Raw genomic sequence first — 114,625 nt, 5'->3', positions numbered from 1 at the left:
GTCCGCTTTTGTTGTTCACTAAGATACGCGATATCACCATAAATCATATTTTCCGCCTTATTGAGTAACAGGAGTAATAACTGGCTGTCCGCTAAAGAAAGCCTGTAAGTTATCAAAAACCAAATCTGCCATTGCATTAAACGTTTCGCTCGTACCACTGGCGATATGTGGCGTCAGGACAACGTTATCCAGCGACATTAATTGTTCTGGCACATGTGGTTCGTTGGCATAAACGTCCAGTGCCGCACCAGCAATGATGTTATTTTGCAGAGCATCAATCAGATCGGTTTCGTTCACCACTGATCCCCGGGAAATACTGATCAAATGTCCGGTTTTCCCCAGAGCCTGCAGCACAGTTTTGTCGATAACGCCGCGTGTACTTACCCCGCCTGGCAGCGTCAGAACGAGGAAGTCCACCGCTTGCGCCAGAGAAACCAGCGAATCATGCGCCGTCCATTCAGGTTTGTTATGCGGTTTTGGGTCGAAATAGTGAATTTCCATTTCAAATGCTGCTGCACGGCGGGCTACAGCATTACCAATGTTCCCCAGACCAACAATTCCGCAACGTTTACCACTCACTTTCGTCGCCATCGGGAAACGCCCTTCGTTTGGCCAACGACCGCCACGAACATAACGATCGGCAATGTTAATACGTCGGGCAACATTGAGTAACAACGCCATGCCAATGTCTGCAACACAGTCATTAAGCACGCCAGGGGTGTTGGTGACGATAACGCCATGCTCCCTGGCTGCCACGATATCAATAGGGTCATAGCCCACACCATTGCTGGCAATAATCTTCAGATTCGGAAATTTTTCAATTAGCGCCCGAGAAGCTCCCATTACCGGATTACCACTGGTCACCAGCGCCTTAATATCCGGCGCGATCTGCGTGTAAAAAGCGTCTGCGTCGGTCAGTTCCCACAGGCGATATGCGGTGAAGGTAGATTCAACTTTAGCCATTAAGCGGTCGCTTAATTTGCCGACGATCGCCACCTGAATATCTTTTAAGTTCATACACTATTCCTTGATTGATGTTTGCCGCAGGCCACTTACCATAGGCCAAGAATTTTCCACCACACCGCCCCCAGTCCGAACCAGATGACAATGTTCAACAACATGACGATAAAGCCCAGCCGCCACCATTCTCGTTGCGAGACATAGCCAGCGCCGTAATAGATGACTGCGGGTCCGTTGCCATAATGCGAAATGCCGCTCATCAGGTTAGTGACGAACGCCAGTGACAGAGCAGCCATCATCGGCGGCGCGCCTGCAGCAACCGAGACGCTGCCAAAAGCGGCATACATCGCCACTACATGCGGCGTACTTCCGGCAAAGAAATAGTGGGAATAGCAGTAAACTATCAGCAAAACCGTCAGTGTTATTTCCCAGGGAATGCCGGTGAACAGAGCCGAGGTTGTGACGGCGAACCATTTGAACAGGCCAAGCTGATTGAGCTTATCTGCCATACAAATCATGACGCCCAGCCAGACCAGAATGTCCCAGGCCCCCTTCTCTGACTGCACATCCTGCCAAGTGATAATCCGGGTCATCAACATTAAACAGACGCCGGAAAGCGCGACAGCGGTCGCATCCAGACCAGTCCATTTCGATGTACTCCAGGCCAATAATGAAAGCAGGAAAATGCCAATCGTCACGCGCTCATCTCGGGTTACCGGCCCCATTTTGATAAGTTCTTCCTGTGCCAACGCTTTGGCTTCTGGCGTCTTTTTGATCTCTGGCGGGTAGAGTTTGTAAATGACCAACGGCATAGTGATAAAAGCGATAATGCCCGGCACTAGTGCGCTTAGCGTCCACATCCCCCATGAGATATCGACAAATAAGGTGCTGGCCGCCAGAGATACAATGAGTGCATTTGGCGCGCTGGCCGTCATAAACATCGAGGATGAGAGACAGTTGGAATGGAACACCGTCTGCATCAGATAAGCGCCAATTTTACGCGGCCCTTGATCCGGTTCAGATCCAAAGCTGTTAGAGACACTGCGAACAATCGGGAACAAAATTCCCCCTGCTCGCGCTGTGTTTGATGGCGTTGCGGGCGCGATAATCATATCGCTTAGCGCCAATGTATAACCCAGACGTAACGAGCTGCCGCCAAATCCGCGAATCAGCAAATAGGCGATACGCCGCCCCAACCCCGTTTTAATGAATCCTTTCGCGTACAGGAATGCGGCGACAATAAGCCATACCGTGGTGCTGCTGAAACCTTTTAAGGCTTCGCTGGTTTTCATCATGCCGGTCAGCATAATAAAACTGATGGCTATTAACGCGATAGCGCCTACCGGCAACGGCTGCAGAATAAACGCCACCACAGTGGTGATGAATATGGCCAGAATGTGCCAGGTTAAGGGTGTTAATCCGTCAGGGACGGGGGAAAACCATATAGCGAGTGCGACAATCGCACAAATCAGGACTTTCAAATAGCAACTCATATGCAATCCCTGTAGCTGTTTCCCTCCGCTCGCGGAGGGAATTTATCCTGTTTTCTGTACAGCCAGACAAATCAGAAAATCGGTTTTAGTTCGAATAAATTCTCTGAATTACATAATCTGCGCTTATGTCTGAATAACGGTGCGGTAATTTTTCATATCCATATCCCTTTTTATGCTGTGGTTGAAGACAGTATAAAAACGGGACTCGCCAGTGACTTCGTGCAATCCAACGAACTCTGGACGAAAAAATTACGCATATGCTTAAGGAAATTGACGAGTGGTCACATTCGGCTTTGAGAAAAAACAGTATTGAGAATTATTCTGTGGAGAGGATCGCAAACGAATTAAAATCAGAAAGAACACCAGCCAATTATTCAGATGATGCCCGGAAGCTTTTTATATTGCACGAGCGCGTTTGCCCGAAGTAGGTTGATAAAAGGTGGGGATATAGAAATGGACCCGGCGACTGAACGCCGCCGGGTTTTTATTTACTTCTTCAGTTCAGCCAGGCTTAACCAGGTTTGCACCACGGTGTCCGGGTTCAGAGACAGGCTATCGATCCCCTCTTCCATCAGCCATGCAGCAAAGTCTTCGTGGTCAGACGGTCCCTGACCGCAAATGCCGACATACTTGCCCTGTTTCTTCGCAGCACGGATCGCCATCGACAGCAGTGCTTTCACGGCGTCGTTGCGCTCATCGAACAGTTCAGACACCACGCCGGAGTCGCGGTCCAGACCGAGCGCCAGCTGTGTCATGTCGTTTGAGCCAATTGAGAAGCCGTCGAAATATTCGAGGAACTGTTCAGCCAGCAAGGCGTTGGACGGAATTTCGCACATCATGATGATTTTCAGCCCGTTCTCGCCACGTTTCAGCCCCTGACGCGCCAGTTCTTCAACCACTGCTTTCGCCTGGTCTACGGTACGCACGAACGGGATCATGATCTCTACGTTGGTCAGTCCCATGTCGTTGCGCACACGTTTCACCGCTTCACACTCCAGTGCGAAGCAGTCGCGGAAGCTGTCAGAAACGTAGCGGCCCGCGCCACGGAAGCCCAGCATCGGGTTCTCTTCATGCGGCTCGTAACGCTCACCACCCACCAAATTGGCGTATTCGTTGGATTTAAAATCAGAAAGACGGACAATCACGCGTTTCGGATAAAACGCGGCGCCCAGCGTCGCGATCCCTTCGGTCAGACGGCCAACGTAAAATTCGCGCGGAGAATCGAAGCCTTTCATCATCTCGCGAATTTCATTTTGTAACTGTGGTTCCTGGTCATCAAACTCAAGCAGTGCGCGGGGGTGAACGCCAATCATGCGGTTGATGATAAATTCCAGACGCGCAAGGCCCACGCCTTCGTTCGGCAGGCAGGCAAAGTCAAACGCACGGTCAGGGTTACCGACGTTCATCATCACTTTCAGTGGCAGGTCCGGCATGGTTTCCACGCTGGAGCTTTTCACACTGAATTCAAGCAACTCCGCATAGACGTAACCGGTATCGCCTTCGGCACAAGAAACGGTGACGTTCTCACCGTCTTTCATCCGTTCGGTCGCATCACCGCAGCCCACTACCGCCGGAATACCCAGTTCACGAGCGATAATTGCCGCGTGACAGGTACGACCGCCACGGTTGGTGACGATGGCAGACGCTTTCTTCATGATCGGTTCCCAGTCCGGGTCGGTCATGTCAGTAACCAGCACGTCGCCAGGTTCGATGCGGTTCATTTCGCTGATGTCATGAATGACTTTCACCGGACCCGCGCCGATGCGATGACCGATAGCGCGGCCTTCGGCGATAATCTTGCCCTGTGAATGCAACGTATAACGTTCCATCACCTGACCGCGAGAACGTACAGTTTCTGGACGCGCCTGCACGATAAACAATTTACCGGTGTGGCCATCTTTCGCCCACTCAATATCCATTGGGCGACCGTAGTGTTTCTCAATTTGTACGGCCTGTTTTGCCAGTTCCTGCACTTCTTCGTTGGTCAGCGAGAAGATGTCACGCTGTTCCTGCGGTACGTCTTCGATTTTAACCTGCTTGCCGTGCTCCTGGGTCGGCGCGTAGACCATGCGGATTTTTTTCGACCCCATGGTACGGCGCACGATAGCCGGGCGATTCGCTGCCAGTGTCGGTTTATGCACGTAAAACTCATCCGGGTTAACCGCGCCCTGCACGACCATTTCACCCAGGCCCCATGCGGAAGTGATAAACACCACCTGGTCAAAGCCGGATTCGGTATCAATGGAGAACATCACCCCAGAAGATGCGAGGTCGGAGCGCACCATCCGCTGAACACCGGCGGAGAGTGCCACGCCACGGTGATCGTAACCCTGATGCACACGATAAGAGATGGCGCGATCGTTAAACAGAGAAGCAAAGACATGTTTCACTGCCACGAGAACGGAGTCAAAACCCTGAACGTTGAGGAAGGTTTCCTGCTGACCGGCAAAAGAGGCGTCCGGCATATCTTCTGCGGTGGCGGAGGAACGCACCGCAAAAGAGGCATTTTCGTCATCGGCGGAAAGCTGTGCATAGGCTTCGCGGATGGCGTTTTCCAGCTCAGGCTGAAAGGGAGTGTCGATAATCCACTGGCGGATTTGCGCGCCCGCTTTCGCAAGCTGGGTAACATCGTCAATATCCGTTTTATCCAGCAGTTCATAAATGCGCTGGTTTACGCCGCTTTGGTCCAGAAACTGGTTAAACGCGTCGGCGGTTGTGGCGAAACCATTCGGAACGGAAACGCCCATTCCGGAAAGGTTAGTAATCATTTCACCCAGGGAGGCATTTTTGCCCCCAACCCTGTCTACATCATTCATGCCGAGTTGGTTATACCAAAGCACCAGCGGTGACGAGCCATTGTTGGACATCGAACAATCCTTTTGTGATAAATGAACGGTTTGAGAAACACATTTCTGCGTATTTATCTTTGCATATTTAACCGGATGAAAAAAACGGTGAATCGTTCAAGCAAATATATTTTTTTACTTTTTAAGACTGATCCCAGCGTTGCGCAAATCCGCTATCTTCAGTAATTTCCACATAAACCATCGGTATAAACGAAAGCGTAAAAATGAAATACTGTTTTCATAAAATATAAAATTGAAGGTTCATTTTATAAACCAGGCATAACCTTCTACGCTTCTGTACGTTTTTAATTTATGCTTTCATAGAATTATGTCTGCATCACGGGAAGAACAAAATGGATAATGCTGTTGATCGCCACGTTTTTTATATTTCTGATGGTACGGCTATAACTGCGGAGGTATTAGGACACGCAGTGATGTCACAATTTCCCGTTACTATCAGCAGCATTACGCTGCCGTTTGTCGAAAATGAGAGCCGTGCTCGGGCCGTGAAGGATCAGATTGACGCAATTTATCACCAGACAGGTGTGCGCCCGCTGGTTTTTTACTCCATTGTGCTACCGGAAATCCGCGCCATCATTTTGCAAAGCGAAGGTTTTTGCCAGGATATTGTGCAGGCGCTGGTTGCCCCGCTACAACAAGAGATGAAACTGGATCCAACGCCGATTGCTCATCGTACCCATGGCCTGAACCCTAATAATCTCAATAAATATGATGCGCGCATTGCGGCGATTGATTACACCCTCGCCCATGACGACGGCATTTCGTTGCGCAATCTGGACCAGGCTCAGGTGATCCTGCTCGGCGTCTCTCGCTGTGGTAAAACCCCCACCAGCCTGTATCTGGCGATGCAGTTTGGTATCCGCGCGGCAAACTACCCCTTTATTGCCGATGACATGGATAATCTGGTGCTGCCCGCGTCGCTCAAACCGCTTCAGCATAAATTGTTCGGACTGACTATCGACCCTGAGCGTCTGGCGGCGATTCGCGAAGAGCGTCGGGAAAACAGTCGCTATGCCTCGCTTCGCCAGTGCCGGATGGAGGTTGCGGAAGTGGAAGCGTTGTACCGTAAAAATCAGATCCCGTGGATTAACAGTACCAATTATTCGGTAGAAGAGATTGCCACCAAGATCCTCGATATCATGGGCCTAAGCCGTCGAATGTACTAGAGAACTAGTGCATTAGCCTATTTTTTTGTTATCATGCTAACCACCCGGCGAGGTGTGACACACCTCGCACTTGAAATCAGCTGCGATTGGTTTATCGTGATGCGCATCACTTCCCGGTAGTCCTGCCGTTGAAGCAACAAATTTCTGAGACTTGTAATGAACAGAACTGACGAACTCCGTACTGCGCGTATCGAGAGCCTGGTAACGCCCGCCGAACTCGCGCTACGGTATCCCGTAACGCCTGGCGTCGCCAACCATGTCATTGATTCCCGCCGCAGAATTGAAAAAATACTGAACGGTGAAGACAAGCGGCTATTGGTCATTATTGGACCCTGCTCGATCCACGATCTGACCGCTGCCATGGAGTATGCCACCCGTCTGCAGGCGTTGCGCAACCAGTACCAGTCACGACTGGAAATTGTAATGCGCACCTATTTTGAAAAACCGCGTACCGTTGTCGGCTGGAAAGGACTCATCTCCGATCCGGATTTAAACGGCAGCTATCGCGTTAATCACGGCCTTGAAATGGCACGTAAGTTGCTGTTGCAGGTAAATGAACTGGGCGTTCCCACCGCGACCGAGTTCCTCGATATGGTGACCGGTCAGTTTATTGCTGACTTAATTAGCTGGGGCGCAATTGGCGCACGTACCACCGAGAGCCAAATCCACCGTGAAATGGCGTCAGCGCTCTCCTGTCCGGTAGGTTTTAAAAATGGTACCGATGGCAACACACGGATTGCCGTGGATGCTATCCGCGCAGCCCGTGCCAGCCATATGTTCCTCTCGCCAGACAAAAACGGTCAGATGACCATCTATCAGACCAGCGGCAACCCATACGGCCATATTATTATGCGTGGCGGCAAAAAACCGAACTACCATGCCGATGATATCGCCGCAGCCTGCGATACGCTTCACGAGTTTGATTTACCTGAACATCTGGTGGTTGATTTCAGCCACGGTAACTGCCAGAAGCAGCACCGCCGTCAGTTAGAAGTCTGTGAAGATGTTTGCCAGCAAATCCGCAATGGCTCCACGGCAATTGCCGGAATTATGGCAGAAAGTTTCCTGCGCGAAGGTACACAAAAAATCGTCAGCGGTCAGCCGCTCACCTACGGTCAGTCGATTACCGATCCTTGTTTAGGTTGGGAAGATACTGAACGCCTGGTCGAAAAACTCGCCTCTGCGGTAGATTCCCGCTTCTGAATGCGTGCCCATTCCTGACGGAATGGGCATTTCTGCGCAACTTGTTGTCTTCTCAACAAATTACTGCTTGCTCTGGTTTGCCATAATATTGATAATAAGAATCATTGTTATATCAATTATTATTAATTTTTATGCGTTATACGGATAGCAGAAAACTCACGCCTGAAACGGATGCCAATCACAAGACCGCTTCCCCGCAGCCCATTCGGCGAATTACCAGCCAGACACTGTTAGGTCCTAATGGCAAACTGATTATCGATCATGACGGGCAAGAATATCTGCTCCGTAAAACTCAGGCTGGCAAGCTGCTGTTGACCAAGTAGCCTTTAACTCGAGCAGCTGACTTCAAGCCGTTTACCCCAGTCAGGTGGACGACTGACATAGTCATCATCCCTGTCGCTGAAAGGATTTCGCAACGCTTCATGCAGACGTTGTAATTCTGTCATATCGCCCTTTTCTGCCGCCTCAATAGCGCGTTGTGCCAGCCAGTTTCGCAATACCAGCGCAGGATTGACGCTCTGCATCAGTTGCTGACGTTCACTATCGGCAACTCCGTCTTGTTGCAAGCGCGCCCGATAACGCGTAAACCAGTCATCAAACGCCGCGCGGTCAATAAACTCATCGCGCAGCGGTGAAGCCGCACTGTGCTGCTCGGTCAGGCTTAACATGCGGAATGTGCGAGTATAATCACTGCGCTCTTGCGCCATCAGACTGAACAATTCATTCAGTAGCGCATTATCCTCTTTTTGCTCCGTCATAAAGCCCAGCTTCTGCCGCATACGTTTTCCATAATGCGTCAACAAAACCTGTTGATAGCTTTCCAGTGCCTCGTTTAACGCGTCGACAGTGATAAACGGCGACAATGTCTGCGCCAGACGCTGTAAATTCCACAACGCAACGGCAGGTTGATTATCAAAGCTGTAACGTCCCTGATGATCAGAGTGATTACAAATAAAGCCCGGTTCATAATCATCGAGGAAAGCAAATGGACCATAATCCAGCGTCAGCCCGAGAATCGACATGTTATCCGTGTTCATCACCCCGTGAGCAAAACCGACTGTCTGCCAGCTGGCGATTAACGAAGCCGTACGTGCGACAATATCGGTAAACCAGAGGTGGTATTTATCCTCTTCATCCTGAAGATGCGGCCAGTAATAGCGAATGGCGAAGTCAGCCAGCTGGCGAACTTTTTCCGGTTCCCGACGATAGTAAAAGTGTTCAAAGTGGCCAAATCGCAAATGACTCTGCGCTACGCGCATCAGCATCGCTCCTGATTCGACCGTCTCCCGGTAAACCGGCGTATCGCTGGTAACAATGCTTAAGGCGCGTGTCGTCGGAATGCCAAGGTGATGCATTGCCTCACTGGCAAGACTTTCGCGAATTGTTGAACGTAAAACCGCACGTCCGTCGCCCATCCGCGAATAAGGCGTCAGCCCCGCACCTTTCAGATGCCAGTCCATGGTGGTGCCGTCGGCAAACTGTTGCTCGCCGAGTAAAATACCGCGCCCGTCGCCAAGCTGCCCCGCCCAGACACCAAACTGGTGGCCACTGTAGACCTGGGCCAGTGGCGACATGCCTGGCAGTAAAGTTTCGCCGCCCCAGACACCCGCGCCACTTTCAAACAGCGACGATGGAACACCCAGCGTATTAGCCAGTTCGGCGTTATACCAAATCAACCGGGCATTATTTAAAGGCGTAGGGGAAAGCGATGTATATGTTGCCGGCAATTCATCACGCCAGCGGGTAATAAAAGACAGGGTCATAGATCCTCCTGTTTGATAGTGTAGACGGTTACTCTCGTCTTAAACACCAGCAAACAAGAGGGTTATCGCTGGACCAGCGTTGTTATCTGGCTTACGGGAACTGCGGGCCACAAGCATCCCTGAAAAGCATGGAAACCAAACGGCACCATCTGCGCCAACATCTCCGGTGTATTAATACCAGCAGCAATAATACAATTGCAACAAGGTGAAATTTGCGCATGGAGCGCACGAATAAAAGGCGCGAAAGATTTATGGACTATTTGTTGCTGAATAAAACCTTTATCCAGCATGACGCGAGTGAAAAGCCCATCAAAAACAGCCTTCATTGTACTGTTGCCCGCACCCAAATTTCCCAAAACCAATGGAAAAATTTGCGATAAGTGCAAAAGTTCATAATTATCTTTTCCCTCATTAAGATGAGGATAATTTTCATTAATCATCAATTCAGCAAAGGGAATTTTTAATAGTTTGCTTGCGTAATTATCCCTATCTAATAATAACTTTGCTACTTGTGGCGTTAAATTAATCCAGGCAAAGAGTTTATGTTGAATGAAAAAATGTTGGCATGATTTTAGTAATTCCAACTTTTCGGCAAATAATTGCCAATGCTGCTCCTCTGAAAGTTGTGCAATAACCCGTGTCGTCGGGATGCGAACCGTACCGTCGTCACTGGAGAAATGGGTTATTAACTCAACCCCAACAAGATTTTGTTGGCTGTCTCTTATCGGTAGAAAATAGTAATCAGAATGATAAAGATTCTCCAGTAAGACCCTCATGGTAACAGCCCCTCTCTTCGGATTTTTTTCAACATCCAGATAAAAAGTTTGAGGCCATAAGGCATAACAAATACAGAGGGAATAACTTTCATTTGTTCCATGTTAACCACTTTTTCAGGGGTCCTTTTTTTAGATTATCCTGAGTATAAACGAATATTCCATTTGCGGTATTTTTGTCTGCAAAATACTACTGTATTCAGGAGTTAACAGACGGTGCGGTATCAGCACCGTCCATTTATTGAGATACTAGATTCGTCTCGCCTGCCAGAAATTTTTCTGCCAGTAGACATTATCGAGGGAAGAACGCATCACCCCCTTGCTGGTAGAGGCGTGAATGAATTGATTGTTGGTATCGTAAATACCCACGTGTAAACCATTTTGCCCGGAACCTGTTTTGAAAAAGACCAGATCGCCTGGCAGCAATTCTTCTTTATCAATTTGGGTACCGATAGCGGCCTGTTGTTTTGTTTCGCGTGGCAACTGTAAGTCGAAACGGTCACGCATCGTCACAACCACGAAACCCGAACAGTCCACTCCACGTCGAGTCATGCCGCCATAACGATACGGCGTACCATGCCAGCTCTGTAGTTGATCGTTCAAACCGGCAATGACAGTAATGGAGTCAGAAAGCCTGGCGTTTGGCGGCGGCGCTTTATGATGGCTACACCCGGCCAGAAACAGTGCTGTAATTAAAATTAGGCAGAAACGCATTCCGTACGAATCCTCTGTTTTTTATTCTTGCATTAATTTAGCGTCGAAATTACCCGTTTTTCAAGATGCTAATGAAATCAGGTGGTCGAAATCAGCATTCGGTGACCTTCAATGTCCAGACGACGGAAGCTCATGCCATAAGCCTGGGCCAGATTCGGCGGCGTTAGTACTTCATCTCTCCGCCCACTGGCAAGCAGTTTTCCTTGTTTAAGTAACCACGCCCGATGCGCGTGACGCAATGTGTGGTTAAGATCGTGACTGCTCATCACAATCGCCACGCCTTGCTGACAGAGCGCGCTCAAAATTTTATCTAACGCGCTTTGCTGGGCAACATCAAGGCTGTTCATGGGTTCATCAAGGAGAAGCAATTGACCTGCCGGATTCGCTTGCGGCGTGATTTGTAACACCACAGCAGCAAGACGGACACGTTGCCATTCACCACCGGATAGTTGATTGGTGCTTCGACCGAGTTTGTCATCAAGGGCCAACGCCCCTGCGACATCATTTAGCAGATCGGTTCGCGTTTTATCGTGCTGGTGCATGGTCAGGTAATGCCAGACCGGCATAGCAAACGGCGGTGTCTGTTGTTGTGCAAGATAGGCGCGATGCAGGGCGAGTTTTGTTGCGGGCCAGGTATCCAGTGGTTTACCTGCAAACTGAATGCTTCCCTGACCACTGGTCATCCCCGCCATTCGCGCCAGCAAGGTGCTCTTGCCCGCGCCGTTCGGTCCCACCAGATGCAGGATCTCCCCTGCCCGGACCTCGCCAGAAAGCGGCCCCAGGCGGGTTGATTCCGCTACATCCTGTAACTGCATCACAATAGACATTATTTTGCCAACGCCAGTTTAATGCTTTCCATTACAATAGGATCTTCCGGCGTCATATCCGGGGAAAAACGCTGGATGACCTTTCCGTCTCTACCCACCAGAAACTTTTCAAAATTCCACAAAATATCATCAGGGTACAGTGGCGCACGGCCTTTGCTGGCCATTCGCGCGTAGAAACCGCTCTCTTCCGGTGCCACCGCCGTCGGCGCTGCGGCAATCAATTTTTGATATAGCGGATGACGACCTTCGCCATTGACCTCAATTTTACTGAACATTGGGAACGTCACGCCCCAAGTGGTGGTGCAATAAGTTTTAATTTCTTCATCACTACCTGGTTCTTGTTCAAGGAACTGGTTGCACGGAAATCCCAGCACGACGAAACCACGATCGGCCCAGGCTTTCTGGATGTTCTCCAACTGTTCATATTGCGGCGTTAAGCCACACTTTGAAGCGACATTAACAATTAGCAGCACATTACCGGCATATTTCTCCAGCGTGGTCACTTCCCCGTCAATCGTCTTCACTACGGTGGTCAGAATGGGATCTTGCATCGTGTCTCCTGGATAAGGTCAGTAAAAATCTTAGCTTTTAATCATAGACCGTCTTTATGCGGCTAACGTCCTGCTTTTAACAATAACCAGATAAACACCGGCGCACCCAGGGTGGCGGTGACCACACCAATCGGTAACTCTGCGGAAGCCAGCGCCAGTCGAGCAACAATATCGGCAAGCAGCAACGCAGTAGCACCAACCAGCGCGCAGCCGGGAAGTAATACCCGGTGATCGGTTAATCCGCACAGCCGCAGAATATGCGGGATAACCAGGCCAATAAACCCAATAGCGCCAGCCAACGCCACACTGACACCGACCATCCAACCGGTAGCCGCGACCAGTACATTGCGCCAGAGCCACAGTGGTAACCCCAGTTGTCGCGCCGAGATTTCACCCAGCGCTAACATATTCATTGGTCGGGACTGACAGCAAATCCACAGCAACACCGGAATCAAGGCCACCATCAGCCAACTTTGCCGCCAGTCCACACCGCCAAAGCCGCCCATCATCCAGTACATCAGTTGGCGTAAATCAACAGACGTGGAAAAGTAGATGGCCCACGTCATTAACGCGCTACAGATGATACCCAGCGCAACACCAGCCAGCAGTAATCGGCTGGTTGAAAGATGACGACGGGCAAAACGCAAGAGAATTAAGGTGATAATAAGCGCGCCAGCAATCGCACACAGCCCCAGCGCCCAGTTCGGTAACTGCCCTTGTCCGAGCAATACAGCGGCGATAAGCCCCACTCCAGCGCCGTTAGAGACGCCAAGCAGCCCCGGCTCCGCAAGAGGGTTTTCAAACAGCGCCTGCATGACCGCGCCTGATAACGCCAGCGCCGCGCCAACCAGCAATACAGCCAGGGTACGTGGCAGGCGAATTTGCCAGACGAACAGTTCGCCACGAGGAGTGAACCAGTCGGCAGGTGAAATCCATTGTTCACCAGCGCAAAGGCTTAAGAGAAGCGCCAGCAGCATCAAAACTGACAGGCATAATAACCAGCGAATATTTTGTCGCTGTTGTTGGCGGGCAAGTGTCAGCATGGTATCCGTTCTGCTGAAGTGTCATTCCGTTGATTTTACGGTGACTCTTCGACAGTGAAAAGAAAAAAGGCCGCAGAGCGGCCTTTTTAGTTAGATCAGATTACTCGTCTTTGGGTGTGGCGTTTTCGACCCGGCTTTTTAACTTCTGCCCGGGTCTGAAGGTCACCACGCGCCGTGCTGTAATGGGAATATCCTCGCCCGTTTTCGGGTTACGTCCCGGGCGTTGATTCTTATCACGCAGATCGAAGTTACCAAAACCAGAGAGTTTCACCTGCTCGCCGTTTTCCAGAGCGCGACGGATCTCTTCGAAAAACAGTTCAACCAGTTCTTTGGCATCCCGCTTGCTAAGCCCAAGCTTATCAAACAGATATTCTGACATTTCAGCTTTTGTAAGCGCCATAGGTTCAATCCCTCAATGATGCCTGGAATCGCTCTTTTAATGCCTCTACACATTTGGCGACGGTAGCGGCAATCTCCTCTTCTTCGAGTGTACGGCTGGTATCTTGCAGGATCAGGCTTATGGCGAGGCTCTTATACCCCTCCGCAACACCCTTACCGCGGTACACGTCAAACAAGTTTACGCCAACTACCTGATTTACGCCAACTTTCTTACATTCGGATAAAATATCCGCTGCGGGAACGTTTTCTGCAACCACAACCGCGATGTCACGACGGTTCGCCGGGAAGCGCGAAATCTCGCGCGCTTGAGGCACCACGCGGTCTGCGAGCTTGTTCCACTCCAGTTCAAACACCAGAGTGCGACCGTTAAGATCCAGTTTACGTTCCAGTTCAGGATGAACAACCCCAACAAAACCAATACGTTCACCTTTCAGATAAATCGCTGCGGATTGTCCCGGATGCAGTGCCGGATTCGCTTCTGCACGGAACTCAACATCAGCCAGTTTACCGGTCAGGTCGAGAACGGATTCAAGATCGCCTTTCAAATCATAGAAATCAACAGTCTCTTTTGCCAGGTTCCAGTGCTCTTCGTAACGGTTACCGCAAATCACACCGGCTAACATCAGATCCTGACGAATGCCCAATGGCGCCTGCGTATCTGGCACGAAGCGCAGACCGCTTTCAAAAATGCGCACACGGTTTTGCTGACGGTTCTGGTTGTACACTACAGTTGCCAGCAGACCGGTCCACAGAGAAAGACGCATTGCCGACATTTCAACGGAAATCGGGCTTGGCAGCAGTAAGGCTTCAACGCCCGGGTGGATCATCTGCTGCACTTTCGGATCAACGAAGCTATAGGTGATCACTTCCTGATAGCCTTTGTCGTTGAGCAGCGTTTTCACGCGCTTGAGTGACAAATCGGCTTCACGGTGAGTCCCCATAATCAGGCTCGCCTGCACCGGTTCATCCGGGATGTTGTTGTAGCCGTAAACACGCGCCACTTCTTCGACCAGATCTTCTTCAATCTCCATGTCGAAACGCCAGCTCGGTGCAACAGCCTGCCACTCGTCCTTGCCTTCGGTAACTTCACAGCCGAGACGACGCAGAATGTCAGTCACCTGTGCATCGGCAATATGATGGCCGATCAGACGATCCAATTTGCTACGACGCAGAGTGATGGTCGCACGCTTCGGCAACGTTGCTTCGTTAGTGATATCGATAACCGGGCCAGCTTCACCGCCGCAGATATCGATCAGCAGACGGGTCGCACGTTCCATTGCTTTGTGCTGCAGTGCCGGATCAACACCACGCTCATAACGGTGAGAAGCATCAGTATGCAGGCCATGACGACGAGCACGACCGGTGATAGACAGCGGGCTGAAGAACGCGCATTCCAGCAGGACGTTTTGCGTTTCGTCATTCACTCCAGAGTGTTCGCCACCGAAGATACCGCCCATCGCCAGCGCCTTGTTGTGGTCGGCGATGACCAGGGTGTCAGCGTTCAGCTTCGCTTCGGTACCGTCGAGCAGTACCAGCGTTTCGCCCTCTTTCGCCATCCGCACCACAATGCCGCCTTCAATGCGATCTTTGTCGAAAGCGTGCATCGGCTGACCCAGTTCGAGCAGCACGTAGTTGGTGACGTCAACCACTGCATCGATAGAACGAATCCCGCAACGACGCAGTTTTTCTTTCATCCACAGCGGAGTTGGCGCTTTAACGTTAATGCCTTTTACTACGCGGCCAAGATAACGCGGGCAGGCTTCCGGCGCTTCTACCGCAATCGGCAGCGTGTCATCGATGGTTGCACCAACCGGGACAATTTCCGGTTCAACCAGCGGAAGCTGGTTCAGCACGGCAACATCACGCGCTACACCGATAATGCCTAAGCAGTCTGCACGGTTTGGCGTCACACTGATTTCGATGGTGTTGTCATCAAGTTTCAGGTATTCACGGATGTCGGTGCCAATTGGCGCATCCGCAGGCAGTTCGATAATACCGTTATGATCGTCAGAAATACCCAGCTCAGAGAAGGAGCACAGCATCCCTTCAGACGGTTCACCGCGCAGTTTCGCGGCTTTAATTTTGAAATCGCCCGGCAGTACAGCACCAATAGTTGCTACCGCCACACGCAGGCCCTGACGACAGTTTGGCGCGCCGCAGACGATGTCCAGCAGGCGATCGCCACCGACATTGACTTTGGTCACTCGCAGTTTGTCAGCATTCGGATGCTGCGCACATTCAACCACTTCACCAACGACCACGCCGTGGAAGCTACCGGCAACCGGTTCTACACCGTCAACTTCCAGGCCCGCCATCGTGATTTGATTCGCCAGCGCATCACTATCGATCGCCGGGTTCACCCATTCGCGTAACCACAGTTCACTGAATTTCATAATCTATTCCTGCCTTATTTAAACTGTTTGAGGAAACGCAGATCGTTTTCGAAGAATGAACGCAGGTCGGTGACGCCGTAACGCAACATGGTCAGACGCTCCATCCCCATACCGAAGGCGAAACCGGAGTAAACTTCCGGATCGATGCCAACATTACGCAGCACGTTCGGATGCACCATCCCGCAGCCCAGTACTTCCAGCCATTTACCGTTTTTACCCATGACGTCCACTTCTGCAGAAGGTTCGGTGAACGGGAAGTAGGAAGGACGGAAGCGAATCTGCAAATCTTCTTCAAAGAAGTTACGCAGGAAGTCGTGCAGCGTGCCTTTCAGGTTGGTAAAGCTGATGTTGGTATCAACAATCAGACCTTCCATCTGATGGAACATCGGCGTGTGAGTCTGGTCGTAGTCGTTACGGTAAACGCGGCCAGGCGCGATAATACGAATCGGCGGCTGCTGGGCTTTCATGGTGCGGATCTGTACGCCAGAGGTCTGGGTACGCAGCAGGCGGGTAGCGTCAAACCAGAAAGTGTCGTGGTCAGCGCGCGCCGGGTGGTGACCAGGAATGTTCAGAGCATCGAAGTTATGATAATCGTCTTCGATTTCCGGCCCGGTTGCCACGGTAAAGCCAAGCTCACCGAAGAAACTTTCGATACGGTCGATAGTGCGGGTAACCGGGTGCAGGCCACCGTTTTCGATACGACGACCAGGGAGGGAAACATCGATAGTTTCCGCAGCCAGACGCGCATTCAGCGCTGCGCTTTCCAGTTCAGCTTTACGCGCATTCAGCGCCTGCTGAACTTGCTCTTTCGCTTCGTTGATAACCGCACCAGCTGCCGGACGCTCTTCTGGCGGCAGCTCACGCAGGGTCGTCATCTGAAGGGTTAAGTGCCCTTTTTTACCCAAATATTCGACGCGCACATTGTCTAACGCGGCAACATCTGACGCCTGGCTAATGGCCGCCTTCGCACTGGCAACCAGTTCTGCGAGATGTGACATGGTTTTCCTCATTGTGTCAGTGGTGACACTGGTTCGTTGGACTTAGAGCCTATCCCATCAGGCTATTTTACTTGCCATTTTGGTCCCGGGCAGTGCTCGAAATCCTCACGTACTTAAGTACGCTCCGGTTTCTCCGCGCTGGCCGTGTCCAGACTGGCTGCGACAATTACGCCTGACGAGACAGGCTTTTTATTTTTCAAAACGCGCATACAAAAAAAGCCTCCACTGGGAGGCTTTCAGGCGCTGTTTTCCGTTTCTCTTCTCACGCGCTAGCCTCCTGGAGTCAGGTGCTAAAGTAAAAAAAGAAGCGGAAAATAGCAGCATTCATTGCTTGCGTTACCTTTTGGTACTTTTCAAAAGACCTTTATTGAAAAGGCTACGGCGATAAAAGTCAATGTTTTGATGGTGTTGAAACGAAAAGAGGGAGACTAGCTCCCTCTTTCAACTGGCTTATGCCAGAGCTGCTTTCGCTTTTTCAACCAGAGCGGTGAACGCTACTTTGTCGAATACTGCGATATCAGCCAGGATCTTACGGTCGATTTCAACAGAGGCTTTTTTCAGGCCATTGATGAATTTGCTGTAAGAAATACCGTTCTGACGTGCTGCTGCGTTGATACGCGCAATCCACAGTTGACGGAACTGACGCTTACGTTGACGACGGTCACGGTAAGCATACTGACCAGCTTTGATAACAGCCTGGAAGGCAACGCGGTATACGCGAGAACGCGCACCGTAGTAGCCTTTAGCTTGTTTCAAAATTTTCTTGTGACGTGCGCGTGCAATAACACCACGTTTTACGCGAGCCATATGTGCTCTCCTGTATCTATATTCTAATTAAAAAGTTAAAAAACGTTAACGGCTTATGCGTACGGCAGGCACGCGATTACCAGGCCCAGATCGCCTTTGGAAACCATGGCTTTCGGACGCAGGTGACGTTTACGTTTGGTCGCTTTTTTGGTCAGAATGTGACGCAGGTTAGCGTGCTTGTGCTTAAAACCACCTTTACCGGTTTTTTTGAAGCGCTTAGCAGCACCGCGTACGGTCTTAATTTTTGGCATTTTAATAACTTCCACTTCGCATTGTTGATAAACAGAAACAAAGGCGAATCACCCTGTGAGCCGAGGCCCACAGGAATGATTACTTGATGGCCTTACTGTTTCTTCTTAGGAGCGAGCACCATGATCATCTGGCGGCCTTCAATCTTCGTTGGGAAAGATTCGACCACTGCCAGTTCTTGCAAATCATCTTTCACGCGATTAAGCACTTCCATACCGATTTGCTGGTGCGCCATCTCACGACCGCGGAAACGCAGCGTGATTTTGGCTTTATCACCCTCTTCGAGAAAGCGAATCAGGCTGCGGAGTTTTACCTGATAGTCGCCTTCATCTGTACCAGGACGGAATTTAATTTCCTTAACCTGGATAACTTTTTGCTTTTTCTTCTGTTCCTTAGAAGACTTGCTCTTTTCATAGAGGAATTTGCCGTAATCCATTATACGACAAACCGGCGGCTCGGCGTTAGGGCTGATCTCGACTAAGTCTACTCCGGCTTCTTCAGCTTTCTCCAGAGCTTCTCTCAGACTCACAATACCAAGCTGCTCGCCTTCCAAACCTGTTAAGCGAACTTCCTGGGCGCGAATTTCGCCATTGATACGGTTAGGACGCGCCGTTTGAACTCGTTTTCCGCCTTTAATACCTTATTCCTCCAATTGTTTAAGACTGCGGCTGCGAATCTCTTGTTGCAGCTTCTCGATCACTTCATTTACGTCCATGCTTCCCAGGTCTTTACCACGGCGGGTGCGAACGGCAACTTTGCCAGATTCCACCTCTTTATCACCACAGACCAGCATATATGGGACGCGACGCAAAGTGTGCTCGCGGATTTTAAAGCCAATCTTCTCATTTCTCAAGTCTGCTTTAACACGAATGCCCGCATTTGATAGTTTTTGCGTCAATTCGTTAACGTATTCAGACTGTGAATCCGTAATGTTCATGATAACAACCTGAACCGGCGCAAGCCAGGTCGGGAAGAAACCAGCGAACTCTTCGGTCAGGATACCGATGAAACGTTCCATCGACCCAAGAATTGCACGGTGAATCATTACCGGAACCTTACGCTCGTTGTCTTCGCCTACATAGGAAGCGCTCAGACGAGACGGTAAGGAGAAGTCCAGCTGTACTGTACCGCACTGCCATGCACGATCGAGGCAGTCATACAGGGTAAATTCAATTTTCGGACCGTAGAACGCGCCTTCACCCAGTTGATACTCAAACGGGATGTTGTTTTCTTCCAGCGCAACTGCCAGGTCCGCCTCAGCACGATCCCACATTTCGTCACTGCCAATACGTTTTTCAGGACGAGTGGAAAGCTTGACCACGATCTTCTCGAAGCCAAAAGTGCTGTACATATCATAGACTAAACGGATACATCCGTTAACTTCATCGCGAATTTGTTCTTCAGTACAGAAGATATGCGCGTCATCCTGGGTAAAACCACGCACGCGCATCAGGCCGTGCAGGGATCCTGACGGCTCGTTACGGTGGCAGCTACCGAACTCGGCCATACGCAGCGGCAGATCGCGATACGACTTCAGCCCCTGGTTAAAGATTTGTACGTGACCCGGACAGTTCATCGGCTTAATGCAGTATTCACGGTTCTCAGAAGAGGTGGTGAACATTGCATCTTTATAGTTTTCCCAGTGACCGGTTTTTTCCCACAGGACGCGGTCCATCATAAACGGGCCTTTAACTTCCTGATACTGGTACTCTTTCAGTTTAGAGCGAACGAACACTTCCAGTTCACGGAAGATGGTCCAGCCGTCATTGTGCCAGAACACCATACCCGGCGCTTCTTCCTGCATATGGTACAGGTCGAGCTGTTTACCGATTTTACGGTGGTCGCGTTTAGCGGCTTCTTCCAGACGCTGCAGGTACGCGTTGAGGGCTTTTTTATCTGCCCACGCAGTACCATAAATACGTTGCAACATTTTGTTGTTGCTGTCGCCGCGCCAGTAGGCCCCTGCCGTTTTCATCAGTTTGAAATGGTGGCAGAAACGCATATTCGGTACGTGCGGACCGCGGCACATATCGACATATTCTTCGTGGAAATAGAGGCCAGGCTGGTCATCATGGGCGATGTTTTCGTCCAGGATGGAGACTTTATAGCTCTCGCCGCGTTTAACGAACGTTTCACGCGCTTCGTGCCAGCTGACTTTCTTCTTAATGACGTCGTAGTTTTTCTCAGCAAGCTCATGCATCCGCTTCTCGAGTGCTTCGACATCTTCCTGGGTTAACGTGCGGTCAAGATCAACGTCGTAATAGAAACCGTTGTCAATAACCGGGCCGATTGCCATTTTGGTATGCGGCCAAAGTTGTTTAATTGCGTGCCCTAACAGGTGCGCGCAGGAGTGACGAATGATCTCCAGACCTTCTTCGTCTTTAGCGGTAATGATCGCCAGTTTAGCGTCGTTTTCAATCAAATCGCACGCATCTACCAGTTCGCCATTAACGCGCCCTGCGATACAGGCTTTCGCCAGACCTGGACCAATGTCCAGCGCAACATCCATGGGGCTTACAGCGTGGTCGTAATGGCGTTGGCTGCCATCAGGAAGAGTAATAACAGGCATGTTATATCCTTATTTGCAGTGGTGACCCACACGAAAGATCACATACAAAGATTCATATGAAATTTATCAAAAAGGTTTGGGCTGATTCCCGCTTCACTCTGCGAAATATGTCACAGCATGCTGATTGGCGATGCCAGACCTACACCCACTTTCTGATAATACCGCTTGGCAGTTTACACGGTAATTGTTATCGGGCAAAGCGACAATCATCATGTTTGATATGATATAAATCAATACAGGCAACACCTGACCCTTTTGTTACACTCGATTATTGAAGACTGGAAATCCCCTGGAAAAACGCATGCCGACAAAACGTTTCAACAAAAAACACTGGAAGATGGTGGTCGTCCTGCTGTCTATTTGCGGCGCGATGCTGTTGCTGCGCTGGGCAGCGATGATTTGGGGCTGAACGGTGAGGCGCTATCAACAAACAATGCAGCCAGACCGCAGAACACGGCCCGGCACATTATTACATCCTGTAGCCCAGCGATAACGTGGTGCGGCGATCGGTATGTTCCGGCGCAGACTCAGGCGGTTCAGAGTTCCATGTAACGTTGTAGGCCACCTTCAGACCGAAATGTTCATTGATGGCAACATTTAATGCACTTTCCGAGTTCAGCGTAGTGTCTTCAGCACCAAAAACCGATACACCCTGGGTAAATTTAGCGTTGTCGGTCAACTGCCACGCATAAGCTCCGGAGGCATACCCCAGCGGCTGCGTTTCACTGGCATTATCGGTATATTTGTCGTAACGCACGCCAGGACCGAATTCAAAGCGGAAGCTGTGTACCGGGCCATTTAAAAACTGGCGACCATAACCCGCAGTCAATACATCTCGTTCCCGATAGCCGTTATAACGGTCTGTCAGCCAACTTGCCTGACCAAACAGATAATCATAATCAGTTAAATTAAAACGGCTACGACCACCTACTGCATATTTTTCCGAAGAACGCTCATCATTAGAAGAAGTATTGCTGGCATTTCCCCACAGCGACCAGGCAGTCGTCTGCCCATACCAGGTCATAGTGGTATCAGCCGTCAGAGAGGAACTTTTCGTGTTGCCTGATTGTGCAAGGTAACCTGCGTTCAGATTACCTTCGAAAGGTTTTTTTGCGCTGGCAGGATCGTCCATGACAGTAAAAACGGAATCATCGGCAGTTGCAGTCAGAGACGCAAACATACCCCCCGCCAACATAACGATGGCAGGAACTGTCTTCAAAAGCTTCATTTATTAAAAGTCCGTACAACAAAAAAAGAGACCATCGCGGTCCCGGAAACTTTCTTAAGGATCAAAGAGTAGCGTCCCTGGAAAGGTGACAAATTATAAAAAGGAGTGAAAAACTTAGCAATGACTTCTTATTTCATTTTTTGAATAAGCGCGTTGCGAAAACAGATATTTATTTATATATCTTTACCTTATTAATTTTATATAAATATCTAATAAATCATATTGTTAATTCCTTCACTTTCCACTGATTCAGTGCCAGACTGAAATCAGCCTATAGGAGGAAATGATGGTACGTATCTATACGTTGACACTTGCGCCCTCTCTCGATAGCGCAACAATTACCCCGCAAATTTACCCCGAAGGAAAACTGCGCTGTACTGCCCCCGTGTTTGAACCAGGTGGTGGCGGTATTAATGTCGCTCGCGCTATTGCTCATCTGGGCGGGAGCGCGACGGCTATATTCCCGGCCGGCGGCGCGACCGGCGAACATCTCGTCGCTCTGCTGGCCGATGAAAATGTCCCTGTTGCCACTGTCGAAGCGAAGGACTGGACCCGCCAGAATCTGCATGTACATGTGGAATCCAGCGGTGAGCAGTATCGCTTTGTCATGCCCGGCGCAGCTTTAAGCGAAGATGAATTTCGTCAACTTGAAGAACAAGTTCTGGAAATCGAGTCAGGGGCTATTCTGGTTATTAGTGGAAGCCTGCCACCAGGCGTGAAACTGGAAAAGTTAACGCAGCTTATTTCTGCTGCGCAAAAACAAGGAATACGCTGCATCGTCGACAGTTCCGGCGAAGCCTTAAGCGCAGCACTGGCGATTGGCAATATCGAGTTAGTTAAACCTAACCAAAAAGAACTCAGCGCACTGGTAGGTCGCGAACTCACTCAACCCGATGATGTGCGTAAAGCCGCGCAGGAAATTGTTAATAGTGGTAAGGCCAAACGGGTCGTCGTTTCCCTTGGTCCACAAGGAGCGTTGGGGGTAGATAGCGAAAACTGCATTCAGGTTGTGCCACCGCCGCTAAAAAGCCAAAGTACCGTCGGTGCTGGCGACAGTATGGTTGGGGCTATGACGCTGAAGCTGGCAGAAAATGCCTCGCTTGATGAAATGGTTCGTTTTGGCGTAGCTGCCGGTAGTGCCGCAACACTCAATCAAGGAACACGCCTGTGCTCCCATGACGATACACAAAAAATTTACGCTTACCTTTCCCGCTAATCGAGACATTCCCCCCTCGGTTGGGGGAATCACCACAAACCTGTCAGCAATGCGTTTCTGCGACTATGCTAAAAAATCACGTGATAACAAAGAGGTGAATTATGGCTGGTGGCGATCTTGTCCGTTATGTCATTACCGTCATGTTGCATGAAGATACATTAACTGAAATTAATGAGTTAAATAACTTTCTGACACGCGATGGCTTTTCACTGACCATGACAGACGATGATGGGAATATCCATGAACTCGGGACGAATACCTTTGGACTTATCAGTACGCAAAACGAAGATGAGATAAGAGAACTCGTTGCCGGGCTCGCCCAGAGCGCTACAGGCAAAGACCCCGAGATAAGGATCACAACCTGGGAGGAATGGAATAGCAACAAATAAAGATTTTTGGGCAATAATCAGTCTGTGGTGTGCGTTAGCTCGTGTTTTTACACCTTATTCTTGCGCTAACCTTATGATCTGGCAGACAGCATGGGAGAGACATCATGTGGCAGGTAATCAGTCGTCTTTTGAGCGAGCAGTTAGGTGAAGGCGAAATCGAACTGCGTAATGAACTGCCTGGCGGGGAAGTCCATGCCGCATGGCATTTGCGTTATGCAGGACGTGACTTTTTCGTCAAATGTGATGAAAGAGAATTGCTTCCCGGTTTTACCGCCGAAGCCGACCAACTGGAGTTATTGTCTCGCAGTAAAACCGTCACCGTACCCCGGGTGTGGGCAGTTGGCGCTGACCGTGACTACAGTTTTCTAGTGATGGATTATCTCCCTCCTCGGCCGTTGGATGCACATAACGCCTTTATTTTAGGGCAGCAAATTGCGCATCTACATCAATGGAGCGACCAGCCACAATTTGGCCTCGATTTCGATAACGCCCTTTCTACTACCCCTCAACCCAATACCTGGCAACGCCGTTGGTCAACGTTTTTTGCTGAACAACGGATTGGCTGGCAACTGGAGCTGGCAGCAGAAAAAGGGATCGCCTTCGGCAATATCGACGCCATCGTCGAGCATATCCAGCAGCGCCTGGCCTCACATCAGCCGCAACCATCACTGTTACACGGCGATCTATGGTCAGGGAATTGTGCGCTAGGTCCGAATGGTCCGTATATTTTCGACCCTGCTTGTTACTGGGGCGACAGAGAGTGCGATCTGGCGATGTTGCCGCTACATACCGAACAGCCTCCGCAAATCTATGATGGTTATCAATCAGTGTCACCGCTACCGACCGATTTCCTCGAACGCCAACCGATTTACCAGCTTTACACTTTGCTAAACCGTGCAAGGTTGTTTGGTGGTCAACATCTGGTTATTGCTCAACAATCATTGGATAGATTGTTAGCCGCGTGACGGGAGTCGATGATAATGGCCGCACCGCGCGGCCTTTGTATTAAATGAAACCGAGCAGAGAAAAGAACACGTATCCCGCAGCAATACAAATGACCGGCAGGATATAGAGTGAAAAAAACTGCGTGAAGATAGTATGGCGTGGAACGACAATGCGCGACTCGATCTGTTCACGCGTTAACCCCTCTTCCCCTTTAGCCTTCTCCAGAATGAGTTGATCTTCAACGCCTTCGCGCAAGAAGCGCACCTGACGACCCATGCGTGCTCCAGAGTCTTGCAACGCCAGACCGACAAAAATCAGGATAAAGATCACCCAGAACATAACGTTCACACCACCATTAAAATTGGGCGTTGGCGAGTTATACCAGAACAGATTCAAAAAAGGCGTATTCGCTTGCATCATATCGATCATGACATGAGCAAAGTCGAGCATTACCGCATTAATGCCTTCCTGGGTTTCTTGCCGGATATTCATAAACTTCAGCAAGGAAATCAACGTGGAAACAAGTGTTGGTATAAAAATCACCCAACCGAAAATCCTTTTCAAAATAGCAATGCGTCCAGCTTGTTGATACGTCATGAGTTCTCCTTGATTAAGACGCGTCGATTCACTTAGTTTACCTGTAGATATCTGTTTTCGCCCATTCTTTAAAGGCGATATGATAGGCGCTTAATCATAAGCACTGCTTAATACCTTACACATAATGCTCTAAAGGAGAGGTTGTAATGTCAACCCCACGACAGATTCTTGCTGCAATTTTTGATATGGATGGATTACTTATCGATTCCGAACCATTATGGGATCGGGCCGAACTGGATGTGATGGCAAGCCTGGGGGTGGATATCTCCCGTCGTAATGAGCTACCGGACACCTTAGGTTTACGCATCGATATGGTGGTTGATCTGTGGTATGCCCGGCAACCGTGGAATGGACCGAGTCGTCAGGAAGTGGTCGATCGGGTAATTGCCCGTGCCATTTCGCTGGTTGAAGAGACGCGTCCATTACTGCCTGGCGTGCGTGAAGCCGTTGCTTTATGTAAAGCGCAGGGCTTATTGGTTGGCCTGGCTTCAGCGTCACCGCTGCATATGCTTGAAAAAGTGCTGGCCATGTTTGACCTACGTGACAGTTTCGATGCCCTCGCCTCCGCCGAAAAATTGCCTTATAGCAAGCCACATCCGCAGGTTTATCTCGACTGCGCAGCAAAACTGGGCGTTGACCCAATCGCCTGCGTGGCGCTGGAAGACTCTGTTAATGGCATGATCGCCTCGAAGGCAGCACGAATGCGCTCCATCGTCGTTCCAGCACCAGAAGCGCAAAATGATCCACGTTTTGTGTTGGCGAATGTAAAACTTTCATCCTTGACAGAACTCACCGCGAAAGACCTCCTCGGCTAATAAAAAGGGGCGTGGTGACACGGCCCCTGGTTGCTTATCTGAAATCACGTTCAACTGATGATTTTATCATCATATTATGATGAAGAGTTACACCGTCACCACTTCCGCGCACTGTACAAAAACCCTATACTGTACGTATCGACAGTTTAGTGAGTTTTATCATGACGGCGGAAGGTCACCTCCTCTTTTCTATTGCTTGTGCGGTGTTTGCTAAAAATGCCGAGCTTACACCCGTGCTGGCACAGGGTGACTGGTGGCATATTGTCCCTTCCGCAATATTAACTTGTCTGTTACCGGATATTGACCATCCAAAGTCGTTTCTTGGGCAGCGATTAAAGTGGATATCAAAACCCATTGCCCGCGCTTTTGGTCACCGTGGCTTCACCCACAGTCTGCTGGCGGTGTTTGCTCTACTGGCGACCTTTTATCTGAAAGTTCCGGAAAGCTGGTTTATTCCAGCTGATGCTCTGCAAGGTATGGTTCTCGGTTATTTGAGTCATATCCTTGCTGATATGCTGACCCCTGCTGGCGTTCCCCTACTCTGGCCGTGCCGATGGCGTTTCCGTCTGCCAATTCTGGTTCCACAAAAAGGCAACCAGTTAGAACGTTTTCTCTGCATGGCGTTGTTTGTCTGGTCAGTGTGGATGCCCCATTCACTGCCCGAAAACAGTGCCGTGCGTTGGTCATCGCAAATGATTAATACCTTGCAGATCGAGTTTCATCGCCTTATTAAGCATCAGGTTGAATACTAAAAAAACAAAAATCGCTTTTCTGGAATAAGCCATTCCATTTGAATATAAGAGCCAGCTCACAGTTCTGTTAATCTTGCTTCAACACTATGGCTACTGCGTAGCGATAGAAATAATAAGATCAGGAGAACGGGGATGAACTTTCCATTAATTGCGAACATCATAGTGTTCGTTGTGCTGCTGTTTGCGCTGGCCCAAACCCGCCACAAACAGTGGAGTCTGGCCAAAAAAGTGCTGGTAGGTCTGGTGATGGGGGTGGTTTTTGGCCTTGCCCTGCATACCATTTATGGTTCTGACAGCCAGGTACTTAAAGATTCTGTTCAGTGGTTTAACATTGTCGGTAACGGCTATGTTCAGCTACTGCAAATGATCGTCATGCCGCTGGTATTTGCCTCCATTTTAAGTGCGGTTGCCCGTCTGCATAACGCGTCCCAACTAGGCAAAATCAGTTTTCTGACTATTGGTACGCTACTGTTTACCACGCTGATTGCGGCGCTGGTCGGTGTACTGGTCACTAATCTGTTTGGTCTGACAGCTGAGGGGCTGGTTCAGGGTGGCGCTGAAACTGCGCGTCTGAACGCTATCGAAAGCAACTATGTCGGTAAAGTCTCTGACCTGAGCGTTCCGCAGCTTGTCTTGTCCTTTATCCCGAAAAACCCGTTTGCCGATCTGACCGGTGCCAATCCGACGTCAATTATCAGCGTGGTAATTTTTGCGGCTTTCCTGGGCGTTGCAGCACTGAAACTGCTGAAAGATGATGCGCCGAAAGGTGAACGAGTCTTAACCGCTATCGATACGCTGCAAAGCTGGGTGATGAAACTGGTTCGCCTGGTCATGCAACTGACGCCATACGGCGTTCTGGCACTGATGACCAAAGTCGTTGCTGGCTCCAACCTGCAAGACATCATTAAACTGGGTAGCTTCGTTGTCGCGTCCTACCTCGGTCTTATCATTATGTTTGCAGTGCATGGCATTCTGCTGGGTATTAATGGCGTAAGCCCACTGAAATACTTCCGTAAAGTCTGGCCAGTGCTGACGTTTGCCTTCACCAGTCGCTCCAGTGCTGCGTCTATTCCGCTGAATGTAGAAGCACAAACGCGTCGTCTGGGTGTTCCTGAATCCATCGCCAGTTTCGCCGCTTCTTTCGGCGCGACCATTGGTCAAAACGGCTGTGCCGGGCTGTATCCGGCAATGCTGGCAGTGATGGTTGCGCCTACGGTTGGCATTAATCCGCTAGACCCAATGTGGATTGCGACACTCGTTGGTATCGTCACTGTGAGTTCAGCAGGTGTTGCAGGCGTTGGTGGCGGTGCAACATTCGCCGCACTGATTGTACTCCCTGCAATGGGCTTGCCGGTAACGCTGGTGGCATTGTTAATTTCCGTTGAACCACTTATCGATATGGGCCGTACGGCACTGAACGTCAGCGGTTCTATGACCGCAGGTACACTGACCAGCCAGTGGCTGAAGCAGACCGATAAATCCATTCTGGATAGCGAAGATGACGCCGAACTGGCTCACCGTTAACCCTGGCTTATAACGCAAAACGCCTGTCATCCCGACAGGCGTTTTTTTACTCTTCGACCTCATTCTCTTGTCGAATCTGATTCGCCCAGCGCTGGGCCGCCTCCGGCACACTAAACGCCGGTGAGCGCAAGAATGACTCCCCCACCAGAACAAACGCTACATATTTGCCACGTAATATCCAGACATCACGAAACGAATCCATTTTAATCGCATGCTCCGGCGGCGCAGGTTCCGTGCGCGGGACATAGCTAATAATCGGGCGGTTTTGCTGACGTAGCGGTTTCTTCATTACTGGCTTCACTAAACGCATATTAAAAATCAGAAAAAATGTAGTTTAGCCGATTTAGCCCACGTCCGTCCTGCTTTGCGTACATCTTCAAATACTTTCGCCGACACCACCTCCAGAGCGAGACATCCCCGATGGTCTATAGTTAGAGGGTTTTTTGACCAAAAAAGCGGCCCTTTCAGCAATGAAATAAGGAGACGAGTTCAATGTCGCAACATAACGAAAAGACCCCACATCAGCACCAGTCCCCCCTGCACGACTCGAACGAAGCGAAACCAGGAATGGACTCACTGGCACCTGAGGACGGCTCTCATCGCCCAGCGGCTGAACCGACCCCGCCAGGCGCGCAGCCGACCGCGCCAGGCAGTCTGAAAGCCCCTGATACGCGTAATGAAAAACTCAATTCCCTGCAAGATGTACGTAAAGGTAGTGAAAATTATGCGCTGACCACCAATCAGGGCGTGCGCATCGCTGACGATCAAAACTCACTGCGTGCCGGTAACCGTGGTCCAACGCTGCTGGAAGATTTTATTCTGCGCGAGAAGATCACTCACTTTGACCATGAGCGTATCCCGGAGCGTATTGTTCATGCGCGAGGATCTGCGGCTCATGGTTATTTCCAGCCGTATAAAAACTTAAGCGATATTACCAAAGCCGACTTCCTGTCTGACCCGAACAAAATCACCCCAGTATTTGTCCGTTTCTCGACCGTTCAGGGTGGTGCTGGTTCGGCAGATACCGTGCGTGATATCCGCGGTTTTGCCACCAAATTCTATACTGAAGAGGGTATTTTTGACCTTGTCGGCAACAACACGCCGATCTTCTTTATTCAGGATGCGCATAAATTCCCCGATTTTGTTCATGCGGTAAAACCGGAACCGCACTGGGCGATCCCACAGGGAGGTAGCGCCCACGACACATTCTGGGATTATGTTTCCCTGCAACCGGAAACGCTGCATAACGTGATATGGGCGATGTCGGATCGCGGGATCCCGCGCAGCTACCGTACGATGGAAGGTTTCGGCATCCACACTTTCCGCCTGATTAACGCCGAAGGGAAAGCGACGTTTGTGCGTTTCCACTGGAAACCACTGGCAGGTAAAGCCTCGCTGGTATGGGATGAAGCGCAGAAACTCACCGGACGTGACCCGGACTTCCACCGCCGTGAGCTGTGGGAAGCCATTGAAGCAGGCGATTTCCCGGAATACGAACTGGGCTTCCAGTTAATCCCGGAAGAAGACGAATTCAAGTTTGATTTCGACCTTCTCGATCCAACCAAACTTATTCCGGAAGAACTGGTGCCAGTACAGCGCGTCGGCAAAATGGTGCTTAACCGCAACCCGGATAACTTCTTTGCCGAAAACGAACAGGTAGCTTTCCATCCAGGGCATATTGTCCCCGGTCTGGATTTCACCAACGACCCGTTATTGCAGGGGCGTTTGTTCTCTTATACCGATACACAAATTAGTCGTCTTGGTGGGCCAAATTTCCATGAAATTCCGATTAACCGCCCGATCTGCCCTTACCATAATTTCCAGCGTGACGGCATGCACCGCATGGGAATCGACACAAATCCGGCAAACTACGAACCGAACTCGATCAACGACAACTGGCCGCGCGAAACACCGCCGGGGCCGAAACGCGGCGGATTTGAATCATACCAGGAACGTGTAGAAGGCAACAAAGTCCGCGAGCGTAGCCCATCGTTTGGTGAATATTATTCCCATCCGCGTCTGTTCTGGCTAAGCCAGACGCCGTTTGAACAGCGCCACATTATCGACGCTTTCAGCTTTGAATTGAGCAAAGTTGCTCGTCCGTATATTCGTGAACGCGTCGTTGATCAACTGGCACATATCGATCTCACTCTGGCGCAGGCTGTGGCGGAAAATCTCGGTATCGAACTGACTGATGAACAACTGAATATTACCCCACCACCAGACATCAACGGTCTGAAAAATGCCCCAACATTAAGCCTGTATGCCATTCCTGACGGTGATGTCAAAGGCCGTGTGGTAGCGATTTTGCTTAATGATGAAGTGAGATCGGCAGACCTGCTGGCCATTCTCAAGGCGCTGAAAGCCAAAGGCGTTCATGCCAAACTGCTTTATTCACGGATGGGCGAAGTGACCACCGATGACGGCACAGTATTGCCAATTGCTGCTACCTTTGCCGGAGCGCCTTCGCTGACGGTGGATGCGGTCATTGTCCCTTGCGGTAATATTGCGGATATCGCAGACAACGGCGATGCGAACTATTACCTGATGGAAGCCTACAAACACCTTAAACCGATTGCGCTGGCGGGAGACGCCCGCAAGTTCAAAGCGACAATTAAGGTGGATGACAAAGGTGAAGAAGGGGTTGTGGAAGCCGACAGCGCCGACGGTAGTTTTATGGATGAACTGTTAACGCTAATGGCGGCGCACCGCGTCTGGTCACGTATGCCTAAGATTGACAAAATTCCGGCGTAAATATGGGTGGCGCAATTGCGCCACCTTTGCCTGATGCGCTGCGCTTATCAGGCTTACCGGATGCTCATAATGCTTTGAAATTTCAATATATTGTATGCCGAACAAGGTGTTTACGCCGCATCCGGCAAAACAGCCTTACCTACACATCCAGATAACTACCCAACCGATAACCACGCTCGGCAATGGCATACTTCAACGACGCCGACGTTAACACATCCAGTTCAGCTAACCGTGGGAAACAGTAAGCACTCTGGCGAATTGTATTATCGACAAACGCAGGATGGCACATCACTTCCAGTGAGCGTTCACCGCGATGACTGGAATCATCCAACACTTGCAGGAACAGTGATTCACTGATCTCTTCACCATAGAATGCACTACTGAAGCCCTGTGAACTGCGCAGATTTGCGGGTAAATCACCGTCGTTAAATACTGGCTGGCGATCAATACGCAACGCAATCTCCTCTTCAGCCGCAAACTTCGCCACAATCGGGAAAATCTGCGGGAACATATGCACATGATGATGACTATCAAGATGTGTTGGCTTGCGGCCAAACAATTCAATGAATCGCAGATACTGGCTGGCGAGTTCCTGGGAAATTTCTTCCAGTGGTAAGGCATCATCTTCTGCCAGCTGCCAGATCCATTTCCCCAACACACCTTGCCGGGTAAGCCCAGGCATCTCAGTCAGCGGCTTACCCAGTGTAAGGACAAAGTGCATCCCAACTGCCAGACTCGGCTCATCACGACTTAACCGCACCGCATGGTCGATAGCTTCCCCATTCACCAGCGCCGTCGTTGAGGTGACAATACCATTACGACAGGCCTCGATAATGCCGTAGTTCTGGCCTCTACTTAAGCCAAAGTCATCAGCATTAACAATCAGTAAGCGTTCCATAATCAGCCTCAGTTAATGTGCTTTTTTGAGTTCTGCAATGCAGTCAGCAAAGTTTGGCAACCACTTCTCATGCGCCAGAATCATCTCTCTTGCCAGCAGTTCCGCGTCACGATCGGAATGCACCAGCGGGCTAAGGTTGAGCGCCAGTAACACATCGTTAAATTCACCGCTAAGGGCTGCGTGACTGGCGGCAATCTCAAAACCTTTGATGGTATGAATCAAGCCCATCACTTTGTCATCGAAGTGTGTAATGCGTGGATGTGGCGTCGCGCCATCGCGCCCCAGTGTACAGGTCATTTCTACCGCCCAGTCTGCCGGAATATTATCAATATGCCCATGATGCGGGATATTAACGTAATGTTCCGCTTGCTTGTCGTTGTAGATAGCATTAATCACTTCACACGCCGCATCTGAGTAATATGCCCCGCCGCGCTGTTCCAGTTCTTTCGGCTTAACTTTCAGGTCCGGATTTTTATACAGGTCAAAGAGTTGTTTCTCGACTTTCTGTACCACCTGTGCACGTGCGCCGCCTTTATAATACTCACCCATTTCAATCGCCAGCATCTCTTTTTGCTTGAAGTAATAAAGCAGATACGAGCACGGCAACAGATTCAGTGAGCGAATTAAGCCTTCGCTAAACGGCAGATCGAAAATATTTTTTACGCCAGACGCTTTTAACTGCCCGGATGCCACACCATCAAGCAATTCGGCAAAGCGAGACTTGCCATTTACCAGAACATCTTTAATAAACACCATGTGGTTCAGCCCGAACAGATCGATAGATAAATCATCGTTCTCATTCAACGCTAAAACATCGCTGATAAACATCTTCATGCCAATCGGAATATTACACACGCCGATAAAGCGTTTAAATCCGGTATGACGATAAACGGCTTCGGTGACCATTCCCGCTGGGTTCGTAAAGTTAATCACCCAGGCATTGGGGCAGAGTTCTTCAACATCTTTGACTATGTCAAAAATCACCGGAATAGTACGCAGACCTTTAAACAGGCCACCTGCACCGTTGGTTTCCTGGCCGAGATAACCATGACTTAACGGAATACGTTCATCGAGTTCGCGTGCTGGTAATTGACCTACGCGCAGCTGGGTGGTGACGAAATCGGCATCTTTCAATGCTTCGCGGCGATCAAGCGTTTTATAAAGCTTCATTAGTACACCAGCGTTATCAATCATCCGCTGGCAGAGATCGAAAATAATATCCAGCTTCGCTTTACCCTCTTCGATGTCCACCAGCCATAATTCACTCACCGGCAATTCGTGATAACGTTTAATAAACCCTTCCAGTAATTCCGGGGTATAGCTGCTCCCGCCACCAATAGTGACGACTTTTAATTTCTGGCTCATAATTTCTCCCTTCATTAGGAAATACTGATATTCGTCGTGCCTGCCGCTAAGTCAGGAATAACCCGGAAACACTAGGTTATACAGAGCAAGCATGTAAATTTAGTGTTCTGATACAATGGCTACTGATTAAATTCAGTCAATTTTTTACGATAGCTATTGGGTGTAAACGAGGTCAATTTCTTAAACGTTTTAATAAACAGACTGGGGCTACTATAACCGGCTTCAAATGCAATATCTGTTACAGAATAGTTGGTCATTTCCAGTTGTTTTTTGGCAAAATTAATGCGAATTTCATTAATAATTTGCATTGGCGTTTTGCCATAATATCGCTGGGTCGCACGCGTCAAATATTCCTGCGATTTCGCCGACAGTATCACCATATTTTCCAACGCATTTTCACTAAACTGCTCTTTATCATGCATCTTTTCAACCGTGCTTTTCAGCCACTGAGGCACATCATCAATTACCTGTTCTTCACGGTAATGACGTAAGCGGTTGATAACATAAAAAGTCACTGTCTCAACAAACTCTTCCAGCCCGGTTTCACGGAAATTCAGTGAAGAGATGACCGTTTCCACATAGGTGAGAAAAGCGCTATTGGTCCGGTATACCTGTGATGCGACAAAGCAATAAGGCAACAACGGCAGATAATGCTGCTCAAAAAAACGTTTGCTGATCCCAACATTTAATATACGCGTGGCGCCAAACTCATAAAAACTTTGATGGTGCGAGCCCAACGGAATAAAGACAAAATCGCCCCGCTCCAGCAACACGCGTTTACCGTTTATCTCCTGGTAATAACGACCAGTTAACACCAGGGTGAATTCATAATAGTCGTGTTGATGCAGCCCACTGATACTCTCAGTTTTGTTGTAGATAAACACATGGAAGTTTTTGCCATTAAACAGTTGTTGTTCACGGGCTGTGGCAATTTCCGGCGCGTTAATCACTGACTGCATCATCAACTCCTTATGCCTTCAATTTTTCATGAAGCTCAATTAATTCGCTAATTAGTTCACGTGCAAGCATTGAGGTCATTAAATGATCCTGAGCGTGGACCAGCACCAGACTCACTTTCATCTTACCTTCGCCCGCATCGCCTTCAATCAGTTTCGTCTGTATCAAATGCGCTTCATTCAACGCCATTCGAGACTGATCCATCATCGCTTTTGCTGCCGCAAAATCGCCCTGCTTTGCCTGTTTCAGCGCCGCATACGCCAGACTGCGCGCCTGCCCGGAGTTGATGATAAGCCCCATCACCACTTCTTCCAGTTCTTCGGCTTCGGTTTGCGTATCCGGGATATTGTCGAGATCCATCATACTCAGTTCCTCACTTTCCTTACCCGGCACAGCGTTACCTGTGCCGATATCGATTAAAATTTCAGCGCGTTAGCAATATCTTCTTCACTCTCTTCTTTATCAATCACGTTTTGTGCTTTGTTAGCCACCACAACAAATGGCAGATAAATCAGCGTGGCGATACCGAGGTTGAAGAGTGCGACCAGTAAGGCGGCGACGCTACCGTTGGTGTTAAAGAAGGCCCCCAGACCGGTTGGCATGGTCCACGGCGCAATGTTGGTCACTGGTGGAATAATGCCCATGTAATATGCCGCCAGGGTGATTGCCGCCAGAATCGGTTGTACCAGCACAAACGGGATAAACATCACCGGGTTCATAATAATCGGCAGACCAAACAGAATCGGTTCGTTAATCTGGAAGATGCCTGACGGCAGAGCCAGTTTTGCCACCTGACGATAATCAGCACGGCGAGAAGCAATAAAGATAGCCAAAATCAGGCCCAGGGTCGCGCCACTACCACCGAGGAAAATAAAGGAGTCCAGCATCGGCTTGGCCCAGATATGGAAGGTCTTACCGGCAGCTAATGCCGCTTCGACGGAACCATATTGCTGGTAGGTCGCGATGTTTTCCAACGCCCACGGCGTCATGATGCCGTTGTCCAGTGCAGTCAGCGCCAGTGCGCCGTGAATACCGAAGAACCACAGCAGTGGAACAAAAATCACATACGCCCAGCCGACCACGCTACCCAACGATGCCAGCGGCGTCGAGATGGTATCCATGATGATCTGATGGAAGTTTGTGCCCCAGGTCGTCAGCGCCCAGGCAATAATCCCCATCACGGAAAGAATAATAAAGCCGGGAATCAATGCAGAGAAAGAACGCGATACCGACGCAGGTACGCTATCGGGCAGTCGAATTACCCAGTTGCGGCGGACAATAAAGGTAAACATTTCTGCCACCACCAGGCCGATAATAATCCCGGAGATGATATTCGCGCCGCCTAACCAATTAGCGCCGACGGCATAAGCCTCGCCGACGCTATAAGGCGTGACGGTCATAAACGCCGCAACGGATAACAATCCCGCTGCCAGCGCATCGACTTTACGCTCTTCTGCCAGCGCCATGCCGATAAAGAACGGTGCCATTAAAGACATAATCCCCAATGTTCCGTTATAAACATTTCCGCCAATACCTTTCAGACCATTGAGTGTTTCAATGGTCGAGGCGTCGAGGCGAATACCTAAGGAATAAAAAAACGACCCCTCCCCAAAGCTAAGGAAAACGTTATTAATTAATACAAACATCGCCCCTGCGAGGGTTAACGGCATTAAGCGAATAAAACCGTTTTTGATTGCATTAACGTGCGGCTGCTTTCCTATTTTAACTGCAAAAGGGAGGAGTACCTTTTCAAGCGATGCAATAACATTACTCATAGAAAAATACCCTTAAAAACCGCAACTTAAATATCGCGGTATAGATTTATGAAATAACTCTTTGACGGGAAAATTTAAAAATTAATTTGCTGCGGCTTTTTTAATTGCTGCAACTGCAGCCTTAAGCACGCCTAAACCATCGACTTTGCCATATAACAGCGAGTCAATTACTTCCACCGGTTTATTGGGTAACAAACGCTGAATTTCGGGCAACATATAAGCAATCTGTGGCCCTAATAAAACGACATCGGCATTCAGCCCTTTTTCACCAGCCAGCGTTTCTGGAAATGCTTCAATAATGACCGGAACTTCATATTTTTCTGCCTGAGCGCGCATTTTTGATACCAGTAAAGAGGTAGACATGCCCGCAGAACAAAACAGATAAATGTGTTTCTTTTCCATAAAACTGCCCTCATCAACGATTATCTGTCAGCCAGACACTCCGCAAGCCTTCACCTGCTTCCATGCTCTGGGTAACTTGCGAAACCAACATGACTTTTTTTGGTGGCTGAAAAGAGTATACGGTATTGACCTGAGCAATAGTATTTCTTTGACTATACAAATTGTCTCTCCTTGACCTGCTGTTATGACCACCTTCACATTTCGGTTAAATAATTCGCGTCAACAAATAAGAACACGCGCATAAAAAAACCGGCACAATGGCCGGTTTTCGTTGTGACTCAAGCTTTCAGATGAAGGAATTACTTCGCAGCCTGCGGATCAGTGTCGTATTCGGCACAGGTCTGATAGCCGGTATTGATCACATGCCCGGTATCATCTAACGCGACAAAATAGGTTTCTGCTTTACCATCACGTTGACCCAGAATGTAGGTCTGGCAAGTACCACGAGCATGGATCATGCTCACTTCAGACGAAGGTTTACCCGCAATTTGTGCAACCTGCGCCCGGCTCATGCCTTTTTTGACGTCTTTCACCACAGGCTGTACAAACTGGTCTTTGGTACGATCATACGCCGTACAACCTGCCAGCATGGTTAATACCGCCGCTGCACCCAGAATTCCTGCCATATTCTTGTTCATATTCCGTCCTCTTGTTTATCAGCGTGTTAGATAAGCCTGGAATACATCGGGGGCTTTTTCAAGCCTGAGAGCGAAACGGTTTCGCTTTCAGAGGATTCCTGTATGACGTTTTAACCACCATTCAACCTGCTGTCGCTTGTCGTTTCTGTAGCAACGGGTTAGCTTTAAGGAAGTTTTATTTTTCTGTCTGGAGGGGTTCAATGACATTGCAGCAACAAATAATAAAGGCGCTGGGCGCAAAACCGCAGATTAATGCTGAAGAGGAAATTCGTCGTAGCGTCGATTTTCTGAAAAGCTATCTACAAACCTACCCGTTCATTAAATCACTGGTACTCGGCATTAGCGGTGGTCAGGACTCTACCCTTGCCGGTAAGTTGTGTCAGATGGCAATTAATGAACTGCGCCAGGAAACCGGTAATGAATCACTGCAATTTATCGCCGTGCGCCTTCCCTACGGTGTTCAGGCCGACGAAAAAGATTGCCAGGACGCCATTGCCTTTATTCAGCCGGATCGCGTATTAACCGTCAATATCAAGGGCGCGGTACTCGCCAGTGAACAGGCATTGCGGGAAGCAGGTATCGAACTGAGCGATTTTGTGCGTGGCAATGAAAAAGCACGTGAGCGGATGAAAGCGCAATACAGCATTGCGGGTATGACTAATGGCGTCGTAGTTGGCACCGATCATGCGGCAGAAGCCATTACTGGATTCTTCACTAAATATGGTGATGGTGGCACAGACATTAACCCTCTGTATCGTCTGAACAAACGTCAGGGTAAACAGTTACTGGCGGCGTTAGGTTGCCCTGAGCATCTCTATAAGAAGGCCCCAACAGCCGACCTGGAAGATGACCGCCCGTCACTGCCAGATGAAGTCGCGCTCGGCGTAACGTATGAAAATATCGATGACTATCTGGAAGGGAAAAATGTCCCGGAACAGGTCGCCAGAACGATTGAGAACTGGTATCTGAAAACCGAGCATAAACGCCGCCCACCCATTACGGTTTTCGATGATTTCTGGAAAAAATAAACAGTGCGGCCTCCCCGCCTGAGATTGTCGACACCAAATACTTTATTCATGCCGGATGTGGCGTAACCGCCTTATCCGGCCTGCAAAACTTTGCAAATTCAATACATTGCAGGAATCGAGTAGGCCTGATAAGCGTAGCGCATCTGGCAGTTTACATTTGTCATCGGCCTTGCCTCTTTTTTAATCGCCACCCACCCGCTATACTGGATAAATGACCAGCACTCGGAGTAAACAGTGGTACGGCGTTTAACTTCCCCGCGGCTCGAATTTGAAGCGGCGGCAATTTATGAATATCCCGAACATTTACGTTCATTTCTTACTGACTTACCCACCCGACCCGGTGTGTATCTGTTTCATGGCGAAAGTAACACTATGCCGCTCTATATCGGCAAAAGCGTTAACATCCGCAGCCGCGTCCTTTCCCATTTACGTACCCCGGATGAAGCGGCCATGCTGCGACAATCCCGACGCATTAGCTGGATATGTACCGCGGGCGAAATCGGCGCTCTGCTCCTTGAAGCGCGTCTAATCAAAGAGCAACAGCCTTTGTTTAATAAACGGTTGCGCCGCAATCGTCAGCTCTGCGCCCTGCAACTGAATGAAAAACGCGTAGATGTGGTGTACGCAAAAGACGTGGATTTTTCTACTGCGCCAAACCTGTTTGGCCTGTTTGCCAATCGCCGCTCGGCATTACAGGCATTACAGACAATCGCCGATGAACAAAAGCTCTGTTATGGCCTGCTCGGGCTGGAACCGTTAAGCCGCGGTCGTGCTTGCTTTCGGTCGGCGCTAAAACGTTGCGCCGGAGCGTGCTGCGGAAAAGAGAGCCATGAAGATCATGCTCAACGTCTGCTCCAGTCGCTGGAACGTTTGCGGGTGATCTGCTGGCCGTGGCAAGGGGCGGTTGCGTTGAAAGAACAGCACCCGGAAATGACCCAATACCATATTATTCATAACTGGCTGTGGCTGGGGGCAGTTAATTCGCTGGAAGAGGCGGCAACGTTGATCCGTACGCCTGCCGGATTCGATCACGATGGTTATAAAATTCTTTGTAAACCACTACTTTCCGGTCGCTATGAAATTACTGAACTTGATCCGGTGAATGGCCTGCAAGCCAGTTAATTTCACTGAACAGCAGTTTGCCTTGCGGTTGCAAAAGCCGCAGGGTGTGTTTGCCATCGTACCAGCACGCGCCCTGGTCGGTGGTTAACAATTTTTCGCCCAGTTGCCATGCCCCGCTAATCACAAACACCACCCCGCCGCGTGAGCCAAAAGTGGTGAACGTGCGATCGGCAATTCTGACTTTCGCCTTACAGGCATCCAGGCGCGTCATAATGTTGAAATCCATCGACATCTGCCCTTCCGTCAGTTTCGCTTTTACCACCTGGTCCGCCGCAAAAGCAAAAGGCTGTAACGGCTTTAAGGTATGGCTAAAACGGTCTGCGCTTTCAAGAAGCATCTCACCGCCTTCCAGCAGCGTCACACTTCTTTCCATCCCAGGAAATAAAGAAAATTCACCATTGGCCGCAATGGACGCAATGCTGGCACGCCAGTAAAAATCACGTTTCGCAGGGGGAAAACTACAGATCTCACGAGTTTCACCGGCAGCGTTTCGCCACAGGTTCACCGACATTTTACGCATATCAAAGTATTCCATACTCGCTCCGGGCATGCTCTTTTCATTGTTATCGCTCAGGCAACCGTGGATTGTTATCGGCAACTCGTATGATTTACCTTAACGTTTTCGCAAAAATGACAGACACAGGCGCATAAAAGAAAACCGCCGATCCTGTCCACCGCCTTACAGCAAGGTAGTGGACAAGACCGGCGGTCTTAAGTTTTTTGGCTGAAAGATTATTCAGCAGTTGCAGGCATTTTACCTTTTCCCGCTGGGCGTTCTGTCAGACGCTTCTCAAAATTAGCATTAAATTGCTTTTTCTGCTCCGGCGTCAGGATGTTGTAAATCTTGTTCTGGGTTTCCATATGCGCCAGCATGTTAGCTTTGCGCTGTTCTTCCATTTTAGCAATCTGCGCTTCAGCTTTTGCTTTGTCGAAAGTATCGCTGGCGATGATGTCATGCATTGCGCGGCGTTCTTCCAGCGGCGGACGTTTCATCTGGTCACGCTGGCCTTTCATGATTTCACGAATCTGCTGTTTCTGCGCGTCGGTCAGGTTCAGGTCTTTGAACATCATGTCCTGATGCGGACCGAACTTGCCTTTATGGTGCATCATCGGCTTCGCGTCAGCCGGTGCTGCGGTAGTGGTGTCAGCGGCGTGGGCCAGGTTAGCCGCGCCAAGAGCCAGGGTAGAGGCAACAAACAGTGCAGTTAATTTACGCATATTCTATATCCTTCCTTTCAGTTATTTGTTACGGCTTTCTTAAGTAACGTGCCGTGTTGACGAGATTAACTTTACTGAGTTTAGCGTCAATTAATCAGAGCAACGGTAAATCAATGAAAGTATAAAAAACATTTTTTCGCCAATTATGGAGAAAAAAAGAAAAATTGAAGGAAATTGATGAATAAATATTACAACACAATGATTTTGCAGAAATTATGAAGGACTATACCTGATAAATGGCGATAAATAAAGCAAACATCCAGGATTAATCCGTATTATTCCGAAAGTCGTTATTAAATACCCGCAGAAACCTTTCTGCGGGCAAGTGTTAGGTTATTTTTTCCAGCATTAATCCCGCGCGTAATCCCAACGCCACCAATGGATTGGGGAATAGCACATATTCAATATCATGAGTCACGGTAAAACGTTCCTCATCATCCTGCGCCAATAACGTTCCTTTCTTAAACGGCGTGAAATTCAGCGTCTCGCTCGCCATATGCAACTCGAAGGCAGCAGTGTGACGGGTAATCTGCGAAACCACCCGGTAACGCTGGGGCAGTTTTCTCTCTATACCGACACTTGCCCCTGCTAACAGCGCAGCAATTGCATTGGTGGTTGGCGCAAACTGACGAAGATCGTTTTGCCCAAACGGCAGTGCTTTGCCTAGCTCCAGCGTACACGCCAGTGCGCCAAAATGTTGGCAGCTGAAATGGGTAAACGTGCCGCCGGGCGCCTGATGAAATACCAACGCCTCTAGCCCTGCCGCGCCCAGCCATGTCAGAAAACTTTCGTCCCAGGGATTTTCTCGTTGCGGTAAAACACCAAACCGCTGGTGGTACGAACCGCGGATGGCTGTATGCAGATCAAGATGCCAGTGAACTGACTCCTTCCCCTGCTGATAAAAATCTTCCAGGCACTGTTCCAGCTCGCGGGCGCGGCAGGTTTCGCTGCTTTCGGCAAATTGCTGCCAGCGTCCGCCAAACATCCGGTTCATATCGCTATGGCAATAGCGCTTTCCTTGCTTGAGCGCAGGGGGATTTCCGAGGATTGCCAACAAGCGCCAGCGTAACTTAATTTCACCGTGATAAATTGCGCCAAGTAAGGCGTCCAGCATTTCTACAGGCGCCGTTTCATTACCGTGGATCCCCGCCGAAATTACCAACGCGCCTTGCGGTGGGATTAATGGCGTCAGTTCCAGCACGCCATCCCCCAGCCAGCGCCAGCGAATACCGTTGATTTCTCTCTCGGTGATGACAGGTTTTTTACCCTCTAATGTCAGAGTGAGAAAATTATCCATTCTCCCCTCCCTCACGCTGGAACGGATAAACCGAACCGAGATTCAATAATTGAGTCAACGCTTCCAGTGCTTCCCGCCCTTCGCGCAGCAATTGCGGGTCGGCCAGATCGGCAGCACTCAGACGATCGCGGTAGTAACGATCCACCCAGTCATTGAGCGCATTAAACAGCGTATCGTTCATCATCACCGCCGGATTCACCGCCTGACGTTCTTCATCCGTCAACACAACGCGCAAACGCAGGCACGCAGGGCCTCCGCCGTTCGCCATGCTTTCGCGCAAATCAAAAACTTTTAGTGAGCTTATCGGGTTATCCGCAGCAAGGAGTTCATTGAGATAACGCCATACTCCGGCGTGTTCCCGACACTCCTGTGGCAGCACCAGCATCATCGAACCATCATCGCGACTCAACAACTGGCTGTTAAACAGATAGGTCGAGACAGCATCCGGAACGGAAACCTGCGACGTCGGTACTTCTATCGCCATAAAGCCGTTGACCCGCGAACGCAGGTTTGCCAGTAATTGCGCCTGGCGAGCGAACGCCTGTTGATGGCAAAACAGCACCTGACGGTTACTCACGGCAATCACGTCATTATGAAAAACGCCCTGGTCGATAACGTCCGGGTTTTGCTGGGCGAAAATCACCTGCTGCGGATTAACCTGATTCAGCCTGGCTACCGCCTCGCTGGCTTCGCGGGTCTGCCGCGCCGGATATCGGGAAGGCCGCGTACCGTTACCCTCTTCTCGCCCGTAAACAAAAATCTGCATGCCCGGTTCGCCGTAATGACCGCCGAGGCGATTGTGGTTTGCCGCCCCTTCGTCACCGAGCATCGCCACCTGTGGCAACGCCGAATGGATGGTGAATTTCTCTTTATCGTTAAAAATGGCGTTTAACAGCGATTCGGTGACGGGGGCTTCCAGCGAACGGTGAAATTTATTGTTCAGGTTGGCGACCGTGAAATGTACTTTGCCATCCAGCGTATCGGCGGATGGCGCTACCGTGGCCGCATTAGCTACCCACATTGGCGATGCTGAACTGACGCTGGAAAGCCAGTGTGGTGCCTGGCGGGCAACATTTTCCAGTACCTGCTCATCGCTGCCGCAGAATCCCAACTGACGCAGCACCGGAATAAACGGTCGCTCGTGCGGCGGGATCACCGCCTGGGGAAATCCCGCATCGGCAAGGGCTTTCATTTTCAGTAAGCCTTGCTTCGCCGCCAGTCGTGGATTCGATACCTGAAAACGATGACTGGTGGAGGCTTCATTACCAAACGACAGGCCAGCGTAATGGTGCGTCAGCCCCACCAATCCATCGAAATTGACTTCCCAGGCATTCATCGCGCCACCTCATCAGAAAAATCAAGCCCGGGGTTAAGCGTTGCGGGCAACGTTAACGAGTCCGACTCCAGGCTCGCCATCGGCCAGGCACAATAATCCGCCGCATACCAGGCGCTGGGGCGATGGTTGCCGGAAGCGCCAATGCCGCCGAATGGTGCTGTACTGGCGGCTCCGGTAAGCGGTTTGTTCCAGTTAACAATTCCTGCCCGCGCTTCCAGTAATAGTTGCTCGAACTTTTCCCGTTTTGGGGAAACCAGCCCACAAGAGAGGCCAAAGCGGGTGTTATTCGCCATCTTTATCGCCCCATCAAAAGTGTCATAACGCCATACGCGAAGTAGCGGCCCAAACACTTCTTCATCCTGCACGCCTGAAACACCCGTCATTTCAACGATCCCCGGCGTCAGCAGCGATGTTCCCGCTTGTAGCAAACGTGGCGCAAGCAGCGTTTGCCCGCCCAATGCTTCCAGTTCCTGCCAGGCAGTAACAACCTGCTGTGCGGCCTGTTCAGAAATCAGCCCACCAATAAACGGCTGCGGTTCGTCATCCCATTTCCCCGGCGTTAACCGCTGGCTGACGGCAACAAGGCGAGCAAGAAACGCATCGCCCTGCGCCCCGCTTTTCACCAATAAACGGCGGGCGCAGGTGCAGCGTTGCCCGGCAGTGACAAATGCCGACTGGATAGTCAGATGGACAGCGGCGTCGATATCCACCACGTCATCAATAATCAGCGGGTTATTGCCGCCCATTTCGAGGGCGAGAATTTTTTCCGGCTGACCGGAAAGCTGGCGATGTAACTGGTAGCCGGTATTGGCGCTGCCGGTAAACAGCAAGCCGTCGAGATCCTCCAGCGCACTGAGCGCCTGACCGGTTTCGCGCCCACCTTGCACCAGGTTCAGCACGCCCGACGGCAAGCCTGCCTGCTGCCATAAACGCATGACGGCCTCGCCGCTCCAGGGGGTTAGTTCGCTGGGTTTAAAGATTATCGTGTTACCTGCCAGCAGCGCCGGAACGATATGCCCGTTAGGCAGATGCCCGGGGAAATTGTACGGTCCAAACACCGCCAGCACGCCATGTGGACGATGCCGCAAGCTCGCCGCTCCATCCGGCATTTCACTACGCTGCTCTCCCGTGCGAGCGTGATACGCCTTGATTGATATCGCGATCTTATTGATCATCGCCGTCACTTCGGTTGCCGCTTCCCAACGCGGTTTGCCGGTTTCTCTGGCAATAATCGCCGTTAATTCGGCTTTGTTGCTTTCCAGCAGTGCAGCAAATCGTTCAACTCTTACCTGACGATCGCCAAAAGAGAGCCGCGCCCAACGCGGAAACGCTGCACGAGCGGCCCGACAAGCCTGCTCAACCTGAGCAGCATCGGCATCGTTGCCCTGCCATAACACCTCGCCCGATACCGGATTACGCTTCACGCGCAGTGCGCCCTGGCCCGTCACCCAGTCACCGTTGATCCATAAAGTCATGCTGTTTTCTCCTCTGCACACAGGCGCACCAGACGAACGCGATCCCCGGCGTGGCATTTGAGGGCATCCAGTTGTGCGGCGGTTAAAATCAAACGTTCGGTCGCCGGATCGGCTCGCACCAGCAACACGCGGAAATGGTGATAATTTTCATTGGCGACCAGGCAAGCCGGAAAATCTCCCTGTGCAGGTTGTCCTTCCGCTACTTCCACCAGCCGACTTTTGCGGATAGCGCGAACGCGGTCAATGTCACACTCCAGCGTCGGCCCGCCGTCGAAAATGTCGATATAGTTGCGGTAGCGAAAGCCCTCTTTTTCCAGCACCGCCCGCGCGGGCGCAGTTTGCGGATGAACCTGACCGATGACGTCCTGGGCTTCCTGGGATAAAAAGTCCGTATAGATCGGATGTTTCGGCATCAGTTCTGCAATAAATGCCTTTTGCCCGGTGCCGCAGAGAAAATCGGCGCGGCTAAAATCCATCGAAAAGAAGCGTTTACCGAGGCTTTGCCAGAACGGTGAATAGCCGTGTTCGTCAATCACCCCGCGCATTTCCGCGACAACTTTGTCATTAAACTTGTCGCGAAAAGCCGCCATAAACATAAAACGCGATTTCGACAGCAAATAGCCGTTGCCCTCTTTGCGCCAGTCCGGGTCGAGAAACAGCGTGCACAGCTCGCTGCTGCCGGTGTGATCGTTACTGAGAAACAGCGTCGGCAACGCGTTATAGACATTCAGCTCTTTTGAGGCGTGGACCAGCGTGCCGACGCGATAGTTGTACCAGGGATCGTTCAGCCCAACTGCCACCTCTATGGCGCAAATTCCCGCCACAGTACCTGTTTCACTCTCTTCCAGCACAAACACATAGCCCTGCTCGCTTTTGGGCAGTTCGCCCTGCCAGGTTTTGATTGCCCTTTCGATACGTGCCGAAAGCGTGGCTTCATTGGCGGGAAGCGACGTCAGGCCGCCGCCCGTTTTGCTGGCAAGCTGCATCAGCGCTGAGACATCTGATCGCTCAACGGGACGGATGACCATCATGATGAACCTCGGCTAACAAAGTGTTCGCAAGCAGCTGCAAAGCGATCCAGTCCGGTCGTCACCTCTTCTTCGCTGACATTGAGCGCAGGCGCAAAACGCACCACGTTGCCACCCGCAATCAGTACCATCACGCCCGCTTTCGCCGCTTCCTGAGAGATCTGTTTCGCTTGCCCGGCGTAATCGGCATTCAGCACACAGCCAATCAGCAAACCTAAGCCGCGAATTTCACTGAACAAACCGTAGCGGTGATTAAAGGTATGAAGACGCTCAACAAACCAGTCGTGACGCTGTTTAACCCCGTTAAGCATCTCTGGCGTGTTGATGAGATCCAGCACTTTGCCTGCTACCGCCGAGGCCAGCGGATTGCCGCCGTAGGTGGTGCCGTGGGTGCCAACGGTCATCACGCTGGCGCATTCTTCGGTTGCCAACAGAGCGCCAACGGGGAAACCGCCGCCCAGCGCTTTGGCGGTGGTTAACAGATCGGGCGTCACGCCGTAGTGCATATAGGCATACAGTTCCCCGGTGCGCCCGACGCCCGTTTGTACTTCATCAAAAATCAGCAAAGCATTGTGGCGGTCACACAATTCACGCAGACCTTGTAAAAACGCGTTGCTGGCGGGTACCACACCGCCTTCCCCCTGGATGGGTTCGACAATCACCGCACAGGTAGAGTCGTCAATCAGCGCGCTGGCAGAGTTAATATCGTTATATGCAGCATGACGAATATCCGGTGGCAGTGGCGCAAAATCCTGTGAATAGGCTGGCTGCCCGCCTGCGCTGACGGTAAACAGCGTGCGCCCGTGAAACGCATTTTTGAACGCCACGATGCCGCTCTTATGGCTGCCGTAGCGGTCGTGAGCGAATTTACGCGCCAGTTTTAGCGCCGCTTCGTTGGCTTCCGCACCGGAGTTACAAAAGAAAATGCGATCGGCAAACGTGGCGTCGATCAATTTTTTCGCCAGTCGCAGTACCGGCTCGTTGGTGTAACCGTTGCCGGTATGCCAGAACTTACTCGCCTGTTCGTTCAGCGCCTCGCGCAGTTCCGGATGCGCATGACCCAATGCGTTTACCGCAATGCCACCCGCGAAGTCGATATACTCTTTCCCCTGCTGATCCCACAAGCGCGAACCTTCGCCACGTACCGGTATAAACGGTGCCGGAGCGTAAACAGGTATCATCCATTCATCAAAGTTTTCACGCGTAATTGGCTGAGACATAGCGACCTCTACAGTAAATAATTCGTTATTTATATGTTAATAATAAGTAATGCTTGCGCTGTAAATGTAGATTGCAGGGTTCATGCCAGCCAGGGGGAAAAGTGCATAAATGACGGTCACTAACTGGAAATCAATGAGTTACAACCGAACAATATGCACCTTAAGTGCATATAAAGTGAATATGTTTGCCATGTGGATGAATAAATAGAATAAAAAACGCAATGTTATGCAGAAGTAAAATATAATTCTGGAATTGTGATCATTGGCGAAATTTACTGGAAATTACTGCGCCATTCTGACGCAACTCGCACCAAAAGCGGGCATTTTCTGCGCCATCGTTGACATCATTAACAACCATCGATCAAATCACTTAACAACAGGCAGTAAGTCAGACGAATTTCTGCTAACATCCACGCACTCTTTATCTGAATAAATGGCAGCGACTATGAAATTTGTCTCTTTTAATATCAACGGCCTGCGCGCCAGACCACACCAGCTTGAAGCTATCGTCGACAAGCACCAGCCTGATGTGATTGGCCTGCAGGAGACAAAAGTTCATGATGATATGTTTCCGCTCGAAGATGTGGCAAAGCTCGGCTACAACGTGTTTTATCACGGGCAGAAAGGCCATTACGGCGTGGCGCTATTGACCAAAGAGACGCCGATTGCCGTGCGTCGTGGCTTCCCAGGCGACGGCGAAGAGGCACAACGGCGGATTATTATGGCGGAAATCCCCTCACCGCTAGGCAATGTCACCGTGATCAACGGCTACTTCCCGCAGGGCGAAAGCCGCGACCATCCCATAAAATTCCCGGCTAAAGCACAGTTTTACCAGAACCTGCAAAACTACCTGGAAACCGAACTCAAACGTGATAATCCGGTGCTGATTATGGGCGATATGAATATCAGCCCCACCGACCTGGATATCGGCATTGGCGAAGAGAACCGCAAACGCTGGCTGCGTACTGGTAAATGTTCTTTCCTGCCGGAAGAACGCGAATGGATGGACAGGCTGATAAGTTGGGGGCTGGTCGATACCTTCCGCCATGCGAACCCGGAAACGGCAGATCGCTTCTCGTGGTTTGATTACCGCTCAAAAGGTTTTGACGATAACCGTGGTCTGCGTATCGACCTGCTGCTTGCCAGCCAGCCACTGGCCGAATGCTGCGTAGAAACCGGCATCGACTATGAAATCCGCAGTATGGAAAAACCGTCAGATCACGCACCTGTCTGGGCCACCTTCCGCCGCTAATTTCTCCGTTCTCCTGGCTCGCACTGGGTCAGGAGAATTAACCTTGAGAAAAATCAACAAACTGTCAGTAATGATTTGTTGCCCGCCGTCCTTTGTTATACCGTCGCTGCGTTTTTTAGTTGTCTGACCACTTCTCTATTATCAAGTTTGATATAGGAAACTCCACGATGAACGCTGAGCGTAAATTTCTTTTTGCCTGTCTGTTTTTTGCGCTGATAATTTACGCTATCCATGCTTTCGGTTTATTCGATCTACTCACCGATTTACCCCACTTACAGACACTCATTCGCCAGAGCGGATTGTTCGGTTATAGCCTCTATATTCTGTTATTCATCATCGCCACCCTCTTTCTGCTACCGGGCAGCGTACTGGTGATCGCTGGAGGAATAGTTTTTGGCCCGCTAACAGGAACGCTACTTTCGTTAATTGCCGCCACGCTGGCCTCGTCGTGCTCATTCCTGTTGGCGCGCTTTCTGGGGCGTGATTTACTGTTGAAATACGTCGGTCATTGCCACACTTTTCAGGCTATTGAAAAAGGCATTACGCGTAACGGTATCGATTTTCTTATTCTGACCCGCTTAATCCCGCTATTTCCATACAATATTCAAAATTACGCTTACGGATTAACCGCCATCACCTTCTGGCCTTATACCCTTATTTCGGCATTAACCACTCTGCCTGGAATAGTGATTTATACCGTGATGGCCAGCGATCTTGCCAGTGAAGGCATTTCGCTGCGCTTTATTTTACAACTCTGTCTGGCGGGCCTGGCGCTGTTTATTCTCGTCCAGCTCGCCAAACTCTACGCCCGACACAAACATGTGGATCTGTCTGCTTCGCGCCGCAGCCCACTTACTCACACAAAAAATGAAGGATAGAACGAGGTTGCAACATTATTCAGTGTCATGGAAAAAAGGACTGGCTGCGCTGTGTTTACTGGCCGTTGCGGGGCTTAGTGGCTGTGATCAAAAAGAGAATACGGCGGCAAAAGTGGAATACGACGGGCTTTCGGACAGCCAGCCGCTACGTGTCGATGCAAATAACCATACGGTAACCATGCTGGTACAAATTAATGGGCGTTTCCTCACCGACGATACCCGCCACGGTATTGTGTTTAAAGATGGCTCCAACGGACATAAATCGCTGTTTATGGGTTATGCCACGCCGAAAGCATTTTATGAAGCCCTGAAAGAGGCAGGTGGTATGCCGGGCGAAAACATGACGATGGATAATAAAGAAACGACTCATGTCACAGGCAGCAAACTGGATATTTCAGTTAACTGGCAAGGGGCGGCAAAAGCGTATTCCTTCGATGACGTGATTGTTGACAGTAATGGCAAGAAACTGGACATGCGCTTTGGCGGTAATTTAACGGCAGCTGAAGAGAAAAAAACGGGCTGCCTGGTATGTCTGGATAGTTGCCCGGTCGGTATTGTCAGCAATGCGACATACACTTATGGTGCGGTGGAAAAACGCAGCGAAGTGAAATTCAAAGGCAATGCCTCGGTTCTCCCGGCAGATAACACGCTGGCAACGGTTACCTTTAAAATCGCCGAATAAAACCAGGATAAAGGATGATGAAAATGCAATCGCGTAAAATCTGGTACTACCGCATAACACTCATCATCCTGTTGTTCGCGATGCTGCTGGCATGGGCGCTGCTTCCCGGCGTCCATGATTTTATCAATCGCAGCGTTGCGGCGTTTGCCGCCGTGGACCAACAGGGTATAGAACGCTTTATTCAGTCTTACGGCGCACTAGCGGCAGTTGTCTCGTTCTTGTTGATGATTTTACAGGCCATTGCTGCACCGCTACCTGCGTTTTTAATCACCTTTGCCAATGCGTCGCTGTTTGGCGCGTTCTGGGGCGGCTTGCTGTCGTGGACCAGTTCGATGGTAGGCGCGGCGCTGTGCTTTTTTATCGCCAGAGTAATGGGCCGTGAAGTGGTGGAAAAGTTAACCGGCAAAACCGTGCTTGACAGTATGGACGGCTTTTTCACTCGCTACGGCAAACACACCATCCTGGTATGTCGGTTATTGCCTTTTGTCCCTTTTGATCCAATCAGCTATGCTGCCGGTTTGACTTCAATACGTTTTCGCTCGTTTTTTATCGCCACCGGGCTTGGTCAGTTACCGGCAACCATTGTCTATTCTTGGGCGGGCAGCATGTTAACAGGCGGTACTTTCTGGTTTGTCACCGGACTGTTTATTCTGTTTGCTCTGACCGTGGTGATTTTTATGGCGAAAAAAATATGGCTTGAGCGCCAGAAGAGGAATGCCTGATGGGGTTACCACCGCTTAGCAAAATCCCTTTAATTTTACGTCCACAGGCGTGGCTGCATCGTCGCCATTACGGCGAGGTGTTAAGCCCCATCCGCTGGTGGGGGCGGATTCCGTTTATCTTTTATCTGGTGTCGATGTTTGTTGGCTGGCTGGATCGCAAACGCTCACCGCTCGATCCAGTAGTGCGATCGCTTGTCAGCGCGCGTATCGCGCAAATGTGTCTGTGTGAGTTTTGCGTGGATATCACCAGTATGAAAGTCGCCGAGCGTACCGGCAGCACCGATAAATTGCTGGCGGTAGCTGACTGGCGGCAAAGCCCGCTCTTCAGCGACGAAGAACGGCTGGCGCTGGAATACGCCGAAGCGGCAAGCGTTACGCCGCCAACGGTCGATGATGCCCTGCGCACCCGACTGACTACGCATTTTGACGCCCAGGCGCTCACCGAGCTGACGGCATTGATCGGCTTGCAAAATCTGTCAGCCCGTTTTAATTCTGCCATGGACATTCCCGCTCAGGGGCTGTGCCGTATTCCTGACAAACGTTCTTAAGGAGAGATGATGCGCCATTGTGTATGGTTGCTGGGATTGTTATCGCTGTTTTCTTTGGCAACACATGCCAGTGACTGGCAGGAAATTAAAAATGAGGCCAAAGGGCAAACCGTCTGGTTTAACGCCTGGGGCGGCGACACCGCGATTAACCGCTATCTCGACTGGGTTAGCGGCGAGATGAAAACCCATTACGCTATAAACCTGAAGATTGTTCGTCTGGCGGATGCCGCAGACGCGGCGAAGCGCATTCAGACAGAAGCCACTGCCGGACGTAAAACGGGCGGCTCGGTGGATCTGCTCTGGGTGAATGGCGAAAACTTCCGCACCTTAAAAGAGGCTAATTTACTGCAAACTGACTGGGCGGAAACGCTACCCAACTGGCGCTATGTCGACACACAGCTGCCGGTGCGAGAAGACTTTTCTGTGCCGACACAAGGTGCGGAATCGCCCTGGGGCGGCGCACAGCTGACATTTATCGCCCGACGCGATCAGACACCACAGCCACCGAAAACGCCACAATCCTTGCTGGAATTTGCCAAAGCCACCCCTGGTACGGTTACCTATCCGCGCCCACCGGACTTTACCGGCACCGCGTTTCTTGAACAGCTGCTGATTATGCTGACGCCCGATCCCGCTGCATTAAAAAAAGCGCCGGACGATGCCACTTTCGCCCGCGTCACTGCGCCATTGTGGCAATATCTTGATGCACTGCATCCGTATTTGTGGCGCGAAGGAAAGGATTTCCCGCCTTCGCCCGCGCGGATGGATGCTCTGCTGAAAGCCGGCACATTGCGCCTGTCGCTGACCTTTAACCCCGCACATGCGCAGCAAAAAATATCCAGCGGCGATTTACCCACCAGCAGTTACAACTTTGGCTTTAGCGAGGGAATGATTGGCAACGTGCATTTCGTCACCATTCCAGCCAACGCAACTGCCAGTGCTGCGGCAAAAGTCGTCGCCAACTTCCTGTTGTCACCTGAAGCACAACTGCGTAAAGCGGATCCCGCTGTCTGGGGCGATCCTTCGGTTCTCGATCCGCAAAAACTACCTGCCGGGCAGCGTGAAACATTGCAATCAAGAATGCCGCAGAATCTGCCGCCGGTACTGGCGGAACCGCATGCTGGTTGGGTAAATGCGCTGGAACAAGAATGGCTACGCCGTTACGGTACGCATTAATTTTTTTGCTGTGGGTGGTGATGGCGGTGATTTACGCACCGCTGGTTCCGTCGGCTTTCACGCTGATAACACCTGCCATGTCGCTGACGCACTGGCAGATGTTATTTGCCGATCTGCAGCTACCACAGGCATTACTGGCAACGCTGGTGTCGACAACCATCGCGGCGGTCGGCGCTTTGTTTATTGCCCTGCTGGTGATAGTAGCGCTATGGCCTGGGCCGAAATGGCAGCGTATGTGCGCCCGTCTGCCGTGGCTACTCGCCATCCCCCACGTGGCTTTTGCCACCAGCGCCCTGCTGCTGTTTGCTGACGGCGGCCTGGTTTATCAGTTTTTCCCTTTTCTCATTCCGCCGATGGACAAATTGGGTATCGGTCTGGGCCTCACCCTTGCGGTGAAAGAAAGCGCATTTCTGCTTTGGATCTTATCGGCAGCACTGAGTGAAAAACGCCTGGTGCAGCAAGTTATTGTACTGGATTCGCTGGGCTACAGCCGCTGGCAATGTCTGAACTGGTTGTTGTTGCCCTCCGTCGCGCCTGCGCTGGCAATGGCGATGCTGGCGATTGTCGCCTGGTCGCTTTCGGTCGTGGATGTAGCGATTATTCTTGGGCCTGGTAATCCACCGACGCTGGCGGTAATTAGCTGGCAGTGGTTAACCCAGGGCGACGCCGATCAACAAACGAAAGGCGCACTTGCCAGCCTGCTGCTGATGCTGTTACTCGCCGTCTACGTTTTGCTTGGTTATCTGTTATGGCGCGCCTGGCGATGCACGCTCCCCCGGGAAGATGGCATTCGCATGCCATCCACGCCTTTATTGCCAGGGAAGATGCTGGCGAAGTTGTTACCCTTAACTGGCGTGCTGTGTGTGATTCTGCTGGCGATCCTCGCGGATCAATCAACGATCAATCACGAGGGGCTGCTCAATAGCCTGACGATGGGACTGGTGGCGACACTCATCGCTTTGGTTCTGTTGCTGCTGTGGCTGGAATGGGGGCCACAACATCGCCAGTTGTGGCTATGGTTGCCCATATTATTACCCGCCTTGCCACTGGTGGCAGGCCAGTACACGCTGGCGCTTTGGCTCAATCTGGATGGTAGCTGGACGGCGGTGGTGTGGGGGCATCTGCTGTGGGTAATTCCGTGGATGCTGTTTATCCTGCAACCCGCCTGGCAGCGCATTGATTCACGGTTAATTTTGATTGCGCAAACACTGGGCTGGTCGCGTGTCAAAATCTTCTTTTACGTGAAATGTCCGCTGATGTTACGCCCTGCGCTGATTGCCTTCGCTGTCGGATTTTCAGTCAGTATTGCGCAGTATATGCCAACGCTGTGGCTGGGAGCCGGACGTTTCTCGACGCTCACCACCGAAGCGGTGGCACTAAGCAGCGGCGGCAGCAACGGTATTCTCGCCGCCCAGGCTTTATGGCAACTGCTATTGCCACTTATTATTTTTGCCCTGACCGCGTTAGTCGCAAAATGGGTAGGTTATGTCAGACAAGGACTCCGCTAATGCTCTGCGTGAAAAATGTTTCGCTACGTTTACCAGAAAGCCGCTTGCTGACAAACGTTAACTTTACAGTCAATAAAGGTGACATTGTCACGTTAATGGGTCCCTCAGGCTGCGGTAAATCTACGCTGTTTTCATGGATGATTGGTGCGCTGGCCGGGCAATTTTCTTGTACAGGTGAGCTATGGCTCAATGATCAACGTATCGATACCCTGCCCACCGCCCGGCGTCAGATTGGCATTCTTTTCCAGGATGCACTGTTATTTGACCAGTTCAGCGTCGGACAAAATTTACTGCTGGCGCTACCGTCGACGCTCAAGGGGACTGACAGGCGCAATGCCGTGAAAGACGCGCTTGAGCGAGCGGGACTGGCTGAAACTTATCACCAGGATCCTGCGACATTATCAGGCGGTCAGCGAGCGCGGGTGGCCCTGCTGCGCGCCCTTCTCGCTCAGCCAAAGGCATTATTGCTTGATGAACCGTTCAGCCGTCTTGACGTAGCTCTGCGCGATAATTTTCGTCAGTGGGTATTCAATGAAGTTCGCGAGCTGGCGATCCCCGTCGTTCAGGTAACCCACGATCTTCAGGATGTTCCTGCCGATAGTCCCGTTCTGGATATGACGCAGTGGTCAGAAAATTACAACAAACTGCGATAACGCAAAGTTTTTCCCGATGTGTCAGTTCAGAATGGCGCACTCAAAACTACAATGTCGGGATTTTCGATGAAACGTGTTTCTCAAATGACCGCGCTGGCAATGGCTTTAGGGCTGGCTTGCGCTTCTTCGTGGGCCGCTGAACTTACGAAGCCTCTTACACTTGACCAGCTTCAACAACAAAATGGCAAAGCGATTGATACTCGCCCCAGCGCGTTTTATAACGGCTGGCCACAAACCCTAAATGGCCCTTCCGGTCATGAACCTGCCGCCTTAAACCTTTCTGCAAGCTGGCTCGACAAAATGAGCACTGAGCAGCTCAACGAGTGGATCAAGCTACATAACCTGAAAACGGATGCCCCGGTGGCGCTGTACGGTAATGACAAAGATGTCGATGCCGTCAAAACGCGACTACAAAAAGCAGGCTTTACGCATATCTCTATCTTGAGTGATGCACTAAGCGAACCTTCCCGACTGCAAAAACTGCCTCACTTTGAACAGCTGGTATATCCGCAGTGGCTGCATGACCTGCAACAAGGTAAAGAAGTTACGGCGAAACCTGCGGGTGACTGGAAAGTGATCGAAGCGGCCTGGGGCGCACCTAAGCTTTACCTTATCAGCCATATTCCCGGCGCTGACTACATCGATACCAACGAAGTGGAAAGCGAACCACTGTGGAATAAAGTCTCTGACGAACAGCTTAAAGCAATGCTGGCGAAGCACGGCATTCGTCATGACACCACGGTCATTCTGTACGGGCGTGATGTTTACGCCGCAGCGCGCGTGGCGCAAATTATGCTCTACGCTGGCGTGAAAGATGTCCGCCTTCTGGACGGCGGTTGGCAAACCTGGTCCGACGCAGGTCTGCCCGTTGAGCGCGGTACGCCACCGAAAGTGAAAGCGGAACCAGACTTCGGCGTGAAGATCCCTGCGCAACCACAACTGATGCTTGATATGGAGCAGGCTCGCGGGCTGCTGCATCGCCGGGATGCATCGCTGGTGAGCATTCGTTCGTGGCCAGAATTTATCGGTACGACCAGCGGTTACAGCTACATTAAACCAAAAGGTGAAATAGCCGGGGCACGTTGGGGACACGCAGGCAGCGACTCGACCCATATGGAAGATTTCCATAACCCGGATGGCACCATGCGCAGCGCCGATGATATTGCCGCTATGTGGAAAGCGTGGAATATCAAACCAGATCAGCAAGTTTCATTCTACTGCGGCACCGGCTGGCGCGCGTCTGAAACCTTTATGTACGCACGCGCCATGGGCTGGAATAACGTCTCCGTTTATGACGGTGGCTGGTACGAATGGAGCAGCGATCCAAAAAATCCGGTAGCAACCGGTGAACGCGGCCCGGACAGTAGCCAATAACACGGCAATTACTGACGCTGAAGCGACTTCAGCGTCAGATATCCACTCCAAATCCGCGTAAATGTTGTCATCCAACAAAGCGCGCCAAATATCCATGCAAACCACGGGAAATATTCCGGAAAGAGACAACTTAAAACAAACAGCAAAATCGTCTCGCTGCCTTCTGTTAACCCGCCCAGATAGTAAAACGATTTGTGCGCATAACCGGGATTATCAATCTGATGTTTCGCCGCCAGTGCAGCAAATGCGAGAAAACTGCTGCCCGTGCCGATAAACGCAAACAGCAGCCAGCCGCCCGCCAGCGCATTTTGTTCCGGTGCGGCGAGAATAAACCCGAACGGTACCAGCGCGTAAAAAAGAAAATCCAACGAAATATCGAGAAAGCCCCCCGCGTCGGTTAACCCTCTGCGCCGCGCCAGCGCACCGTCCAGACCATCAAGCAACCTGTTCAGTAAAATGGCAATCAGCGCCGCCAAATACCAGTCCAGTGCCAGAAACGGCAGTGCCAGCACGCCGATGGCAAATCCCACTAACGTTAAACCATCAGGTGTAATGCCAGGTTTATCCAGAACCCGCACGCACTGATGCAACAAAGGCTTAATTCGGGGATGAAGATGGCGGTCTAACACGGGTACTCCTTAAGAAATAAAACCCTTCAGCTCGGGCAACACTGCGGATATTATGGCATTTTTCCTGTATTCGACCGTGTGTAATTTATGGAAATGATTGATGTTGTTGCCGCTATCATCGAACGGGATGGCAAAATTTTAATCGCGCAACGCCCTGCGCATAGCGATCAAGCGGGATTATGGGAATTTGCTGGTGGTAAAGTCGAACCAGGAGAAAGCCAGCCGCAGGCGCTGATACGCGAGCTGCGTGAAGAGCTCGGTATCGATGCTATCATCGGGAAATATGTAGCCAGCCACCAGCGGGAAGTTTCAGGGCGTATTATCAATCTTCATGCCTGGCACGTACCCGACTTCCACGGGACGTTACAGGCACATGAGCATCAGGCTTTGGTCTGGTGCTCACCTGAAGAAGCGATGCAATATCCGCTGGCCCCTGCTGACATCCCACTATTAAATGCTTTTATGGCTTTACGCGCCGCCAGACCAGCGGATTAGTGCTAATAGTTTTATCATCCCGCTGGCATTGCAGCAGTATTCCCTCTGCTTTAATCACTGCCCCTTCGGAATAGTTTTGATCCTGATAAACGCAGCACTGGTTACAGGGCTGCGCCGACTGCCCACCAGAACTAAACACTTCCGGCGGCACATTTACCTGCACATCCGGACGATAATGCTGATTAGCCAGCGCAAAAAACGGGAATACCAACGCTACAGCGAGCAATGCTCGATTCACAGGAAACTCCTTATATTTCGTTGTCTCTGCTACTGATAACGGTAACCTGGCGGGAAAACTTTAGCGTCTGGTTGCCGGATGCGGCGTGAATGCCTTATCCACCAAATGTCCCCATTTTGGTAGGCCGAAGAAGATGTATCCGACATTAGGCGGCGTTTATAAATTCCTCACATTATTAATTTGCTTTCCGGTGCCATTTTTTACTTGCTTACCGTCACATTCTTGATGGTATAGTCGAAAACTGCAAAACAAACAACATACGCACAATCGTCTTAATATATAAGGGTTTTATATCTATGGATCAGACATATTCTCTGGAGTCATTCCTCAACCATGTACAAAAGCGCGACCCGAATCAAACCGAGTTCGCGCAGGCCGTTCGTGAAGTAATGACTACTCTCTGGCCTTTTCTTGAACAAAATCCCCAATATCGCCAGATGTCATTACTGGAGCGCCTGGTTGAACCGGAGCGCGTGATCCAGTTTCGCGTGGTATGGGTTGACGATCGCAACCAGGTGCAGGTCAACCGAGCATGGCGCGTCCAGTTCAGCTCCGCCATCGGTCCGTACAAAGGCGGTATGCGTTTCCACCCGTCAGTTAACCTCTCCATTCTTAAATTCCTTGGCTTCGAGCAAACCTTCAAAAATGCCCTGACTACCCTGCCGATGGGCGGTGGTAAAGGCGGCAGCGATTTCGACCCGAAAGGGAAAAGCGAAGGCGAAGTGATGCGTTTCTGCCAGGCACTGATGACCGAACTGTATCGCCACCTGGGCGCGGATACCGACGTTCCGGCAGGTGATATCGGCGTTGGTGGTCGTGAAGTCGGCTTTATGGCGGGGATGATGAAAAAGCTCTCCAACAATACCGCCTGCGTCTTCACCGGTAAGGGCCTTTCTTTTGGCGGCAGTCTGATTCGCCCGGAAGCCACCGGTTACGGTCTGGTTTATTTCACAGAAGCGATGCTGAAACGCCACGGTATGGGTTTTGAAGGAATGCGCGTTTCCGTTTCTGGCTCCGGCAACGTCGCCCAGTACGCTATCGAAAAAGCGATGGAATTTGGCGCTCGCGTGGTCACGGCATCAGACTCCAGCGGCACAGTGGTTGATGAAAGCGGATTCACAAAAGAGAAACTGGCGCGTCTTATCGAAATCAAAGCCAGCCGCGATGGTCGCGTTGCCGATTACGCCAAAGAATTTGGCCTGGTCTATCTCGAAGGCCAACAGCCGTGGTCCGTACCGGTTGATATCGCCCTGCCTTGCGCCACCCAGAACGAACTGGACGTAGATGCCGCGCATCAGCTTATCGCCAATGGCGTTAAAGCCGTGGCGGAAGGGGCAAATATGCCAACCACCATCGAAGCGACTGAACTGTTCCAGCAGGCAGGCGTACTGTTTGCTCCGGGTAAAGCGGCTAATGCTGGCGGTGTAGCAACATCGGGCCTGGAAATGGCGCAAAACGCTGCGCGTCTGGGCTGGAAAGCCGAGAAAGTCGACGCCCGTTTGCATCACATTATGCTGGATATCCACCATGCCTGTGTTGAGCATGGTGGTGAAGGTGAGCAAACCAACTACGTACAGGGCGCGAACATTGCCGGTTTTGTGAAGGTTGCCGATGCAATGCTGGCGCAGGGTGTGATTTAAATCATTAGCGCCGCATCAGGCATCTGCCGGATGCGGCGTGAACGCCTTATCCGGCCTACGAAAGGTGCTGTATCAGTGAGTTGGGATTCAGGCATCCGACCTTTATGTTATCACTCCACTGCCCGCTTCTTCTGATGGCGGACTTTTTTTCGCACTACGTTTACGCGGAGCAGCCTTTTTCTTATCAGCACTGCCACCACTGCCCGGAGCCACTATGCCGCGAAACTGCCGCACCGGCGTACGTTTGGCTTGATCAATTAGCTGATATAGCGTCCCCACCAGCGGCTGCATAAAGTCCTGGTAGCGACACTGCTTTTCGCTGATTTGCGTCAGCACCGATTCCCAGTGTGCGGTCATGTCCGGTCGCGTAGCCATTTCTGGCAGCGAATGGAATAACGCTTTTCCGGCGTCGGTGGAGTGGATATAGCGCCCTTTTTTGCTCAGGAAACCACGCTTGAACAACAGTTCAATAATCCCGGCACGCGTTGCTTCTGTCCCCAGACCATCGGTCGCACGAAGGATCTTTTTCAGATCTTTGTCCTGCACAAAGCGCGCGATCCCGGTCATCGCCGAAAGCAGTGTTGCATCGGTAAAATGGCGTGGAGGCTGCGTTTGCCGCTCTACCACTTCACCTTTTTCACACAGCAACTCATCGCCTTTCGCGACTACAGGCAGTGGTGTGCCGTCGTTTTCTTCATCGCGCTCTTTGCTGCCTAACAGCGTGCGCCAGCCTGCTTCGGCAAGAAAACGGGCTTTAGCGACAAATTTGCCTTTGGCTATTTCCAGTTCGATAACACACTTGCGGAACACCGCATCCGGGCAGAACTGCATCAGGTATTGACGAGCAATCAGGTTATAGACCTTCGATTCGTTCTCCGTCAGGTTGATGGCAGAACTACGCGCGGTCGGGATAATGGCGTGGTGAGCATCGACCTTTTTGTCATCCCAGCAGCGGTTGCGTAAATTCGGGTCAACCACCGGCTGCGGCAATAGTCCCGGCGCATGAACGCTGATGGCATTCATCACCGCGTGGCGTCCGGCAAAATGTTCTTCTGGCAAATAACGACAATCGGAACGCGGATAAGTGATTAGCTTGTGCGTTTCGTATAGCTTCTGGCAGATATCAAGCACGTTCTGCGCACTCAGACCAAAGCGTTTTGCCGCTTCAATCTGCAACGCCGAAAGCGAAAACGGCAGCGGCGCGGATTCTGATTCCCGTTTATCGTTATAGCTGGTGACAATAGCCGGTTGACCACTGATGCGGTTAACCACATGCTCCGCCAGCGGTCGATGCAATAAGCGCCCTTCTTCATCCTGGTACGGCTCGCACGCTTCACTCGGCTGCCAGATGGCGGTAAATCGTTCATCGGCAGGCGTCACGATGTGCGCTTTGACTTCAAAGAAATCTTTTGCCACGAAGTTTTCTATTTCTTCATCGCGCCGCACCACCAGCCCAAGAACGGGAGTCTGTACGCGCCCAACGGAAAGCACACCCTGATAGCCAGCATTGCGACCGAGAATGGTATACGCGCGGGTCATATTGATACCGTATAGCCAATCGGCACGCGCTCGCGCCAGTGCAGAAACGCATAGCGGTACAAACTCGCTATTGGAGCGAAGACGATCGATCGCCCGCTCAACCGCCTGCGGATTCAGGTCGTTGATCAAGCAACGCTGAACTTGCTGGCGCTTTTCCGGTGCCAGTTGCAGGTAGTCCAGCACTTCATCCACCAGCAATTGCCCTTCACGATCCGGGTCACCGGCATGAACAATTTCACTGGCTTCATGCAGAAAGCGTTTAATGACGTTAAGTTGTTTGGTTACGGAGGGGCGCGGTTGCAGTTGCCACTTTTCCGGGACAATCGGCAAATCCGCCAGATTCCAGCGCGCATAGCGGCTGTCGTAGACGTCTGGCTGCGCCTGCTCAAGCAGGTGACCGATACACCAGGTCACCACCTGACCATTGCCGCACTCGATAAAGCCATCGCCTTTACGGTGCGGTTTGGGCAGGACATCAGCAATAGCGCGTGCCAGACTCGGTTTTTCGGCTATAAACAACCGCATTGAATTAACGGATCTCAACCATGGCACGACCGCCACGCGCAGGCACCAGCTCGCCAATCGCCGTCAGTTCAATGCCAAACTCGGCTGCGGTAGCTTTGACTTCATTTTCAGCTTCCGGCATAACCGCCAGCAGCAGACCACCAGAAGTTTGCGGATCGCACAACAGATCGCGTACTTCACGCGGCATTTCGCCCATCAAATGTCCGTAGCTGGCAAAGTTGCGTTCGGTGCCACCCGGCACAGCGCCCAGTTTAATGTACTCTTCCACGCCCGGCAGTTTCGGGATCGCTTCATAGTCGACGCGAGCCTGCACGCCTGCCCCCTGGCACATTTCGCTCAAATGGCCCAGCAGACCAAAACCGGTGACGTCGGTCATCGCTTTTACGCCTTCAATGTTGGCAAATGACGCACCTGCGATATTCATCCGGCACATCACTTCCGTCGCCAGTCCCTGATGTTCCGGTTTCAGCAGTGATTTTTTCTCAGCCGTGGTAAGAACGCCAATCCCCAGAGGTTTTGTCAGGAACAGTTTACATCCGGCTTGTGCGGTGCTGTTTTTCTTCACTCGCTCGGTCGGTACGATCCCCGTAACCGCCAGACCAAAAATCGGCTCCGGCGCATCGATGGAGTGACCGCCAGCCAGCGCAATACCCGCCTGACGACATGCATAGCGTCCACCTTCAGTCACTTCGCGGGCAATTTCCGGGGAAAGTTTATTAATCGGCCAGCCAAGGATCGCAATGGCCATAATCGGTTTGCCGCCCATCGCGAAGATATCGCTGATGGCGTTAGTCGCCGCAATGCGGCCAAAATCGAAAGGATTATCAACGATCGGCATAAAGAAATCGGTGGTGCTGATGACACTGGTGCCATTACCAAGATCGTATACTGCCGCATCGTCGCGGGTTTCGTTACCCACGAGCAAATTCGGATCAACAAACTTCGCCTGCTCGCTGTGCAGAATGGTTTCCAACACTTTTGGGGAAATTTTACAGCCGCAACCTGCTCCGTGGCTGTATTGGGTCAAACGAATCGAGTTCTCGCTCATGGACATCTCCTGTCAATGCAATCCGGGTATGGTAACCTTCATTCCGTGAAGTGATAAGTGAGAGTGTCTGAATTCCTGCGCCTTTGCTCATAATCCAGACAGTTTTGCGAAAATTATCAAAAATAAGTCACAAACGGCGTCGGATCCGGAACGTTAATCGACGTTGACGCTTTCAATTGCGGCGTGCCGAGATAGAGAAAGCCGACAATTTTATCCTGCTCCCGACAACCGAACGCCTCGCGCACCACCGGACTTTCGGTTAACCCGCCACTACGCCAGATGCCGCCAAAGCCCTGGGCAACCGCCGCCATTTGCATCGCCATAACCGCGCAACCCGCAGACATCTCCTGCTCCCAACGCGGGACTTTATGATTTTCTTCACATTTCGCCACCACGGTGATGATGAGCGGCGCACGGAACGGGGCATTACGGGCTTTGTCGATAGCTTTATCATCACTACCCGCAGCAATTGCACCCTGTTGCAGCACGGTACTGAAACGTTCGCGGCCTTCCCCTTCAATCACAAAAAAATGCCACGGTTGCATGGACTTATGGTCCGGTGCACGCATTCCGGCACGCAGGATATTTTGCAGTTGTTCGCCAGTCGGAGCAGGTTCAGCCAGACGTGAGGCGCTTCGGCGGTTGATCAATAGTTCGAGTGCATCCATTTGATTAACTCCTGTCATGATGTTTATTCACAAAATTAACACGAGAGTGGATTTTGTTACAGCACAGTCCGCGATTCCTGCTGACAAGTGCCGGTTGGGTCATTACGATAACCACATCTATTGCACCTGCAACAGGTGTGACCTTTAGTCTGGGAGAATACATGCGAACCCTTTGGCGATTTATTGCCGGATTTTTTAAATGGACGTGGCGTCTGCTCAATTTTGTCCGTGAAATGGTACTTAACCTGTTCTTTATTTTCCTCGTGCTGGTTGGCGTGGGGATCTGGATGCAGGTCAGTAGTAGCGATACCAAAGAAACCGCCGGTCGTGGCGCATTACTGCTCGATATTTCAGGCGTGATCGTCGATAAGCCCGACAGTTCGCAGCGGTTTAGTAAGTTAAGCCGCCAGCTGCTTGGCGCCAGTTCCGATCGTCTGCAGGAAAATTCGCTGTTTGATATCGTGAACACGATTCGCCAGGCTAAAGATGACCGGAATATCACCGGTATCGTGATGGATCTGAAAAACTTTGCGGGCGGCGATCAACCTTCCATGCAATATATTGGTAAGGCTCTGAAAGAGTTTCGTGACAGCGGTAAACCGGTTTATGCCATTGGTGAGAACTACAGCCAGGGGCAATATTATCTCGCCAGTTTCGCCAATAAAATTTGGCTGTCCCCGCAAGGCGTGGTTGATCTGCACGGTTTTGCCACCAACGGTCTGTACTACAAATCGTTGCTGGATAAGCTGAAAGTTTCCACCCATGTGTTCCGCGTGGGTACGTATAAATCTGCCGTTGAACCGTTTATTCGTGATGATATGTCCCCGGCGGCTCGCGAAGCCGATAGCCGTTGGATTGGCGAACTGTGGCAAAACTATCTCAACACCGTTGCCGCTAACCGCCAGATCTCTGCCCAGCAGGTATTCCCTGGGGCGCAAGGGCTACTTGCTGGCTTAACCGAAACGGGCGGCGATACTGCGAAGTACGCGCTGGACAACAAACTGGTCGACGCGCTGGCAACGAATGCCGAAATTGAAAAAGCCCTGACCAAAGAGTTTGGCTGGAGCAAGGCTGATAAAAATTATCGCGCCATCAGTTATTACGATTACGCACTGAAAACTCCGGCAGATACCGGCGACAGCATCGGTGTCGTCTTCGCTAATGGCGCGATTATGGATGGCGAAGAAACTCAGGGGAATGTTGGCGGCGATACGACTGCGGCACAAATCCGTGACGCTCGCCTTGATCCGAAAGTGAAAGCGATCGTTCTGCGCGTAAACAGCCCTGGCGGAAGCGTAACGGCTTCTGAAGTGATTCGCTCTGAACTGGCAGCTGCCAGAGCCGCTGGCAAGCCTGTGGTTGTGTCAATGGGCGGTATGGCAGCATCCGGTGGTTACTGGATCTCCACGCCGGCCAATTACATTGTGGCTAACCCGAGCACCCTGACCGGTTCTATCGGGATCTTCGGCGTGATCACCACTGTAGAAAACAGCCTTGATTCGATTGGTGTACATACCGATGGCGTGTCTACATCACCCTTGGCAGATGTTTCCATCACTAAATCACTGCCGCCAGAAGTGCAGCAGATGATGCAATTGAGCATTGAGAACGGCTATAAACGCTTTATCACGCTGGTTGCTGATTCGCGTAATTCGACGCCAGAGCAGATTGATAAAATCGCCCAGGGCCATGTCTGGACCGGTCAGGATGCAAAAGCGAATGGGCTGGTCGATAGTCTCGGTGATTTCGATGATGCAGTTGCCAAAGCGGCTGAACTGGCAAAACTGAAACAATGGCATCTGGAATATTACGTCGATGAACCGACCTTCTTCGACAAGGTGATGGACAACATGTCAGGTTCAGTACGGACAATGCTGCCAGATACGCTCCAGGCCATGCTGCCTGCGCCGCTGGCCTCGGTCGCTTCAACCGTTAAAAGCGAAAGCGACAAGCTGGCGGCCTTTAACGATCCGCAAAACCGTTACGCGTTTTGCCTGACCTGCGCCAACGTGCGTTAATTTCTGCAAATATGTGGCCGATATGCTGTCGGCCACACTCCTGAACCGGACTGTCTTTCACTCCCTCTCTCCACTACATTCCCTTGCTCATTTAGCATCTGTCATGGAGTCATCAGTGAATAAGGCACCCTCTTTAATTGCCGCTATTGTCCTCGGACTGGGAATCAGCGCCTGTGGTTATTTTGTTGGCGATGGTGTTAAACATCTAAAAACCAACAACCGTTATGTGAACGTGCGGGGGCTTTCAGAAAAAGAAGTTCGCGCAGATACGGCTGAATTAACAATTGCTATCAACTTTAAGGGTAATGTTCCTGGCGAACTGTTCCCGAAACTTGAAGATGCGCAGAAAAAGATTGTTGCCGAATTCCACGCTCAGGGGATTAACGACAAAGAGATCAACGTGGGTCAATGGACAAGTAAGCGAACGGATGCCTTTTACCTCAAAGATGATCCGACGATGCCACGCTATAACGCTGACGGGTCTGTTACGATAAAAACGCATAACGTTGCTGCCGTCGAAAAAATCGTCGCTAAATTAAACGACCTGCAAATCGCCACAGATGGCGCGATCGCTGATAGCAAAATCGCCTACCGCTTTAATGGTATTGGCGCAGTTCGCGCGGAGATGATTGCTGCCGCAACGAAAGACGCACGTAACGCAGCATTACAGTTTGCGACGGATTCAGGTAGTCAGGTGGGGTCCATTAGCGATGCGTCACAAGGCGTGTTCCAGATTTTCGCCAGTGGCAGTGACGAAGATGATCCCTCGGCGATTAACAAAACGGTGCGTGTAGTCACGACCGTAACCTATGCGTTGCAGGATTAACCATTTTTCTCCGGCGGAACGCTAATCCCTCTGTTCCGCCGGGCTTTTCTCATATCCACAGAGTATCCAGGTGCGCTTGCTGCCCCTCACGTATATACTTTTGCTCTTTCGGTATCATTCATATCAATATCATGCAAAAGAAATCAATTTACGTTGCCTACACGGGCGGGACCATCGGGATGCAGCGTTCCGAGCAGGGATATATTCCGGTGTCGGGCCATCTACAACGCCAGCTGGCGCTGATGCCAGAGTTCCATCGCCCGGAGATGCCGGATTTCACCATTCATGAATACACGCCGCTGATGGATTCTTCTGATATGACGCCAGAGGACTGGCAGCATATTGCTGAAGATATTAAAGCGCACTATGACGAGTACGATGGTTTTGTCATTCTGCACGGCACCGACACGATGGCGTATACCGCCTCTGCGCTGTCGTTCATGCTGGAGAACCTCGGAAAACCGGTTATTGTGACAGGGTCACAAATCCCATTAGCCGAGTTACGCTCTGACGGACAAATCAATTTGCTTAATGCGTTGTACGTTGCGGCGAACTATCCCATCAACGAAGTCACACTCTTTTTTAATAATCGCCTGTATCGCGGCAACCGCACCACCAAAGCCCATGCCGATGGTTTTGATGCCTTCGCGTCACCAAACCTTCCACCGTTACTGGAAGCGGGTATTCATATTCGCCGTTTAAATACACCGCCCGCCCCACACGGCACTGGTGAGCTGATCGTTCATCCGATTACACCACAGCCGATCGGCGTAGTGACGATTTATCCAGGGATTTCTGCCGACGTCGTACGTAACTTCCTGCGTCAACCGGTTAAGGCGTTGATTCTGCGCTCTTATGGCGTGGGTAATGCGCCGCAAAACAAAGCATTCCTGCAAGAATTACAAGAAGCCAGCGATCGCGGAATTGTGGTGGTTAACCTGACACAATGCATGTCCGGTAAAGTCAATATGGGCGGTTATGCCACCGGTAACGCCCTCGCCCATGCCGGTGTTATTGGCGGTGCGGATATGACCGTAGAAGCCACGCTAACCAAACTGCACTACCTGCTCAGCCAGGGACTGGATACCGAAACCATTCGCAAGGCCATGAGCCAAAACCTGCGCGGCGAACTGACGCCGGATGATTAAGGAGACTGTAATGCCCCAACGCGCTCTGTTACTGGTCGATTTACAAAATGATTTCTGCGCTGGCGGTGCGCTGGCTGTTGCCGAAGGCGATAGCACGGTTGATGTTGCTAATGCCCTGATAAGTTGGTGCAAAGCGCGCGGTGAAGCGGTCGTCGCCAGTCAGGACTGGCATCCGGCCAATCACGGCAGCTTCGCCAGCCAGCAAGGTGTAGAGCCTTATACACAGGGTCAGCTTGATGGCCTACCGCAAACCTTCTGGCCCGATCACTGTGTGCAACACAGCGAAGGTGCAGCGTTGCACCCTCTGCTGGCGCAAAAGTCGATTGATGCCGTGTTTCACAAAGGCGAAAATCCTTTAGTCGACAGTTACAGTGCCTTTTTTGATAACGGGCGGCGGCAGAAAACCGAGCTCGATGGCTGGTTGCGCGACCATGAAATCAATGAACTGATCATTATGGGGCTGGCTACGGACTATTGCGTGAAGTTTACCGTCCTGGACGCGTTACAGTTAGGTTACAAGGTTAACGTGATTACCGATGGCTGTCGCGGTGTGAATATCCAGCCACAGGACAGTGCGCACGCGTTTATGGAGATGTCAGCCGCTGGGGCAACATTGTACACGCTGGCAGACTGGGAAGAGACGCAGGGATAAAATTAGTCAGATCCATCTCTGGCCTACAATTCCTTAATTACATCGTAGGCCAGATAAACATGCCAGCGTTGCATCTGACAATTGACACAATCAGCGAAAATTCAATTCACACCAGAAATTCGTTCCAGCGACACCTTCCGCGTTTCGATGCCAAAAATGGAGAGGACCAGCGCACATAACACCAACATGACACCAAGCACCATAAAGACCGTTATCGAACCATAATGCGTTAATAACGCCGCGACGCCATACGGAGTGAAGACCGCGACGATTCGTCCTACTGCATTAACAAATCCCGAGCCGCGCAGGCGTAAATGGGTTGGCCAAAGTTCCGGGATATACACCGCAGACGCGAAACAAACATACATATAAAGAAAGAAGATCATCACCAGGCCATAGCCTAAAATAGCCCATTCTGTAGTTTGTATAGAATATATATATCCCAACACAGCAATAATTATAAGCAAAGACGAGCCAAATAATCGGCGAGGAAAGTGATCAATAACTAACGCAGCAATGAATATTCCAACCGGAGCACCAATCATAATAACAGCAGTCATTAATATCGATTTATCAACATCAATACCAGAATTAACAAATATGGTCGGTATCCATACGGTGATAGTATAAAGCGAAATATTCATTGCAATTAAAACCGTAATCGCGACTAACGTGCGCCGCAACATCTCGCCTTTAAATAGCAACCAAAAAGTACCACTGATTTCATGACTCCGACTTTCGCTTTGCCTCAAAGCAAGTGGTGGTAGATGAATACCCTTCTCTTTTTCGATTTGCTGCTCTACTTCACGAAGTTGCCTTTCTGCTCCCGGTAATTGTCCAATACCCGCCAACCAACGAGGCGACTCAATAAAATATTTACCAGAGAGTAACCATGCTAATATTATCCCAATACCGCCCAGCAGAAACATTATGCGCCAACTGAAGAAAGCGATAACGACAACGCCAATCGCCGCTGACAACATGGGCGACCAGTTGCCGACAAATGAGAGTCGCGCGGACCATTTTCCACGAACCAGAGCGGGAATAAACTCAGTAAATGAAGCATAGCCAACCATAATCAGCGCTCCCATTCCTGTCCCCATCAGGAAGCGAAAGAAGATTAACCAGTACATATCCGGGACGAAAGCAGCGCCTGTCGCTGCAATGCCAACAATAAGAAGATTTATGCGAAATGCCCGACGCCGTCCACAGTAATCACCAATGAATCCACCGGCAAGCGAACCGATGAAATAACCAAACATCAATGCCGACGTAAAAGCAGCATTGAGGAAATTATTTGACCATCCATTGCTTACCAGCTTTGCTAAAACAACATTGCCTGAATAACTTAAAAACCCCGTTAATAACAGACTAAAGCTGATTATGCCAAATATACGATAATGAAACCGGGCCAAAGGCAAGCGGTCCAGTCTTGCGCCAATTTGATCATATTGTTCCATTTGGTGCCTCGAATTTTGCTAAAAAAGGTAGCAATTGCGGCAAACTCACTTGCCGCATTTTTATCATCATTTTATTTCACGGGCGCTGGAACAAATAACATTGACAACGTGTGTTTAAGCTACCACACAAGCTGGATATTATTGTCTTTGCAAAACTCTTCCCATTCTGCACCCGGTGATTTATCAGTTATTATGTAATTAATATGACTAAAGTCAGCTAACTGAACAAAAGCTTTGCGATCAAACTTGGAGTGATCGACTAATAACGCAACTTCTGTCGCCTGGCGGATCATTGTCTTTTTGATTTCAGCTTCAGCTTCGTTCGAGTCCAGTGCGCCGCTGTTAATATCAAGACCTTTACAACTCATTACCATAATATCGACGTGATAACGACTGATGATCTCTTTAGTAATTCGTCCTTGCAGAGAAAGCGTGTTTTTGTTCAGTTCCCCACCGGTTGAAACAACTTTAATTTCTGACTGAGCCAGAACATGAATAGCTTCTGCCGAGTTGGTTAGCAACGTCAGATCACTACGGTCCTGCAACAATTTGAGCAATTCCATAACGGTACTACTGGAATCTGCCGCCATGGTGGTTTTATTGTCGATAAACGGCAGCGCCTTGCGAGCAATAAGCTGCTTCTCTTCATAAAACGACGAAGCGCGCTTATAAAAATGAATATTTTCCGTCAGCATCGCTGTATTTAAAACAGCGCCACCATAAGTTCTGGTCAAAAAACCTTCATCTTCCAGCTTCTCAAGATCGCGGCGAATGGTTTCTTCGGTTACCTGAAAAATCGAGCTCAAATTCGAAACCGTTACTTTTTTATCGTTGGCAACCATCTGTTTAATTGCCTGAATCCTGTCTTTTGCCGCCACGATTACACCCCTGTCTCTTTTTACATCACATTAGCGCGATTATCGCATAAGCGATGTTTACTTTCAAAATAACCTGTTTGAATCACAGATTTTCATCACAGTTTTCACAGAAACAGAGGTGGATCGTGTGGGGTAGTTAACGCTCCAGGGCCTCTGCCATTTCCCTCATCAATGTTGCGTCTGCATCCGATAAGTTGATATTCAGCGCAGCCACATTTTCACGTACCTGTTCAGGCGCAGTTGCTCCGCTAAGAATGGAGATTAAATCGCTCTGTTTTAATATCCACGCCAGCGCCAGAGTAGGAATTGTGCACTGATAACGCGCACAAAGTGGCCGCCACTGTTCAAGCATATCAATCACTTTGAGCATGTTTTCACGCTGGAACCAAACTTTATTTGCCCGTGCGCCGCCTGGAATATAATCGCGAGTGATGGTACCTGTCAGCAGCCCCTGCTCTAACGGTGAATAGACCTGAACCACAATGCCGTTATCCCGACATAGCGGCAGCAGTTCGTTTTCCATTGCCCGATCGAGAATGCTATATTTCGCCTGAATAATATCCAGCTCACCATATCGCAGATATTCGCGTATATGATCAGCTTCGACATTAGCAGCGCCTATCGAACGAATCTTCCCCTCAGCCTTCAGCTCATTAAGTACTGCTACGGTTTCTGCAATCGGCGTAAAACAAGGCGGCACCGACTGCCAGTGCGTCATGTAAATATCGATGTAGTCAATGCCGAGACGTTGCAAGCTGGCATCGACTTCTTCGCGGATAGATTCAGGAGAGAGGTTTTTGTACAACTGACGATCGCCGACTTTGTTGAATAAACTGCCTTCTCGTTCCCAGACAATACCGCATTTCGTTTCGACGACAATTTGTTCGCGAGGCAATTGTTTTAACGCCTGGCCGACAATAACTTCACTATTGCCAAAGTTATATCCTGGCGCAGTATCAATCAGGTTAATGCCGCAACGATGAGCTTCAATAATCGTATCAATACAAATTTGCCGATCGAGATCGCCATTCCATGCAGGACCACCGCCAATGGCCCATGTCCCCAACCCCATCCGTGAAAGCGTTATATCCGTTGTGCCTAAAGGTATCATTTTCATTTGCCTTCATTACCCTTCATATTCTTCCAGCAATTGTTCGACCAGCTTTCTGTTTTTCACACCGGTGGTGGCACCAACACTCAGTACCGATATAGCTGCCGTTGCATTGGCAAAGCGCGCGCATTCACGCAGCTCTTTACCTTCCAGCAGTGCCGCAATAAAACCAGAAGCAAAGTTATCGCCCGCGCCAATGGTGTCGATGGCCGTAATTCCCGCTACTGCTGGTACCGTCATCGTCATTTCACCACGCTTGATAAAGCAGCCGTTTTTACCCGTCTTAATTACTACCGTTTTTACACCGCACTCAAGAAAGCAGTCAGCAATTTCATCCAACGTCTCTTTTCCGGTGAGTAATTTTGCCTCGGCAAAATTTGGAAACAGATAATCGACATAACTCAATGCTTCGCGAATATCATCCAGTGTTTCATTCAGACGAGGCTTGATCATATCGGCACAAATGATCATCTGCCGGGCTTTCGCTTGCGTAAAAATTTCAGTTAGCGCTTTACCATCCAATAGTGGACTGTTGAATATACTTGCTAGCGATAATAACTTTGCCTGAGAAAACCGTACAAAGTCGACATCATTAATATTCAATTTCCACAAACTGCCGTTGCGATTAGTGACAAATGTCCGCTCGCCATCCTCCGTTACAAGTCCAACGTTAATAGAGGTATCTACGCTGACGTCCTGTTTCAGGCTTTGAATATCAATATTCTCTTTGCAACAATGGTCGAGAATAAATTGTCCTGCGGCATCTTTACCAATGCGGCTCATTAATGCCGTGCGATGCCCCAGGCGAGAAATAATCGTTGCTTCATTGATTGCGTCGCCTCCCGTGGTCATTGCTATTCTTTCAAGCGGATAAGAATCTACGTCAAAAATTTTTTTACTGACCGGCTGTAATGGAATATCAACGATAGCGCCACCTATACATATAACTTCAAGATTGTCCATTACATTATTCCGCCTTGCCGTCTGAACCAAATAATTTGATTTTTTCTAATGCCCTTTCTTTAACTGCTTTACGGACTTCTCGCTCCAGGTGCAAGAAAGGCTGATCCTGATTTTCTTTCACTGCCACCATTGCGGCCTGGCACAGTTCAGTATGAATATTGATTTTCGCTATACCCAATGTAATCGCGGTTTTAATATCAGCATCACTGATCCCCGATGCGCCATGTAAAACCAGCGGAACAGAAACGGCATCGCGCACGCGTTTGACGACCTCAAAGTTCAATTGTGGCTCTGACGTATAAACCCCATGCTGGTTGCCAATGGCGACAGCCAATGAGTCACAGCCCGTGCGTTCAACAAATTCTGCGGCCTGGTCAGGATCGGTATAGTGATAGCCCGCCAGCGCTTCCTCATAAACGGTTTCATTACCGACATGTCCTAATTCCGCCTCTACCGGAATACCCAGCGGATGGAAGAAATCAACAGCCTCTTTGGTTAAACGAATATTTTCTTCGAAATCAAACGCGGATGCATCGCGCATTAAGGAGTTCATTCCATGAGTCCAGGCGTTATGGATAATTTCCATACTCCGGCCATGATCCCAGTGGGTAATTACCGGTACCGTTGCTTTTTGTGCCATCGATACCATCATATGCGAGAAATCTTCGAATGAGGTATTTCCGACAAATCCCGTACCAAAAGAAATAATAACCGGTGATTTCGCTTCTTCGGCTGCGTCGATAACGCCCATCAACATTTCTGCATTCCATACATTAAAATGGGCAATTGCATAATGTTTATTGGTGGCATCGTTTTCCCAAAATCTGATATCTGCTAGCATATTCCGTTCTCCCGTAGTAATTAATCGCTAAGTTTAATAACGCCTTTAATAATGTCGCGTTTGTTGTTAACCGACTCTTCAAATGCCTGTTGTACATCCTGGTAATCGTAAATATGCGTTACCATCGATTTCACATCGAATCGCCCTGATGAAATAGCTTCAATCGTGACCGGATAACGGTTGGCATAGCGGAAAACCGTCTGGATGGTGACTTCCCGATTGATTTTGAGAAAGTTGATGGCCGAATCGCCGGGTACTGTGCCGACAATCATAATTTTTCCACCGCGCATCACCAGATAGGGAGCTTGTTTTACCGTTACCGCAGAACCCGCAGTTTCAAAAACAATATCTGCGCCCATGTCTTCGGTAAATTGCTGACAGCACGCAATTGTGTCTTGTTTAGCGCCATTGATGACCATTGCCGCGCCAAGCTGTTCCGCCATTGCCAGACGTTTTTCCAGCACATCAACGACGGCAATTTCTGTTGCTCCCAGGCATTTGCACGCTTGCAACGTCATCAAACCAATACAACCTGCTCCCAGAATAATTATCTTCTTACCCGGTTTAACATCTGCCAGCATGGCGGCGTGCATCCCGACCGCCGCAGGCTCCACCAGCGCCCCTTCCATCGTGTCCATATTGTCGGGCAGTTTGTAAGTAAAGCTCTCCGGATGACACAGATAGTGCGTTAATGCGCCGCGGTAGTTGGGTTGTGTCGCCATAAAATCAACGTCCGGGCAGATGTTATATTTGCCTTCCAGACAGTAACGACAGTGACCGCAAGGAACGCCAGGTTCGATATTTACCCGATCCCCCGGTTTAAATTTGCGCACGCGGCTTCCCACAGCCACAACCGTCCCGGCGCATTCATGACCAAGGCCAATTTCTTGATTTGGGTCTTTAGGCGGAATAAACGGGCCTGATTCAAAACCATGTACATCTGAACCACAAATACCGACATATTCTACTTTAATCAAAACTTCATCTTCTTTAGGCACAGGTATTTCCGCTGAAATAATTTTCATTGTGCCCGGTACCTGCAATATTGCTTTTGAATTTTTCATTTTGAATCCACCAGTATTATTTATTGGCTACTGCATCAATACTTAAACTTTCAACGGAGACACCTTTGGTTTCAATTCCAATGGTGGCGATAGCAATTGCGACAATAATTGAAACCGCCCCCAGAAGAATAAAGACACCCGTTACGCCATAACTACTGAGCAGCACTGCAACGGCATAAGGTGCGGCAATACCACTGATTCGCCCTACCGCATTCGCCAGACCGGAGCCACGGAGTTTGGCCTCTGTCGGCCAGATCTCAGGGACATACACTGCCGAGGCATAGCAAACATACATATAGACGAAAGTAATCAGGAAGAAACCAATCAACGTTATGAGCAACATACTGGTTTGCAGTGAATAGATATACCCTAGCACCGCAATCAGAATTAATAGCCCAACACCCATTGTTTTGCGCGGAATTTTATCCATCACCAACATAGCAATAAAAATGCCAAATGGCGCGCCAAACATACTCATAGTATTTAAGACAATGGAGTCTTTTAAATTAATTCCCTGGGTCATGAATATCGTTGGCAACCAGTTAATTAACGTGTACTGCACAACGTTCATGGCAATAAGTACACAAGAACCTAAAATAACGCGTCTTAGTAATACTCCCGTCAGTAAGGCAGAATACGGCACCGCTTGTGGCGCTTTACCGTCATCAGCAATAACCACTGGCGGTAAGGGTTTACCCGTCTGGCGTATGACGCCTTCTTCTATACTCCGCATGACTTTCTCGGCTTCCTGATACCGTCCGCGCGATTCCAGCCAACGCGGGGATTCAGGAAAGTAGCGCCAGGCCAGCGCGGTAGCGATAAGCGACAATATTGCGGGAATGAGCAGTTGTATCCGCCAGTTCCACTCGGCACTAATTAGCGGTGTAAGTCCCATCGCAATCAATGAACAGAGCGGATATGACCAGTTGCCAATAAAGGAAACCCGACTGGACCACGTTCCACGATTTCTACCGGGCATATATTCGGTGAAGCCGGCAAACAGAGTAACCAGTAATGCCCCCAGCCCGACACCCATCACAAAGCGGCAGGCAATCAAGAAATCCATATTCGGCGAGAAAGCGCCAATGGCCATAGAGACAATATGAATGGCCTCATAGAGGATGAACGCGGTTCTGCGTCCGGTTTTGTCTCCGATAATGCCGCCCACCAGCGCACCGAGAAACATTCCGGCGGTCGTGATTGCCGAGAATGTGGCGGTGGTGGAATTATCTGTCCAGCCCAACTCTTTCAGCTGCGCGAGGATCAAGCCACCAACGGCATTACTCCAGCAGACAAGCAAGCCAAATGCGACGATGGCAAACATTGACGAATGCCAGCGGCAATCCGGTAAGCGATCCAGCCGTGCACCACAATGCGGTTTTGTTATCTGTTCCATGCGATAACGTTCCTTCAGGAGAGTAGTTATTCATCAAAGTCGTAAGTCATGATCACTTTGATTGCGGTTTTATCGACCATCGCATCAAACCCTTCGCGCCATTGCGAAAGGCCGATACGATGCGTGATCATCGGTTTGACGTTGATAGCGCCGCTGGCCAATAGCCGGATAGCGTTACGCCAGGAGGTGGAGTCATAGGCCATATGCCCAATGATGCTTTTGTTCCATGCGGTAATGTCATTAATCGAGAAATCAAGAGGTTTGAAGCCCATTCCAACGCGTACCACTTCCCCATTCGGGCGCAGCATTTCGATGGCTTGTTTCAGTGCGATATTGGCACCGGAGCATTCAATCACCAGTCCGAGATTGTCTTTGCCACAAATTTGCTGGCAGCGCGCCACCACATCTTCGGTAGAACCATTTACTACTGCCGTCGCCCCCAGTTCTTTTGCAACCGGGAAGCGGACCGCTACATCTTCTTGCAGACCAACGACGACGATATTTACCGCCCCCATAATCCGCGCCATTTGTACAGAGAACAGCCCGAGCGGGCCAGTGCCGATGACGACCACATCCTGACCAGGAAGGAATTTCGATTGCTGCGCGATGGATTTGTAGGCATTACAGATAGGGTCAAGTACGGCTGCGTCCTCATAATCGACGCCATCGGGAATTTCCCACAGCGCATGGCGATGAATTTTGAGGATTTCGCCAGGAACCAGACAATATTTGGAAAAGCCACCGCCCCAGGTATTGTTATCCAGACCAAGATTCACTTTTTCTGTACAACACAGAAAATCACCTTGTTCACAGGCAGGACAAACGCCGCAAACATGACCACTGTTATCAGAGACGACGCGCTGCCCCACTTTCCAGTCTTTGACTTTTTCGCCAACCTGAGCAATTCGGCCTGCAAATTCATGGCCACGAATCGAGTTAAACTCATCTGAATCGCTATCAACGTTGTAGTGTTTCATGTCTGCGCCACAGATAGCTGCGGCTTTAATTTCAATCACCACATCTTCCGGGCCACAAACGGGCCGTGGGACATCAATCATCTTGTAGCCGCCAAAGGCCTTGCCAAACCGAGCCAGTGCTTTCATTGCGTCATCCTCTGTGTTTTGTTTTGCTTAGATGACCATCATACTTACCCACATGATTTTTGAGGTCAACATTAAATCTTTAAAACACAGATAATGATCTGCGATTTACAACTTAGATCACAAATACGCAGAAAACCTGAGAACGGGTTACAGATTGATGGAAGGCGGTACGCAAAAGAGGGAAATTCAGCAGTGATCCCTACTTAACGAAAGAAAGGATTCAGGGATGAAAAATTCAGGGGGTTAATACAGACGTGAAGCTCCGGAACGGTTTAAAGCTACAAACGAAATCAACGAGGGATTGGACAATTAATTTCAGGCAATCCCCTTTATTAATTACCTGTAAAGGGGATAACTCCATCACTTAAACATAGCAATTGGCTTCGCCGTAATACCAAAATCTTCTTTCAGCTGCTGCTTGCTCTTCATCACCATCTGACCATTGGTGTCGATGGTCATATGCTGCGCGTCGGTATTGTTTTGGGCTTGCCACAGCATGACCAGTTGCAGGCAGTTCTCTTTTTGTTGTTCGGTCAGCGCAACGCCATCTGGCCATTTTCCCAGTTCAACAGCGGTCGATAAACGCTGGTAAACCTCAGGCGTCATGCTGTTGATCATTTCATCAAGATTCATGATTTTTTCCGCTCCTGTGGAATAAGTTGCTGAATCGTTTTTTCAACCGTTGATTTCTTCGCCATTTTCACCATCAGTGAAACGTAAAGAGGCTGAGTTAACACAATAACGTTCGCCTGTGGGCTGCGGCCCATCAGGAAAGACATGTCCAAGATGGGCATCACAGTTACCGCAACGAATCTCGATGCGCTGCATTCCATGTGACAAGTCTTTGATATAACGAATTGAATCTTCACTCACCGGTTCGTAAAAGCTCGGCCAGCCACAACCTGAATCATATTTAGACTGGGAGTGAAACAGAGGGGCATCGCAGATCAAACAGTGGTAAACGCCGTCACGCTTATTGTGCAGTAAACGGCCAGTAAATGGCGGCTCCGTCCCGTGATTCTGTGTCACGTAAAACTGCATCTCGGACAATTTGTTTTTCAGTTCGTCTGCCGAAGGTTTGTTAGCCATTTGCTCACATCTCACTTTAATCACGCTCACATTACGCGACCAATTCTAACAAAACATTAACACCAACTGGCAAAAATTTGTCCTAAACTTGATCTCAGCGAAATGGCAGCGCCTAAATCGTGATGAAAATCACATTTTTATCATAATTGCCCTTTAAAATTCCCGGCGCCGCCCTCATGTGGTTTCAGGCACAAAGGAAGAGTGAGGCAAGTCAGTCGCGTAATGCTTAGGCAGAGGATTGATTTGTCGCAATGATTGACACGATTCCGCTTGACGCTGCGTAAGGTTTTTGTAATTTTACAGGCAACCTTTTATTCACTAACAAATAGCTGGTGGAATATATGACTATCAAAGTAGGTATCAACGGTTTTGGCCGTATCGGTCGCATTGTTTTCCGTGCTGCTCAGAAACGTTCTGACATCGAGATCGTTGCAATCAACGACCTGTTAGACGCTGATTACATGGCATACATGCTGAAATATGACTCCACTCACGGCCGTTTCGACGGTACCGTTGAAGTGAAAGACGGTCATCTGATCGTTAACGGTAAAAAAATCCGTGTTACCGCTGAACGTGATCCGGCTAACCTGAAATGGGACGAAGTTGGTGTTGACGTTGTCGCTGAAGCAACTGGTCTGTTCCTGACTGACGAAACTGCTCGTAAACACATCACCGCTGGTGCAAAAAAAGTGGTTATGACTGGTCCGTCTAAAGACAACACTCCGATGTTCGTTAAAGGCGCTAACTTCGACAAATATGCTGGCCAGGACATCGTTTCCAACGCTTCCTGCACCACCAACTGCCTGGCTCCGCTGGCTAAAGTTATCAACGATAACTTCGGCATCATCGAAGGTCTGATGACCACCGTTCACGCTACCACCGCTACTCAGAAAACCGTTGACGGCCCGTCTCACAAAGACTGGCGCGGCGGCCGTGGCGCTTCCCAGAACATCATCCCGTCCTCTACCGGTGCTGCTAAAGCTGTAGGTAAAGTACTGCCAGAACTGAATGGCAAACTGACTGGTATGGCGTTCCGCGTTCCGACTCCGAACGTATCCGTAGTTGACCTGACCGTTCGTCTGGAAAAAGCTGCAACTTACGAGCAGATCAAAGCTGCCGTTAAAGCTGCTGCTGAAGGCGAAATGAAAGGCGTTCTGGGCTACACCGAAGATGACGTAGTATCTACCGATTTCAACGGCGAAGTTTGCACTTCCGTGTTCGATGCTAAAGCTGGTATCGCTCTGAACGACAACTTCGTGAAACTGGTATCCTGGTACGACAACGAAACCGGTTACTCCAACAAAGTTCTGGACCTGATCGCTCACATCTCCAAATAAGTTGAGATGATACTGTGATCTATAAAGAGCGACTTCGGTCGCTCTTTTTTTTACCTGATGAAATGAAGTTAAAGGACTGCGTCATGATTAAGAAAATTTTTGCCCTTCCGGTCATCGAACAAATTACCCCTGTCCTCTCCCGTCGTAAGCTGGATGAACTGGACCTTATTGTGGTCGATCATCCCCAGGTAAAAGCCTCTTTTGCATTACAGGGCGCTCATCTTCTCTCGTGGAAACCTGCGGGTGAGGAAGAAGTTCTGTGGTTGAGCAACAATACCCCGTTTAAAAATGGTGTCGCCATTCGCGGTGGCGTACCGGTTTGCTGGCCGTGGTTTGGTCCGGCTGCACAACAAGGTCTGCCTGCGCACGGTTTTGCCCGTAACCTGCCGTGGACGCTGAAATCACATAGTGAAGATGCCGATGGCGTGGCGCTGACTTTCGAATTGACACAAAGCGAAGAGACGAAAAAATTCTGGCCGCACGACTTTACGCTGTTAGCGCATTTCCGCGTGGGTAAAACCTGTGAAATCGATCTTGAATCACATGGCGAATTTGAAACCACCTCTGCCCTACATACCTACTTTAACGTGGGTGATATTGCTAAGGTAAGCGTCAGCGGACTGGGCGATCGCTTCATTGATAAAGTAAACGACGCGAAAGAAGATGTACTGACCGACGGTATTCAGACCTTCCCTGACCGTACCGATCGCGTGTATCTGAATGCGCAGGATTGCAGTGTGATTAATGACGAGGCGTTGAATCGTATTGTCACCGTAGGCCACCAGCATCATCTGAACGTCGTTGGCTGGAACCCAGGACCGGCGCTTTCAGTCAGCATGGGCGATATGCCGGATGATGGCTACAAAACATTTGTTTGTGTAGAAACAGCTTACGCCTCAGAAACTCAAAAAGTCACCAAAGAGAAACCTTCACATCTGGCGCAATCCATTCGCGTTGCCAAACGTTAATTTGCGTGAGTTACTGTGCCGGATGCATGCATCCGGCCTTGCAGCAAATCACACCATATCCAGCGCAGTTTTTCCTTTTGGTGCCGGGTACGCTTTTTCCAGCATCGCCAGTTCTTCCCCTGAAAGCGTCAATTCCAACACTGCCGCATTTTGTTGGACATGTGCGACAGTTGCCGCTTTCGGAATCGCCATCACGCCCTGATGGCTGATCACCCACGCCAGCAAAACTTGCGCGGCGGTGACATTGTGAGCATGAGCTATTTCGTTGACCATTGCGTTTTTTAGCAAGCCATTACGTAAGCGCCCGGCCTGCGCCAACGGACTGTATGCCATCACTGGCATATGTTGTTGCTGACACCAGGGTAGCAGATCATATTCAATACCGCGCGAACCGAGATGATAAAGCACCTGATTGGTAGCGCACTGATTTCCCCCTGGCACCTGCCAGAGTTCCTGCATGTCGGCATAATCAAGATTAGAAACGCCCCAGCGACGAATTTTGCCCTGGGCGATCAGTTTTTCCATTGCCGCAACAGTCTCTTCAAAAGCGAAACTGCCAGACCAGTGCAATAAGTAGAGATCGAGATAATCGGTATTGAGACGACGTAAACTGGCTTCACAAGCGTTAATGGCTTTTTGCCCGCCGGCATTCCACGGATAGACTTTGGAGACGAGGAAAACCTTATCACGCAGGCCGGATAATGCTTCACCAACCACCTTTTCGGCACCGCCATCGGCATACATTTCGGCGGTATCAATGAGAGTTAAACCAAGATCAATGCCCGCACGCAGTGCATCAACTTCGGTTTTACGCTGGCTGACCTCTTCGCCCATATACCATGTTCCCTGCCCTATGGCTGGCAGTGAGACATCGCCACTAAATTGAATCGTTTTCTGTTGCATCGCTTCCTCCCAGTTTTTGCACCACCGTAATGCAAAACAGGGCATTACGCCCTGTTTTTATGCACAAAATGCCCTGGAAAGATGCATTATCAGAATTTGTAGGTGATCCCGGTAGAAATCAGGCCAGTCCAGGATTTATCCACCATCGGGCTGTCAGTAACTTCGTCAGACAGGCGGGTATAGCGCGCGGTGCCATAAACGTTCCAGTCGCCGAGGAAGTTGTAGCTGGCACTCAGCTCCAGATACGGGCTCCAGCTGTCATTCGGGTTATAGCCACGCAGACCGCTGCGAGCGGACTCTTTACGCGATACGCCATAATAGTATTCGTTATGGTTTTCGCTGTTCCACTGTACACCAATACCCGGGGTCAGAGTCAGACCACCATTGGTGTAACGGTATAACCAGGCAGTATCCCAGACAATGCCGTTGCTGTTATCCAGGGTATCGCCAGCCAGGGTGGTACGCAGGTAACCATACTGGGTAAAGTGAGCGTAAGACAGACCAGCCATCATGGTGCTCTTACGGTCATCCAGGTGACGCATTTGGTGATCGCCACTGTCTTTGGCTTTGAAGTAGAGCGGCGACCAGTAAGCGGTAATTGAGAGTTTATCCGTTGCATCATTCCACAGGTAGTAACCACCACCTAAGCCACGGAACCAGAAGTTATCGCCTTCGTAGTTGATTACCGGTACTGGGTAAACATCGGTATCGTAATCTTTATAAGGGTGTTCAACGACACCTACGCCTGCGCCCAGGGAAAAATTACCTTCAGCGTGTGCTACGCCTGCAGACGTTGCGATAAGCACTCCAAGTGCCAGAAGTTTGAGTTTGGTCACAATTAATTATTCCTTAAACAAATGTTTAGCGGGCGACAAAGTTTACCCGTCAATACAACGAAACCCAAACTTTTTACGTTTTCATTTCAAAAGGTAACTGTTTAATTTTCCTGACGCTGATGACGCAGTGCTTACAGCTGAATGAATTCTGCGTTTCTGGCGGCATTATTCTTTACATTAGTTATGCAATTTTTATGGATGAGTTGTTGATATGCCATTGAAATTCAGAAAGCCGTGCAGGCAAGTTTCTCAATTGCCATCTACGCTTAATTTTGAAGGTGTATCACCGGGCACGTTGTTCTCATGGTCGGCAGGATGGCATGAGAGTTGCTGTGTTTTAGCAAGAGACGTCGTTCAGTTTACCTCTTCCGGGAGCCTCTACTATTCATATGAACGGCTCTTAACCTGTGCTAAAAAACGAAAGGACGGCATACCATGAATATATTCGATCACTATCGCCAGCGATATGAAGCTGCCAAGGACGAAGAGTTCACACTGCAGGAGTTTCTTACCATTTGTCGGCAAGATCGCAGTGCTTATGCCAACGCGGCAGAGCGGCTATTGATGGCTATTGGTGAGCCTGTCATGGTCGATACAGCCCAGGAGCCCAGACTTTCTCGACTCTTTTCTAACCGGGTCATCGCACGTTATCCGGCATTTGAAGAGTTTTACGGCATGGAAGACGCGATTGAACAGATTGTCTCTTATCTGAAACATGCGGCTCAGGGGCTGGAAGAGAAGAAACAAATCCTGTATCTGCTGGGGCCTGTGGGTGGGGGTAAGTCGTCACTTGCTGAACGACTGAAATCATTAATGCAACGCGTGCCTATTTATGTATTGAGCGCCAACGGTGAGCGAAGCCCGGTTAACGATCATCCGTTCTGTCTGTTCAATCCACAGGAAGATGCGCAGATCCTTGAAAAAGAGTACGGCATTCCACGCCGCTACCTTGGCACCATTATGTCGCCGTGGGCGGCAAAACGCCTGCATGAATTTGGTGGCGACATCACTAAATTCCGCGTGGTCAAAGTGTGGCCGTCTATTTTGCAACAGATTGCCATTGCCAAAACGGAACCGGGCGATGAGAACAACCAGGATATTTCCGCGCTGGTGGGGAAAGTGGATATTCGTAAACTCGAACACTACGCCCAGAACGATCCGGATGCCTACGGCTATTCCGGTGCGCTGTGCCGCGCCAACCAGGGGATCATGGAATTTGTTGAGATGTTCAAAGCACCGATTAAAGTGCTGCATCCCCTGTTAACCGCCACTCAGGAAGGTAACTACAACGGGACGGAAGGTATCTCCGCCCTGCCGTTCAACGGGATTATTCTCGCCCACTCGAACGAATCTGAATGGGTGACTTTCCGTAATAATAAAAACAACGAAGCCTTCCTCGACCGTGTCTATATCGTGAAGGTGCCGTATTGCTTGCGTATTTCCGAAGAGATCAAAATCTACGAGAAATTACTTAATCATAGTGAATTGACTCACGCGCCATGCGCGCCAGGCACGCTGGAAACATTGTCACGTTTTTCCATTCTTTCGCGCCTGAAAGAGCCAGAAAACTCCAGCATTTATTCGAAGATGCGCGTTTATGATGGCGAAAGCCTGAAAGATACCGATCCGAAAGCCAAGTCATATCAGGAATATCGTGATTACGCGGGCGTCGATGAAGGGATGAACGGTCTGTCTACGCGTTTCGCATTTAAGATCCTCTCCCGTGTGTTCAACTTCGATCACGTGGAAGTGGCGGCTAACCCGGTTCATCTGTTCTACGTTCTTGAACAGCAGATTGAACGCGAGCAGTTCCCGCAAGAGCAGGCCGAACGCTATCTGGAGTTCCTGAAAGGTTATCTGATCCCGAAATATGCCGAGTTTATCGGTAAAGAGATCCAGACGGCCTACCTTGAATCCTATTCTGAATATGGGCAGAACATTTTCGACCGTTATGTCACCTATGCGGATTTCTGGATTCAGGACCAGGAGTATCGCGATCCGGATACTGGTCAATTGTTTGATCGCGAGTCGCTGAACGCCGAGCTGGAGAAAATCGAAAAACCGGCGGGGATCAGCAATCCGAAAGATTTCCGTAACGAGATCGTCAACTTTGTACTGCGTGCCAGAGCGAATAACAGCGGACGCAATCCGAACTGGACCAGTTACGAAAAACTGCGCACGGTCATTGAGAAGAAAATGTTCTCCAATACCGAAGAGTTGTTGCCGGTCATTTCGTTTAACGCCAAAACCTCAACCGACGAGCAGAAGAAACACGACGATTTTGTCGACCGTATGATGGAAAAAGGCTACACCCGTAAACAGGTGCGTTTACTGTGCGAATGGTATTTGCGCGTACGTAAATCGTCTTAACAACTACGGCCCGGTGCGCATGCGCCGGGCCTACAACGACAGCGAACCGTGGGCCAGACAGGCGGCAACACAGGCGTAGCATACAGTTGGCAAATGCAGTACGGGGGGCATATGACCTGGTTTATTGACCGGCGTCTGAACGGCAAAAATAAAAGCATGGTGAATCGCCAGCGTTTTTTACGCCGTTATAAAGCGCAAATTAAACAGTCGATCTCCGAGGCCATTAATAAGCGTTCGGTGACCGATGTCGACAGCGGCGAGTCTGTTTCCATTCCAACGGAAGATATCAGCGAACCAATGTTTCATCAGGGGCGTGGCGGCTTGCGCCATCGCGTTCATCCGGGCAACGACCATTTCGTACAGAACGACCGTATTGAGCGGCCTCAAGGCGGCGGCGGCGGTTCTGGTAGCGGTCAGGGCCAGGCCAGCCAGGACGGTGAAGGTCAGGATGAATTCGTCTTTCAGATTTCGAAAGATGAGTATCTCGATCTGCTGTTTGAAGATTTGGCCTTACCAAATCTGAAACAAAACCAGCAACGCCAGTTGACCGAATTTAAAACGCATCGTGCGGGTTATACCGCAAATGGCGTTCCGGCCAACATTAGCGTGGTACGTTCATTGCAAAATTCACTGGCACGACGTACCGCGATGACCGCGGGCAAGCGGCGGGAACTGCACGCGCTGGAAGAAGACTTAGCGATAATCAGCAATACTGAACCTGCGCAACTGCTGGAAGAGGAACGCTTGCGCAAAGAAATTGCCGAACTGCGAGCTAAAATTGAACGTGTTCCTTTCATCGACACTTTCGATTTACGCTACAAAAATTATGAGAAACGGCCCGATCCCTCCAGCCAGGCAGTAATGTTCTGCCTGATGGACGTTTCTGGCTCGATGGATCAGTCCACCAAAGATATGGCCAAACGTTTTTACATTCTTCTGTATCTGTTCCTGAGCAGAACATACAAGAACGTAGAAGTCGTTTACATTCGCCATCATACCCAGGCGAAAGAAGTTGATGAACATGAGTTTTTCTACTCACAGGAAACGGGCGGCACCATTGTTTCCAGCGCACTGAAACTGATGGATGATGTGGTAAAAGAGCGTTATAACCCGGCGCAGTGGAATATCTATGCTGCGCAAGCATCGGACGGCGACAACTGGGCTGATGATTCTCCGCTGTGCCATGAGATTCTGGCGAAGAAATTACTGCCAGTTGTTCGTTATTACAGCTATATCGAAATTACTCGTCGTGCTCATCAGACATTGTGGCGAGAATATGAGCATCTGCAATCTACTTTCGAAAACTTTGCGATGCAGCATATCCGCGATCAGGATGATATTTATCCGGTATTCCGTGAACTGTTTCATAAGCAAAACGCAACTGCTAAAGACTAGTACCATCAGCCAGGTCATTATTACCTGGCTGATTTTTAGCTTACTGTAAATTATTTAATTTATTATATACGTTAGCTTACAATTGCTTTAAATATGACAGCGCAACCTTTACACAATTTAGTTCCAGAAAACAATCATTCGGAAAAATGATTTGATTAACACGTATTTTCCCGGGGTTATTCTTTAATTATTTTTTAGCAATAACGAAAATTGATCATGATCAAAACCACATATCTCGACCATCAATAAAATCAGCACTCACACTGCTCTCCTTTTTATGATTTCTATGTGTACACAAAAGCTAAAAGCACAAAGCTTTTTTATTTTCAGTTTGCTACTGACATTGATTTTATTTTGTATCACCACCTTATATAATGAAAACACCAATGTAAAACTCATCCCGCAGATGAATTACCTGATGGTTGTTGTGGCTTTGTTTTTCCTTAACGCCGTCATTTTTCTATTCATGCTAATGAAATATTTCACTAACCGTGAAATTTTTCCAACACTCATTTTAAGCCTTGCATTTTTAAGTGGCATTTTCTATTTAACTGAAACCATTGTCATTATTCATAAACCTATCAGTGACAGTACGCTTATTCAGGCTAAATCAAATGATGTTTCCATATTATATCTGTTTCGCCAGCTAAGTTTCATTTGCTTAACAGCGTTAGCTCTCTTCTGTTATGACCGAAAAAGTATTCTAACGAACAACAAGAAAAAAACCTGCATCCTGTTGTTGGCGCTGATACCTTTCATGTTGTTTCCCTTACTGGCACACAACCTGAGCAGTTATAATCCTGACTATTCCTTATACGTCGTAGATTACTGTCCGGATAGCAATTCTGCGAGCTGGGGAATTAACTACACAAAAATTTTGGTTTGTCTGTGGGCATTTTTGCTGTTCTTTATTATCATGCGCACACGACTAGCAAGCGAACTTTGGCCGTCAATAGCGTTATTATGTCTGGCATCGCTCTGCTGTAACTTACTTCTGCTGACCCTGGATGAATACAATTACACCATTTGGTACATCAGTCGTGGTATCGAAGTTTCCAGCAAACTGTTTGTTGTGACTTTTCTGATTTATAACATTTTTCAGGAACTACAACTCTCCAGCAAACTGGCGGTTCATGATGTGTTGACCAATATTTATAATCGTCGTTACTTTTTCAACAGCGTAGAGTCATTATTGTCGCGACCTGTTGTGAAGGATTTTTGTATCATGCTGGTAGATATTAACCAGTTCAAACGCATCAATGACCAATGGGGGCATCATGTGGGTGATAAAGTGCTGGTTTCAATTGTCGATATTATCCAGCAAAGTATCCGCCCCGATGACATTTTAGCTCGTCTTGAGGGGGAAGTATTTGGCCTGCTATTTACCGAACTCAATGCTGCCCAGGCAAAAATTATTGCTGAACGTGTGCGTAAAAATGTCGAACTCCTGACCGGCTTTAGTAACAGGTATGCTGTTCCTGAACCAATGACTATCAGCATTGGCAGTGTTTTTTCCACCGGAGATACGCACAATCTTTCACTTGTCATGACAGAAGCAGATAAAGCCTTACGTGAGGCGAAAAGCGAGGGAGGCAACAAAGTGATTATTCATCGTCTTTGAGTGCAAAAATATTCACAGCCATGCTTTTTGCGTGGCTTTTGCATACAATTAATATCTAATACCACTAAATTTCTCCTCCCCAACGGCACAGAGATGAGTATAATTAGCGCCCCTGTGCCAGGCCGCAATCGAACTTTAACTGGTTTTCTCATTTCACTAACCGAAGGAGTGCCATTTATCATGAAATTGCACCATAGAATGCTCCGGCATTTTATCGCCGCAAGTGTCATTGTGCTGACATCTTCCTTCCTTATTTTTGAACTTGTCGCCAGCGACAGAGCGATGAGCGCCTACTTGCGCTATATCGTCCAGAAAGCGGATTCCTCCTTTCTCTATGATAAGTATCAAAATCAGAGTATTGCCGCACATGTCATGCGCGCACTTGCTGCTGAGCAGTCAGAGGTGTCGCCAGAACAGCGACGTGCTATCTGCGAGGCTTTTGAAACGGCCAATAATACTCATGGATTAAATCTGACGGCCCATACTTATTCTGGCTTGCGCGGGACATTACAGAGCGCATCCGATGACTGTGACACCATTGTGGAAGCAGCGGCGCTATTACCCGCATTTGATCAAGCGGTGGAAGGCAATCGCCATCAAGATGAATATGGTTCCGGTCTTGGGATGGCCGAAGAGAAATTTCACTATTATCTCGATCTCAATGACCGCTATGTCTATTTTTATGAGCCGGTCAATGTTGAATACTTCGCCATGAATAACTGGTCGTTTTTGCAATCAGGAAGCATTGGCATTAACCGTAAAGACATTGAAAAGGTGTTTACCGGTCGCACCGTGTTATCGAGCATTTACCAGGATCAGCGTACCAAACAGAATGTGATGAGCCTGCTGACGCCGGTTTATCTCGCAGGTCAACTTAAAGGGATAGTGCTGCTGGATATCAATAAAAACAACCTGCGGAATATCTTTTACACTCATGACCGCCCTCTCCTCTGGCGTTTTCTCAATGTTACGCTTACCGATGTAGATTCGGGTCGGGACATTATTATCAACCAGAGTGAAGACAATCTGTTTCAGTATGTCAGTTACGTCCATGACTTACCTGGCGGAATTCGCGTTACATTATCCATTGATATTCTTTACTTTATTACATCTTCATGGAAAAGCGTTGTCTTCTGGCTGCTGACGGCATTGATATTACTGAATATGGTGCGCATGCACTTCCGCTTGTACCAAAACGTGACTCGCGAAAATATTAGCGATGCGATGACCGGATTGTATAACCGCAAAATATTGACTCCTGAGTTGCAGCAACGCTTGCAGCGCCTGGTTCAGGCAGGTTCTGCAGTCATGTTTATTGCTATTGACATGGACAAGTTAAAGCAAATTAATGACACACTCGGCCACCAGGAAGGTGATTTAGCGATTACTTTATTGGCACAGGCGATTAAACAGTCGATTCGTAAAAGCGATTATGCTATCCGTCTCGGCGGTGATGAATTTTGCATTATCCTGGTCGATTCGACGCCACAAATTGCTGCGCAATTGCCTGACCGTATCGAAAAACGCCTGCAACATATCGCGCCGCAAAAAGAGATCGGCTTCTCTTCCGGCATTTATGCGATGAAAGAAACCGATACGATTCACGATGCTTATAAAGCTTCCGATGAACGTCTGTATGTCAATAAACAGAACAAAAACAGCAGTTCATGATAATCTTCTGTGGTTGTTTAGTTGTAAATCCAGGAGCGTGAAATGACTGAAATGGCTAAAGGAAGCGTGACGCATCAGCGCTTAATCGCTTTATTATCACAAGAAGGCGCTAACTTCCGCATCGTCACCCATGAAGCGGTGGGCAAATGTGAAGCGGTGTCAGAAATTCGCGGCACCGCTTTAGGTCAGGGCGCCAAGGCGCTGGTATGTAAAGTCAAAGGTAATGGCGTTAATCAACATGTATTAGCGATACTTCCTGCCGATCAACAGGCCGATCTGAGCCAACTCGCCAGTCACATTGGCGGGTTACGCGCCTCGCTTGCCAGCCCGGCGGAGGTCGATGAACTCACGGGCTGCGTTTTTGGCGCCATCCCGCCTTTCAGCTTCCACCCCAAACTCAAACTGGTCGCTGACCCACTACTCTTCGAGCGATTCGATGAAATTGCCTTCAACGCAGGCATGCTGGATAAATCAGTTATTCTTAACACCGCAGATTATTTACGCATTGCGCAACCAGAGCTGGTCCATTTCCGCCGTACTGTATAACTAGCTGGTCCGTTCAAGTAGCAAAACGGACAGTACCAGCACAACCGCAATGGCAAAAAACGATGACGTGATAATCAGTGTCTCAATGAACATTTGATCGTTCATGGTTTTACCCCTGGAGATAACTGTTTTCACGTTATTGTTAGCGTACGCAAATGGCAGTTTGATGACAATTCTCCCTATTTTTTATGCAAAAAGTGTAATTAATGTCTGATTCCTGCCCTCAGCAAGCGTAAAGTACGGGGGATAATTATTTTTTGGCAAGGAAACCACGATGTTTGATGTCACTTTGTTAATCCTCCTCGGATTAGCTGCGCTGGGCTTTGTCAGCCACAACACCACTGTCGCCGTTTCAATTCTGGTGTTGATCATTGTCCGCGTCACACCGTTGAGCACCTTTTTCCCCTGGATTGAAAAACAAGGGTTGAGTATCGGGATAATTATTCTCACCATCGGTGTTATGGCCCCAATCGCCAGCGGGACGCTGCCACCGTCGACACTTGTTCACTCGTTTCTGAACTGGAAATCATTAGTCGCGATTGCCGTAGGCGTGATTGTTTCCTGGCTTGGCGGACGCGGCGTCACGTTAATGGGTAGTCAGCCACAACTGGTAGCCGGATTGCTGATGGGTACGGTTTTAGGCGTAGCGCTTTTTCGCGGTGTGCCCGTCGGCCCGCTTATTGCTGCTGGCCTGGTTTCGCTGATTATTGGTAAGCAGTAGTTTTTGCCGCAGCCGCCATAACCATAAAAACAAAGTGCTATAGTGGCGTGGCAATGTTGCGTGAAAGGGAGAACAAACACGATGAATATTCAGTGTAAACGCGTCTATGATCCGGCTGAACAAGGCGATGGTTATCGCGTACTGGTCGATCGTCTCTGGCCGCGTGGTATCAAAAAAACAGATTTAGCACTTGATGAATGGGACAAAACCATCACGCCTTCAACGGAATTACGCAAAGCCTTTCACGGCGAAGTGATCGATTTTGAAACCTTTCGCGAACAATATCTTGCAGAACTGGCGCAGCATGAGCAAGAAGGGAAACGACTGGCGGATATTGCCCGCCAGCAGACACTAACCCTACTCTATTCGGCAAAAAATACCACGCAAAACCATGCTCTGGTGCTGGCCGATTGGCTACGCAGTTTGTAATTCTCGCCCGGCATCCGGTTGTTATTTTCTATCAGCCGGATGATCCCTGCGCCATAATGCCCATTCATCAATCGTTTCGCCGCCCGGTAATTTGCAATTGTTGCTGACCCCTTGCGCTGTTTGTACCGGAATAAGCGTACCTCCCTTTTGCTGGCAGTAGACCGATGCAGGATTAGCCATTCCAACATGTGGCGGTTTAGGCGCATCGGGTTGAGAAGCAGTTGAACACCCCGCCAGGACTAACAGGCAAGGCAAAACAAAACGGATAATTTTCATATAGTGATCTCACTCGTTTATCTACACTTTAGAGTATCGCGGTATCGTTATGTTTTGCAGCACTATTTCTTTTACATTCATTCGAAATATATTACGTCTGGTTTCATCTTTGTTGATGATGTTTTATCATGCCTGTAAAGATTAAATATTCAGCATTTTACCTACCACCGCCTGGAGTTCTTTCGTGTCAGATCAGATCATTGCCCGCGTCTCGCAGTCACTCGTCTCGGAACAGTCTCTGGAAAGTCTGGTCCGGCAACTTCTGGAGATGCTAGAAATGGTTACCGACATGGAGTCGACGTATCTGACAAAAGTGGATATTGACGCGCGCCTGCAACACATTTTGTATGCCCGTAATAGCCAGAAAATGCACATCCCGGAGAATTTTACCGTTTCCTGGGATCACTCATTGTGCAAACGCGCAATTGATGAGAACTGTTTTTTCAGCGATGAAGTCCCTGACCGTTGGGGCGACTGCATTGCGGCACGCAATCTTGGGATCACGACATTTCTGAGCACGCCGATTCACTTACCGGATGGCTCATTCTACGGCACGCTTTGCGCCGCCAGCAGCGAGAAACGCCCGTGGAGCGAACGCGCGGAGCAAGTTTTGCAGTTATTCGCCGGGCTTATTACACAATACATCCAAAAAGAGGCGCTGGTTGAGCAATTGCGTGAAGCTAATGCGGCGTTGATTGCGCAATCCTATACTGACTCTTTGACGGGACTGCCGAATCGAAGGGCAATTTTTGATAATCTGACGACACTGTTTTCTCTCGCGCGGCATCTGAAACGTAAAGCAATTATTGCCTTTATCGATCTGGATAACTTCAAATTAATCAATGACCGTTTTGGTCATAATAGCGGCGATCTGTTTCTTATTCAGGTTGGCCAGCGCCTTAACACACTACATCAGAATAGCGAGATTATTGGTCGTCTCGGCGGTGATGAATTTTTGGTCGCGTCGCTGGCCGATGAAAATGCCGATATCCCGTCATTGCGTGAGCGTATTCAGCAGCAAATACGCGGTGAATATCACTTAGGTGATGTTGACTTGTTTTATCCTGGCGCCAGCCTCGGCATTATTGAAGTGGATCCTGAAACAACTGATGCCGACAGCGCCCTGCATGCCGCAGATATCGCAATGTACCAGGAGAAAAAACACAAAGAGAAAAAACCTTTTGTCGCGCATTCAGCTCTGGATTCCTGAGGCGTATTCAAATCCTTTTGATTGGTGATAACATGCGAATCGGTATTATTTTCCCTGTCATAATCTTTATTACGGCAGTCGTATTTTTAGCGTGGTTTTTTATTGGCGGCTATGCTGCCCCGGGAGCATAAAGATGAAAAAAACAACGATTATTATGATGGGTGTTGCGATTATTGTCGTCCTTGGTACCGAGCTAGGGTGGTGGTAACACAGCACCTGTAAAAATAGCAAAGGCTGCGAAAAAGCAGCCTTTGTTTTATTTGAGCGTTAGCTTTTGACTTTTCTGTAGATAAACAGCACGACAAGCGCACCGATCACCGCAACCACGAAGCTGCCAAAGTTAAAGCCATCGACTTTACCAAAACCAAACAGTGTACTGATCCATCCGCCGACCACGGCGCCGACAATCCCCAACAGGATAGTCATGAAGAATCCACCACCATCTTTACCTGGCATAATCCACTTCGCCAGAATACCAGCAATAAGCCCAAAAATAATCCATGACAGAATGCCCATTTTATCCTTCCTTATCTGTTTTGTATTAGCGAGTTGGTCGCTAATAAAAAGCATAGCACAACATCAAAGAAGTAAAAATTGTGATGAGCATCACGCATATTTTTTTTGCGATGGCGCATAAAATGGCGAATTTTTCTATCAGGTAAAATTACCAGCCACAAACATCATGTTCGTTTTCTGTGTCATAAGAGCGCACCGTGTTAACAAGATCTTTTAACACTTCCGCCGCAACTTCTGGCACCAACAATGTCATCGGTGTCTCTGTTTCGTAATCAACAGAGACACCATTACTGTTATTGGTGACGGTTACGGTATACGTTGCTTTGCCCATAATTCATCTCCCGGTATGAATGACTTTCCGTTGTTTTGCGCCTTCCATCAGGACTTCAGGGGCAACGAAGAAGTCGATGTTGAAATAAGTATCGTCAGTCATGGCTTCAATGTTGTGCCATTTTTCCGGCGGGAACACCGCAAATTGCCCCGCTTCGATAAGGATCACCTGATCAGGTTCTGTGCTGTGTTCATCAGCATAGCCGAGATATTTGACCGCCCCATGCATAACGGACAATCGAGGGTAAACCCCGGGACGAGTTCCTTTATCAAGATGACGTTCGAATATTCCGGCAGGTGCGGTTTGTTTATTCCAGAAAGGTGTTGAGCGTGTATGAATGTAATTCTGTGGGATTTGTAGCATCCTTCTCCCTCCTTCGGTAAATGCGCTGAAAACCGTTTATTCCAGCCGTTTCAGGGTACGCCTGATAATTTGCATTTTAAATACCATTTATTGGTTACTTTTTACCACAGCGTCAACGTCCAGGCGCGGTAGCGTTCAGGAGGGAAGCCCGCGGGATCGCGGGCGGAAAGCATTAAGATTGCAGCGTCGCCAGTCGAGCGGCAAAACCGACAAACATCAAACCAATCAGAGAGTTGCCTAGTTTTGCCAGTTTCTTTTTAGTGCGAATGTACTGCGTGACAAAGGCGCCGGAAATAATCAGGAAGCTCAAATAACAGAAGCTGACTATCTCAAGTGTCATCGCCAGAATAAAGAACGAAATACCCGTATGTGGCGCATTAACGTCGATAAATTGCACGAAAAATGACACGTAGAATAAAATAGCTTTCGGGTTGGTCAGGCTCAATATTAGTGCGCGCTTGAAAATAGCGCCATATTGCGGTTCATCCGATTTGGCCTCGCTATTGTTGCCCTTCAGGGTGGCGTAAAGAATTTTACCCCCAAGATAGAGCAAATAAAACGCGCCAAGATAACGTACGATGTTGAATAATATCGGTGTGGTCTTAATCAACGTTGCCACACCTGCCCACGCCAGAAACATTAATACCGCATCACCAATAAATACGCCGCAGGCTGCAAGATAACCACCTTTCACTCCACTGCTGACGCTATTTTTAAGCACAAACAAAGTATTCGGCCCAGGCACCAGCACGATAAAAATGGCCCCAACCAGATAGGTCCAGTAATTCAGAACCCCATATTCAGCGAACACGTTAACCTCTTTAATTTTCTTTGGGAAATGCGCGATTAAAGGTGAATATGCTAACCAATCTGTAGTGGCTTAGAAAGGAGAAAATCAGGTTTTAACCTGATAATAACCCGATAATTGAATCATTAATCAGGCGTGATCCAGTGAAAAACTCGGGTAGTGTTCGGCAAAATACTGGCGTAAAAACTCTACCGTTATCCGCACCTTCGCTGATGTTGCCAGCCTGGATACATACACCGCCCAGACATTCGCGGGCTGATAATACTCCGGTAGTACCTGCACCAAATGGCCACTGGCAATATTTTCGCTGACATCCCACCAGGAGCGCAGCGCAATACCCTGACCATCGAGACACCATTGATGCACTATTTCACCATGATTAGACGATAGCGGGCCAGTGACTTTAATGGCGTGGTTTCCTTCTTTATTGCGCAATTGCCAGACGCCAAATGGATGATCGCGCTCTTTTATAACCAGACAAGGTAACGCTGAAAGGTCCGTGAAATGTTTCGGCGCACCATGTTGTGCAATAAATTCCGGCGACGCGCAGAGGATACGGTAATTGGTCGCCAGTTTGCGGGCGATTAAGTTAGGTGCAATGTCATCACCAATACGAATATCGAGATCGACGCCTTCATTGACCAGGTCGACCAGTCTGTCTTCCACGTCAAAGCGTAATTCCAGTTGCGGATAAGCCTTTGCCAGCGCCGATAATGCCGGAGCTACAACTCGCCGTCCAAACCCAAAACTACTGATAACACGCAACATCCCTTGTGGCACGAGGCGCACGTCGGAGAGTTCATCCATCATCTGCCCGACATCCTGCAATATGCGCTGCGCCCACTCATAAATCCGCTCACCTTCTTCGGTGATCGTCACGCGACGAGTGGTGCGGTGTAATAACACCACGTTCAGCGTTTGTTCCAGTAAGGCGATACGCTTGCTAACGAAAGCCGGAGAAACACCCATTTCTTCTGCTACAGCAGCAAAACCAGCCCGGCGAGCCACCAGCATAAAGACGCGCAAATCGTTCAGCAGCGGTAAATTATTCATGATTCGTGTTTTATGTTTCACCAGTTGCGGGGATTAATTCCTTTTCAGTCAATTATAGGATGAGGGTATTGTCAATTTTGATGGTCAGGAAGTGAGAACCCAATGATGAAAACGTTTCGGATCGCTGCAATACCCGGGGATGGAATCGGCAAAGAAGTCCTTCCTGAAGGGATTCGTGTGTTACAGGCTGCCGCTGAACGCTGGGGCTTTGCCTTAAGCTTTGAGCAGATGGAATGGGCAAGCTGTGAATATTACAGCCATCACGGCAAAATGATGCCGGACGACTGGCATGAACAACTCAGCAGTTTCGACGCTATCTACTTTGGTGCCGTCGGCTGGCCTGATACCGTTCCGGACCATATTTCGTTATGGGGATCGCTGCTGAAATTTCGCCGTGAATTTGACCAATACGTTAACCTGCGTCCGGTCCGCCTCTTTCCTGGCGTACCTTGCCCACTGGCGGGGAAACAGCCTGGCGATATCGATTTTTACGTAGTGCGCGAGAACACGGAAGGCGAATACTCGTCTCTGGGTGGACGGCTAAACGAAGGAACGGAGCATGAGGTTGTCATCCAGGAATCGGTATTTACCCGCCGTGGCGTCGACCGTATTTTGCGTTATGCCTTTGAACTTGCACAAAGCCGCCCACGTAAGACGCTAACTTCTGCCACTAAATCGAACGGTTTAGCCATCAGCATGCCGTACTGGGATGAGCGAGTGGAAGCAATGGCTGAGAATTACCCTGGGATCCGCTGGGACAAACAGCATATTGATATTCTCTGCGCGCGTTTTGTGATGCAGCCGGAACGCTTCGATGTGGTGGTGGCGTCCAATTTGTTTGGCGATATCCTTTCCGACCTTGGCCCGGCCTGCACCGGCACCATCGGCATTGCCCCATCCGCCAACCTGAATCCGGAACGTACTTTCCCGTCGCTCTTCGAGCCTGTCCACGGTTCCGCGCCGGATATCTACGGGAAAAATATTGCTAACCCTATCGCCACGATTTGGGCCGGTGCAATGATGCTCGATTTCCTCGGCAATGGCGATGAGCGTTTCCAGCAAGCGCATAACGCTATTCTGGCAGCGATTGAAGAAGTGATTGCTCACGGGCCGAAAACACCCGATATGAAAGGCAATGCCACCACGCCACAGGTTGCCGACGCGATTTGCAAAATTATTTTGCGTTAAGGTCAAACCAGTTTATTTGAACCGCGTCACTGACGCGGTTTTTTTATTCATTCTCTTCAGTAAATAACCTGCGTCATTTCACCTTTTATTGTTTCCGTTTCGTGTTTTATGGCTTTCCGTATTCTTAATTGTTTAATTTATGTAACATGCAAATAATCAATTTGTTAAACACAACATGCAATTCATTACCCTGCACATAATTACAACTGGCAAAAGCCAGAGACGGGCTTTTATGCCCAGGAGATGACTCATGATGAGCAATGTTAAGAAAAAAGATGTGCCGCTGATAAGCATCAGCCTGGTGGCCATTCTTTTCATCGCAGCTGCATTAAGCCTTTTCCCACAACAATCGGCCGACGCGGCCAACGCAATATTCACTTTTGTCACGCGTACGTTAGGTTCCGCCGTACAGGTATTGGTTTTGCTGGCAATGGGACTGGTGATTTATTTAGCCACCAGTAAATACGGCAATATTCGTCTTGGCGAAGGAAAACCGGAATACAGCACGCTCTCCTGGCTGTTTATGTTTATTTGTGCCGGTTTAGGTTCTTCTACGCTTTATTGGGGGGTTGCTGAGTGGGCCTATTATTATCAAACGCCTGGTTTAAATATCGCGCCGCGTTCACAACAGGCACTCGAATTTAGCGTTCCCTACTCCTTCTTCCATTGGGGCATCAGCGCCTGGGCAACTTATACGCTGGCCTCATTAATCATGGCTTACCACTTTCATGTGCGGAAAAATAAAGGGCTGAGCCTTTCCGGCATTATTGCTGCTATTACCGGCGTTCGCCCGCAAGGTCCGTGGGGAAAACTGGTCGATTTGATGTTCCTGATCGCCACTGTCGGCGCACTGACCATTTCCCTGGTCGTCACCGCCGCAACCTTTACCCGTGGGCTTTCCGCGCTGACCAGTTTACCGGATAACTTCACCGTGCAGGCATTTGTGATCCTGCTTTCCGGAGGCATTTTTTGCCTTAGCTCGTGGATTGGTATCAACAACGGTTTGCAACGTCTGAGCAAAATGGTTGGCTGGGGCGCCTTCCTGCTGCCATTGCTGGTTCTGATTGTCGGCCCAACCGAATTTATTACCAACAGCATCATCAATGCCATCGGCCTGACCACGCAAAACTTCCTGCAAATGAGCTTATTTACCGATCCGCTTGGCGATGGTTCATTTACCCGCAACTGGACCGTTTTCTACTGGCTGTGGTGGATCTCATACACCCCTGGCGTAGCAATGTTTGTCACTCGCGTTTCCCGCGGTCGTAAGATTAAAGAAGTTATCTGGGGCTTGATCCTCGGCAGCACCGTCGGTTGCTGGTTCTTCTTCGGTGTAATGGAAAGCTATGCCATTCATCAGTTTATCAATGGCGTAATCAACGTCCCACAGGTGCTGGAAACACTGGGCGGTGAAACTGCCGTTCAACAAGTTCTGATGTCCTTGCCAGCCGGTAAATTGTTCCTCGCCGCATACCTGGGCGTGATGATTATTTTCCTTGCCTCGCATATGGATGCGGTGGCCTACACCATGGCGGCGACCAGTACGCGAAATCTCCAGGAAGGTGACGATCCTGACCGTGGGCTGCGTCTTTTCTGGTGCGTGGTTATCACACTGATCCCGCTTTCAATTCTGTTCACCGGCGCGTCGCTGGAAACAATGAAAACCACCGTCGTGCTCACAGCCCTTCCCTTCCTCGTCATTTTACTGGTGAAAGTCGGCGGATTTCTTCGCTGGCTGAAACAGGATTACGCCGACATTCCGGCTCATCAAGTTGAACATTATCTCCCGCAGACACCGGTAGAAGCATCGGAAAAAGATCCGCTGATCCCGGCAGGAACGGTATTCAAAGGCGACAACTGAACGCCATCATCCTAACGATAAAGGTATCCCTATGAGCAATCTGAGCCCTGACTTTGTACTACCCGAAAATTTTTGCGCTAACCCGCAGGAGGCGTGGACCATTCCGGCCCGTTTTTATACCGATCAGAACGCCTTTGAACACGAAAAAGAGAACGTCTTTGCTAAAAGCTGGATTTGCGTCGCCCACAGTAGCGAACTGGCGAATGCGAATGATTACGTGACGCGTGAGATCATTGGCGAAAGCATTGTTCTGGTACGCGGTCGTGATAAGGTTTTGCGCGCGTTCTATAACGTGTGTCCGCACCGTGGTCATCAGTTGTTGAGCGGTGAAGGAAAAGCAAAAAATGTGATTACCTGTCCGTATCACGCATGGGCATTCAAACTCGATGGCAACCTGGCCCACGCACGTAACTGTGAAAACGTCGCTAATTTCGACAGCGACAAAGCGCAACTGGTCCCGGTGCGTCTGGAAGAATATGCCGGATTCGTCTTCATCAACATGGACCCCAACGCCACCAGCGTAGAAGATCAGTTACCTGGTCTGGGGGCAAAAGTGCTGGAAGCCTGCCCGGAAGTCCACGACCTGAAACTGGCGGCCCGCTTTACCACCCGCACCCCAGCCAACTGGAAGAACATTGTCGATAACTATCTCGAGTGCTATCACTGTGGTCCGGCGCATCCAGGTTTCTCCGACTCCGTTCAGGTTGATCGTTACTGGCACACCATGCACGGTAACTGGACACTGCAATACGGTTTCGCCAAACCGTCAGAACAGTCGTTTAAATTTGAAGAGGGTACGGATGCGGCATTCCACGGTTTCTGGCTGTGGCCGTGCACTATGCTGAACGTCACACCGATCAAAGGGATGATGACGGTCATTTATGAATTCCCGGTGGATTCTGAAACCACCCTGCAAAACTACGATATTTACTTCACCAATGAAGAGTTAACCGACGAGCAAAAATCGCTGATTGAGTGGTATCGCGATGTGTTCCGTCCGGAGGATTTACGTCTGGTTGAAAGCGTACAGAAAGGGCTGAAATCGCGTGGCTATCGTGGTCAGGGGCGCATCATGGCCGACAGTAGCGGTAGCGGGATTTCCGAACACGGTATCGCCCATTTCCATAATCTGCTGGCGCAGGTATTTAAGGACTAATGACATCGGCGGCGGTCTATTCCGCCGCCGGGCTGATTTTTGATGGAGTACAGCAATGTCAGACTATCAAATGTTTGAAGTACAGGTGAGTCAGGTAGAACCGCTTACCGAGCAGGTGAAACGCTTCACGCTGGTGACAACCGATGGCAAACCATTACCTGCGTTCACCGGAGGAAGTCACGTCATTGTGCAGATGAGCGATGGTGATAACCAGTACAGCAATGCGTATTCGCTGCTGAGTTCGCCGCTCGATACAACTCATTATCAGATTGCCGTTCGACTGGAAGAAAACTCGCGCGGTGGTTCGCGCTTTTTGCATCAGCAGGTGAAAGCTGGCGATCGGTTGACCATTTCGACGCCTAATAATCTGTTTGCGCTAATTCCCTCGGCCAGAAAGCATCTGTTTATCGCGGGCGGTATTGGTATCACCCCTTTCCTGTCGCATATGGCAGAGTTGCAACACAGCGACGTCGACTGGCAGCTACATTACTGCTCGCGAAATCCAGAAAGTTGCGCATTTCGTGATGAGCTAGTCCAGCATCCGCAGACTGATAAAATCCATTTTCATCACTCATCGATCGGAACGCGACTTGAATTAGCGCGATTATTGGCGGATATCGAACCTGGCACACACGTTTATACCTGTGGCCCCGAGGCGCTAAATGAAGCGGTAAGAAGTGAAGCTGCACGTCTGGACATCGCCGCCGATACGCTGCATTTTGAGCAGTTTGCTATTGAAGACAAAACCGGCGATGCGTTTACACTAGTGCTCGCCCGTTCCGGTAAAGAGTTTGTGGTGCCGGAAGAGATGAGCATTTTGCAGGTTATTGAAAATAATAAAGCGGCAAAAGTGGAATGTTTATGTCGTGAAGGGGTATGCGGGACCTGCGAAACGGCGATTCTGGAAGGTGAAGCTGACCATCGGGACCAGTATTTTAGCGATGAAGAACGCGCCAGCCAGCAAAGTATGTTGATCTGTTGTTCACGCGCGAAGGGTAAACGCCTGGTGTTGGATTTGTAGTTTGCCTGAAGCCGGACGCACCTGTCCGGCTCAGGAAGGTTTTACTGCGGATATTCCTGCAATAAATTGTGCAATGCTTCTGCCATCAGCTCACCGCGCCAGCCGGAAATCAGCTCCGGCAAATTGTTCTGCGGTTTCAGTTTCCAGTGCCAGTTCAGCAGTTGGTTGATTTGCCGACGCGATGCCAGCAATTCGACGCTGATCTTGTGTATTTCGCTCACGTCAGTGATCAGCGACTTAATCGCTTTAAACGCTTTGCGATAACCGGGCATATCCATCAGGTTAAGCATCGGCTGCGGTAAGGCCTCTTCCGGCAATGCCTGCGCTTTTTCCACCAGCGCCAGCAGCGTTTTACCGTGAAAGCGGATTTCGCTACCGGATAAACCCAGACTGCCCAGCTCGCCCAAACTCCCCGGCATATAACGCGCCACCGACCACAAATGCTCTTCACGCACGACAAAGTTAACCGCCAGATCGCGCTCCCGCGCTTTACGCAGGCGCCAGTCGGCTAACAGTTGCAGACAGGCCAGTTGGCGTGTGCGTAACTGCCAGGCATTGGTGATATCACGCCAGGCATCTTCCGGCGCAACGACTTCCTGACGACGCATTTGCATCAGGCGGCATTCATCCAGTGCCGCAGGTAACCAGCCAGAGGCTTCCGTTTCTACCATTAGCTTTGCGGTGATCGGTAACAAATACCAGACGTCCGCTGCCGCGTATTCGCATTGACGTTCGGTTAGCGGTCTTGCCACCCAGTCGGTGCGCGATTCACTCTTGTCGAGCGTAACGCCGGTGTACTCTTCCACCATGGAAGCAAATCCCCACGACATCGGGCGTCCGCAGAAAGCAGCGAGGATTTGCGTGTCAATCAGGGGTTGTGGTAATTCGCCAAAGACATTGAGGAACACTTCCAGATCCTCACTGCCCGCATGGAGAAATTTGGTAATGGACGGATCACGCAGGATCGCTTTCAGCGGTGACCAGTCGGTGATCCCGAGCGGATCGATTAGCGCCAGATGCTCGCCATCGAAAAGTTGAATCAACCCCAGCTGCGGGTAATAAGTGCGCGTACGAACAAATTCAGTATCCAGGGCTATCGCCGGAAAGGCACGGACGGCTTCACACAAAGAAGCCAGCGCATCGTCCGTGGTAATCATTTGGTAATTCAAATTGTATTCTCTTTAGTGGGCGTCAAAAAAAACGCCGGATTAACCGGCGTCTGACGACTGACTTAACGCTCAGGCTTTATTGTCCACTTTGCCGCGCGCTTCGTCACGTAATTCTCGTCGCAAAATTTTTCCGACGTTAGATTTCGGTAACTCATCACGAAACTCCACCAGCTTCGGTACTTTGTAGCCCGTGAGCTGACGGCGACAAAAGGTCACCAGTGACTCTTCGGTAAGCGATGGATCTTTTTTCACTACGAAGATTTTCACCGCTTCACCACTGGAGCCGGAAGGTACGCCAACCGCCGCGACTTCCTGTACGCCAGGATGCTGCATGACGACATCTTCAATCTCGTTGGGATAAACGTTAAAACCGGAAACCAGAATCATGTCTTTTTTGCGATCGACAATACGCAGGAATCCTTCTTCATCCATCACCGCGATGTCGCCAGTGTGTAACCAGCCATTTTTGATGATCTCATCGGTAGCATCCGGACGCTGCCAGTACCCCAGCATCACCTGCGGTCCTTTGACACAAAGCTCGCCCGGTTGACCCGGTGGTACTTCGTTGTCGTCGTCATCCACCAGTTTGGCTTCCGTCGATGGCACCGGCAAACCGATGCTACCGCTATGATAATCAATATCATACGGGTTAACGCTGACCAGCGGCGCGCACTCGGTCAGGCCATAACCTTCCAGCAGATACTGTCCGGTCAGTTTCACCCAGCGTTCTGCCACCACTTGTTGAACAGGCATCCCACCGCCTGCGGAAAGGTGCAGACTGGAGAAATCCAGTTGCTGGAACTCTTTATTGTTCAGCAACGCATTGAACAAGGTGTTTACGCCGGTGATAGCGGTAAACGGATATTTCGCCAGCTCTTTCACCAGCCCCGGAATATCACGTGGGTTAGTAATAAGCAGGTTCTGCCCGCCCAGTTCAATAAACAGCAGACAGTTAATGGTCAGTGCAAAAATGTGATAGAGCGGCAGTGCCGTTACTACCAGTTCTTTACCTGGATGCAACAACGGCCCATAGGTGGCGTTGACCTGTTCCAGGTTCGCCAGCATATTGCGGTGAGTCAGCATCGCGCCTTTCGCCACGCCTGTAGTGCCGCCAGTGTATTGCAGGAAAGCTAAATCTTCCGGCACCAGTTCGGGTTTGACGTACTGCATCCGGTAGCCGTTATGCAGGGCGCTACGAAATGAAATGGCATCTGGCAGATGGTATTTCGGCACCAGACGCTTGATGTATTTAACAACGAAATTGACTACCGTGCCTTTTGCCGTAGAAAGTTGATCGCCCATACGGGTCAGAATAACGTGCTGGACTGCAGTTTTATCAACCACTTTTTCCAGGGTGTGAGCAAAGTTAGACACGATAACAATCGCCGATGCGCCACTATCGTTAAGCTGATGCTCAAGCTCGCGCGGGGTATACAACGGGTTAACGTTTACGACAATCATCCCGGCGCGCAAAATGCCGAACAGCGCCACTGGATATTGCAATAAGTTAGGCATCATCAGCGCAACGCGATCGCCTTTCTTCAGCCCCAACCCTTGTTGCAAATAAGCGGCAAACGCGCGACTGCGTTCTTCCAGCTTGCGGAAGGTCATTACCTCCCCCATATTCATAAACGCGGGCTGATCGGCGTAGCGCGTGACCGACTGCTCAAACATATCTACCAGAGATTGATAACGGTCAGGGTTGATCTCCGTCGGAACGTCCGCGGGATAACGGTTAAGCCAAACCTTCTTCAATTCTTCACCTCTAAAATGCGTGTTCGTCGTCATCGCAACCCCAAGTGATAAACATGTTGTTAACATAATATTAACTCATCTTACCAGCTTGATAATTACCCAACGAAAAGGTTGCGAAGCGCGTCACTATTTATTTTTATCTTTACCGTAAGAATGCAGAAACAGCGGACCAGCCGCTGTTTCTTTTTCTTTAAAAACAAGCAATTATTCAGTTACAACTGTTTGTACTCTCGCGGGGCCGGGATTATACCAGCCCCATCCGCCGTAGCCATAGGGCCAGCCTCGCCCACCATAAAACCAGGGATCAATCGGCTGTGGCGGCATAATCACCTGCTGGGTTAAATGCCAACGTTTGTAACCCGTTGCCTGCATTACCATAAATTTATATGGCGTGTTGCCAATTTTTCCGTCAACCGTACCGGTGATTGGCCCGACAACTGTCACCAGCTGGCCTCGGAAATCGACCGGATCAAGAAAACCATTCACATCGGCATAAATGCGCCCACGCGACGGTTCTCCCAGCGTCGGTCTTGCTCCGCTGTCGAGTGGTACAGTGGCAATTTCCAGGCGGGTTTTCCCTTGCTGGTTTTGCACCGCAACCACTTTACCGCCAAATCGCGCTTCCTGACCAACGTACAGCTGCGGCGCATTCATCACCCGAACTAAATCTTGTTGCGGCGTTGGGCTACTGCCTTTAATGGCGTCCGGCACAGTGACACAACCGCTCAGTATTAGCGCAAACGTACCTGCCAGTATGCCTTTGATAACATTGTTTTGAACCGCCATGATGCGACTCCTTTTTTCTCAGGGCATACTCTTAAGATTCATTCTTTGCCCGGAAGTTTCTTCCACGCGACGTTGTTACGCAAATAAACCGGCTCGGCATGTTCCACCGCCACCGTTTTACCCTCGGCAAACATCTGACAGGCAATCGGCAGCATATCTTCTGCAGCGGGCAGTAACACTTCGCCATCGCGCAAAACCAGACCGCTCTCTTTACCGAGATCCGGCCAGGCTTGCCAGCCTGTACCCACGGTCGCCCATTCACCGGAAAGCTGTTGCATCCGTTCATGAACGAGTTCTGGTTTGAGTACGGCTTCGGTTTCTTCACCGTGCCAGACACCGTTTTCATCACGCTGATATTCGGCCCAGTAAACTTCGCCCATTCGCGCGTCAATGGCTGCCAGCACGCGGGTTGCGCCGTTTTTGCGCCACGCCCCTTGCGCCATCGTCATTAGCGTGGAGACGCCAATCATCGGTAGCTCCGCACCAAGTGCCAGCCCTTGCGCGATGCCAATACCGATGCGTACGCCGGTGAAACTACCGGGGCCGCGCCCGTAAGCCAGAGCGTTAATGTCAGTCAGGGAGGTTCCGCTGGCGGTCAGGATATCCTGCACCATCGGTAAAATTCGTTGAGTATGTTCACGTGGGCAAAGCTCGAAATGAGCATTGACAGTACCGTCGTTCCACAGGGCGACAGAGCAGGCCTCTGTCGCGGTATCGATAGCCAGAATTCGCATGGGTCTTCGTGCTTAGATCAATAAAAAGGCGCGCATCATACCATACTCCATCACAAATTACCTGGAGGATGGTATCGCAAGGAAACGAACCGCACGGGCAATATCACGGGTACGCGGCGCGGGCGGCAGGCTGGCAAGGAAAGTGGCGCCATAAGGGCGCATCACCAACCGATTGTCGCAAATCACCAGCACGCCGCGATCGTCGGCGTCGCGAATCAGTCGCCCTACTCCCTGTTTGAGAGTAATGACGGCATCTGGTAGTTGCACTTCATCGAACGGGTCACCACCACGCAAACGGCAATCTTCCATGCGCGCTTTTAACAGTGGATCATCCGGCGAGGTAAACGGTAATTTGTCGATAATCACCAATGACAATGTATCGCCACGCACGTCCACCCCTTCCCAGAAGCTGCTGGTTGCCACAAGAAGCGCGTTACCGGCACTGACAAATTGCTGCAACAATTGCCCTTTGCTGGTTTCCCCCTGCAACAATACGGGAAGCGTCATGGTGGCGCGGAACTGCTCAGCCAGATCGCGCATCATGGCGTGCGAGGTGCAAAGCATAAAACAACGACCGTTGTTGGCTTCGATGATCGGTCGCAGCATTGCTGCCAGTTGCCGTGCGGAACCTGGTTGATTGGTTTGCGGCAGGTTGCGCGGCACACAGAGTAACGCCTGGCGGCTGTAATCAAAGGGGCTTGGCAACAGCAACGACTCGGCCTGTTCGATGCCAAGCCGCGAGGTGAAATGATGCAGATCGTCATTCACCGACAACGTTGCCGAGGTAAAGATCCAGCTTCCGGGCTTTTGCGCCATTAGCTCTTTAAATTTATCCGCCACGCTGAGCGGCGTGAGCGCCAGAGTAAAATGGCGCGAAGTGCATTCGTACCAGTAGCTGTAGCCTGGTTGGTTGATCTCTTTCAACCGCTTCAGACGTGTACGATATAACGTGGCGCGTTCAAATGCCGCATCCAGCAAGGCGGAACGCCCCAAAGACAGTTTCGCCACGTCGTAACAGAGTTCAAGGGTGTCATCGAGCAGTAAAAACGCCCGCTGAATTTGTGGGTTGGCTAACAGTTCGCGCAGATTACCGCGATAACCTGGCTCGCCGAGTTGCAGACGAAAATCCTGCGCGCTCTGGGCAAGACGGTCGGCGCATTTTTGTAACTGTTGAGTGTCTTTTAATTCGGTGCGATAGGCGATGGTGATGTCTTTTGCCAGATCGAGCAGTTGTCGGCTGGAGAGCGACTGTCCAAAGTACTGGCTGGCAATGTCCGGCAGCTGGTGGGCTTCGTCGAAGATCATCACGTCTGCTTCCGGGATCAACTCGCCAAATCCACTTTCTTTAACCACCATATCCGCCAGAAACAGATGATGGTTCACCACAACCACATCAGCATCCATCGCTTTTTTACGCGCTTTGACCACAAAGCAATCTTTATACATCGGGCAGTCGCTGCCAAGACAGTTGTCGTTGGTGCTGGTGACCAGCGGCCACGCCTGCGAGTCTTCCGCCACGCTAACGCAGGTGCTGATATCGCCATCTACCGTCTGATTTGACCATGAACGCAGGAGGATCACATCGCTTAAGGTTTGTACTGGCAAATCTCCGCCCGCCAGTGCCTGCTGTTCCAGTCGTTCGAGGCAGAGGTAGTTTGAGCGCCCTTTCAGCAACGCCACGTTGCCAGTGTATTTCAGCGCCTTTGCCACCGTCGGCAAATCGCGGCTGTAGAGCTGATCCTGCAACGCTTTTGAGCCAGTTGAGATTATGACTTTCTTTTTCGCCCGCAGTGCAGGAGCAAGGTAGGCATAGGTTTTACCCGTACCGGTTCCCGCTTCCACCACCAGCGGCTGGCTTTTTTCTATCGCCTGGGTCACAGCGACTGCCATCTGTCGCTGTGGTTCACGCGGCTTAAAACCAGGTATCGCTTTCGCCAGTTGACCGTCTGGTGCAAAATCGTCCGTCACACTACCCCCTGTTGATTTGAACAGGGATTATGTCAGGCCAGGCTGGTTTTCGCCAGTTGAAGTGGTGACGGCAACCTCACATTGTGGCAGTCTTTGCAGCACAAAAATGTAAAGTTAATGAGGACATAATGATGACTATCGTTCGTATCGACGCTGAAGCCCGCTGGTCTGATGTGGTGATCCACAACAACACGCTCTACTACACTGGCGTACCAGAAAACCTCGATGCCGATGCTTTTGAACAAACCGCCAACACGCTGGCGCAAATTGACGCCGTGCTGGAAAAACAGGGCAGCAATAAATCGAGCATTCTGGATGCCACCATTTTCCTTGCCGATAAAAACGACTTTGCGGCAATGAATAAAGCATGGGATGCCTGGGTTGTAGCGGGTCACGCGCCGGTGCGCTGCACGGTGCAGGCGGGGCTGATGAATCCGCAGTACAAGGTTGAAATTAAGATTATCGCTGCGGTTTAATTCCTGAAAAAGAATTCTATCAAAGTAAAAATCAGACGATAATTGTTCGAAAATACTGGTCGGTTATAAACAAATCGGCCAGTGTTTAAGAGGATACTTTAGATAAATAATGAAATCCGTCAGGTAACTTATTTTTATGATTTCAACTGCATCTATACAAAAATGATATTAATCACCCAAATTAAACCATTCTGTTAACTCCCCGAGCCGTTTACTCTGACTTTTCTGCCCTTAACAATCTGGCTGGAGCGCGGCGATTTACCGTTAATTTTTTGCCATATCACTAGAAAACCCGCCATGACCTGCTACCTTTAAAATACCTGAATGTCAACAGGTTAACTAATGAGATATCGTTATAATCCCTTTGATATTAGATGCAATTTAAGGTCATATATAGCCTTATCAAAAACGTGGTTAATTTAAGGACAAGAATATGCCTGCTGCAATAGATAAAGCCCTGGATTTCATTAGTGCCATGGATGTATCAGCATCAACACCAAGCTCGATGAATGAAAGTACGGCGAAAGGAATATTTAAATATTTGCATGACCTGGGAGTCCCCGCGAGTACCGCCGATATTACTGCGCGAGCTGAACAGGAAGGCTGGAATCCTGGATTCACGGAAAAAATGGTGGGATGGGCAAAAAAGATGGATTCTGACGAACGCGTGGTGATTAAAAACCCTGAATACTTCTCGTCTTATATGCAGGAAGAACTTAAAGCCCTTGTGTGAGTTAAAACTCCAGCTTTAAAAATCAATCCGGACGCTTTCATTGACCTCAGAAAAGCGTCCTTTTTTCTCGTCATCATAAACACAGCCAAAATTAATCAACAGATATGGCCCCGTGATTTTTGTTTCAACACAGCGGACCATTGTCATAACGCGCGCCGTCCAGGCACATACCGTCAAAAATGGCACGATGTAAGTTCATGCCGGAAAAATCCCAGCCGATGAGGCTATCCGTATCAAGATACAGGACGTCATCCGTGACGAAATCGATACGGATCATTTTGTGTTACTCGTCTTCATCCTCAAAACGCGCCACTATTTGCTCGCCGGTATGGTTGGCGCGCAGCTCTTCTGCCACCAGCGCGATGGCCTGACCACTGCTCATCCCCTGTGCCATCAGTTCCTGAATACGCTCAACGGCTTTTTGCTGCTGTTCATGGGTGAGTGAAGGTAAACCTGCAAACATTGTTAACTCCTGCTAAATTGTTGGCGCTAATTATTTCATGCTACCCGGCACATAGCCAGTAGAGTCAGGACTGATGAAGACGTTATCTCCCGCTGTGATTACTTTACCCTGGCGTCAGGACGCCGCTGAATTTTATTTTGCCCGCTTAAGCCACCTGCCGTGGGCGATGTTGTTGCACTCCGGCTACGCCGACCATCCGCATAGTCGCTTTGATATTGTGGTGGCTGACCCCGTTTGCACTTTAACCACTCACGATAATGAAACCCGGGTATGTGAAGGAGAAATCCGCACAACGACCACTGACGATCCGCTCAAAGTGCTCCAGCAGGCACTGGACCGTGCAAACATTCACCCGTCGCATAATGGTGATTTGCCATTTCAGGGCGGCGCGCTTGGACTGTTTGGCTACGATCTGGGCCGCCGTTTTGAGTCACTGCCGGAAGTGGCGCTGAGAGATATCGACCTGCCTGATATGGCGGTTGGTATCTACGACTGGGCGCTGATCGTCGATCACCAGCGCCAGCGTATTTCGCTACTCAGCCATCGTGATATCAATGCTCGTCTGGCGTGGCTGGACAGCCAGCAAATAGCACCACAGCAAGATTTCCAGTTAACATCTGCCTGGCAATCCAATATGAACCGCGAGCAGTATGGCGAGAAATTTCGCCAGGTACAGGAATATCTGCACAGCGGCGATTGCTATCAGGTGAATCTCGCCCAGCGTTTTCACGCGACCTATTCTGGCGATGAATGGCAGGCGTTCGTTCAGCTTAATCAGGCCAACCGCGCACCGTTCAGTGCCTTCCTGCATCTGGAACAAGGTGTGATTTTAAGCCTTTCACCAGAACGGTTTATTCTTTGTGATGGTGGTGAGATCCAGACCCGCCCGATTAAAGGCACACTCCCACGCTTGTCCGATCCTCAGGAAGATAGCAAACAAGCTGAAAAACTGGCGAACTCACCGAAAGATCGCGCCGAAAACCTGATGATTGTCGATTTAATGCGCAACGACATCGGTCGCGTTGCTGTACCAGGCTCAGTAAAAGTGCCTGAACTGTTTGTTGTAGAACCCTTCCCTGCCGTGCATCATCTGGTCAGCACCATAACGGCACGCTTGCCAGAGCAGTTGCATGCCAGCGATCTGCTGCGCGCGGCTTTTCCCGGAGGCTCAATCACCGGCGCGCCGAAAGTGCGGGCAATGGAGATTATTGATGAACTGGAACCGCAGCGACGCAATGCCTGGTGCGGCAGCATTGGCTATTTAAGCTTCTGCGGCAATATGGATACCAGCATCACCATCCGCACGCTAACGGCGGTTAACGGGCAGATTTACTGTTCCGCTGGTGGCGGCATCGTTGCTGATAGCCAGGAAGAAGCGGAATATCAGGAAACTTTTGATAAAGTTAATCGTATCCTGAAGCAACTGGAGAAGTAAGACGTGGAATACCGTGGCCTGACGCTTGATGATTTTTTATCGCGATTTCAACTATTGCGTCCGCAAATTAACCGGGAAACCTTAAATCATCGTCAGGCTGCCGTGTTAATCCCCATCGTCCGCCGACCGCAACCGGGCTTGCTGCTGACTCAGCGTTCCATTCATCTGCGCAAACATGCTGGACAAGTCGCATTCCCTGGAGGTGCAGTCGATGACACGGACGCGTCAGTTATCGCCGCTGCGCTGCGTGAAGCCGAAGAAGAGGTCGCCATACCGCCTTCAGCCGTTGAGGTTATCGGCGTGTTACCCCCTGTCGATAGCGTAACGGGCTACCAGGTCACCCCCGTGGTCGGCATTATCCCGCCTGATTTACCGTATCGCGCCAGTGAAGATGAAGTCTCCGCAGTATTTGAAATGCCGCTCGCCCAGGCGTTACATTTGGGCCGTTATCATCCTTTGGATATCTACCGCCGTGGCGATTCGCATCGGGTATGGTTTTCCTGGTACGAACAGTATTTTGTATGGGGAATGACCGCAGGCATAATTCGTGAACTGGCGCTGCAAATTGGTGTGAAACCCTGACTATACTTATCTTTACATCTACAAAACACTACTTGAGACAATCATCGCAATATTAGTTAAATCGCGGTTTTTGATTAGTTTAATTCATGTGAATAGTTAAGCCTGTCGCCGCGTTCCCTCTTACACTATGCGCTGTTATTCGTTCGTTACTGGAAGTCCAGTCACCTTGTCAGGAGTATTATCGTGATTAGTCTATTCGACATGTTTAAGGTGGGGATTGGTCCCTCATCTTCCCATACTGTAGGGCCTATGAAGGCGGGTAAACAGTTCGTCGATGATCTGGTCGAAAAAGGCTTACTGGATAGCGTTACCCGCGTTGCCGTGGACGTTTATGGTTCACTGTCGCTGACGGGTAAAGGCCACCACACCGATATCGCCATTATTATGGGTCTTGCAGGTAACGAACCTGCCACCGTGGATATCGACAGTATTCCCGGTTTTATTCGCGACGTAGAAAAGCGCGAACGTCTGTTGCTGGCACAGGGACGGCATGAAGTGGATTTCCCACGCGACAACGGGATGCGTTTTCATAACGGTAACCTGCCGCTGCATGAAAACGGGATGCAGATCCACGCTTATAACGGCGATGAAGTCGTCTACAGCAAAACTTATTATTCCATCGGCGGCGGTTTTATCGTCGATGAAGAACATTTTGGTCACGATGCCGCCAACGAAGTCAGTGTGCCGTATCCGTTTAAATCCGCCACCGAGCTGCTGGCATACTGTAATGAAACCGGTTATTCCCTTTCCGGTCTGGCAATGCAGAACGAACTGGCGCTGCACAGTAAGAAAGAGATCGACGAGTATTTCGCTCATGTCTGGCAAACCATGCAGGCATGTATCGATCGTGGGATGAACACCGAAGGCGTATTGCCTGGCCCGCTGCGTGTTCCGCGCCGTGCGTCTGCCCTGCGCCGTATGCTGGTTTCCAGCGATAAACTGTCTAACGATCCGATGAATGTCATCGACTGGGTAAACATGTTTGCGCTGGCAGTTAACGAAGAAAACGCAGCGGGGGGGCGTGTGGTAACTGCACCGACTAACGGTGCTTGCGGCATCGTTCCGGCAGTGCTGGCATACTATGACCACTTTATTGAATCGGTCAGCCCTGATATTTATACCCGCTACTTTATGGCGGCCGGAGCGATTGGCGCACTGTACAAAATGAACGCGTCTATTTCCGGTGCGGAAGTCGGTTGCCAGGGCGAAGTGGGCGTTGCCTGTTCAATGGCTGCGGCGGGTCTTGCAGAACTGTTGGGCGGTAGCCCTGAACAGGTTTGCGTGGCGGCGGAAATTGGCATGGAACACAACCTTGGTCTGACTTGCGACCCGGTTGCGGGTCAGGTTCAGGTTCCGTGCATTGAACGTAACGCCATTGCATCAGTGAAGGCGATTAACGCCGCGCGGATGGCTCTGCGTCGTACTAGTGCACCACGCGTCTCACTGGATAAAGTCATCGAAACGATGTACGAAACAGGAAAGGATATGAACGCTAAATATCGCGAAACCTCACGCGGTGGTCTGGCGATTAAAGTCCAGTGTGACTAATACTTTATCCTCGCCCATCTGCAACGGATGGGCGAATTTATCCTCGCTTTCTCGTCTGCTGTAATTTTCCCCACTACACTTCCACTGTTGCGTCAGGCGTTTGTCGCCATACGCTTACCGGGTGGCCCGCATGCAAAAAGCACAACGGATCATTAAAACCTATCGCCGTAATCGAATGATTGTTTGTACGATTTGCGCACTCTTTACGTTTGTGGCAACACTGAGCGTGCGATTTATTTCACAGCGGAACTTAAATCAGCAGCGGGTAGTGCTCTTTGCCAATCACGCCGTTGAGGAATTAGACAAAGTCCTGCTTCCACTTCAGGCGGGTAACAACGTACTGCTTCCCCTGATTGGACTCCCCTGCTCAGTCGCCCATCTCCCCTTACGCAAACAGGCGGCAAAACTGCAAACTGTACGGTCAATTGGCCTGGTGCAAGACGGCACGCTTTATTGTTCCAGCATTTTTGGTTATCGCAATGTTCCTGCTGAAGATATCCAGGCTGATTTACCCGCGCCGCAGCCCCTTTTACGCTTAACTACCGACCGCGTATTAATTAAAGACAGCCCGGTATTGATTCAGTGGACACCTTTACCGGGCAATGGTCGAGATGGTGTGATGGAGATGATCAACATCGACCTGTTGATGGCAATGTTGCTGGAGCCGCAATTACCGCAAATAAGAACGGCCAGCCTGACGGTAGCCGATCGCCATTTACTCTATGATGATGGTCTGGTTGATTCTTTACCTCCGCTTAATGGCAATGAACGTTACCAGGTTTCATCGCAGAATTTTCCTTTTATCATCAGCGTTAGTGGACCTGGTGCGACAGCCCTGGCGTTGCAATATCTTCCCAGCCAGTTTCCACTAGCGGTACTGTTGAGTTTACTGGTGGGGTACATCGCATGGTTGGCCACGGCCCATAGAATGAGCTTTTCACGCGAGATAAATCTCGGGCTGGCGCAGCGCGAATTTGAGTTATTTTGTCAGCCCCTGCTCAATGCACGCTCGCAGCAATGTATTGGTGTAGAGATATTGCTGCGCTGGAATAATCCGCGTCAGGGATGGATCTCGCCGGATGTTTTTATCCCCATTGCGGAAGAACATCACCTTATAGTGCCGCTTACCCGTTATGTGATGATGGAAACCATCCGTCAACTCCACGTTTTTCCAATGAGCAGCCAGTTCCACATCGGCATTAACGTCGCCCCCAGCCATTTTCGCCGTGGCGTATTGTTAAAAGATCTCAATCGTTACTGGTTTAGTGCTAACCCGATTCAGCCACTAATCCTCGAAATTACCGAGCGCGATGCCTTACTGGATGTTGATTATCGGATTGCCCGCGAACTGCATCGTAAAAACGTCAAACTGGCGATTGATGACTTCGGCACCGGCAACAGTTCGTTTTCCTGGCTGGAAACGTTACGTCCTGACGTGCTGAAAATTGATAAGTCATTTACCGCAGCTATCGGTTCTGACGCGGTTAACTCAACGGTGACCGATATCATCATCGCGCTAGGGCAAAGACTGAATATTGAACTGGTGGCAGAAGGTGTGGAAACGCAAGAACAAGCGAAGTATTTGCGCCGTCATGGCGTGCATATTTTACAAGGGTATTTGTACGCGCAGCCCATGCCGCTGCGTGATTTCCCGAAATGGCTGGCGGGCAGCCAACCGCCGCCCACCCGGCATAATGGGCGCATCACACCCATTATACCGTTACGTTAACGCTTACTCGTCTTCATCGTGCGCCGGTTGCTCTTTAACAATGCGAACCAGATCAACACGATAATCATTGGCTTCTACGATGGTGATATGCAGCGGTCCAACATCGATCACGTCGCCTGCGCGAGGAATGTGACCATTTGCCGAAATTACCAGACCTGCAACCGTCGCAATATCATCATCATCGGTAAGGTGCTCAACATCAAGCGCCTGCTGTAAGGCATGTAAGTCTGTACCACCTTTTACCAGCCAACCGTCGCCATCGATAACAATTTCCGGCGTTTCATCTGCATCAGGGAACTCACCAGCAATGGCTTCCAGTACATCCAGCGGCGTAACCAGACCTTGCACCACACCAAACTCGTTGGTGACGATAACAAAACTACCGCGAGCACGACGCAACACGCCCAGCAGGTTGATCGGGTCGAGGGTTTCCGGAACGATTATCGCCGGAGAAGCCGAAGCAATTGCCGTCACGTCGACACCGACTTCCAGTGCCACCAGCAGTTCTTTGGCACGCACGATACCGATGATTTCATCCAGCTCACCACGACACACCGGAAACAGGCTGTGCGGTGAAGAAAGCAGTTGCTGGCGGATTTCATCAACGCCAAGGTTAGCATCTACCCAACTGATCTCACCGCGTGGCGTCATAATGCCGCGCAGAGAGCGTGACGCCAAAGTCAGTACGCCGTTAATCATATAACGCTCTTCTTCGGCAAAGGCACCTTCTGGAACCGGAATTGGCACCGGGTTATCAGCATCGTGTTGAATATTTGCCTGACGTTTACCCCCCATCAAACGCAGAATGGCATCGGCGGTACGCGCACGCAGCGGTAAAGTCGACTGATGGCGAATAAAGTTACGCCGCGCAATCTGGTTAAACACTTCGATGATGATCGAGAAACCAATTGCTGCATACAGGTAGCCTTTTGGAATATGGAAACCAAAACCTTCAGCTACGAGGCTCAGACCAATCATCAACAGGAAGCTCAAACAGAGCACTACAACTGTTGGATGCTGGTTAACGAATCGCGTCAGCGGTTTCGATGCCAGCAACATAACTGCCATCGCAATCACTACCGCAGCCATCATTACCGGTAGATGGTTGACCATCCCTACGGCAGTAATCACTGCATCCAGCGAGAAGACAGCGTCAAGGATGACAATCTGTGTGACGACCACCCAGAAACTGGCATAACCTTTACTGTGACCAGAGTCATGATCGCGGTTTTCCAGCCGCTCATGCAACTCGGTTGTCGCTTTGAACAGCAAGAATATCCCCCCGAACAGCATAATCAGATCGCGCCCGGAGAAAGAAAAATCCATTACGGTAAATAGTGGTTTGGTCAGCGTGACCATCCATGAAATCAGCGATAACAGCCCCAGGCGCATAATCAACGCCAGTGACAGCCCCAACAAACGCGCTTTATCACGTTGTTTCGGCGGCAGTTTATCGGCAAGGATGGCGATAAAAACCAGGTTATCGATACCCAGCACGATTTCAAGGACGACAAGCGTGAGCAGCCCCGCCCAAATCGAGGGATCCATTAAGAATTCCATGACAAGCTCCTGCTTAAGGAATAGCTAATCGGCGCCAGAAATAATGCAGGCGAAACGAGAAAATACAAACAAAAGGTACGGCAAAAAATGCCAGGAAGGCAGGCGCTATATGGCCTGATGCTGAAGTGACGTCGGTGACGATCCATACTGCGGGCTGCAGCCCTATACTCCTTGGTTGTTAAACGGGAGTTAAACATATCAGAGAGATCTCTGATTTGGCAAAGATTTA

The 114,625-nt window shown here is 50.0% G+C and carries 118 protein-coding genes and 1 other annotated feature (1 of these 119 running past the window's edge); of the genes, 50 read left to right on the top strand and 68 right to left on the bottom strand.

What is annotated here, in order from left to right:
• The 4 genes from FEK42_RS03880 to ppsA all read right to left on the bottom strand — a co-directional run.
• On the bottom strand, nucleotides 1–47 hold the beginning of the coding sequence (locus tag FEK42_RS03880) for a YhcH/YjgK/YiaL family protein (protein WP_135492684.1). 433 nt of this gene lie to the left of the window's left edge; the window shows 47 of its 480 coding nt (coding positions 1–47); the start codon lies at nucleotides 45–47; its stop codon lies beyond the left edge, outside the window.
• A 10-nt stretch (nucleotides 48–57) separates the two neighbouring features.
• Nucleotides 58–1,017: a 2-hydroxyacid dehydrogenase gene (locus FEK42_RS03875; RefSeq protein WP_130218909.1), complete on the bottom strand. Its 960-nt coding sequence runs from the start codon at nucleotides 1,015–1,017 to the stop codon at nucleotides 58–60.
• A 35-nt stretch (nucleotides 1,018–1,052) separates the two neighbouring features.
• Nucleotides 1,053–2,453: an anion permease gene (locus FEK42_RS03870; protein WP_001278076.1), complete on the bottom strand. Its 1,401-nt coding sequence runs from the start codon at nucleotides 2,451–2,453 to the stop codon at nucleotides 1,053–1,055.
• Between the two features lie 488 nt (nucleotides 2,454–2,941).
• On the bottom strand, nucleotides 2,942–5,320 hold the full coding sequence (gene ppsA, locus FEK42_RS03865; protein WP_138211740.1) for a phosphoenolpyruvate synthase: 2,379 nt from the start codon (nucleotides 5,318–5,320) through the stop codon (nucleotides 2,942–2,944).
• Between the two features lie 332 nt (nucleotides 5,321–5,652).
• Here ppsA and ppsR point away from each other — a divergent pair, with 332 nt between their 5' ends.
• From ppsR to hemP, 3 genes are all read left to right on the top strand, one after another.
• Nucleotides 5,653–6,486, top strand: a complete 834-nt coding sequence (ppsR, locus tag FEK42_RS03860) for a posphoenolpyruvate synthetase regulatory kinase/phosphorylase PpsR (protein ID WP_000368046.1) — start codon at nucleotides 5,653–5,655, stop codon at nucleotides 6,484–6,486.
• A gap of 156 nt (nucleotides 6,487–6,642) precedes the next feature.
• Nucleotides 6,643–7,689 (top strand): 3-deoxy-7-phosphoheptulonate synthase AroH, encoded by a 1,047-nt coding sequence (aroH, locus tag FEK42_RS03855; RefSeq protein WP_131161178.1) that lies wholly within the window; start codon nucleotides 6,643–6,645, stop codon nucleotides 7,687–7,689.
• A 131-nt stretch (nucleotides 7,690–7,820) separates the two neighbouring features.
• Nucleotides 7,821–8,012 carry a hemin uptake protein HemP gene (hemP, locus tag FEK42_RS03850; protein ID WP_130208717.1) on the top strand — a complete coding sequence of 64 codons (192 nt, stop codon included), beginning with the start codon at nucleotides 7,821–7,823 and terminating at the stop codon, nucleotides 8,010–8,012.
• A gap of 3 nt (nucleotides 8,013–8,015) precedes the next feature.
• Here hemP and selO read toward each other — a convergent pair whose 3' ends face one another.
• From selO to thrS, 14 genes are all read right to left on the bottom strand, one after another.
• Complete coding sequence (gene selO, locus FEK42_RS03845) at nucleotides 8,016–9,452, bottom strand: protein adenylyltransferase SelO (RefSeq protein ID WP_135492685.1); 1,437 nt, start codon at nucleotides 9,450–9,452, stop codon at nucleotides 8,016–8,018.
• Nucleotides 9,453–9,514: 62 nt separating this feature from the next.
• Nucleotides 9,515–10,228: an EAL domain-containing protein gene (locus tag FEK42_RS03840; protein ID WP_135407252.1), complete on the bottom strand. Its 714-nt coding sequence runs from the start codon at nucleotides 10,226–10,228 to the stop codon at nucleotides 9,515–9,517.
• Nucleotides 10,229–10,474: 246 nt separating this feature from the next.
• A complete protein-coding gene (locus tag FEK42_RS03835) occupies nucleotides 10,475–10,939 on the bottom strand; it encodes an NlpC/P60 family protein (RefSeq protein WP_130208276.1) in 465 nt (154 codons plus the stop codon).
• Between the two features lie 77 nt (nucleotides 10,940–11,016).
• Nucleotides 11,017–11,766, bottom strand: a complete 750-nt coding sequence (btuD, locus tag FEK42_RS03830; RefSeq protein ID WP_130208278.1) for a vitamin B12 ABC transporter ATP-binding protein BtuD — start codon at nucleotides 11,764–11,766, stop codon at nucleotides 11,017–11,019.
• On the bottom strand, nucleotides 11,766–12,317 hold the full coding sequence (gene btuE / locus FEK42_RS03825) for a bifunctional thioredoxin/glutathione peroxidase (RefSeq protein WP_130208280.1): 552 nt from the start codon (nucleotides 12,315–12,317) through the stop codon (nucleotides 11,766–11,768). The genes btuD and btuE overlap by 1 nt, the downstream gene beginning before the upstream one ends.
• Nucleotides 12,318–12,379: 62 nt before the next feature.
• On the bottom strand, nucleotides 12,380–13,360 hold the full coding sequence (gene btuC / locus FEK42_RS03820; protein ID WP_135492686.1) for a vitamin B12 ABC transporter permease BtuC: 981 nt from the start codon (nucleotides 13,358–13,360) through the stop codon (nucleotides 12,380–12,382).
• 100 nt (nucleotides 13,361–13,460) lie between these two features.
• Nucleotides 13,461–13,760: an integration host factor subunit alpha gene (ihfA, locus tag FEK42_RS03815; protein ID WP_002440155.1), complete on the bottom strand. Its 300-nt coding sequence runs from the start codon at nucleotides 13,758–13,760 to the stop codon at nucleotides 13,461–13,463.
• 4 nt (nucleotides 13,761–13,764) lie between these two features.
• A complete protein-coding gene (pheT, locus tag FEK42_RS03810; protein WP_130259846.1) occupies nucleotides 13,765–16,152 on the bottom strand; it encodes a phenylalanine--tRNA ligase subunit beta in 2,388 nt (795 codons plus the stop codon).
• Between the two features lie 14 nt (nucleotides 16,153–16,166).
• Complete coding sequence (gene pheS / locus FEK42_RS03805) at nucleotides 16,167–17,150, bottom strand: phenylalanine--tRNA ligase subunit alpha (RefSeq protein WP_000018588.1); 984 nt, start codon at nucleotides 17,148–17,150, stop codon at nucleotides 16,167–16,169.
• A gap of 209 nt (nucleotides 17,151–17,359) precedes the next feature.
• Nucleotides 17,360–17,484, bottom strand: a sequence feature (Phe leader region).
• Nucleotides 17,434–17,478, bottom strand: coding sequence for a pheST operon leader peptide PheM (gene pheM / locus FEK42_RS22755; protein WP_001386830.1), 45 nt, complete (start codon nucleotides 17,476–17,478; stop codon nucleotides 17,434–17,436). Its footprint overlaps the feature before it by 45 nt.
• A 116-nt stretch (nucleotides 17,485–17,600) precedes the next feature.
• Nucleotides 17,601–17,957 (bottom strand): 50S ribosomal protein L20, encoded by a 357-nt coding sequence (gene rplT / locus FEK42_RS03795; protein ID WP_000124850.1) that lies wholly within the window; start codon nucleotides 17,955–17,957, stop codon nucleotides 17,601–17,603.
• Nucleotides 17,958–18,010: 53 nt separating this feature from the next.
• Entirely contained in the window at nucleotides 18,011–18,208 is a 198-nt protein-coding gene (rpmI, locus tag FEK42_RS03790) for a 50S ribosomal protein L35 (RefSeq protein WP_001124225.1), read from the bottom strand.
• 92 nt (nucleotides 18,209–18,300) lie between these two features.
• Nucleotides 18,301–18,843, bottom strand: coding sequence for a translation initiation factor IF-3 (infC, locus tag FEK42_RS03785; protein ID WP_001700733.1), 543 nt, complete (start codon nucleotides 18,841–18,843; stop codon nucleotides 18,301–18,303).
• Nucleotides 18,844–18,846: 3 nt separating this feature from the next.
• Nucleotides 18,847–20,775, bottom strand: a complete 1,929-nt coding sequence (gene thrS / locus FEK42_RS03780; RefSeq protein WP_130208286.1) for a threonine--tRNA ligase — start codon at nucleotides 20,773–20,775, stop codon at nucleotides 18,847–18,849.
• 301 nt (nucleotides 20,776–21,076) lie between these two features.
• Here thrS and yniD point away from each other — a divergent pair, with 301 nt between their 5' ends.
• A complete protein-coding gene (yniD, locus tag FEK42_RS03775; RefSeq protein ID WP_064529152.1) occupies nucleotides 21,077–21,184 on the top strand; it encodes a small membrane protein YniD in 108 nt (35 codons plus the stop codon).
• A gap of 60 nt (nucleotides 21,185–21,244) precedes the next feature.
• On the opposite strand, the gene FEK42_RS03770 is transcribed toward yniD, so the two are convergent.
• Nucleotides 21,245–22,003 carry a YdiY family protein gene (locus FEK42_RS03770; protein WP_130208288.1) on the bottom strand — a complete coding sequence of 253 codons (759 nt, stop codon included), beginning with the start codon at nucleotides 22,001–22,003 and terminating at the stop codon, nucleotides 21,245–21,247.
• A 286-nt stretch (nucleotides 22,004–22,289) separates the two neighbouring features.
• On the opposite strand from FEK42_RS03770, the gene pfkB reads away from it, so the two are divergent.
• From pfkB to FEK42_RS03755, 3 genes are all read left to right on the top strand, one after another.
• A complete protein-coding gene (pfkB, locus tag FEK42_RS03765) occupies nucleotides 22,290–23,219 on the top strand; it encodes a 6-phosphofructokinase II (RefSeq protein ID WP_130208719.1) in 930 nt (309 codons plus the stop codon).
• Between the two features lie 101 nt (nucleotides 23,220–23,320).
• Entirely contained in the window at nucleotides 23,321–23,608 is a 288-nt protein-coding gene (gene ghoS / locus FEK42_RS03760) for a type V toxin-antitoxin system endoribonuclease antitoxin GhoS (protein WP_130218889.1), read from the top strand.
• 104 nt (nucleotides 23,609–23,712) lie between these two features.
• On the top strand, nucleotides 23,713–24,573 hold the full coding sequence (locus FEK42_RS03755; RefSeq protein WP_130208292.1) for a fructosamine kinase family protein: 861 nt from the start codon (nucleotides 23,713–23,715) through the stop codon (nucleotides 24,571–24,573).
• Nucleotides 24,574–24,613: 40 nt separating this feature from the next.
• Here FEK42_RS03755 and FEK42_RS03750 read toward each other — a convergent pair whose 3' ends face one another.
• Nucleotides 24,614–25,150 (bottom strand): YniB family protein, encoded by a 537-nt coding sequence (locus FEK42_RS03750; protein WP_135492687.1) that lies wholly within the window; start codon nucleotides 25,148–25,150, stop codon nucleotides 24,614–24,616.
• Nucleotides 25,151–25,296: 146 nt separating this feature from the next.
• On the opposite strand from FEK42_RS03750, the gene hxpB reads away from it, so the two are divergent.
• From hxpB to tcyP, 3 genes are all read left to right on the top strand, one after another.
• Nucleotides 25,297–25,965 (top strand): hexitol phosphatase HxpB, encoded by a 669-nt coding sequence (gene hxpB, locus FEK42_RS03745; RefSeq protein WP_130218883.1) that lies wholly within the window; start codon nucleotides 25,297–25,299, stop codon nucleotides 25,963–25,965.
• Nucleotides 25,966–26,126: 161 nt separating this feature from the next.
• Entirely contained in the window at nucleotides 26,127–26,717 is a 591-nt protein-coding gene (locus FEK42_RS03740) for a metal-dependent hydrolase (protein ID WP_064529159.1), read from the top strand.
• Nucleotides 26,718–26,849: 132 nt separating this feature from the next.
• On the top strand, nucleotides 26,850–28,241 hold the full coding sequence (gene tcyP / locus FEK42_RS03735) for a cystine/sulfocysteine:cation symporter (protein WP_064529160.1): 1,392 nt from the start codon (nucleotides 26,850–26,852) through the stop codon (nucleotides 28,239–28,241).
• A 46-nt stretch (nucleotides 28,242–28,287) separates the two neighbouring features.
• On the opposite strand, the gene cedA is transcribed toward tcyP, so the two are convergent.
• The gene (cedA, locus tag FEK42_RS03730) at nucleotides 28,288–28,551 is read right to left on the bottom strand and encodes a cell division activator CedA (RefSeq protein ID WP_130208300.1); all 264 of its coding nucleotides are present in this window, start codon (nucleotides 28,549–28,551) and stop codon (nucleotides 28,288–28,290) included.
• Nucleotides 28,552–28,733: 182 nt separating this feature from the next.
• Here cedA and katE point away from each other — a divergent pair, with 182 nt between their 5' ends.
• Nucleotides 28,734–30,995, top strand: a complete 2,262-nt coding sequence (gene katE / locus FEK42_RS03725; protein ID WP_138211739.1) for a catalase HPII — start codon at nucleotides 28,734–28,736, stop codon at nucleotides 30,993–30,995.
• Nucleotides 30,996–31,134: 139 nt separating this feature from the next.
• On the opposite strand, the gene chbG is transcribed toward katE, so the two are convergent.
• The 7 genes from chbG to osmE form a co-directional block, all read right to left on the bottom strand.
• Nucleotides 31,135–31,893, bottom strand: coding sequence for a chitin disaccharide deacetylase (gene chbG / locus FEK42_RS03720; protein ID WP_130259849.1), 759 nt, complete (start codon nucleotides 31,891–31,893; stop codon nucleotides 31,135–31,137).
• 12 nt (nucleotides 31,894–31,905) lie between these two features.
• The gene (gene celF / locus FEK42_RS03715; protein ID WP_135492688.1) at nucleotides 31,906–33,258 is read right to left on the bottom strand and encodes a 6-phospho-beta-glucosidase; all 1,353 of its coding nucleotides are present in this window, start codon (nucleotides 33,256–33,258) and stop codon (nucleotides 31,906–31,908) included.
• A gap of 119 nt (nucleotides 33,259–33,377) precedes the next feature.
• Nucleotides 33,378–34,220, bottom strand: coding sequence for a transcriptional regulator ChbR (gene chbR, locus FEK42_RS03710; protein ID WP_171021378.1), 843 nt, complete (start codon nucleotides 34,218–34,220; stop codon nucleotides 33,378–33,380).
• Nucleotides 34,221–34,227: 7 nt separating this feature from the next.
• Nucleotides 34,228–34,578: a PTS N,N'-diacetylchitobiose transporter subunit IIA gene (gene chbA, locus FEK42_RS03705; protein WP_135492689.1), complete on the bottom strand. Its 351-nt coding sequence runs from the start codon at nucleotides 34,576–34,578 to the stop codon at nucleotides 34,228–34,230.
• A 53-nt stretch (nucleotides 34,579–34,631) separates the two neighbouring features.
• Nucleotides 34,632–35,990 (bottom strand): PTS N,N'-diacetylchitobiose transporter subunit IIC, encoded by a 1,359-nt coding sequence (chbC, locus tag FEK42_RS03700; RefSeq protein WP_130208308.1) that lies wholly within the window; start codon nucleotides 35,988–35,990, stop codon nucleotides 34,632–34,634.
• An 81-nt stretch (nucleotides 35,991–36,071) separates the two neighbouring features.
• Nucleotides 36,072–36,392, bottom strand: coding sequence for a PTS N,N'-diacetylchitobiose transporter subunit IIB (gene chbB, locus FEK42_RS03695; RefSeq protein WP_000412160.1), 321 nt, complete (start codon nucleotides 36,390–36,392; stop codon nucleotides 36,072–36,074).
• 299 nt (nucleotides 36,393–36,691) lie between these two features.
• Entirely contained in the window at nucleotides 36,692–37,030 is a 339-nt protein-coding gene (osmE, locus tag FEK42_RS03690; protein ID WP_064529167.1) for an osmotically-inducible lipoprotein OsmE, read from the bottom strand.
• A gap of 200 nt (nucleotides 37,031–37,230) precedes the next feature.
• Here osmE and nadE point away from each other — a divergent pair, with 200 nt between their 5' ends.
• Together nadE and cho are read left to right on the top strand one after the other, a co-directional pair.
• Nucleotides 37,231–38,058 carry an ammonia-dependent NAD(+) synthetase gene (nadE, locus tag FEK42_RS03685; protein ID WP_135492690.1) on the top strand — a complete coding sequence of 276 codons (828 nt, stop codon included), beginning with the start codon at nucleotides 37,231–37,233 and terminating at the stop codon, nucleotides 38,056–38,058.
• A gap of 234 nt (nucleotides 38,059–38,292) precedes the next feature.
• Complete coding sequence (gene cho, locus FEK42_RS03680) at nucleotides 38,293–39,180, top strand: excinuclease Cho (RefSeq protein WP_130208310.1); 888 nt, start codon at nucleotides 38,293–38,295, stop codon at nucleotides 39,178–39,180.
• Here cho and ves read toward each other — a convergent pair.
• From ves to astC, 7 genes are all read right to left on the bottom strand, one after another.
• The gene (gene ves / locus FEK42_RS03675; RefSeq protein WP_130218867.1) at nucleotides 39,140–39,715 is read right to left on the bottom strand and encodes an environmental stress-induced protein Ves; all 576 of its coding nucleotides are present in this window, start codon (nucleotides 39,713–39,715) and stop codon (nucleotides 39,140–39,142) included. The two genes, cho and ves, sit on opposite strands and share 41 nt — an antisense overlap.
• A gap of 197 nt (nucleotides 39,716–39,912) precedes the next feature.
• Nucleotides 39,913–40,398: an ATP-independent periplasmic protein-refolding chaperone Spy gene (gene spy, locus FEK42_RS03670; protein ID WP_130208314.1), complete on the bottom strand. Its 486-nt coding sequence runs from the start codon at nucleotides 40,396–40,398 to the stop codon at nucleotides 39,913–39,915.
• A 328-nt stretch (nucleotides 40,399–40,726) separates the two neighbouring features.
• Complete coding sequence (astE, locus tag FEK42_RS03665) at nucleotides 40,727–41,695, bottom strand: succinylglutamate desuccinylase (protein ID WP_135492691.1); 969 nt, start codon at nucleotides 41,693–41,695, stop codon at nucleotides 40,727–40,729.
• Entirely contained in the window at nucleotides 41,688–43,031 is a 1,344-nt protein-coding gene (gene astB / locus FEK42_RS03660; RefSeq protein WP_138211738.1) for an N-succinylarginine dihydrolase, read from the bottom strand. Before astB ends, astE begins: the two co-directional genes overlap by 8 nt.
• Nucleotides 43,028–44,506 carry a succinylglutamate-semialdehyde dehydrogenase gene (gene astD / locus FEK42_RS03655; RefSeq protein ID WP_135492692.1) on the bottom strand — a complete coding sequence of 493 codons (1,479 nt, stop codon included), beginning with the start codon at nucleotides 44,504–44,506 and terminating at the stop codon, nucleotides 43,028–43,030. Before astD ends, astB begins: the two co-directional genes overlap by 4 nt.
• Nucleotides 44,503–45,537: an arginine N-succinyltransferase gene (gene astA, locus FEK42_RS03650; RefSeq protein ID WP_130208322.1), complete on the bottom strand. Its 1,035-nt coding sequence runs from the start codon at nucleotides 45,535–45,537 to the stop codon at nucleotides 44,503–44,505. The genes astD and astA overlap by 4 nt, the downstream gene beginning before the upstream one ends.
• A complete protein-coding gene (gene astC / locus FEK42_RS03645) occupies nucleotides 45,534–46,754 on the bottom strand; it encodes a succinylornithine/acetylornithine transaminase (protein WP_135492693.1) in 1,221 nt (406 codons plus the stop codon). Before astC ends, astA begins: the two co-directional genes overlap by 4 nt.
• A 445-nt stretch (nucleotides 46,755–47,199) precedes the next feature.
• Between astC and xthA the strand changes: the two genes are divergently transcribed.
• The 9 genes from xthA (at nucleotide 47,200) to ynjE (ending at nucleotide 55,547) form a co-directional block, all read left to right on the top strand.
• A complete protein-coding gene (gene xthA, locus FEK42_RS03640; protein ID WP_130259859.1) occupies nucleotides 47,200–48,006 on the top strand; it encodes an exodeoxyribonuclease III in 807 nt (268 codons plus the stop codon).
• Between the two features lie 167 nt (nucleotides 48,007–48,173).
• On the top strand, nucleotides 48,174–48,884 hold the full coding sequence (locus tag FEK42_RS03635) for a TVP38/TMEM64 family protein (RefSeq protein ID WP_135492694.1): 711 nt from the start codon (nucleotides 48,174–48,176) through the stop codon (nucleotides 48,882–48,884).
• Nucleotides 48,874–49,566 (top strand): lipoprotein YdjY, encoded by a 693-nt coding sequence (gene ydjY, locus FEK42_RS03630; protein ID WP_135492695.1) that lies wholly within the window; start codon nucleotides 48,874–48,876, stop codon nucleotides 49,564–49,566. The genes FEK42_RS03635 and ydjY overlap by 11 nt, the downstream gene beginning before the upstream one ends.
• A gap of 14 nt (nucleotides 49,567–49,580) precedes the next feature.
• On the top strand, nucleotides 49,581–50,288 hold the full coding sequence (locus tag FEK42_RS03625) for a TVP38/TMEM64 family protein (RefSeq protein ID WP_135492696.1): 708 nt from the start codon (nucleotides 49,581–49,583) through the stop codon (nucleotides 50,286–50,288).
• Entirely contained in the window at nucleotides 50,288–50,836 is a 549-nt protein-coding gene (locus FEK42_RS03620; protein ID WP_135492697.1) for a carboxymuconolactone decarboxylase family protein, read from the top strand. Before FEK42_RS03625 ends, FEK42_RS03620 begins: the two co-directional genes overlap by 1 nt.
• 9 nt (nucleotides 50,837–50,845) lie before the next feature.
• Nucleotides 50,846–52,012 carry an ABC transporter substrate-binding protein gene (locus FEK42_RS03615; protein WP_138211755.1) on the top strand — a complete coding sequence of 389 codons (1,167 nt, stop codon included), beginning with the start codon at nucleotides 50,846–50,848 and terminating at the stop codon, nucleotides 52,010–52,012.
• Nucleotides 51,985–53,520 (top strand): ABC transporter permease subunit, encoded by a 1,536-nt coding sequence (locus FEK42_RS03610; RefSeq protein ID WP_138211737.1) that lies wholly within the window; start codon nucleotides 51,985–51,987, stop codon nucleotides 53,518–53,520. Before FEK42_RS03615 ends, FEK42_RS03610 begins: the two co-directional genes overlap by 28 nt.
• Nucleotides 53,520–54,173 carry an ATP-binding cassette domain-containing protein gene (locus FEK42_RS03605; protein WP_130259865.1) on the top strand — a complete coding sequence of 218 codons (654 nt, stop codon included), beginning with the start codon at nucleotides 53,520–53,522 and terminating at the stop codon, nucleotides 54,171–54,173. Before FEK42_RS03610 ends, FEK42_RS03605 begins: the two co-directional genes overlap by 1 nt.
• A 66-nt stretch (nucleotides 54,174–54,239) precedes the next feature.
• A complete protein-coding gene (gene ynjE / locus FEK42_RS03600) occupies nucleotides 54,240–55,547 on the top strand; it encodes a thiosulfate sulfurtransferase YnjE (RefSeq protein WP_135492698.1) in 1,308 nt (435 codons plus the stop codon).
• An 8-nt stretch (nucleotides 55,548–55,555) separates the two neighbouring features.
• Here the strand turns inward: ynjE and FEK42_RS03595 are convergent, their stop codons facing one another.
• On the bottom strand, nucleotides 55,556–56,176 hold the full coding sequence (locus FEK42_RS03595) for a CDP-alcohol phosphatidyltransferase family protein (protein ID WP_130208343.1): 621 nt from the start codon (nucleotides 56,174–56,176) through the stop codon (nucleotides 55,556–55,558).
• An 87-nt stretch (nucleotides 56,177–56,263) separates the two neighbouring features.
• Between FEK42_RS03595 and FEK42_RS03590 the strand changes: the two genes are divergently transcribed.
• Nucleotides 56,264–56,671 carry a pyrimidine (deoxy)nucleoside triphosphate diphosphatase gene (locus FEK42_RS03590; protein WP_135492699.1) on the top strand — a complete coding sequence of 136 codons (408 nt, stop codon included), beginning with the start codon at nucleotides 56,264–56,266 and terminating at the stop codon, nucleotides 56,669–56,671.
• Here the strand turns inward: FEK42_RS03590 and FEK42_RS03585 are convergent.
• Nucleotides 56,637–56,909: a YnjH family protein gene (locus tag FEK42_RS03585; RefSeq protein ID WP_130208347.1), complete on the bottom strand. Its 273-nt coding sequence runs from the start codon at nucleotides 56,907–56,909 to the stop codon at nucleotides 56,637–56,639. The two genes, FEK42_RS03590 and FEK42_RS03585, sit on opposite strands and share 35 nt — an antisense overlap.
• A 296-nt stretch (nucleotides 56,910–57,205) precedes the next feature.
• On the opposite strand from FEK42_RS03585, the gene gdhA reads away from it, so the two are divergent.
• Nucleotides 57,206–58,549, top strand: a complete 1,344-nt coding sequence (gene gdhA / locus FEK42_RS03580) for an NADP-specific glutamate dehydrogenase (RefSeq protein WP_130259869.1) — start codon at nucleotides 57,206–57,208, stop codon at nucleotides 58,547–58,549.
• 102 nt (nucleotides 58,550–58,651) lie between these two features.
• On the opposite strand, the gene topB is transcribed toward gdhA, so the two are convergent.
• The 3 genes from topB to FEK42_RS03565 all read right to left on the bottom strand — a co-directional run bounded on the left by topB (nucleotide 58,652) and on the right by FEK42_RS03565 (nucleotide 62,329).
• Complete coding sequence (gene topB, locus FEK42_RS03575) at nucleotides 58,652–60,613, bottom strand: DNA topoisomerase III (RefSeq protein ID WP_130259870.1); 1,962 nt, start codon at nucleotides 60,611–60,613, stop codon at nucleotides 58,652–58,654.
• Nucleotides 60,614–60,617: 4 nt separating this feature from the next.
• Nucleotides 60,618–61,661, bottom strand: coding sequence for a selenide, water dikinase SelD (gene selD / locus FEK42_RS03570; RefSeq protein WP_001295485.1), 1,044 nt, complete (start codon nucleotides 61,659–61,661; stop codon nucleotides 60,618–60,620).
• Nucleotides 61,662–61,777: 116 nt separating this feature from the next.
• Complete coding sequence (locus FEK42_RS03565; RefSeq protein WP_130218825.1) at nucleotides 61,778–62,329, bottom strand: NAD(P)H nitroreductase; 552 nt, start codon at nucleotides 62,327–62,329, stop codon at nucleotides 61,778–61,780.
• 161 nt (nucleotides 62,330–62,490) lie between these two features.
• Between FEK42_RS03565 and sppA the strand changes: the two genes are divergently transcribed.
• The 4 genes from sppA to pncA all read left to right on the top strand — a co-directional run bounded on the left by sppA (nucleotide 62,491) and on the right by pncA (nucleotide 66,973).
• Nucleotides 62,491–64,347: a signal peptide peptidase SppA gene (gene sppA, locus FEK42_RS03560; protein ID WP_130208356.1), complete on the top strand. Its 1,857-nt coding sequence runs from the start codon at nucleotides 62,491–62,493 to the stop codon at nucleotides 64,345–64,347.
• 115 nt (nucleotides 64,348–64,462) lie between these two features.
• The gene (locus FEK42_RS03555) at nucleotides 64,463–65,173 is read left to right on the top strand and encodes an SIMPL domain-containing protein (protein ID WP_130218821.1); all 711 of its coding nucleotides are present in this window, start codon (nucleotides 64,463–64,465) and stop codon (nucleotides 65,171–65,173) included.
• 131 nt (nucleotides 65,174–65,304) lie between these two features.
• Nucleotides 65,305–66,321 (top strand): asparaginase, encoded by a 1,017-nt coding sequence (gene ansA / locus FEK42_RS03550; RefSeq protein ID WP_130208360.1) that lies wholly within the window; start codon nucleotides 65,305–65,307, stop codon nucleotides 66,319–66,321.
• A 10-nt stretch (nucleotides 66,322–66,331) separates the two neighbouring features.
• Nucleotides 66,332–66,973 (top strand): bifunctional nicotinamidase/pyrazinamidase, encoded by a 642-nt coding sequence (gene pncA, locus FEK42_RS03545; protein WP_131161153.1) that lies wholly within the window; start codon nucleotides 66,332–66,334, stop codon nucleotides 66,971–66,973.
• Nucleotides 66,974–67,074: 101 nt separating this feature from the next.
• Here pncA and FEK42_RS03540 read toward each other — a convergent pair whose 3' ends face one another.
• The 10 genes from FEK42_RS03540 to msrB form a co-directional block, all read right to left on the bottom strand.
• Complete coding sequence (locus tag FEK42_RS03540; RefSeq protein WP_135492700.1) at nucleotides 67,075–68,433, bottom strand: MFS transporter; 1,359 nt, start codon at nucleotides 68,431–68,433, stop codon at nucleotides 67,075–67,077.
• A gap of 119 nt (nucleotides 68,434–68,552) precedes the next feature.
• Entirely contained in the window at nucleotides 68,553–69,311 is a 759-nt protein-coding gene (locus FEK42_RS03535) for a DeoR/GlpR family DNA-binding transcription regulator (protein WP_130257697.1), read from the bottom strand.
• Between the two features lie 136 nt (nucleotides 69,312–69,447).
• A complete protein-coding gene (gene ydjG / locus FEK42_RS03530; RefSeq protein WP_130259875.1) occupies nucleotides 69,448–70,428 on the bottom strand; it encodes an NADH-dependent methylglyoxal reductase in 981 nt (326 codons plus the stop codon).
• Between the two features lie 9 nt (nucleotides 70,429–70,437).
• Entirely contained in the window at nucleotides 70,438–71,385 is a 948-nt protein-coding gene (locus tag FEK42_RS03525; protein WP_130208370.1) for a sugar kinase, read from the bottom strand.
• A 4-nt stretch (nucleotides 71,386–71,389) separates the two neighbouring features.
• Nucleotides 71,390–72,226 carry a ketose-bisphosphate aldolase gene (locus FEK42_RS03520; RefSeq protein WP_135492702.1) on the bottom strand — a complete coding sequence of 279 codons (837 nt, stop codon included), beginning with the start codon at nucleotides 72,224–72,226 and terminating at the stop codon, nucleotides 71,390–71,392.
• 20 nt (nucleotides 72,227–72,246) lie between these two features.
• Nucleotides 72,247–73,290: an NAD(P)-dependent alcohol dehydrogenase gene (locus tag FEK42_RS03515; protein ID WP_130259877.1), complete on the bottom strand. Its 1,044-nt coding sequence runs from the start codon at nucleotides 73,288–73,290 to the stop codon at nucleotides 72,247–72,249.
• 16 nt (nucleotides 73,291–73,306) lie between these two features.
• Nucleotides 73,307–74,686, bottom strand: a complete 1,380-nt coding sequence (locus FEK42_RS03510) for an MFS transporter (RefSeq protein WP_135492703.1) — start codon at nucleotides 74,684–74,686, stop codon at nucleotides 73,307–73,309.
• Between the two features lie 26 nt (nucleotides 74,687–74,712).
• Nucleotides 74,713–75,789, bottom strand: a complete 1,077-nt coding sequence (locus tag FEK42_RS03505) for a zinc-binding dehydrogenase (RefSeq protein WP_135492704.1) — start codon at nucleotides 75,787–75,789, stop codon at nucleotides 74,713–74,715.
• A gap of 360 nt (nucleotides 75,790–76,149) precedes the next feature.
• Nucleotides 76,150–76,422 carry a YeaC family protein gene (locus tag FEK42_RS03500; protein WP_130223463.1) on the bottom strand — a complete coding sequence of 91 codons (273 nt, stop codon included), beginning with the start codon at nucleotides 76,420–76,422 and terminating at the stop codon, nucleotides 76,150–76,152.
• Nucleotides 76,423–76,464: 42 nt separating this feature from the next.
• Nucleotides 76,465–76,878, bottom strand: coding sequence for a peptide-methionine (R)-S-oxide reductase MsrB (gene msrB / locus FEK42_RS03495; RefSeq protein WP_130218799.1), 414 nt, complete (start codon nucleotides 76,876–76,878; stop codon nucleotides 76,465–76,467).
• Between the two features lie 341 nt (nucleotides 76,879–77,219).
• On the opposite strand from msrB, the gene gapA reads away from it, so the two are divergent.
• Both gapA and FEK42_RS03485 read left to right on the top strand, forming a co-directional pair.
• Nucleotides 77,220–78,215 carry a glyceraldehyde-3-phosphate dehydrogenase gene (gapA, locus tag FEK42_RS03490; protein WP_000153502.1) on the top strand — a complete coding sequence of 332 codons (996 nt, stop codon included), beginning with the start codon at nucleotides 77,220–77,222 and terminating at the stop codon, nucleotides 78,213–78,215.
• A gap of 83 nt (nucleotides 78,216–78,298) precedes the next feature.
• Nucleotides 78,299–79,183, top strand: a complete 885-nt coding sequence (locus tag FEK42_RS03485; protein WP_135492705.1) for a D-hexose-6-phosphate mutarotase — start codon at nucleotides 78,299–78,301, stop codon at nucleotides 79,181–79,183.
• Nucleotides 79,184–79,231: 48 nt separating this feature from the next.
• On the opposite strand, the gene FEK42_RS03480 is transcribed toward FEK42_RS03485, so the two are convergent.
• Nucleotides 79,232–80,086, bottom strand: a complete 855-nt coding sequence (locus tag FEK42_RS03480) for an aldo/keto reductase (RefSeq protein WP_135492706.1) — start codon at nucleotides 80,084–80,086, stop codon at nucleotides 79,232–79,234.
• 89 nt (nucleotides 80,087–80,175) lie between these two features.
• Nucleotides 80,176–80,922, bottom strand: coding sequence for a scaffolding protein MipA (gene mipA / locus FEK42_RS03475; RefSeq protein WP_130208388.1), 747 nt, complete (start codon nucleotides 80,920–80,922; stop codon nucleotides 80,176–80,178).
• 435 nt (nucleotides 80,923–81,357) lie between these two features.
• Between mipA and yeaG the strand changes: the two genes are divergently transcribed.
• The 5 genes from yeaG to yeaK all read left to right on the top strand — a co-directional run bounded on the left by yeaG (nucleotide 81,358) and on the right by yeaK (nucleotide 88,525).
• Complete coding sequence (gene yeaG / locus FEK42_RS03470) at nucleotides 81,358–83,292, top strand: protein kinase YeaG (RefSeq protein WP_001019857.1); 1,935 nt, start codon at nucleotides 81,358–81,360, stop codon at nucleotides 83,290–83,292.
• A 111-nt stretch (nucleotides 83,293–83,403) separates the two neighbouring features.
• Entirely contained in the window at nucleotides 83,404–84,687 is a 1,284-nt protein-coding gene (locus FEK42_RS03465) for a YeaH/YhbH family protein (protein ID WP_064529212.1), read from the top strand.
• Nucleotides 84,688–84,964: 277 nt separating this feature from the next.
• Nucleotides 84,965–86,308: a GGDEF domain-containing protein gene (locus tag FEK42_RS03460; protein WP_138211736.1), complete on the top strand. Its 1,344-nt coding sequence runs from the start codon at nucleotides 84,965–84,967 to the stop codon at nucleotides 86,306–86,308.
• A gap of 180 nt (nucleotides 86,309–86,488) precedes the next feature.
• On the top strand, nucleotides 86,489–87,979 hold the full coding sequence (gene dgcJ, locus FEK42_RS03455) for a diguanylate cyclase DgcJ (protein ID WP_130257813.1): 1,491 nt from the start codon (nucleotides 86,489–86,491) through the stop codon (nucleotides 87,977–87,979).
• A 42-nt stretch (nucleotides 87,980–88,021) separates the two neighbouring features.
• Nucleotides 88,022–88,525, top strand: coding sequence for a mischarged aminoacyl-tRNA deacylase (gene yeaK / locus FEK42_RS03450; RefSeq protein ID WP_135407018.1), 504 nt, complete (start codon nucleotides 88,022–88,024; stop codon nucleotides 88,523–88,525).
• Here the strand turns inward: yeaK and yoaI are convergent, their stop codons facing one another.
• Nucleotides 88,526–88,630, bottom strand: coding sequence for a small membrane protein YoaI (gene yoaI / locus FEK42_RS03445; RefSeq protein ID WP_130218789.1), 105 nt, complete (start codon nucleotides 88,628–88,630; stop codon nucleotides 88,526–88,528). It lies immediately after the preceding gene.
• A gap of 169 nt (nucleotides 88,631–88,799) precedes the next feature.
• Between yoaI and FEK42_RS03440 the strand changes: the two genes are divergently transcribed.
• Both FEK42_RS03440 and FEK42_RS03435 read left to right on the top strand, forming a co-directional pair.
• Nucleotides 88,800–89,246 (top strand): DUF441 domain-containing protein, encoded by a 447-nt coding sequence (locus FEK42_RS03440; RefSeq protein WP_130208396.1) that lies wholly within the window; start codon nucleotides 88,800–88,802, stop codon nucleotides 89,244–89,246.
• 81 nt (nucleotides 89,247–89,327) lie between these two features.
• Nucleotides 89,328–89,675 (top strand): DUF488 domain-containing protein, encoded by a 348-nt coding sequence (locus tag FEK42_RS03435; RefSeq protein WP_064529217.1) that lies wholly within the window; start codon nucleotides 89,328–89,330, stop codon nucleotides 89,673–89,675.
• A 21-nt stretch (nucleotides 89,676–89,696) separates the two neighbouring features.
• On the opposite strand, the gene FEK42_RS03430 is transcribed toward FEK42_RS03435, so the two are convergent.
• Entirely contained in the window at nucleotides 89,697–89,951 is a 255-nt protein-coding gene (locus FEK42_RS03430) for a DUF333 domain-containing protein (protein ID WP_130208398.1), read from the bottom strand.
• 184 nt (nucleotides 89,952–90,135) lie between these two features.
• On the opposite strand from FEK42_RS03430, the gene FEK42_RS03425 reads away from it, so the two are divergent.
• Genes FEK42_RS03425 through yoaJ form a run of 3 tightly spaced genes read left to right on the top strand, consistent with a single transcriptional unit; the run spans nucleotide 90,136 to nucleotide 91,369 of the window.
• Nucleotides 90,136–91,161: a sensor domain-containing diguanylate cyclase gene (locus tag FEK42_RS03425; RefSeq protein WP_130259884.1), complete on the top strand. Its 1,026-nt coding sequence runs from the start codon at nucleotides 90,136–90,138 to the stop codon at nucleotides 91,159–91,161.
• A gap of 32 nt (nucleotides 91,162–91,193) precedes the next feature.
• Nucleotides 91,194–91,292, top strand: coding sequence for a YoaK family small membrane protein (locus tag FEK42_RS03420; protein ID WP_053289038.1), 99 nt, complete (start codon nucleotides 91,194–91,196; stop codon nucleotides 91,290–91,292).
• Nucleotides 91,293–91,294: 2 nt separating this feature from the next.
• Complete coding sequence (yoaJ, locus tag FEK42_RS03415) at nucleotides 91,295–91,369, top strand: protein YoaJ (protein ID WP_001386836.1); 75 nt, start codon at nucleotides 91,295–91,297, stop codon at nucleotides 91,367–91,369.
• Nucleotides 91,370–91,428: 59 nt separating this feature from the next.
• On the opposite strand, the gene FEK42_RS03410 is transcribed toward yoaJ, so the two are convergent.
• From FEK42_RS03410 to dmlR, 5 genes are all read right to left on the bottom strand, one after another.
• Nucleotides 91,429–91,677, bottom strand: a complete 249-nt coding sequence (locus FEK42_RS03410) for a GlsB/YeaQ/YmgE family stress response membrane protein (protein WP_064529219.1) — start codon at nucleotides 91,675–91,677, stop codon at nucleotides 91,429–91,431.
• A gap of 148 nt (nucleotides 91,678–91,825) precedes the next feature.
• The gene (locus FEK42_RS03405; RefSeq protein ID WP_064529220.1) at nucleotides 91,826–92,008 is read right to left on the bottom strand and encodes a DUF1869 domain-containing protein; all 183 of its coding nucleotides are present in this window, start codon (nucleotides 92,006–92,008) and stop codon (nucleotides 91,826–91,828) included.
• Between the two features lie 3 nt (nucleotides 92,009–92,011).
• Complete coding sequence (gene yeaR / locus FEK42_RS03400; protein ID WP_240725503.1) at nucleotides 92,012–92,362, bottom strand: DUF1971 domain-containing protein YeaR; 351 nt, start codon at nucleotides 92,360–92,362, stop codon at nucleotides 92,012–92,014.
• A 181-nt stretch (nucleotides 92,363–92,543) separates the two neighbouring features.
• Nucleotides 92,544–93,182 (bottom strand): leucine efflux protein LeuE, encoded by a 639-nt coding sequence (leuE, locus tag FEK42_RS03395; RefSeq protein WP_130208404.1) that lies wholly within the window; start codon nucleotides 93,180–93,182, stop codon nucleotides 92,544–92,546.
• A 126-nt stretch (nucleotides 93,183–93,308) separates the two neighbouring features.
• A complete protein-coding gene (gene dmlR, locus FEK42_RS03390) occupies nucleotides 93,309–94,232 on the bottom strand; it encodes a DNA-binding transcriptional regulator DmlR (protein WP_130208406.1) in 924 nt (307 codons plus the stop codon).
• Nucleotides 94,233–94,334: 102 nt separating this feature from the next.
• On the opposite strand from dmlR, the gene dmlA reads away from it, so the two are divergent.
• The 4 genes from dmlA (at nucleotide 94,335) to yeaX (ending at nucleotide 99,458) form a co-directional block, all read left to right on the top strand.
• Nucleotides 94,335–95,420: a multifunctional D-malate/3-isopropylmalate/tartarate dehydrogenase gene (dmlA, locus tag FEK42_RS03385; RefSeq protein WP_130208408.1), complete on the top strand. Its 1,086-nt coding sequence runs from the start codon at nucleotides 94,335–94,337 to the stop codon at nucleotides 95,418–95,420.
• 250 nt (nucleotides 95,421–95,670) lie between these two features.
• Nucleotides 95,671–97,281, top strand: a complete 1,611-nt coding sequence (yeaV, locus tag FEK42_RS03380; RefSeq protein WP_135492707.1) for a BCCT family transporter YeaV — start codon at nucleotides 95,671–95,673, stop codon at nucleotides 97,279–97,281.
• Between the two features lie 31 nt (nucleotides 97,282–97,312).
• On the top strand, nucleotides 97,313–98,437 hold the full coding sequence (gene yeaW / locus FEK42_RS03375) for a carnitine monooxygenase, oxygenase subunit YeaW (protein WP_000067822.1): 1,125 nt from the start codon (nucleotides 97,313–97,315) through the stop codon (nucleotides 98,435–98,437).
• A gap of 55 nt (nucleotides 98,438–98,492) precedes the next feature.
• The gene (gene yeaX, locus FEK42_RS03370; protein WP_130208414.1) at nucleotides 98,493–99,458 is read left to right on the top strand and encodes a carnitine monooxygenase reductase subunit YeaX; all 966 of its coding nucleotides are present in this window, start codon (nucleotides 98,493–98,495) and stop codon (nucleotides 99,456–99,458) included.
• A 41-nt stretch (nucleotides 99,459–99,499) separates the two neighbouring features.
• Here yeaX and rnd read toward each other — a convergent pair whose 3' ends face one another.
• The 5 genes from rnd to FEK42_RS03345 form a co-directional block, all read right to left on the bottom strand.
• On the bottom strand, nucleotides 99,500–100,615 hold the full coding sequence (gene rnd / locus FEK42_RS03365; protein ID WP_130208416.1) for a ribonuclease D: 1,116 nt from the start codon (nucleotides 100,613–100,615) through the stop codon (nucleotides 99,500–99,502).
• Between the two features lie 81 nt (nucleotides 100,616–100,696).
• Nucleotides 100,697–102,382, bottom strand: a complete 1,686-nt coding sequence (gene fadD, locus FEK42_RS03360) for a long-chain-fatty-acid--CoA ligase FadD (RefSeq protein WP_130259889.1) — start codon at nucleotides 102,380–102,382, stop codon at nucleotides 100,697–100,699.
• 204 nt (nucleotides 102,383–102,586) lie between these two features.
• Nucleotides 102,587–103,168, bottom strand: a complete 582-nt coding sequence (gene yeaY / locus FEK42_RS03355) for a Slp family lipoprotein YeaY (RefSeq protein ID WP_130218769.1) — start codon at nucleotides 103,166–103,168, stop codon at nucleotides 102,587–102,589.
• A 38-nt stretch (nucleotides 103,169–103,206) separates the two neighbouring features.
• Nucleotides 103,207–103,902 carry a tRNA (adenosine(37)-N6)-threonylcarbamoyltransferase complex dimerization subunit type 1 TsaB gene (gene tsaB, locus FEK42_RS03350; RefSeq protein WP_130208422.1) on the bottom strand — a complete coding sequence of 232 codons (696 nt, stop codon included), beginning with the start codon at nucleotides 103,900–103,902 and terminating at the stop codon, nucleotides 103,207–103,209.
• A gap of 57 nt (nucleotides 103,903–103,959) precedes the next feature.
• Nucleotides 103,960–105,870, bottom strand: coding sequence for an ATP-dependent DNA helicase (locus FEK42_RS03345; RefSeq protein ID WP_130208424.1), 1,911 nt, complete (start codon nucleotides 105,868–105,870; stop codon nucleotides 103,960–103,962).
• Nucleotides 105,871–106,001: 131 nt separating this feature from the next.
• Here FEK42_RS03345 and FEK42_RS03340 point away from each other — a divergent pair, with 131 nt between their 5' ends.
• Nucleotides 106,002–106,346, top strand: a complete 345-nt coding sequence (locus FEK42_RS03340; RefSeq protein WP_010376144.1) for a RidA family protein — start codon at nucleotides 106,002–106,004, stop codon at nucleotides 106,344–106,346.
• 433 nt (nucleotides 106,347–106,779) lie between these two features.
• Nucleotides 106,780–107,079 (top strand): DUF1889 family protein, encoded by a 300-nt coding sequence (locus tag FEK42_RS03335; protein ID WP_135407035.1) that lies wholly within the window; start codon nucleotides 106,780–106,782, stop codon nucleotides 107,077–107,079.
• Between the two features lie 124 nt (nucleotides 107,080–107,203).
• Here the strand turns inward: FEK42_RS03335 and FEK42_RS03330 are convergent, their stop codons facing one another.
• Together FEK42_RS03330 and FEK42_RS03325 are read right to left on the bottom strand one after the other, a co-directional pair.
• A complete protein-coding gene (locus FEK42_RS03330; protein WP_240731140.1) occupies nucleotides 107,204–107,356 on the bottom strand; it encodes a hypothetical protein in 153 nt (50 codons plus the stop codon).
• A 6-nt stretch (nucleotides 107,357–107,362) separates the two neighbouring features.
• Nucleotides 107,363–107,542, bottom strand: coding sequence for a YoaH family protein (locus FEK42_RS03325; RefSeq protein ID WP_130218763.1), 180 nt, complete (start codon nucleotides 107,540–107,542; stop codon nucleotides 107,363–107,365).
• 73 nt (nucleotides 107,543–107,615) lie between these two features.
• On the opposite strand from FEK42_RS03325, the gene pabB reads away from it, so the two are divergent.
• The 4 genes from pabB to FEK42_RS03305 all read left to right on the top strand — a co-directional run bounded on the left by pabB (nucleotide 107,616) and on the right by FEK42_RS03305 (nucleotide 112,836).
• The gene (pabB, locus tag FEK42_RS03320) at nucleotides 107,616–108,977 is read left to right on the top strand and encodes an aminodeoxychorismate synthase component 1 (RefSeq protein WP_135492708.1); all 1,362 of its coding nucleotides are present in this window, start codon (nucleotides 107,616–107,618) and stop codon (nucleotides 108,975–108,977) included.
• 3 nt (nucleotides 108,978–108,980) lie between these two features.
• On the top strand, nucleotides 108,981–109,559 hold the full coding sequence (locus FEK42_RS03315) for a CoA pyrophosphatase (protein ID WP_135492709.1): 579 nt from the start codon (nucleotides 108,981–108,983) through the stop codon (nucleotides 109,557–109,559).
• A 183-nt stretch (nucleotides 109,560–109,742) separates the two neighbouring features.
• Nucleotides 109,743–111,107: an L-serine ammonia-lyase gene (sdaA, locus tag FEK42_RS03310; RefSeq protein ID WP_135492710.1), complete on the top strand. Its 1,365-nt coding sequence runs from the start codon at nucleotides 109,743–109,745 to the stop codon at nucleotides 111,105–111,107.
• A gap of 130 nt (nucleotides 111,108–111,237) precedes the next feature.
• Entirely contained in the window at nucleotides 111,238–112,836 is a 1,599-nt protein-coding gene (locus FEK42_RS03305) for a cyclic diguanylate phosphodiesterase (protein ID WP_130259894.1), read from the top strand.
• A gap of 3 nt (nucleotides 112,837–112,839) precedes the next feature.
• Here FEK42_RS03305 and yoaE read toward each other — a convergent pair whose 3' ends face one another.
• Both yoaE and FEK42_RS23170 read right to left on the bottom strand, forming a co-directional pair.
• Nucleotides 112,840–114,396, bottom strand: a complete 1,557-nt coding sequence (yoaE, locus tag FEK42_RS03300) for a CNNM family cation transport protein YoaE (protein ID WP_130259895.1) — start codon at nucleotides 114,394–114,396, stop codon at nucleotides 112,840–112,842.
• Complete coding sequence (locus FEK42_RS23170) at nucleotides 114,384–114,542, bottom strand: hypothetical protein (protein ID WP_276320326.1); 159 nt, start codon at nucleotides 114,540–114,542, stop codon at nucleotides 114,384–114,386. The genes yoaE and FEK42_RS23170 overlap by 13 nt, the downstream gene beginning before the upstream one ends.
• Between the last annotated feature and the right edge of the window lie 83 nt (nucleotides 114,543–114,625).

It is taken from the genome of Escherichia sp. E2748, assembly GCF_005781125.1.
Classification (GTDB): domain Bacteria; phylum Pseudomonadota; class Gammaproteobacteria; order Enterobacterales; family Enterobacteriaceae; genus Escherichia.
Note: the sequence above shows the minus strand (reverse complement) of the source record. Positions and strands in the feature narration are given on the sequence as shown.

Bases quoted from the DNA above. Each gene is read 5' to 3' on its own strand.
- FEK42_RS03875 (WP_130218909.1), bottom strand. From the start codon at position 1,017: ATGAACTTAAAAGATATTCAGGTGGCGATCGTCGGCAAATTAAGCGAC.
- FEK42_RS03870 (WP_001278076.1), bottom strand. From the start codon at position 2,453: ATGAGTTGCTATTTGAAAGTCCTGATTTGTGCGATTGTCGCACTCGCT.
- ppsA (WP_138211740.1), bottom strand. From the start codon at position 5,320: ATGTCCAACAATGGCTCGTCACCGCTGGTGCTTTGGTATAACCAACTC.
- ppsR (WP_000368046.1), top strand. From the start codon at position 5,653: ATGGATAATGCTGTTGATCGCCACGTTTTTTATATTTCTGATGGTACG.
- aroH (WP_131161178.1), top strand. From the start codon at position 6,643: ATGAACAGAACTGACGAACTCCGTACTGCGCGTATCGAGAGCCTGGTA.
- hemP (WP_130208717.1), top strand. From the start codon at position 7,821: ATGCGTTATACGGATAGCAGAAAACTCACGCCTGAAACGGATGCCAAT.
- selO (WP_135492685.1), bottom strand. From the start codon at position 9,452: ATGACCCTGTCTTTTATTACCCGCTGGCGTGATGAATTGCCGGCAACA.
- FEK42_RS03840 (WP_135407252.1), bottom strand. From the start codon at position 10,228: ATGAGGGTCTTACTGGAGAATCTTTATCATTCTGATTACTATTTTCTA.
- FEK42_RS03835 (WP_130208276.1), bottom strand. From the start codon at position 10,939: ATGCGTTTCTGCCTAATTTTAATTACAGCACTGTTTCTGGCCGGGTGT.
- btuD (WP_130208278.1), bottom strand. From the start codon at position 11,766: ATGTCTATTGTGATGCAGTTACAGGATGTAGCGGAATCAACCCGCCTG.
- btuE (WP_130208280.1), bottom strand. From the start codon at position 12,317: ATGCAAGATCCCATTCTGACCACCGTAGTGAAGACGATTGACGGGGAA.
- btuC (WP_135492686.1), bottom strand. From the start codon at position 13,360: ATGCTGACACTTGCCCGCCAACAACAGCGACAAAATATTCGCTGGTTA.
- ihfA (WP_002440155.1), bottom strand. From the start codon at position 13,760: ATGGCGCTTACAAAAGCTGAAATGTCAGAATATCTGTTTGATAAGCTT.
- pheT (WP_130259846.1), bottom strand. From the start codon at position 16,152: ATGAAATTCAGTGAACTGTGGTTACGCGAATGGGTGAACCCGGCGATC.
- pheS (WP_000018588.1), bottom strand. From the start codon at position 17,150: ATGTCACATCTCGCAGAACTGGTTGCCAGTGCGAAGGCGGCCATTAGC.
- rplT (WP_000124850.1), bottom strand. From the start codon at position 17,957: ATGGCTCGCGTAAAACGTGGTGTTATTGCACGCGCACGTCACAAGAAA.
- rpmI (WP_001124225.1), bottom strand. From the start codon at position 18,208: ATGCCAAAAATTAAGACCGTACGCGGTGCTGCTAAGCGCTTCAAAAAA.
- thrS (WP_130208286.1), bottom strand. From the start codon at position 20,775: ATGCCTGTTATTACTCTTCCTGATGGCAGCCAACGCCATTACGACCAC.
- yniD (WP_064529152.1), top strand. From the start codon at position 21,077: ATGCCGACAAAACGTTTCAACAAAAAACACTGGAAGATGGTGGTCGTC.
- FEK42_RS03770 (WP_130208288.1), bottom strand. From the start codon at position 22,003: ATGAAGCTTTTGAAGACAGTTCCTGCCATCGTTATGTTGGCGGGGGGT.
- pfkB (WP_130208719.1), top strand. From the start codon at position 22,290: ATGGTACGTATCTATACGTTGACACTTGCGCCCTCTCTCGATAGCGCA.
- ghoS (WP_130218889.1), top strand. From the start codon at position 23,321: ATGGCTGGTGGCGATCTTGTCCGTTATGTCATTACCGTCATGTTGCAT.
- FEK42_RS03755 (WP_130208292.1), top strand. From the start codon at position 23,713: ATGTGGCAGGTAATCAGTCGTCTTTTGAGCGAGCAGTTAGGTGAAGGC.
- FEK42_RS03750 (WP_135492687.1), bottom strand. From the start codon at position 25,150: ATGACGTATCAACAAGCTGGACGCATTGCTATTTTGAAAAGGATTTTC.
- hxpB (WP_130218883.1), top strand. From the start codon at position 25,297: ATGTCAACCCCACGACAGATTCTTGCTGCAATTTTTGATATGGATGGA.
- FEK42_RS03740 (WP_064529159.1), top strand. From the start codon at position 26,127: ATGACGGCGGAAGGTCACCTCCTCTTTTCTATTGCTTGTGCGGTGTTT.
- tcyP (WP_064529160.1), top strand. From the start codon at position 26,850: ATGAACTTTCCATTAATTGCGAACATCATAGTGTTCGTTGTGCTGCTG.
- cedA (WP_130208300.1), bottom strand. From the start codon at position 28,551: ATGCGTTTAGTGAAGCCAGTAATGAAGAAACCGCTACGTCAGCAAAAC.
- katE (WP_138211739.1), top strand. From the start codon at position 28,734: ATGTCGCAACATAACGAAAAGACCCCACATCAGCACCAGTCCCCCCTG.
- chbG (WP_130259849.1), bottom strand. From the start codon at position 31,893: ATGGAACGCTTACTGATTGTTAATGCTGATGACTTTGGCTTAAGTAGA.
- celF (WP_135492688.1), bottom strand. From the start codon at position 33,258: ATGAGCCAGAAATTAAAAGTCGTCACTATTGGTGGCGGGAGCAGCTAT.
- chbR (WP_171021378.1), bottom strand. From the start codon at position 34,220: ATGATGCAGTCAGTGATTAACGCGCCGGAAATTGCCACAGCCCGTGAA.
- chbA (WP_135492689.1), bottom strand. From the start codon at position 34,578: ATGATGGATCTCGACAATATCCCGGATACGCAAACCGAAGCCGAAGAA.
- chbC (WP_130208308.1), bottom strand. From the start codon at position 35,990: ATGAGTAATGTTATTGCATCGCTTGAAAAGGTACTCCTCCCTTTTGCA.
- chbB (WP_000412160.1), bottom strand. From the start codon at position 36,392: ATGGAAAAGAAACACATTTATCTGTTTTGTTCTGCGGGCATGTCTACC.
- osmE (WP_064529167.1), bottom strand. From the start codon at position 37,030: ATGAACAAGAATATGGCAGGAATTCTGGGTGCAGCGGCGGTATTAACC.
- nadE (WP_135492690.1), top strand. From the start codon at position 37,231: ATGACATTGCAGCAACAAATAATAAAGGCGCTGGGCGCAAAACCGCAG.
- ves (WP_130218867.1), bottom strand. From the start codon at position 39,715: ATGGAATACTTTGATATGCGTAAAATGTCGGTGAACCTGTGGCGAAAC.
- spy (WP_130208314.1), bottom strand. From the start codon at position 40,398: ATGCGTAAATTAACTGCACTGTTTGTTGCCTCTACCCTGGCTCTTGGC.
- astE (WP_135492691.1), bottom strand. From the start codon at position 41,695: ATGGATAATTTTCTCACTCTGACATTAGAGGGTAAAAAACCTGTCATC.
- astB (WP_138211738.1), bottom strand. From the start codon at position 43,031: ATGAATGCCTGGGAAGTCAATTTCGATGGATTGGTGGGGCTGACGCAC.
- astD (WP_135492692.1), bottom strand. From the start codon at position 44,506: ATGACTTTATGGATCAACGGTGACTGGGTGACGGGCCAGGGCGCACTG.
- astA (WP_130208322.1), bottom strand. From the start codon at position 45,537: ATGATGGTCATCCGTCCCGTTGAGCGATCAGATGTCTCAGCGCTGATG.
- astC (WP_135492693.1), bottom strand. From the start codon at position 46,754: ATGTCTCAGCCAATTACGCGTGAAAACTTTGATGAATGGATGATACCT.
- xthA (WP_130259859.1), top strand. From the start codon at position 47,200: ATGAAATTTGTCTCTTTTAATATCAACGGCCTGCGCGCCAGACCACAC.
- FEK42_RS03635 (WP_135492694.1), top strand. From the start codon at position 48,174: ATGAACGCTGAGCGTAAATTTCTTTTTGCCTGTCTGTTTTTTGCGCTG.
- ydjY (WP_135492695.1), top strand. From the start codon at position 48,874: ATGAAGGATAGAACGAGGTTGCAACATTATTCAGTGTCATGGAAAAAA.
- FEK42_RS03625 (WP_135492696.1), top strand. From the start codon at position 49,581: ATGATGAAAATGCAATCGCGTAAAATCTGGTACTACCGCATAACACTC.
- FEK42_RS03620 (WP_135492697.1), top strand. From the start codon at position 50,288: ATGGGGTTACCACCGCTTAGCAAAATCCCTTTAATTTTACGTCCACAG.
- FEK42_RS03615 (WP_138211755.1), top strand. From the start codon at position 50,846: ATGCGCCATTGTGTATGGTTGCTGGGATTGTTATCGCTGTTTTCTTTG.
- FEK42_RS03610 (WP_138211737.1), top strand. From the start codon at position 51,985: ATGGCTACGCCGTTACGGTACGCATTAATTTTTTTGCTGTGGGTGGTG.
- FEK42_RS03605 (WP_130259865.1), top strand. From the start codon at position 53,520: ATGCTCTGCGTGAAAAATGTTTCGCTACGTTTACCAGAAAGCCGCTTG.
- ynjE (WP_135492698.1), top strand. From the start codon at position 54,240: ATGAAACGTGTTTCTCAAATGACCGCGCTGGCAATGGCTTTAGGGCTG.
- FEK42_RS03590 (WP_135492699.1), top strand. From the start codon at position 56,264: ATGGAAATGATTGATGTTGTTGCCGCTATCATCGAACGGGATGGCAAA.
- gdhA (WP_130259869.1), top strand. From the start codon at position 57,206: ATGGATCAGACATATTCTCTGGAGTCATTCCTCAACCATGTACAAAAG.
- topB (WP_130259870.1), bottom strand. From the start codon at position 60,613: ATGCGGTTGTTTATAGCCGAAAAACCGAGTCTGGCACGCGCTATTGCT.
- selD (WP_001295485.1), bottom strand. From the start codon at position 61,661: ATGAGCGAGAACTCGATTCGTTTGACCCAATACAGCCACGGAGCAGGT.
- FEK42_RS03565 (WP_130218825.1), bottom strand. From the start codon at position 62,329: ATGGATGCACTCGAACTATTGATCAACCGCCGAAGCGCCTCACGTCTG.
- sppA (WP_130208356.1), top strand. From the start codon at position 62,491: ATGCGAACCCTTTGGCGATTTATTGCCGGATTTTTTAAATGGACGTGG.
- ansA (WP_130208360.1), top strand. From the start codon at position 65,305: ATGCAAAAGAAATCAATTTACGTTGCCTACACGGGCGGGACCATCGGG.
- pncA (WP_131161153.1), top strand. From the start codon at position 66,332: ATGCCCCAACGCGCTCTGTTACTGGTCGATTTACAAAATGATTTCTGC.
- FEK42_RS03540 (WP_135492700.1), bottom strand. From the start codon at position 68,433: ATGGAACAATATGATCAAATTGGCGCAAGACTGGACCGCTTGCCTTTG.
- ydjG (WP_130259875.1), bottom strand. From the start codon at position 70,428: ATGAAAATGATACCTTTAGGCACAACGGATATAACGCTTTCACGGATG.
- FEK42_RS03525 (WP_130208370.1), bottom strand. From the start codon at position 71,385: ATGGACAATCTTGAAGTTATATGTATAGGTGGCGCTATCGTTGATATT.
- FEK42_RS03520 (WP_135492702.1), bottom strand. From the start codon at position 72,226: ATGCTAGCAGATATCAGATTTTGGGAAAACGATGCCACCAATAAACAT.
- FEK42_RS03515 (WP_130259877.1), bottom strand. From the start codon at position 73,290: ATGAAAAATTCAAAAGCAATATTGCAGGTACCGGGCACAATGAAAATT.
- FEK42_RS03510 (WP_135492703.1), bottom strand. From the start codon at position 74,686: ATGGAACAGATAACAAAACCGCATTGTGGTGCACGGCTGGATCGCTTA.
- FEK42_RS03505 (WP_135492704.1), bottom strand. From the start codon at position 75,789: ATGAAAGCACTGGCTCGGTTTGGCAAGGCCTTTGGCGGCTACAAGATG.
- FEK42_RS03500 (WP_130223463.1), bottom strand. From the start codon at position 76,422: ATGAATCTTGATGAAATGATCAACAGCATGACGCCTGAGGTTTACCAG.
- msrB (WP_130218799.1), bottom strand. From the start codon at position 76,878: ATGGCTAACAAACCTTCGGCAGACGAACTGAAAAACAAATTGTCCGAG.
- gapA (WP_000153502.1), top strand. From the start codon at position 77,220: ATGACTATCAAAGTAGGTATCAACGGTTTTGGCCGTATCGGTCGCATT.
- FEK42_RS03485 (WP_135492705.1), top strand. From the start codon at position 78,299: ATGATTAAGAAAATTTTTGCCCTTCCGGTCATCGAACAAATTACCCCT.
- FEK42_RS03480 (WP_135492706.1), bottom strand. From the start codon at position 80,086: ATGCAACAGAAAACGATTCAATTTAGTGGCGATGTCTCACTGCCAGCC.
- yeaG (WP_001019857.1), top strand. From the start codon at position 81,358: ATGAATATATTCGATCACTATCGCCAGCGATATGAAGCTGCCAAGGAC.
- FEK42_RS03465 (WP_064529212.1), top strand. From the start codon at position 83,404: ATGACCTGGTTTATTGACCGGCGTCTGAACGGCAAAAATAAAAGCATG.
- FEK42_RS03460 (WP_138211736.1), top strand. From the start codon at position 84,965: ATGATTTCTATGTGTACACAAAAGCTAAAAGCACAAAGCTTTTTTATT.
- dgcJ (WP_130257813.1), top strand. From the start codon at position 86,489: ATGAAATTGCACCATAGAATGCTCCGGCATTTTATCGCCGCAAGTGTC.
- yeaK (WP_135407018.1), top strand. From the start codon at position 88,022: ATGACTGAAATGGCTAAAGGAAGCGTGACGCATCAGCGCTTAATCGCT.
- yoaI (WP_130218789.1), bottom strand. From the start codon at position 88,630: ATGAACGATCAAATGTTCATTGAGACACTGATTATCACGTCATCGTTT.
- FEK42_RS03440 (WP_130208396.1), top strand. From the start codon at position 88,800: ATGTTTGATGTCACTTTGTTAATCCTCCTCGGATTAGCTGCGCTGGGC.
- FEK42_RS03435 (WP_064529217.1), top strand. From the start codon at position 89,328: ATGAATATTCAGTGTAAACGCGTCTATGATCCGGCTGAACAAGGCGAT.
- FEK42_RS03430 (WP_130208398.1), bottom strand. From the start codon at position 89,951: ATGAAAATTATCCGTTTTGTTTTGCCTTGCCTGTTAGTCCTGGCGGGG.
- FEK42_RS03420 (WP_053289038.1), top strand. From the start codon at position 91,194: ATGCGAATCGGTATTATTTTCCCTGTCATAATCTTTATTACGGCAGTC.
- FEK42_RS03410 (WP_064529219.1), bottom strand. From the start codon at position 91,677: ATGGGCATTCTGTCATGGATTATTTTTGGGCTTATTGCTGGTATTCTG.
- FEK42_RS03405 (WP_064529220.1), bottom strand. From the start codon at position 92,008: ATGGGCAAAGCAACGTATACCGTAACCGTCACCAATAACAGTAATGGT.
- dmlR (WP_130208406.1), bottom strand. From the start codon at position 94,232: ATGAATAATTTACCGCTGCTGAACGATTTGCGCGTCTTTATGCTGGTG.
- dmlA (WP_130208408.1), top strand. From the start codon at position 94,335: ATGATGAAAACGTTTCGGATCGCTGCAATACCCGGGGATGGAATCGGC.
- yeaV (WP_135492707.1), top strand. From the start codon at position 95,671: ATGATGAGCAATGTTAAGAAAAAAGATGTGCCGCTGATAAGCATCAGC.
- yeaW (WP_000067822.1), top strand. From the start codon at position 97,313: ATGAGCAATCTGAGCCCTGACTTTGTACTACCCGAAAATTTTTGCGCT.
- yeaX (WP_130208414.1), top strand. From the start codon at position 98,493: ATGTCAGACTATCAAATGTTTGAAGTACAGGTGAGTCAGGTAGAACCG.
- rnd (WP_130208416.1), bottom strand. From the start codon at position 100,615: ATGATTACCACGGACGATGCGCTGGCTTCTTTGTGTGAAGCCGTCCGT.
- yeaY (WP_130218769.1), bottom strand. From the start codon at position 103,168: ATGGCGGTTCAAAACAATGTTATCAAAGGCATACTGGCAGGTACGTTT.
- tsaB (WP_130208422.1), bottom strand. From the start codon at position 103,902: ATGCGAATTCTGGCTATCGATACCGCGACAGAGGCCTGCTCTGTCGCC.
- FEK42_RS03340 (WP_010376144.1), top strand. From the start codon at position 106,002: ATGACTATCGTTCGTATCGACGCTGAAGCCCGCTGGTCTGATGTGGTG.
- FEK42_RS03335 (WP_135407035.1), top strand. From the start codon at position 106,780: ATGCCTGCTGCAATAGATAAAGCCCTGGATTTCATTAGTGCCATGGAT.
- FEK42_RS03330 (WP_240731140.1), bottom strand. From the start codon at position 107,356: ATGATCCGTATCGATTTCGTCACGGATGACGTCCTGTATCTTGATACG.
- FEK42_RS03325 (WP_130218763.1), bottom strand. From the start codon at position 107,542: ATGTTTGCAGGTTTACCTTCACTCACCCATGAACAGCAGCAAAAAGCC.
- pabB (WP_135492708.1), top strand. From the start codon at position 107,616: ATGAAGACGTTATCTCCCGCTGTGATTACTTTACCCTGGCGTCAGGAC.
- FEK42_RS03305 (WP_130259894.1), top strand. From the start codon at position 111,238: ATGCAAAAAGCACAACGGATCATTAAAACCTATCGCCGTAATCGAATG.
- yoaE (WP_130259895.1), bottom strand. From the start codon at position 114,396: ATGGAATTCTTAATGGATCCCTCGATTTGGGCGGGGCTGCTCACGCTT.
- FEK42_RS23170 (WP_276320326.1), bottom strand. From the start codon at position 114,542: ATGGATCGTCACCGACGTCACTTCAGCATCAGGCCATATAGCGCCTGC.